The 113,066-nt window shown below is 65.1% G+C and carries 103 protein-coding genes, 2 tRNA genes and 12 pseudogenes (2 of these 117 only partly in view); 64 read left to right on the top strand and 53 right to left on the bottom strand.

The window, feature by feature from the left end:
- Positions 1 to 291, bottom strand: partial view of a MarR family winged helix-turn-helix transcriptional regulator gene (locus LRS08_RS14775; RefSeq protein WP_257842963.1) — the 5' portion only. It extends 165 nt beyond the left edge of the window; the window shows 291 of its 456 coding nt (coding positions 1-291); its start codon is at positions 289 to 291; the stop codon falls past the left edge of the window.
- A gap of 74 nt (positions 292 to 365) precedes the next feature.
- Positions 366 to 641, bottom strand: a complete 276-nt coding sequence (locus LRS08_RS14770) for a hypothetical protein (RefSeq protein ID WP_257842964.1) — start codon at positions 639 to 641, stop codon at positions 366 to 368.
- A 134-nt stretch (positions 642 to 775) separates the two neighbouring features.
- On the opposite strand from LRS08_RS14770, the gene LRS08_RS14765 reads away from it, so the two are divergent.
- Positions 776 to 1,384, top strand: coding sequence for a uracil-DNA glycosylase family protein (locus LRS08_RS14765; RefSeq protein WP_312026624.1), 609 nt, complete (start codon positions 776 to 778; stop codon positions 1,382 to 1,384).
- A gap of 69 nt (positions 1,385 to 1,453) precedes the next feature.
- Positions 1,454 to 1,672: a hypothetical protein gene (locus tag LRS08_RS14760; RefSeq protein WP_257842965.1), complete on the top strand. Its 219-nt coding sequence runs from the start codon at positions 1,454 to 1,456 to the stop codon at positions 1,670 to 1,672.
- Positions 1,673 to 1,853: 181 nt separating this feature from the next.
- On the opposite strand, the gene LRS08_RS14755 is transcribed toward LRS08_RS14760, so the two are convergent.
- The 3 genes from LRS08_RS14755 to LRS08_RS14745 all read right to left on the bottom strand — a co-directional run bounded on the left by LRS08_RS14755 (position 1,854) and on the right by LRS08_RS14745 (position 4,191).
- Entirely contained in the window at positions 1,854 to 2,858 is a 1,005-nt protein-coding gene (locus LRS08_RS14755) for a rod shape-determining protein (RefSeq protein WP_257842966.1), read from the bottom strand.
- 65 nt (positions 2,859 to 2,923) lie between these two features.
- On the bottom strand, positions 2,924 to 3,760 hold the full coding sequence (locus LRS08_RS14750; RefSeq protein ID WP_257842967.1) for a uroporphyrinogen-III synthase: 837 nt from the start codon (positions 3,758 to 3,760) through the stop codon (positions 2,924 to 2,926).
- A complete protein-coding gene (locus LRS08_RS14745) occupies positions 3,745 to 4,191 on the bottom strand; it encodes a hypothetical protein (RefSeq protein WP_257842968.1) in 447 nt (148 codons plus the stop codon). Before LRS08_RS14745 ends, LRS08_RS14750 begins: the two co-directional genes overlap by 16 nt.
- Positions 4,192 to 4,938: 747 nt before the next feature.
- Here LRS08_RS14745 and LRS08_RS14740 point away from each other — a divergent pair.
- The 3 genes from LRS08_RS14740 (at position 4,939) to LRS08_RS14730 (ending at position 7,702) form a co-directional block, all read left to right on the top strand.
- A complete protein-coding gene (locus LRS08_RS14740; RefSeq protein ID WP_257842969.1) occupies positions 4,939 to 5,814 on the top strand; it encodes a DMT family transporter in 876 nt (291 codons plus the stop codon).
- A gap of 521 nt (positions 5,815 to 6,335) precedes the next feature.
- Positions 6,336 to 6,785, top strand: coding sequence for a hypothetical protein (locus LRS08_RS14735; protein ID WP_257842970.1), 450 nt, complete (start codon positions 6,336 to 6,338; stop codon positions 6,783 to 6,785).
- Positions 6,782 to 7,702, top strand: coding sequence for a cation diffusion facilitator family transporter (locus LRS08_RS14730; protein ID WP_257842971.1), 921 nt, complete (start codon positions 6,782 to 6,784; stop codon positions 7,700 to 7,702). Before LRS08_RS14735 ends, LRS08_RS14730 begins: the two co-directional genes overlap by 4 nt.
- A gap of 251 nt (positions 7,703 to 7,953) precedes the next feature.
- Here the strand turns inward: LRS08_RS14730 and rnk are convergent, their stop codons facing one another.
- From rnk to LRS08_RS14710, 4 genes are all read right to left on the bottom strand, one after another.
- Complete coding sequence (gene rnk / locus LRS08_RS14725; protein ID WP_257842973.1) at positions 7,954 to 8,370, bottom strand: nucleoside diphosphate kinase regulator; 417 nt, start codon at positions 8,368 to 8,370, stop codon at positions 7,954 to 7,956.
- Positions 8,371 to 8,570: 200 nt separating this feature from the next.
- Complete coding sequence (locus LRS08_RS14720; protein ID WP_257842974.1) at positions 8,571 to 8,903, bottom strand: hypothetical protein; 333 nt, start codon at positions 8,901 to 8,903, stop codon at positions 8,571 to 8,573.
- Between the two features lie 452 nt (positions 8,904 to 9,355).
- Positions 9,356 to 9,526 carry a hypothetical protein gene (locus LRS08_RS14715; protein ID WP_257842975.1) on the bottom strand — a complete coding sequence of 57 codons (171 nt, stop codon included), beginning with the start codon at positions 9,524 to 9,526 and terminating at the stop codon, positions 9,356 to 9,358.
- Positions 9,527 to 9,571: 45 nt separating this feature from the next.
- On the bottom strand, positions 9,572 to 10,018 hold the full coding sequence (locus LRS08_RS14710) for an Lrp/AsnC family transcriptional regulator (protein WP_257842976.1): 447 nt from the start codon (positions 10,016 to 10,018) through the stop codon (positions 9,572 to 9,574).
- Positions 10,019 to 10,135: 117 nt separating this feature from the next.
- On the opposite strand from LRS08_RS14710, the gene alr reads away from it, so the two are divergent.
- The 4 genes from alr to LRS08_RS14690 all read left to right on the top strand — a co-directional run bounded on the left by alr (position 10,136) and on the right by LRS08_RS14690 (position 14,674).
- On the top strand, positions 10,136 to 11,278 hold the full coding sequence (alr, locus tag LRS08_RS14705) for an alanine racemase (protein WP_257842977.1): 1,143 nt from the start codon (positions 10,136 to 10,138) through the stop codon (positions 11,276 to 11,278).
- Positions 11,275 to 12,531: a D-amino acid dehydrogenase gene (locus tag LRS08_RS14700; RefSeq protein ID WP_257842978.1), complete on the top strand. Its 1,257-nt coding sequence runs from the start codon at positions 11,275 to 11,277 to the stop codon at positions 12,529 to 12,531. Before alr ends, LRS08_RS14700 begins: the two co-directional genes overlap by 4 nt.
- 20 nt (positions 12,532 to 12,551) lie before the next feature.
- Entirely contained in the window at positions 12,552 to 12,899 is a 348-nt protein-coding gene (locus tag LRS08_RS14695; protein WP_257842979.1) for a RidA family protein, read from the top strand.
- A gap of 227 nt (positions 12,900 to 13,126) precedes the next feature.
- Complete coding sequence (locus LRS08_RS14690) at positions 13,127 to 14,674, top strand: MFS transporter (RefSeq protein ID WP_257842980.1); 1,548 nt, start codon at positions 13,127 to 13,129, stop codon at positions 14,672 to 14,674.
- Positions 14,675 to 14,838: 164 nt separating this feature from the next.
- Here the strand turns inward: LRS08_RS14690 and LRS08_RS14685 are convergent, their stop codons facing one another.
- Genes LRS08_RS14685 through LRS08_RS14675 form a run of 3 tightly spaced genes read right to left on the bottom strand, consistent with a single transcriptional unit; the run spans position 14,839 to position 15,516 of the window.
- Positions 14,839 to 15,051 (bottom strand): hypothetical protein, encoded by a 213-nt coding sequence (locus tag LRS08_RS14685; protein ID WP_312026623.1) that lies wholly within the window; start codon positions 15,049 to 15,051, stop codon positions 14,839 to 14,841.
- A gap of 45 nt (positions 15,052 to 15,096) precedes the next feature.
- Positions 15,097 to 15,315 (bottom strand): DUF5818 domain-containing protein, encoded by a 219-nt coding sequence (locus tag LRS08_RS14680; protein WP_257842981.1) that lies wholly within the window; start codon positions 15,313 to 15,315, stop codon positions 15,097 to 15,099.
- Between the two features lie 3 nt (positions 15,316 to 15,318).
- Positions 15,319 to 15,516: a hypothetical protein gene (locus LRS08_RS14675; protein WP_257842982.1), complete on the bottom strand. Its 198-nt coding sequence runs from the start codon at positions 15,514 to 15,516 to the stop codon at positions 15,319 to 15,321.
- A gap of 179 nt (positions 15,517 to 15,695) precedes the next feature.
- Between LRS08_RS14675 and LRS08_RS14670 the strand changes: the two genes are divergently transcribed.
- The 16 genes and pseudogenes from LRS08_RS14670 (at position 15,696) to LRS08_RS14595 (ending at position 29,492) form a co-directional block, all read left to right on the top strand.
- Positions 15,696 to 16,559 carry an endonuclease/exonuclease/phosphatase family protein gene (locus LRS08_RS14670; RefSeq protein ID WP_260480882.1) on the top strand — a complete coding sequence of 288 codons (864 nt, stop codon included), beginning with the start codon at positions 15,696 to 15,698 and terminating at the stop codon, positions 16,557 to 16,559.
- Positions 16,560 to 17,035: 476 nt separating this feature from the next.
- Complete coding sequence (locus LRS08_RS14665) at positions 17,036 to 19,054, top strand: conjugal transfer protein TraG (RefSeq protein WP_260480881.1); 2,019 nt, start codon at positions 17,036 to 17,038, stop codon at positions 19,052 to 19,054.
- 3 nt (positions 19,055 to 19,057) lie between these two features.
- On the top strand, positions 19,058 to 19,462 hold the full coding sequence (locus LRS08_RS14660; protein ID WP_257842984.1) for a CopG family transcriptional regulator: 405 nt from the start codon (positions 19,058 to 19,060) through the stop codon (positions 19,460 to 19,462).
- A complete protein-coding gene (gene trbB / locus LRS08_RS14655) occupies positions 19,459 to 20,448 on the top strand; it encodes a P-type conjugative transfer ATPase TrbB (protein ID WP_257842985.1) in 990 nt (329 codons plus the stop codon). Before LRS08_RS14660 ends, trbB begins: the two co-directional genes overlap by 4 nt.
- Positions 20,445 to 20,774: a TrbC/VirB2 family protein gene (locus tag LRS08_RS14650; RefSeq protein WP_257842986.1), complete on the top strand. Its 330-nt coding sequence runs from the start codon at positions 20,445 to 20,447 to the stop codon at positions 20,772 to 20,774. Before trbB ends, LRS08_RS14650 begins: the two co-directional genes overlap by 4 nt.
- Positions 20,774 to 21,055 carry a VirB3 family type IV secretion system protein gene (locus LRS08_RS14645; RefSeq protein WP_257842989.1) on the top strand — a complete coding sequence of 94 codons (282 nt, stop codon included), beginning with the start codon at positions 20,774 to 20,776 and terminating at the stop codon, positions 21,053 to 21,055. The genes LRS08_RS14650 and LRS08_RS14645 overlap by 1 nt, the downstream gene beginning before the upstream one ends.
- Positions 21,049 to 22,032: pseudogene (locus LRS08_RS14640) on the top strand (conjugal transfer protein TrbE); the annotation flags it as partial. The gene LRS08_RS14645 and the pseudogene LRS08_RS14640, both read left to right, overlap by 7 nt.
- 41 nt (positions 22,033 to 22,073) lie before the next feature.
- Complete coding sequence (trbE, locus tag LRS08_RS14635) at positions 22,074 to 24,002, top strand: conjugal transfer protein TrbE (protein WP_260480880.1); 1,929 nt, start codon at positions 22,074 to 22,076, stop codon at positions 24,000 to 24,002.
- Positions 24,003 to 24,005: 3 nt separating this feature from the next.
- The gene (gene trbJ, locus LRS08_RS14630; protein WP_312026622.1) at positions 24,006 to 24,740 is read left to right on the top strand and encodes a P-type conjugative transfer protein TrbJ; all 735 of its coding nucleotides are present in this window, start codon (positions 24,006 to 24,008) and stop codon (positions 24,738 to 24,740) included.
- Between the two features lie 125 nt (positions 24,741 to 24,865).
- Positions 24,866 to 26,161 carry a P-type conjugative transfer protein TrbL gene (gene trbL, locus LRS08_RS14625; protein WP_257842990.1) on the top strand — a complete coding sequence of 432 codons (1,296 nt, stop codon included), beginning with the start codon at positions 24,866 to 24,868 and terminating at the stop codon, positions 26,159 to 26,161.
- A gap of 3 nt (positions 26,162 to 26,164) precedes the next feature.
- Positions 26,165 to 26,965 carry a conjugal transfer protein TrbF gene (gene trbF, locus LRS08_RS14620; protein ID WP_257842991.1) on the top strand — a complete coding sequence of 267 codons (801 nt, stop codon included), beginning with the start codon at positions 26,165 to 26,167 and terminating at the stop codon, positions 26,963 to 26,965.
- Entirely contained in the window at positions 26,962 to 27,801 is an 840-nt protein-coding gene (gene trbG / locus LRS08_RS14615; protein WP_257842992.1) for a P-type conjugative transfer protein TrbG, read from the top strand. The genes trbF and trbG overlap by 4 nt, the downstream gene beginning before the upstream one ends.
- A gap of 81 nt (positions 27,802 to 27,882) precedes the next feature.
- Entirely contained in the window at positions 27,883 to 28,368 is a 486-nt protein-coding gene (locus tag LRS08_RS14610) for a hypothetical protein (RefSeq protein ID WP_260480879.1), read from the top strand.
- Complete coding sequence (locus tag LRS08_RS14605; RefSeq protein WP_260480878.1) at positions 28,337 to 29,026, top strand: TrbI/VirB10 family protein; 690 nt, start codon at positions 28,337 to 28,339, stop codon at positions 29,024 to 29,026. Before LRS08_RS14610 ends, LRS08_RS14605 begins: the two co-directional genes overlap by 32 nt.
- A gap of 11 nt (positions 29,027 to 29,037) precedes the next feature.
- The gene (locus LRS08_RS14600) at positions 29,038 to 29,274 is read left to right on the top strand and encodes a DUF2274 domain-containing protein (RefSeq protein ID WP_257842994.1); all 237 of its coding nucleotides are present in this window, start codon (positions 29,038 to 29,040) and stop codon (positions 29,272 to 29,274) included.
- A complete protein-coding gene (locus LRS08_RS14595; RefSeq protein ID WP_257842995.1) occupies positions 29,271 to 29,492 on the top strand; it encodes a helix-turn-helix transcriptional regulator in 222 nt (73 codons plus the stop codon). The genes LRS08_RS14600 and LRS08_RS14595 overlap by 4 nt, the downstream gene beginning before the upstream one ends.
- Positions 29,493 to 29,563: 71 nt before the next feature.
- On the opposite strand, the gene LRS08_RS14590 is transcribed toward LRS08_RS14595, so the two are convergent.
- The 4 genes from LRS08_RS14590 to LRS08_RS14580 all read right to left on the bottom strand — a co-directional run bounded on the left by LRS08_RS14590 (position 29,564) and on the right by LRS08_RS14580 (position 32,842).
- Positions 29,564 to 30,865: a type II toxin-antitoxin system HipA family toxin gene (locus tag LRS08_RS14590; RefSeq protein ID WP_257842996.1), complete on the bottom strand. Its 1,302-nt coding sequence runs from the start codon at positions 30,863 to 30,865 to the stop codon at positions 29,564 to 29,566.
- On the bottom strand, positions 30,865 to 31,110 hold the full coding sequence (locus LRS08_RS20340) for a helix-turn-helix domain-containing protein (protein WP_409456256.1): 246 nt from the start codon (positions 31,108 to 31,110) through the stop codon (positions 30,865 to 30,867). Before LRS08_RS20340 ends, LRS08_RS14590 begins: the two co-directional genes overlap by 1 nt.
- A gap of 88 nt (positions 31,111 to 31,198) precedes the next feature.
- Complete coding sequence (locus LRS08_RS14585; RefSeq protein ID WP_257845408.1) at positions 31,199 to 32,515, bottom strand: tyrosine-type recombinase/integrase; 1,317 nt, start codon at positions 32,513 to 32,515, stop codon at positions 31,199 to 31,201.
- A 243-nt stretch (positions 32,516 to 32,758) separates the two neighbouring features.
- Positions 32,759 to 32,842 (bottom strand) — tRNA-Leu (locus tag LRS08_RS14580).
- Positions 32,843 to 33,147: 305 nt separating this feature from the next.
- Between LRS08_RS14580 and rpoB the strand changes: the two genes are divergently transcribed.
- Together rpoB and rpoC are read left to right on the top strand one after the other, a co-directional pair.
- Positions 33,148 to 37,305 (top strand): DNA-directed RNA polymerase subunit beta, encoded by a 4,158-nt coding sequence (gene rpoB / locus LRS08_RS14575; RefSeq protein WP_260480877.1) that lies wholly within the window; start codon positions 33,148 to 33,150, stop codon positions 37,303 to 37,305.
- 74 nt (positions 37,306 to 37,379) lie between these two features.
- On the top strand, positions 37,380 to 41,660 hold the full coding sequence (gene rpoC, locus LRS08_RS14570) for a DNA-directed RNA polymerase subunit beta' (RefSeq protein ID WP_260480876.1): 4,281 nt from the start codon (positions 37,380 to 37,382) through the stop codon (positions 41,658 to 41,660).
- Positions 41,661 to 41,859: 199 nt separating this feature from the next.
- Here the strand turns inward: rpoC and LRS08_RS14565 are convergent, their stop codons facing one another.
- Entirely contained in the window at positions 41,860 to 43,230 is a 1,371-nt protein-coding gene (locus LRS08_RS14565) for an alginate export family protein (protein ID WP_257842999.1), read from the bottom strand.
- 295 nt (positions 43,231 to 43,525) lie between these two features.
- Between LRS08_RS14565 and LRS08_RS14560 the strand changes: the two genes are divergently transcribed.
- From LRS08_RS14560 to LRS08_RS14550, 3 genes are all read left to right on the top strand, one after another.
- Positions 43,526 to 45,460, top strand: coding sequence for a methyl-accepting chemotaxis protein (locus LRS08_RS14560; RefSeq protein WP_260480875.1), 1,935 nt, complete (start codon positions 43,526 to 43,528; stop codon positions 45,458 to 45,460).
- Between the two features lie 171 nt (positions 45,461 to 45,631).
- Positions 45,632 to 47,791, top strand: coding sequence for a TonB-dependent receptor (locus LRS08_RS14555; RefSeq protein WP_257843001.1), 2,160 nt, complete (start codon positions 45,632 to 45,634; stop codon positions 47,789 to 47,791).
- 17 nt (positions 47,792 to 47,808) lie between these two features.
- Positions 47,809 to 48,897, top strand: coding sequence for a PepSY domain-containing protein (locus LRS08_RS14550; RefSeq protein WP_257843002.1), 1,089 nt, complete (start codon positions 47,809 to 47,811; stop codon positions 48,895 to 48,897).
- Here LRS08_RS14550 and LRS08_RS14545 read toward each other — a convergent pair.
- A pseudogene (locus LRS08_RS14545) lies at positions 48,894 to 49,277 on the bottom strand (ATP-binding protein); the annotation flags it as partial. The gene LRS08_RS14550 and the pseudogene LRS08_RS14545 overlap by 4 nt on opposite strands.
- 278 nt (positions 49,278 to 49,555) lie before the next feature.
- Between LRS08_RS14545 and LRS08_RS14540 the strand changes: the two are divergent.
- Entirely contained in the window at positions 49,556 to 49,816 is a 261-nt protein-coding gene (locus LRS08_RS14540; protein WP_257843003.1) for a hypothetical protein, read from the top strand.
- Between the two features lie 70 nt (positions 49,817 to 49,886).
- On the opposite strand, the pseudogene LRS08_RS14535 reads toward LRS08_RS14540, so the two are convergent.
- Positions 49,887 to 51,028, bottom strand: a pseudogene (locus tag LRS08_RS14535) (YifB family Mg chelatase-like AAA ATPase); the annotation flags it as partial.
- A 145-nt stretch (positions 51,029 to 51,173) separates the two neighbouring features.
- On the opposite strand from LRS08_RS14535, the gene LRS08_RS14530 reads away from it, so the two are divergent.
- From LRS08_RS14530 to yihA, 6 genes are all read left to right on the top strand, one after another.
- Positions 51,174 to 51,416: a hypothetical protein gene (locus LRS08_RS14530; protein ID WP_260480874.1), complete on the top strand. Its 243-nt coding sequence runs from the start codon at positions 51,174 to 51,176 to the stop codon at positions 51,414 to 51,416.
- An 87-nt stretch (positions 51,417 to 51,503) separates the two neighbouring features.
- Complete coding sequence (gene rpmH / locus LRS08_RS14525; protein WP_044332822.1) at positions 51,504 to 51,638, top strand: 50S ribosomal protein L34; 135 nt, start codon at positions 51,504 to 51,506, stop codon at positions 51,636 to 51,638.
- Between the two features lie 101 nt (positions 51,639 to 51,739).
- Positions 51,740 to 52,057, top strand: a complete 318-nt coding sequence (gene rnpA / locus LRS08_RS14520; protein WP_257843008.1) for a ribonuclease P protein component — start codon at positions 51,740 to 51,742, stop codon at positions 52,055 to 52,057.
- The gene (gene yidD, locus LRS08_RS14515) at positions 52,054 to 52,266 is read left to right on the top strand and encodes a membrane protein insertion efficiency factor YidD (protein ID WP_260480873.1); all 213 of its coding nucleotides are present in this window, start codon (positions 52,054 to 52,056) and stop codon (positions 52,264 to 52,266) included. Before rnpA ends, yidD begins: the two co-directional genes overlap by 4 nt.
- 20 nt (positions 52,267 to 52,286) lie before the next feature.
- Positions 52,287 to 54,050: a membrane protein insertase YidC gene (gene yidC / locus LRS08_RS14510; RefSeq protein ID WP_257843009.1), complete on the top strand. Its 1,764-nt coding sequence runs from the start codon at positions 52,287 to 52,289 to the stop codon at positions 54,048 to 54,050.
- Positions 54,047 to 54,688, top strand: coding sequence for a ribosome biogenesis GTP-binding protein YihA/YsxC (gene yihA / locus LRS08_RS14505; RefSeq protein ID WP_257843010.1), 642 nt, complete (start codon positions 54,047 to 54,049; stop codon positions 54,686 to 54,688). Before yidC ends, yihA begins: the two co-directional genes overlap by 4 nt.
- Positions 54,689 to 54,702: 14 nt before the next feature.
- Here the strand turns inward: yihA and LRS08_RS14500 are convergent, their stop codons facing one another.
- The 5 genes and pseudogenes from LRS08_RS14500 to LRS08_RS14480 form a co-directional block, all read right to left on the bottom strand.
- Positions 54,703 to 54,996, bottom strand: coding sequence for a prolyl oligopeptidase family serine peptidase (locus LRS08_RS14500; RefSeq protein ID WP_312026621.1), 294 nt, complete (start codon positions 54,994 to 54,996; stop codon positions 54,703 to 54,705).
- A pseudogene (locus tag LRS08_RS14495) lies at positions 54,926 to 55,471 on the bottom strand (alpha/beta hydrolase family protein); the annotation flags it as partial. The gene LRS08_RS14500 and the pseudogene LRS08_RS14495, both read right to left, overlap by 71 nt.
- Positions 55,472 to 56,746: 1,275 nt before the next feature.
- The gene (locus LRS08_RS14490) at positions 56,747 to 57,895 is read right to left on the bottom strand and encodes an alpha/beta hydrolase family protein (protein WP_260480871.1); all 1,149 of its coding nucleotides are present in this window, start codon (positions 57,893 to 57,895) and stop codon (positions 56,747 to 56,749) included.
- Complete coding sequence (locus LRS08_RS14485) at positions 57,892 to 58,134, bottom strand: hypothetical protein (protein ID WP_260480870.1); 243 nt, start codon at positions 58,132 to 58,134, stop codon at positions 57,892 to 57,894. Before LRS08_RS14485 ends, LRS08_RS14490 begins: the two co-directional genes overlap by 4 nt.
- A 69-nt stretch (positions 58,135 to 58,203) precedes the next feature.
- Positions 58,204 to 58,677: a hypothetical protein gene (locus LRS08_RS14480; protein WP_257843012.1), complete on the bottom strand. Its 474-nt coding sequence runs from the start codon at positions 58,675 to 58,677 to the stop codon at positions 58,204 to 58,206.
- A gap of 112 nt (positions 58,678 to 58,789) precedes the next feature.
- Between LRS08_RS14480 and LRS08_RS14475 the strand changes: the two are divergent.
- Positions 58,790 to 59,456 (top strand): annotated as a pseudogene (locus LRS08_RS14475) (glutathione S-transferase family protein).
- 95 nt (positions 59,457 to 59,551) lie between these two features.
- On the opposite strand, the gene LRS08_RS14470 reads toward LRS08_RS14475, so the two are convergent.
- On the bottom strand, positions 59,552 to 59,998 hold the full coding sequence (locus tag LRS08_RS14470) for a cupin domain-containing protein (protein WP_257843013.1): 447 nt from the start codon (positions 59,996 to 59,998) through the stop codon (positions 59,552 to 59,554).
- Between the two features lie 25 nt (positions 59,999 to 60,023).
- Between LRS08_RS14470 and dapE the strand changes: the two genes are divergently transcribed.
- Positions 60,024 to 61,148 (top strand): succinyl-diaminopimelate desuccinylase, encoded by a 1,125-nt coding sequence (gene dapE / locus LRS08_RS14465; protein WP_257843014.1) that lies wholly within the window; start codon positions 60,024 to 60,026, stop codon positions 61,146 to 61,148.
- Between the two features lie 86 nt (positions 61,149 to 61,234).
- Here the strand turns inward: dapE and LRS08_RS14460 are convergent, their stop codons facing one another.
- The 4 genes and pseudogenes from LRS08_RS14460 to LRS08_RS14445 form a co-directional block, all read right to left on the bottom strand.
- Positions 61,235 to 62,911, bottom strand: coding sequence for a putative bifunctional diguanylate cyclase/phosphodiesterase (locus tag LRS08_RS14460; protein ID WP_257843015.1), 1,677 nt, complete (start codon positions 62,909 to 62,911; stop codon positions 61,235 to 61,237).
- 69 nt (positions 62,912 to 62,980) lie between these two features.
- Positions 62,981 to 63,616: pseudogene (locus tag LRS08_RS14455) on the bottom strand (Smr/MutS family protein).
- A 3-nt stretch (positions 63,617 to 63,619) separates the two neighbouring features.
- Positions 63,620 to 64,792: a murein transglycosylase A gene (locus LRS08_RS14450; protein WP_260480869.1), complete on the bottom strand. Its 1,173-nt coding sequence runs from the start codon at positions 64,790 to 64,792 to the stop codon at positions 63,620 to 63,622.
- 123 nt (positions 64,793 to 64,915) lie between these two features.
- Positions 64,916 to 65,560, bottom strand: coding sequence for a Tim44/TimA family putative adaptor protein (locus tag LRS08_RS14445; RefSeq protein ID WP_257843016.1), 645 nt, complete (start codon positions 65,558 to 65,560; stop codon positions 64,916 to 64,918).
- A gap of 177 nt (positions 65,561 to 65,737) precedes the next feature.
- On the opposite strand from LRS08_RS14445, the gene secB reads away from it, so the two are divergent.
- The 6 genes and pseudogenes from secB (at position 65,738) to LRS08_RS14420 (ending at position 72,147) form a co-directional block, all read left to right on the top strand.
- Entirely contained in the window at positions 65,738 to 66,238 is a 501-nt protein-coding gene (gene secB / locus LRS08_RS14440) for a protein-export chaperone SecB (protein WP_257843017.1), read from the top strand.
- Between the two features lie 137 nt (positions 66,239 to 66,375).
- Positions 66,376 to 67,943 (top strand): annotated as a pseudogene (gene murJ, locus LRS08_RS14435) (murein biosynthesis integral membrane protein MurJ).
- Between the two features lie 18 nt (positions 67,944 to 67,961).
- Positions 67,962 to 68,973 (top strand): annotated as a pseudogene (gene trpS, locus LRS08_RS14430) (tryptophan--tRNA ligase).
- On the top strand, positions 68,879 to 69,589 hold the full coding sequence (locus LRS08_RS20335) for an Ig-like domain-containing protein (protein WP_374580101.1): 711 nt from the start codon (positions 68,879 to 68,881) through the stop codon (positions 69,587 to 69,589). Before trpS ends, LRS08_RS20335 begins: the two are co-directional and overlap by 95 nt.
- Entirely contained in the window at positions 69,541 to 70,557 is a 1,017-nt protein-coding gene (locus LRS08_RS14425; RefSeq protein ID WP_308222955.1) for a PQQ-dependent sugar dehydrogenase, read from the top strand. Before LRS08_RS20335 ends, LRS08_RS14425 begins: the two co-directional genes overlap by 49 nt.
- Positions 70,558 to 70,593: 36 nt before the next feature.
- The gene (locus LRS08_RS14420) at positions 70,594 to 72,147 is read left to right on the top strand and encodes a hypothetical protein (RefSeq protein ID WP_260480868.1); all 1,554 of its coding nucleotides are present in this window, start codon (positions 70,594 to 70,596) and stop codon (positions 72,145 to 72,147) included.
- Here LRS08_RS14420 and LRS08_RS14415 read toward each other — a convergent pair.
- From LRS08_RS14415 to LRS08_RS14405, 3 genes are all read right to left on the bottom strand, one after another.
- The gene (locus LRS08_RS14415; RefSeq protein WP_257843022.1) at positions 72,144 to 73,517 is read right to left on the bottom strand and encodes a glutamate--cysteine ligase; all 1,374 of its coding nucleotides are present in this window, start codon (positions 73,515 to 73,517) and stop codon (positions 72,144 to 72,146) included. The two genes, LRS08_RS14420 and LRS08_RS14415, sit on opposite strands and share 4 nt — an antisense overlap.
- Positions 73,518 to 73,892: 375 nt before the next feature.
- A complete protein-coding gene (locus tag LRS08_RS14410) occupies positions 73,893 to 74,648 on the bottom strand; it encodes a DUF6624 domain-containing protein (RefSeq protein ID WP_260480867.1) in 756 nt (251 codons plus the stop codon).
- Between the two features lie 319 nt (positions 74,649 to 74,967).
- A complete protein-coding gene (locus LRS08_RS14405; RefSeq protein WP_257843024.1) occupies positions 74,968 to 75,711 on the bottom strand; it encodes a 16S rRNA (uracil(1498)-N(3))-methyltransferase in 744 nt (247 codons plus the stop codon).
- Between LRS08_RS14405 and LRS08_RS14400 the strand changes: the two genes are divergently transcribed.
- From LRS08_RS14400 to LRS08_RS14385, 4 genes are read left to right on the top strand one after another with little or no spacing between them, the layout of a single operon-like run.
- Positions 75,710 to 75,898, top strand: a complete 189-nt coding sequence (locus LRS08_RS14400; RefSeq protein ID WP_257843025.1) for a hypothetical protein — start codon at positions 75,710 to 75,712, stop codon at positions 75,896 to 75,898. The genes LRS08_RS14405 and LRS08_RS14400 overlap by 2 nt on opposite strands.
- The gene (ubiA, locus tag LRS08_RS14395; RefSeq protein WP_257843026.1) at positions 75,891 to 76,808 is read left to right on the top strand and encodes a 4-hydroxybenzoate octaprenyltransferase; all 918 of its coding nucleotides are present in this window, start codon (positions 75,891 to 75,893) and stop codon (positions 76,806 to 76,808) included. The genes LRS08_RS14400 and ubiA overlap by 8 nt, the downstream gene beginning before the upstream one ends.
- 31 nt (positions 76,809 to 76,839) lie before the next feature.
- On the top strand, positions 76,840 to 78,186 hold the full coding sequence (locus tag LRS08_RS14390; RefSeq protein WP_257843027.1) for a TldD/PmbA family protein: 1,347 nt from the start codon (positions 76,840 to 76,842) through the stop codon (positions 78,184 to 78,186).
- Complete coding sequence (locus LRS08_RS14385; RefSeq protein WP_260480866.1) at positions 78,179 to 78,967, top strand: 3'(2'),5'-bisphosphate nucleotidase CysQ; 789 nt, start codon at positions 78,179 to 78,181, stop codon at positions 78,965 to 78,967. Before LRS08_RS14390 ends, LRS08_RS14385 begins: the two co-directional genes overlap by 8 nt.
- Here the strand turns inward: LRS08_RS14385 and LRS08_RS14380 are convergent.
- Together LRS08_RS14380 and LRS08_RS14375 are read right to left on the bottom strand one after the other, a co-directional pair.
- Positions 78,957 to 79,670, bottom strand: a complete 714-nt coding sequence (locus tag LRS08_RS14380; protein ID WP_257843028.1) for a hypothetical protein — start codon at positions 79,668 to 79,670, stop codon at positions 78,957 to 78,959. The genes LRS08_RS14385 and LRS08_RS14380 overlap by 11 nt on opposite strands.
- Positions 79,671 to 79,679: 9 nt before the next feature.
- Positions 79,680 to 80,888 (bottom strand): toxic anion resistance protein, encoded by a 1,209-nt coding sequence (locus tag LRS08_RS14375; protein ID WP_257843029.1) that lies wholly within the window; start codon positions 80,886 to 80,888, stop codon positions 79,680 to 79,682.
- Positions 80,889 to 81,044: 156 nt separating this feature from the next.
- On the opposite strand from LRS08_RS14375, the gene LRS08_RS14370 reads away from it, so the two are divergent.
- The 4 genes from LRS08_RS14370 to LRS08_RS14355 all read left to right on the top strand — a co-directional run bounded on the left by LRS08_RS14370 (position 81,045) and on the right by LRS08_RS14355 (position 85,273).
- The gene (locus tag LRS08_RS14370) at positions 81,045 to 81,224 is read left to right on the top strand and encodes a hypothetical protein (RefSeq protein ID WP_257843030.1); all 180 of its coding nucleotides are present in this window, start codon (positions 81,045 to 81,047) and stop codon (positions 81,222 to 81,224) included.
- Positions 81,202 to 82,158, top strand: a complete 957-nt coding sequence (locus LRS08_RS14365; protein ID WP_257843031.1) for a hypothetical protein — start codon at positions 81,202 to 81,204, stop codon at positions 82,156 to 82,158. Before LRS08_RS14370 ends, LRS08_RS14365 begins: the two co-directional genes overlap by 23 nt.
- Positions 82,159 to 82,231: 73 nt before the next feature.
- Positions 82,232 to 84,067 (top strand): translational GTPase TypA, encoded by a 1,836-nt coding sequence (typA, locus tag LRS08_RS14360; protein WP_257843032.1) that lies wholly within the window; start codon positions 82,232 to 82,234, stop codon positions 84,065 to 84,067.
- Positions 84,068 to 84,394: 327 nt separating this feature from the next.
- The gene (locus LRS08_RS14355; RefSeq protein WP_257843033.1) at positions 84,395 to 85,273 is read left to right on the top strand and encodes an OmpA family protein; all 879 of its coding nucleotides are present in this window, start codon (positions 84,395 to 84,397) and stop codon (positions 85,271 to 85,273) included.
- Positions 85,274 to 85,305: 32 nt separating this feature from the next.
- Here the strand turns inward: LRS08_RS14355 and LRS08_RS14350 are convergent, their stop codons facing one another.
- The 9 genes and pseudogenes from LRS08_RS14350 to ruvC all read right to left on the bottom strand — a co-directional run bounded on the left by LRS08_RS14350 (position 85,306) and on the right by ruvC (position 90,937).
- Positions 85,306 to 86,157, bottom strand: coding sequence for a 50S ribosomal protein L11 methyltransferase (locus tag LRS08_RS14350; RefSeq protein WP_409456300.1), 852 nt, complete (start codon positions 86,155 to 86,157; stop codon positions 85,306 to 85,308).
- Positions 86,158 to 86,214: 57 nt separating this feature from the next.
- Positions 86,215 to 86,373 (bottom strand): annotated as a pseudogene (locus LRS08_RS20330) (tetratricopeptide repeat protein); the annotation flags it as partial.
- Between the two features lie 15 nt (positions 86,374 to 86,388).
- On the bottom strand, positions 86,389 to 86,691 hold the full coding sequence (locus LRS08_RS14345) for a hypothetical protein (RefSeq protein WP_257843036.1): 303 nt from the start codon (positions 86,689 to 86,691) through the stop codon (positions 86,389 to 86,391).
- Entirely contained in the window at positions 86,684 to 87,706 is a 1,023-nt protein-coding gene (gene ruvB, locus LRS08_RS14340) for a Holliday junction branch migration DNA helicase RuvB (protein WP_257843037.1), read from the bottom strand. The genes LRS08_RS14345 and ruvB overlap by 8 nt, the downstream gene beginning before the upstream one ends.
- Complete coding sequence (locus LRS08_RS14335) at positions 87,699 to 87,839, bottom strand: hypothetical protein (RefSeq protein ID WP_260480864.1); 141 nt, start codon at positions 87,837 to 87,839, stop codon at positions 87,699 to 87,701. Before LRS08_RS14335 ends, ruvB begins: the two co-directional genes overlap by 8 nt.
- 61 nt (positions 87,840 to 87,900) lie before the next feature.
- Positions 87,901 to 88,230 carry a GIY-YIG nuclease family protein gene (locus tag LRS08_RS14330; RefSeq protein ID WP_257843039.1) on the bottom strand — a complete coding sequence of 110 codons (330 nt, stop codon included), beginning with the start codon at positions 88,228 to 88,230 and terminating at the stop codon, positions 87,901 to 87,903.
- A 197-nt stretch (positions 88,231 to 88,427) separates the two neighbouring features.
- Entirely contained in the window at positions 88,428 to 89,663 is a 1,236-nt protein-coding gene (locus tag LRS08_RS14325; protein WP_257843040.1) for an endo-1,4-beta-xylanase, read from the bottom strand.
- 131 nt (positions 89,664 to 89,794) lie between these two features.
- On the bottom strand, positions 89,795 to 90,394 hold the full coding sequence (gene ruvA / locus LRS08_RS14320; RefSeq protein WP_257843042.1) for a Holliday junction branch migration protein RuvA: 600 nt from the start codon (positions 90,392 to 90,394) through the stop codon (positions 89,795 to 89,797).
- A 45-nt stretch (positions 90,395 to 90,439) separates the two neighbouring features.
- Positions 90,440 to 90,937, bottom strand: a complete 498-nt coding sequence (gene ruvC / locus LRS08_RS14315; protein WP_257843047.1) for a crossover junction endodeoxyribonuclease RuvC — start codon at positions 90,935 to 90,937, stop codon at positions 90,440 to 90,442.
- 163 nt (positions 90,938 to 91,100) lie between these two features.
- Between ruvC and LRS08_RS14310 the strand changes: the two genes are divergently transcribed.
- The gene (locus LRS08_RS14310) at positions 91,101 to 91,616 is read left to right on the top strand and encodes a hypothetical protein (RefSeq protein ID WP_257843049.1); all 516 of its coding nucleotides are present in this window, start codon (positions 91,101 to 91,103) and stop codon (positions 91,614 to 91,616) included.
- Between the two features lie 38 nt (positions 91,617 to 91,654).
- On the opposite strand, the pseudogene LRS08_RS14305 reads toward LRS08_RS14310, so the two are convergent.
- The 4 genes and pseudogenes from LRS08_RS14305 to LRS08_RS14290 form a co-directional block, all read right to left on the bottom strand.
- Positions 91,655 to 92,399 (bottom strand): annotated as a pseudogene (locus tag LRS08_RS14305) (YebC/PmpR family DNA-binding transcriptional regulator).
- Between the two features lie 154 nt (positions 92,400 to 92,553).
- Positions 92,554 to 92,880, bottom strand: coding sequence for a heavy metal-binding domain-containing protein (locus LRS08_RS14300; protein ID WP_257843052.1), 327 nt, complete (start codon positions 92,878 to 92,880; stop codon positions 92,554 to 92,556).
- 30 nt (positions 92,881 to 92,910) lie between these two features.
- On the bottom strand, positions 92,911 to 93,150 hold the full coding sequence (locus tag LRS08_RS14295) for a DUF2312 domain-containing protein (RefSeq protein ID WP_066660091.1): 240 nt from the start codon (positions 93,148 to 93,150) through the stop codon (positions 92,911 to 92,913).
- Between the two features lie 112 nt (positions 93,151 to 93,262).
- Positions 93,263 to 94,378, bottom strand: coding sequence for a S41 family peptidase (locus tag LRS08_RS14290; protein ID WP_257843054.1), 1,116 nt, complete (start codon positions 94,376 to 94,378; stop codon positions 93,263 to 93,265).
- Positions 94,379 to 94,495: 117 nt separating this feature from the next.
- Between LRS08_RS14290 and LRS08_RS14285 the strand changes: the two genes are divergently transcribed.
- Together LRS08_RS14285 and LRS08_RS14280 are read left to right on the top strand one after the other, a co-directional pair.
- A complete protein-coding gene (locus LRS08_RS14285) occupies positions 94,496 to 94,978 on the top strand; it encodes an Lrp/AsnC family transcriptional regulator (RefSeq protein WP_257843059.1) in 483 nt (160 codons plus the stop codon).
- Positions 94,979 to 95,039: 61 nt separating this feature from the next.
- Positions 95,040 to 95,405: a DoxX family protein gene (locus LRS08_RS14280; RefSeq protein ID WP_257843062.1), complete on the top strand. Its 366-nt coding sequence runs from the start codon at positions 95,040 to 95,042 to the stop codon at positions 95,403 to 95,405.
- Positions 95,406 to 95,427: 22 nt separating this feature from the next.
- On the opposite strand, the gene LRS08_RS14275 is transcribed toward LRS08_RS14280, so the two are convergent.
- Both LRS08_RS14275 and LRS08_RS14270 read right to left on the bottom strand, forming a co-directional pair.
- Positions 95,428 to 95,504: transfer RNA gene (locus tag LRS08_RS14275), tRNA-Asp, on the bottom strand.
- 44 nt (positions 95,505 to 95,548) lie between these two features.
- A pseudogene (locus tag LRS08_RS14270) lies at positions 95,549 to 96,734 on the bottom strand (AI-2E family transporter).
- A gap of 144 nt (positions 96,735 to 96,878) precedes the next feature.
- On the opposite strand from LRS08_RS14270, the gene LRS08_RS14265 reads away from it, so the two are divergent.
- Both LRS08_RS14265 and LRS08_RS14260 read left to right on the top strand, forming a co-directional pair.
- Complete coding sequence (locus tag LRS08_RS14265; protein WP_260480863.1) at positions 96,879 to 98,339, top strand: glycerol kinase; 1,461 nt, start codon at positions 96,879 to 96,881, stop codon at positions 98,337 to 98,339.
- A gap of 86 nt (positions 98,340 to 98,425) precedes the next feature.
- Positions 98,426 to 100,462, top strand: coding sequence for a M13 family metallopeptidase (locus tag LRS08_RS14260; RefSeq protein WP_257843064.1), 2,037 nt, complete (start codon positions 98,426 to 98,428; stop codon positions 100,460 to 100,462).
- A 72-nt stretch (positions 100,463 to 100,534) separates the two neighbouring features.
- On the opposite strand, the gene LRS08_RS14255 is transcribed toward LRS08_RS14260, so the two are convergent.
- Both LRS08_RS14255 and LRS08_RS14250 read right to left on the bottom strand, forming a co-directional pair.
- Positions 100,535 to 101,482 (bottom strand): DUF4253 domain-containing protein, encoded by a 948-nt coding sequence (locus LRS08_RS14255; RefSeq protein WP_257843065.1) that lies wholly within the window; start codon positions 101,480 to 101,482, stop codon positions 100,535 to 100,537.
- A gap of 61 nt (positions 101,483 to 101,543) precedes the next feature.
- Entirely contained in the window at positions 101,544 to 103,247 is a 1,704-nt protein-coding gene (locus tag LRS08_RS14250; protein ID WP_257845412.1) for a class I adenylate-forming enzyme family protein, read from the bottom strand.
- A gap of 195 nt (positions 103,248 to 103,442) precedes the next feature.
- Between LRS08_RS14250 and LRS08_RS14245 the strand changes: the two are divergent.
- The 6 genes and pseudogenes from LRS08_RS14245 to LRS08_RS14220 all read left to right on the top strand — a co-directional run bounded on the left by LRS08_RS14245 (position 103,443) and on the right by LRS08_RS14220 (position 111,430).
- Positions 103,443 to 104,673 (top strand): annotated as a pseudogene (locus LRS08_RS14245) (serine hydrolase domain-containing protein).
- Between the two features lie 28 nt (positions 104,674 to 104,701).
- Complete coding sequence (locus LRS08_RS14240; RefSeq protein WP_257843067.1) at positions 104,702 to 106,729, top strand: 3-hydroxyacyl-CoA dehydrogenase NAD-binding domain-containing protein; 2,028 nt, start codon at positions 104,702 to 104,704, stop codon at positions 106,727 to 106,729.
- Positions 106,722 to 108,080, top strand: a complete 1,359-nt coding sequence (locus LRS08_RS14235; RefSeq protein ID WP_257843068.1) for an amidase family protein — start codon at positions 106,722 to 106,724, stop codon at positions 108,078 to 108,080. The genes LRS08_RS14240 and LRS08_RS14235 overlap by 8 nt, the downstream gene beginning before the upstream one ends.
- Positions 108,077 to 109,261 (top strand): acyl-CoA dehydrogenase family protein, encoded by a 1,185-nt coding sequence (locus LRS08_RS14230; protein WP_257843069.1) that lies wholly within the window; start codon positions 108,077 to 108,079, stop codon positions 109,259 to 109,261. Before LRS08_RS14235 ends, LRS08_RS14230 begins: the two co-directional genes overlap by 4 nt.
- A gap of 111 nt (positions 109,262 to 109,372) precedes the next feature.
- A complete protein-coding gene (locus LRS08_RS14225) occupies positions 109,373 to 110,500 on the top strand; it encodes an acyl-CoA dehydrogenase family protein (protein ID WP_257843070.1) in 1,128 nt (375 codons plus the stop codon).
- Positions 110,501 to 110,545: 45 nt separating this feature from the next.
- A complete protein-coding gene (locus tag LRS08_RS14220; RefSeq protein WP_257843071.1) occupies positions 110,546 to 111,430 on the top strand; it encodes an acyl-CoA thioesterase II in 885 nt (294 codons plus the stop codon).
- A gap of 6 nt (positions 111,431 to 111,436) precedes the next feature.
- Here the strand turns inward: LRS08_RS14220 and LRS08_RS14215 are convergent, their stop codons facing one another.
- Both LRS08_RS14215 and LRS08_RS14210 read right to left on the bottom strand, forming a co-directional pair.
- A complete protein-coding gene (locus LRS08_RS14215) occupies positions 111,437 to 112,636 on the bottom strand; it encodes a serine hydrolase (RefSeq protein ID WP_257843072.1) in 1,200 nt (399 codons plus the stop codon).
- An 11-nt stretch (positions 112,637 to 112,647) separates the two neighbouring features.
- Positions 112,648 to 113,066: the 3' portion of a TonB-dependent receptor gene (locus tag LRS08_RS14210; protein WP_257843073.1), read on the bottom strand. The gene runs 289 nt beyond the window's last position; the window shows 419 of its 708 coding nt (coding positions 290-708); the start codon falls outside the window, past its right edge; it ends in the stop codon at positions 112,648 to 112,650.

Here is a 113,066-nt window from a genome sequence, read left to right as displayed (position 1 = left end):
TACCCGGCGGCCATCGACATCCGACTTGAATCGGACGACCAATCCGGCTGCTTCCAGGCGACTGAGCAATTCGCTTGCGCTATGGGGTGCCAAAAGCATCTGTTCGGCAAGCTCTCCCACCGAGAGCTGCCCGTTCGGCGCAGCACGAAGCGACAGCAACACCTGATACTGCTGCGCTGTTAAGCCAACTTCCGCAGCGGCCTTTTCGCTGAACCGCAGAAAGCGGCGCAAGTCGCGTCTGAACGCTGCCAACACGGCATAGTCGCCGTCGGAAAACGCATTGTCATCCAAGTAGTTGGAAACTCCTGAGTTTAACGAATGCAATTGTCGATCGCCCGCAGTCTCATTGCCAACGAACAAAGCGCCTAGAACGTGTTGAGTATCCATTCGTCCGGACTGATTGAATGTTGTTCGGAGAGGACGCCGCTCCCCCTCGAACCCCCTGCAGCGGCCTCGGCGATGACAACCGCGACACGATGTTGATCGCTTTCCAACGCCACCTGTTCCCAGGGACACGAGCTCGGATGCGTTTCCCGCCATATGCGGCTTGCCAGCCGGTCGATATCAGCAGGACTGGGCTCGATGTCACCAGCAATGCAGTTGGCCAAAACCGACCAGTCCGATGCTTTTTCGGCAGCCATATTGCTCACCTACAGTATATCGCTAAGGCCATCGGCAGCGGCCTGAGCTAGCGCCCCGTCCCGCCATTAGTGGATTTATGTCGTGATCCGATATATATCTCCTGGCGCTATCTTGCGCAAGGGGTTGGAACATTATGCTGGGTCGAGGAAGCCTTCAGGACTTGGCATCGCCGAACTTCGCTCGTTTGATGGAGGAGGTTCGAGCATGCACGGCATGCGCAACGCAATTGCCCTTGGGCGCGAGGCCGATTTTTCAACTCTCACCTCGCGCCCGACTGCTGATTGCAAGCCAGGCGCCCGGGACACATGCGCATCGGAGTGGCCGGCCGTTTTCCGATGCGTCTGGCGATCAGCTCCGGCGATGGATGGATGTTACGGATGCGAAGTTCTATAATCCGGAGTTAGTTGCGATCCTTCCAATGGCTCTGTGCTATCCGGGCCGTGCCCACAGCGGCGACGCTCCACCGCGGCCGGAATGCGCGGAATTATGGCGCGATCGGTTGCTACAGCAGCTTCCCGAAATCGAGCTGACGCTACTCGTGGGCACCTACGCGCAGGATCATGTGTTGGGCGCGGGACGCATGACCGACCGCGTGCGGAACTTCGACGCTTACCTCCCACAATATCTTCCGCTGCCGCATCCATCCTGGCGCTCTCGAGGATGGATGACGCGCAATCCATGGTTCGAGGCGGATGTTCTTCCCGAAGTGCGCAGACGGGTTGCTAAAGTGTTCCGCCGGTGAATGGTCCGCAGAACCGAGGCGCGACCTTACCTCACATGCTGAGATCTAGCCGGACAAGGAGGGAGCGAGATGGAGGAGGAGACTGCCCGCTTCCGATGCATCGGAGACGACGGCACGCCGTTGATCGTGATCAAGTTTCGGCACTCCCTGACGATGCAAGGGAAACGCGGACACCGCACATTTCCCGGTGCGGTTCGATTGGCGCTCTCGACTGGTGAGGCGGTCCGCTACATCGCCCCAGACCTCTTTGAGGTGGTCGATACCGGTGAACTCCTGCACCGGCTGTAATCGGCGATGTTGTTTGATCATGGCGCCGGGGCGCGACAGGCGGTGTCGGAAGCCCGAGAACTCAGGCCTGGCCGTGACGGGAACATCGCCGGTTCAGGCCACCCAGGCAGGACTACCCAGTTCAGCCGCCGCGGACTGCTTGACGAATTTCGCACCGGGATCGAACACAGAAAGCTATAGACTAATTCAGCATAACGGCCAATCCGCGCGCCACCGCGCGCTGCGGTGCATCCATCACCCTGACGGAAATCCCTGTCGAGCGCTGAATACGTTCGGCCACTAACGCAGTCATAGCAGCGCCGCCTGTCAGCGAAATCCCGTCGTCGAGGATCCCAGATACCAGATCGGGCTGGGTTGCCGCGAAAGCGCCTCGCACGGCTGATGCGATCTCATCGGCGTGTCTCTCGACAATGGGTCGAAGCTCCTCGACGTCGAGCGCGAGGACGCGCGGCAGACCGTTCCTCATGTCCAGACCCTTGACCTCAACATAAGAGCGTCCGGGCGACATCAGCGCTTCCGATAACGCGATCTTCAGCGCCTCGGCGGTCGACTGGCCGATATTGAACTGCTTGCGCAGATGAAGATGATGGACCAGGGCAGCGTCCACCGCATCCCCGCCGCCCCGCACCGATCGTGAGACGCAGATCCCGCCAAGCGAAATCACGACGATGTCGGTCAAGCCAGCGCCACAGTCGACGATCATCCGGCCGCGCGCTTCAGCCACGTCCAGTCCAGACCCGATGGCCGCAAGCATCGGTTCGGCGAGGAGCATCGGCTCGGCAAGCCCAGCATCGTGCGCGGCGCGACCCAGCGCGCGACGTTCGGCCTGTGTTGCGTCCGTTGGCACGCCGATGACCACACGAGAGGCTCGCAGCCTCCTTTTGGGCGTCAGCGGTTTTAGCGCGAACTTCAGCAACTCGCATGTTGCCCTTACATCCACCAAGACTCCGTTTCGCAACGGCCGAACGGTTCGCAGGCGATTGACTTCACGGCCGATCATCGGTTGCGCGTCGGCCCCAACGGCGAACAGCTTGCCGTCGGGTCCGACCGAGCCATCAAAGCAGCACACCGACGGCTGCTCGAATATCACGCCTCCAGCCTTGTCAACGACCAGAGTGTTGGCGGTGCCAAGATCGATGGCGAAGTCCGGCTTCTTCTTTGCCCACGAGAGTGCTTCTTCGAACATGGGTCACCTTGTGTTGGGGAGAGCCCCAATAAGGTCAACGCCCGGGGTCCGTCGAGGCCGATGGTTCAAGCGGCGGGGGGCGGATCCGTTTTCGGCCCATCATCCTCGCCAGGCAGATCCGGGTTGTCGTTGGCTGGCTGCCAGGGAGCGGAGGCGAACGTTCGTCTGGTTGCGGCCGAAACGGCGCGCAGCGATGCGCGACACGGCATTCTAATCACTCGGTCCTGACGGACCATCTCGATCAGCGCTGCCTCGTTGGGACGGGATGAAAAGTGCAACCGGATTCCCGGCAAATCCGTCAACCGCAGCGCGCATGCCTCCGATAGGCACCAGACATTTCCTCGCCATGAGGTTCCCGCCAAGACGCGTGCGACTCGCTCCGCTGCCCGTGGTGAGTGGACCAAAATACCGTCGATCGACGGCAGCTCTGTCCTCACTTGCAGCAACCAGCGTATCGCAACGGCCTGCGCGGTGTAGACGATCCGACGTTCCACCAGATAGCCAAAGCGCCGGAGGAATCCCTTGAGGTCCCCAGCCGTTTCGCGCGCGCCAAAGTGAACGATGCGGGCAGGCGGAGCCAGGTCATTCAAGATCAGTCGTTGCAGGTCTCGAACGTCGCCACCGGCAGAACGGACGTCGGAATACCCTGCATCCCGAGCGGCGCCAGCGGTAGCGTCCCCAACTACGAACACAGGTAAAGCCTTGTATTGCGCGCGAGCGGCATGGTGCCGAACACCATTCATGCTGGTGAACACGATGGCGTCCGGAAGCAGATCAGGCTGCTCGGTCGAGAACGGTCGCACACCGAGCACCGGCACGCTTACAACGTCATGCCCGAGAGCTTGTAGACGGGCCGCCGTGGAGCGATTGTCCGGCTCGGTTCGGGTCACCCAAATGCGCATGGCTTTCCCATCCTCAAAAGCGGCGAGATTGGGCGCTGGCGAGAGAGGCTTGGCGATGTGATCGTCAGCACGCGCACCTCTACCAATCGTCCTCGCTCCATCGGCCAAAGCAGCGATTGATCTGGTCGAAGGCCCAGCAACGCGGCCCCAAAGCGGGTTCCAACGCCAAGGCGACGCTCACTGACGTCAGTTCCGTGCACCAATGTTGCCTGCAATGTTCGGCCTTGGACCGAGTAGACTAGGTCGCTTCCACATCGCGCGAGCGTTTCGTCGTTTTGAGCATCGGGTATTCGCGACATCGCCAGTTTCGCCGAAAGCAGACGCGCGACCAGTTCATCATCCATGCTCAAAACGACGCCATGCAGATAACGAGCGTTGCCGGCATCGATCTCGACATCAAGATTCTTGTGAAGCGCGGTCCAGATGTGCACCAGCGAGTCAATGACGGAGGGACAGATAGCATTCACGTTTAACCCTCCCTAGTGAACCGTGCTGGTCGCGCTGCGACGCGCCTTTGCCAGCTCTGCAACACTGCTCGCCAACGCACGCGCGCGTGGGAAGACTTTCCTGTCCATCTCCTGGAAATCAGGATCCGAACACACGAACCGAAATCCTCCGGGAACGCGAATGGCGATCCCTACAACCCGATGGTCGGCCTCGACCACGAACCTGTCCATTTGAACCTCCGCGCACGATCGCGGCCAGACCCAAGTCGGCGCACGCGATCGGTAATCACGATTCCAGCTTAAACTGGGGAGGGGCCCTAGGTCAGATGCCTGCAGCTAGCAGGTTCAGCCCAGGGCAGGCAGGCGCTCGGTGCTGCTGCCGGGATGCACTTCGATGTGCCGGATCAGGACCTGCGAGGACATCCGCCGATCATGGCCTATCTGGAAACAAAGTCAAATACGTGGAGCAGCTTGCCCAGCAAGGCAAAGCCTCTAGATAGGTCCGATGTCTACGGCTTCATCTGATGTGCCACCCCGCCTTCATTCGGAGCGCAGTCCGAAACGCTAAGCTCGCGGGTACCGCGGCCCGCCGGATCCGCTCCACGGGATCACCATACCACCGTATCGAGAGGCGCTGCAAACGGCGCCGCACGCATCATGAACTCATCATCAAGCGAACCTCAGGCCATATCAGTTCATAGCCGCATTAGGCTTTGGCACTCACCTTATCTGTTGCTGGCATGCACCGCGCTCTTCTGGGCCGGCAATTCCATCGTTGCGCGTGGCGCGCGGGACTTCGTCCCTCCGGTCGCCTTGTCATTCTGGCGTTGGACACTCGCGCTGTTGATCCTCCTGCCGATCGCGTGGCCGCATCTTCGCCGCGACCTCCCAACGTTGCGCGCCTCATGGCGAATGATGATCGTGCTCGGAGCGCTGGGCATCGGAGCGTTCAACACATTACTCTACACTGGTCTTCAAACCACGACGGCCGTCAATGGTCTCCTCCTACAGTCACTGCAGCCCGGTCTGATACTCCTTCTCGGCATTCTGATTTTCTCCGAACGAGTTCGACTGCTGCAAGTCATGGGAATCGCTCTGTCGATCGCCGGTGCGCTCGTCATCATCTCGAAAGGTGATATCGGCTCGCTGCTCGCACTCAGGATGAACACGGGCGATCTCGTCATCTCTGTCGCTGTGGTGATATGGTCGCTCTACTCGGTGCTGCTTCGCAAACGGCCAGGCGTGCATCCCCTGAGCTTCCTGGCGACCACGCTGGCAGTGGGCGTTGTCGTTGTCCTTCCATTTTACATCGCCGAGATCGCTTCGGGTCGGTTGATCGAGAATCGATCGGAAAGCTGGATGGCGATCGCCTATGTATGTGTGTTCCCGTCCTTAATTGCTTACCTATGCTACAATCGCGGGGTCGAACTCCTCGGGTCCGCGGCAGCGGGTCTCTACCTCAACATCATGCCGGTCATGGGAGCGCTGCTCGCCGCCATCTTCCTCGGCGAAGCTATCCGCCCGTCTCACTTCGCTGGCGTGACACTGATCGGCGCTGGCATTGCCTGTGCATCGGTGCGCAAGGCGGTGGTTGGCACCAGGGCTTGACTTCAAGAAGGCTTAGTCCATCTTGATCGCTTCATGTCGACCGTCCGCGCCCTGATCGAAACGATCCCCTGCAGGTAGCAGCACCCCGCGCCTGAATCCCTAGGCGCGCAGATCAGCGCCTAGGATCTCCGGTCGGTCGCCCCACGCGACCGCCAACTGGGCGCCGTTCGGTCAAAGGCAACACTCCCTCCCCAAGCCGCGCGGCGCCCTTCCCGGAGGGCGGCAGCCCCCGCTTGCATCATAAAGGGACCTTCCATGACGGAAAAGACTATCGCCTATTACAGACGGCGCGCTCGATATCATCTCGCCAAGTCTGCGTTGTCGGAAACTGGGATCGCATTGATCCATCGGCGCTTCGCGCAGTTGTACTTCGACAGAGCGACCAAGCTCGACCAGACGCGCGGACCTGCGTCTAGCGACGGACGAGATGCGGACCCGTTTATCGCTGCGGTGCCACTCTGACCTACATTTCGAAACGCTGGGAGCGTGACCGCCACGCCCCCAGCTCACCGAGTAGCCTCATGAAATCCACAATCTTCGCCACGGCCTTGTTGCTCATGCTGGCCGGATGCTCAGAGATCCCGAAAGATCCAGAAGGCACAATCGACCGCGTCCGGCAGACGAAGGTGTTACGTGCCGGGGTCATCGCGGAAGGCAATGCGCCACATGATCCATCGCTTGATCGACTCGTGGGCTTGGTGGCCGCGGACACTGGAAGCCATCCCGACATCGTGCGTGGCTCGACGGAGACGCTGCTGCCCATGATCGAGCGAGGCGATCTCGACCTCGTCGTTGGCGAGCTCGCGCCTGATACACCCTGGGCCACCCGTGTTGCCATCATGCCTTCGCCCGAGCAGATGAAGTCGAAAGATGGTGATACACAACCGGTAGCTGTGGTCCGCAACGGGGAGAATGCCTGGATCGCGCTCATTCAGCCGCGTGCGATGCTCCTGAAGCGAGCAGCGAAGTGAGCGACCGCCTTCCCGAACATGTCCGTCGCGACCTGCAACGCGCGCGACGGCTGGAATGGTGGACGCTCATCTGGATGTCATCGGTTGTTGTCGTCATGTGGCTGGTGATGGGCTCCAGCCAGGCAATGAAGACCGCGTTGATCGAAGATGTGCTCAGCCTCGTCCCCGCCATCGTCTTCCTCGTGGCGCTGCACTTCGAGCAAAAGGAAGCGAATCGCGCATTTCCTTTCGGTTTCCACCGCGTCCAGAGCCTCTCATCCCTGATCGCGGCGGTCGCTCTATGCTCTGTCGGCGCGATCCTCGTGTTCGACTCGCTGACCTCGCTAGTCGCGCTCGAGCATCCGACCATGCCGCCGGTGAGCATTTCAGGCCGCGACATATGGCAAGGCTGGGTTATGATCGCGGCCCTCGTCTACTCGGTCGTGCCGCCAATGATCCTGGGTCGGATGAAACAGCCGATCGCGCGTCGTCTAGAAGACGAGGTGCTCGATACGGACGCCATGATGCAGAAGGCGGACTGGATGACCGGGCTGGCCGGTATCACGGGCGTCCTCGGCGTGGCGCTCGGCCTTTGGTGGGCGGATGCCGCTGCAGCTGCATTTATTTCATTCAGCATCCTCAAAGACGGCATCACCTCGTTACGCGTCGCTACGGCCGAGCTCGTCGACGGCACGCCGCGAAGGCTCGGGAAGGTAGAACTGGCGCGTGACGCGAGAGCGCTACAGACAACGCTTGAGAGAATGTATCCTAAATCATCCGTTCGTCTTCGCGCCACAGGCCGATTTATTCATGCCGAAGTGCACGGAGCGGCACCTACTCACGGGCTAGAGCTGAACGAGATATGGCCCGGCGATCCGGACAAGTCATGGCGTCTGGCACAAGTGAGCTTCGTGCCCGATCTGAGCGAAAAAGCGTGAGTGAGACTCCGATCATCGAGCGCGCCATCCAACTGGCTAAGGGGGGAGCGTGCAAGGACATTCCCGACCTCGAGCGAAAGCTTGCTGCCGAAGGCTATGCGTCGATCTCCGCGTACCTAAGCGGCTCCTCGCTCCGGAAGCAACTGCGCCAACTGATGAAAAGCCATTCGATCTGACATTCAGCCGAACTAAGTGAGCGAGAGCGCCGGTCGGCTAAGGGAGGGTCCCAATCCCGAACCGGCACTTTTCAGTTAGGCAGCTGCTGACTTTTGAATGACCTTCTCGATCACCAGCGTTCGCTCATTACCCTCGCGATCGGGCCAAAGGATGGACTGACCCTCTCGCAATCCGATAAGCCCCGCTCCGACAGGAGTTAGGATCGACACCTTGCCTGCAGAAATGTCAGCGTCCGGCGGAAAGACCAGCTGAACTGTGCGGCGTGCACCGGTTCCTTCGTCCACAAATTCGACGGACGAGCCCATAGTGACCACATCGGCGGGAATGGTTGCTGCTTTGTGCAAGCGGGCGCGGGAGGTTTCGCGGATCAACAACTCGCAAACCTGCGGAAGCCGGTCCTCGACGCTAAGTGCAAGGTCGGACAGCTTGTCCGCCTCCTCTTCAATCATATGGATTTGCGGCCGCTTGGATGCCGCTTTCGTAGCGCTCATGATAAATCTCCAGGATTGCCGACGCCAGATTGAGCGCTCAGCCGTTATATCGCGATGTGAGGGGCCCCGAGCTCTTCGGGACATGCCTTGGGAGAGCCCGGGGCTACATGCCCGCGAGGAGTTGGCCTGCGTGGAGGCGGCGTCGGAGATGGCGCACGCGGAGCTTCATCGTCCCAAGATGTGCCTGCGGCCACCGCATGTCAAACGCCATCTCGACCACTTGCACCAACTGCTCGCGCGACCCAGCGGCAGAAACGCTGCGACATCAAAACGATGAGGAGCCAAAAACTCAGCGAGCCCAAAAAGGAGCCGGCGCGGAAGTTATCCTCTACTCCGATCTTGTGGATGACCGATGTGTTCGGGTTGTCCGCTAGGAACGGTGCAGGCCATCCACCTAGCTCGCGCGGCAACCAATTCTGCTCCAAAGGGCCTTCGAATCCATACATGGCTCGTTCGTCTGTGGACGGGTTGATCCAGATCGTAGCGATCGTGATCGCAAGCGCGGCAATGACGGACAGCAGCAGTTTCAGCATAGATGACTAACTCGTTGTGTTTTCTTGACGATGTAGCACGGGACTTGCTTAAATTACTGGTAGGGCTAACCTTAGCGGCATGACACGCGGGTTCCACCAAGGCAGGGATCATCCCCTCAAATTCGGCGACTGACGCCGGGCGCGTTCGATCCCGCGTCCGGCTAACGGTCGCGATCTCTACTGAACCGTAGATCGCCAATGGGCGGAATGGGCGCCGTGCCTTGATCGGTCCGCCGGAGGTTTTCCGGAGTCATAGAATGTCATCTCGCATTGGTCGGCGGACATCCCTGCTGCAACCTCGGCGCAAGAAGACGCGCCGCAGGCACAATGAGTTTGGCATCAGCGCCGCCGCCTACCCGGACGGCCGTGTTGCCGTTCTCCTCTCACGATATCCCGTGCTGTCGCACACCGACTTCCGGGAGGTGCTCGCCTTCGTTCGGAAAGCCACACCGTCACAGCTTCGGCGGCTTCGGTCCAGCGAAGTCGTTCGGAGCAAGCTCGACCAGTTTCTGTGCGACCACCAGATTTTTCCTGCTCGGCGGCTGATCAATTCCGCCCAGATCGCGGTCGCCATCATCACGATCATCTCGCTGTGCTGGCTTTTTTGGGAACATCGGCCACAACCGCTCTCGCCACGCGCAAATGCGGCAGTTTTGGCCAATGCCGCTTCAGGCCTTGCGATGGCTTCTCATAGCGAAGCTAGAGTTGATCCTTGAGACGCCAGGAAGCCGTGACAGCACATCACGATGGAAAAGTGCGTAATCCTCCATGTCGGAAACACGCAGACGGAGCATGTAGTCCCCAGCGCCGCTTAGCAGATACCATTCCCGGATCTCGGCATGATTGCGCATCGCCGCTTCAAACCGCGCCAGATACTCCTCGGTTTGTCTTTCCAGCTCAACCTGCACAACGGCATCGATGCCTTCTTCCGGATCGCCGCTGGAGATGATTGCCGTGTATCCGCGGATTACACCGCTGCGCTCGAGGAGCTTCAGCCTTCTGAGACACGCCGACTCAGATAGCCCGACCTCTTTCGCCAACGCGCTGTTCGTGGCGCGCGCATTCAAACGGAGTTGGTTCAGGATTCTGCGGTCTATACTGTCGAGTGCGGTCATCGCGCATTCCTCCAAATTATCGCAATATATGCAACCTTCTGCCCAAAATAGCAGAGTTCTACGCAGAATCGGTTAAAAAAGCGCATCGGCTTCGTCCAGACTGCCTTCGGGGAAGTGATGGACATGATCGGGTGCCCAACATTCTCGAGCCGGCTCGTTATCGATCTGAGCGCCTTGCGTGCGAATTACCGCGTGCTGCGCGACCACGTTTCGCCGACGGAGTGCGCGGCCGTCGTCAAGGCCGATGCTTACGGTCTCGGCGCTAGGCCAATCGTGTCTGCGCTGTATCGCGAAGGGTGTCGCACGTTCTTCGCCGCTCAGCTGTGCGAAGCGATGGATTTGCACCCGACATTGTCGGTGGATTGCACCATATTCATCCTGAACGGCATCGATCCCGGGGGTGAGGCTGCCTGTGCAGATGCCGGCTTTGTCCCCGTGCTCAATTCGCACGTGCAGATTGAACGGTGGCGCTCTGAGGCACGCCGGCGCTGTTCCGCGTTGCCTGCGGCGATCCAGATCGAAACCGGAATGTCGCGGCTGGGCATATCGGAAGCGGTGGTCGAGCAATTAGCTGAGGATCGCTCATTATCGGACGAGCTGGATTTGAGACTGGTCCTGACGCACTTGGCGTGCGCCGACGAACCTCGTCTCCCGGTCAACGAAGAGCAACTGCGCCGCTTCCACAAACTCGCCGACAGATTTCCCGGTGTCCCGCGTTCGATCGCAAACAGCTGCGGGACATTCTTGTCCGGGGCTTACCATCTCGAGCTGGTCCGCCCGGGCATCGCGCTTTACGGCGTTCTGCCACAATCCGAGTACCTCGGTATCATGCCGGCTGTGAGCCTTCGCAGCCGGATCATCCAAATTCGCCAACTTCCTGGGGGCAGCGCGGTCGGTTACGGCCACACTTACGCGACGCCAAATTCTCGGCGGCTCGCGACCATCGGTGTCGGCTATGCCGATGGTTGGCCCCGTCGTCTTGGTAACGTCGGCGCCGCATGGTTCCGTGACATCCGGTTACCCATCGTCGGTAGGATTTCGATGGACAGCATGACCATCGACATTTCGGATGTAGCTGCCGGCGACCTGCATGAAGGTGACTTCGTCGATCTCATTGGTCCTATGCAGTCGCTTGAGGATGTCGCCGGCGACGCAGAGACAATCCCCTACGAAATCTTGACGCAACTGGGGCGTCGCCATGCGCGCGTCTACCTTGATGGCAATGCCGGCACTGCGCTGACGCCGGGAGACGGACGATGAAAGCCGTTATTCTGGGGGCTGGCGTGATTGGCATTACGTCAGCGCACTATCTGCGGCGGGCGGGACACGAAGTCGTTGTAATCGACCGCCAGCCCGGCGCGGCACTCGAAACGAGCTTTGCCAATGCGGGCGAAGTCTCGCCGGGTTACGCGTCGCCATGGGCAGCGCCGGGCATTCCCATGAAAGCGATCCGCTGGCTGATGTTGCGGCACGCTCCGCTTATCGTCCGGCCCGCAGCCGATCTCGCTATGGTCACTTGGCTGGCTGCCATGCTCCGCAACTGCACGGAGGCCAGATATGCGCTGAACAAGAGTCGGATGGTTCGCCTAGCCGAGTTCAGCCGTGACGAGCTCATTCACATTCGTGCTTCTCTAGGCATCGCATATGACGAGCGATCACGCGGGACGTTGCAACTTTTCCGGACAGCCAAACAGTTGGATGCAAGTGGCAAAGACATAGAAGTGCTCAGGTCATACGGTGTGCCGTTCGAGTTGCTGGACAGGCAAGGGTGCGTAGCTGCCGAACCAGGTCTCGCCGCCGCGCGAGATCGTATCGCGGGCGGGCTGCGCCTTCCTAACGACGAGACGGGAGACTGCCACCTCTTCACCGCGCGTCTCGCGGAGCGGCTCTCGAGTGCCGGAGTTGAGTTCAGTTACTCGACGGAAATCCTTGGTCTTGAAGAAGAGCACGGCTCGATCAGCGGTGTGCAGACCAGCAAAGGTGTGATCCGCGGCGATGCATACCTCCTTGCGCTCGGCAGCCACTCGCCGTTGCTCGCCCGCCAAGTTGGCGTCCGACTCCCCATCTACCCGGTCAAGGGCTACTCCATCACCTTGCGCGTGGCCGACATGGACTCTGCGCCCGTATCGACGTTGCTGGACGAGACATACAAGATCGCCATCACCCGTCTGGGCAAGCGCATCCGTGTGGGCGGCATGGCAGAAATCTCAGGCTATGATCGCTCACTTCCGTCGCGGCGCGAGGCAACGCTGCTGCATTGCGTGCATGATCTATTTCCGACAGCCGCGCAGGATGGTCCAACGAACTTCTGGAGCGGCCTGCGCCCTATGACACCTGATGGGCCGCCCATTATCGGTCGCACTCGGCTGTCCAATCTGTTTCTGAACACAGGCCATGGTACCCTCGGATGGACAATGGCATGCGGCTCCGTTTCGGTCGCTGCCGCCGTGATGACTGGAGAGCGACCAGCGATCGACATCGCCGGGCTCGGCCTCGACCGTTATTCAAACTGACTGCACAAAAGGACCACCAGATGTCGATCAAACGTTTTGAGAGCGGAGCAAGGATGAGCCAGGCGGTTACCCACGGTGGCATCGTCTATCTCGCAGGCCAGATCGGAAAGCCCGGTGAAGATGCAGCTACGCAGACGCGCGCTGTTCTCGCCTCGATCGACCGCCTTTTAGGCGAGACAGGCACTGATCGTAGCCGGCTGCTGCAAGTGACCATCTGGCTCGCCGACATGGCAGACTTCGCTGCGATGAACGAAGTGTGGGAAGAGTGGCTCGGAGGCGAGAGTGCGCCGGCACGTGCCACTGGCGAGGTCAAGCTCGCAACTCCCGACTATAAGGTCGAGATCATCGTCACCGCTGCTCTGCCCTGACCGGCACAGCCGCAGCTCACTGAACTAACGGCCGTCGCAAGCCACGGTGGCAGCGCATTCATGCTTTTCGATCATCCTTTGAAATTCAGCCAGTAGGCCGTACGCGCAACGTTCGCGCGTCCGGCGAGCCGCGCCTCGCGCGAAAAGATGGCAGTTTCCCGAATGGGACAAGGCCCGCGGTGGTGAGGTAGCTTGTCCGGACGGGGACTTCCGCCTAGTCCGAGTCGATGGGGAGAGCAGCGGGAAGCACATCGATCGTCGGAGAGCGCGCCCCCTATTTCTGGGCGGGGTGCGCCGCGATCAGCGCCGGGGTGCTGCTGCATCTGCCGATGCTGGCAATGGCGCACAGCATGGGCAACCATCTCAATGGGATGCCGATGGACGCCAGCATGGGGCTGGGCATGGCCCTGATCGGGATCGGCGTGCCGCTTGCCTGTTTCGGGGCGTTGCCCAAGGTGCGCGGTTGCCATGGCGATCATGCCGGTACCAATTACGAGGCTCCCGACACCACTCCGCTCGGCCGCTGGCATGCGGCAACCCTGCTGGTGCTGACGCTGGGGCTGATCATCGACGTCATGAAGCCGGCGACGCTTGGCTTCGTGCTGCCCGGTATGGCCGCCGAATACGGAATTGCGCGCTCGCAGGTCGCGCTGCTGCCCCTGGTCGCGCTCACCGGTACCACTGTCGGCTCGTTCCTGTGGGGGTGGCTGGCGGACATCTATGGGCGTCGCGTATCGATCCTGCTTTCGACCATTCTGTTCGTCTCGACCGCCATCTGCGGGGCGATGCCGGCTTTCGCCTGGAACCTGGTGATGTGCTTTCTCATGGGCATATCGGCAGGCGGGATGCTGCCTGTGATCTACACGCTGCTCGCCGAGGTGATGCCGCCGCGCCATCGCAGCTGGGTGCTGGTGCTGGTCGGGGGCATGGGGCTGGTCGGAGGCTATCTCGCAGCGAGCGGGGCGGCCTATGTTCTCGAGCCGAACTTCGGGTGGCGCGCACTTTGGCTTCAAGGCTTTCCAAGCGGATTGCTGCTGCTCGCCTTGGCTAGGTTCATTCCCGAGACGCCGCGCTTTCTCGCCGAACGCGGTCGCGTGGCCGAACTGGCGCAAATGCAGAAACGCTTTGGCCTCGCGCCTAAGCCACGACCTATCGAGGCCCCGGCCGATACGCCAACAAGTACCGAACATCACCGCCTCACTGCCGCGCTGGTCATGACTGCGCTGTGCTGGAGTTTCGTCAATTTCGGGCTGCTGCTGTGGCTTCCATCGGACCTGCAGGTCCGCGGCTATAGCGCCGAAGTGGCGAGCGGAATTCTCGCCAAATCATCGCTGCTCGCATTCCCCACCGTCTTGCTGGCCGCGCTGTTCTATGCCCGTCGGAGCAGCAAATGGACACTTGTTGGCACAGTCAGCCTGACCTTTGCCGGCCTTATCGGTGCGATGCTGCCCCCGTGGCTGCTAAGCTGGGAACCGGTACTGATCGCGGTTATCGCGATGCTGATCATCGGCACCAACGGGACGATCGCGGTGCTGCTGCCCTACACGGCGGAAAACTATCCGCTCGGCACCCGAGGTCGAGCGACGGGGTTGGTCGCGGGAAGCAGTAAGTTCGGCGGGGTCGCAGTACAGGTTGCGGCCCTCGCGGGCTTCGCCCCGACGCTGGTGGGTGCAGCGCTGGCGCTGGTGGTTCCGACGGCGGTTTCTGCCGGAATGATCGCCTGGTTCGGGCGCGAAACCCAGGGACGCAGCCTCCGCGAGTTGGAAGCGGAGTAGAGCGACGCTCGATCGCTTATCAACTTGCCCCTGCAAATCAGGTTTCTAGCGAAACCCTTTTCCCCGCCGCCTGAGTGAGTGGCCGCTTTTGGGACTGATCGGAGGGATGGCGAACGACGGCACTTAGGGCGCAATGCAGTCACGCGTCCTGCTCGGGATCGCCGCTAGCTCGAAGCGTCAGTCCCAGCGTCCATGATATCCATGAAATTGCGAGCAGCCTCGCGCTCGGCAGCGTTCTCGAACGTCGATTCCAGGTCCGGCGCCGCATCGAGCATGAACAGGATTGCCCAAAGGGCGAAGCGCCGCGCGGGATCGGTTTCGAGCCCAAGATCGACCCGCACATGTTCGACGCCTGCCGCTAGCGCCTCGGGTGACACAGACGCGAGATCACGGCTGGCAAAATAGCGCCGATCAACTGGTCGTCAAACTGCCTTGCCGCCCTCTGCGGTTCCGATCCAGTCCACGTCAATCCGATCGAAACCCGAGCGCGTCCCTTCGACCGTGACGCGCTGGCCTACCAGCTTGCGTGCTTCGCGGCCGATGTCGAGGGCGTAAACGCCGCCGTCATCGATCCGCAGGACATAGCCGCGCTGGGACTCTGCAAGCCGCCCGGTAAGTCGATGGCGCGTTCCGTTGGGCATGGCTCAGTGAACCGTCCCATCGGGTTTTGTCTGTTCGAGCTCCTTGATCCGCTCGAGAATACCGAGAAACGTGTAGTGGCCTGCGATTTCGCCTTGCTCGAGCAGCGCGTCTGCGCGCTGCGCTGCCACCAGCCAGGCCTGATCGCCATGCTGCTCAATCAGCAGGTTGGCGCAGGCCCAGAGTTCACGATCGTCGATCATTGAACCCAGGATAGCGTCGCGCCGATTGCCTGCATAGCATTCCGATACTGCGGATCTTCCGGTAGGGCGTTCGGATGAGATCGATGTTGCTTCCGTTGGCCGCCGCGCTTTCACTTGGCGGTTGCCTGGCGCCTGCCTCCGGGGGCTCCGACGCGCCTGCACCGCAGACGATTAAGGTCGTGACCTGGAATCTCGAGCATCTCGCGGAGCGCAATGGTGAAGGCTGTCGACCGCGCAGCGATGCAGACTATGCTGCGCTGCGCGCGCATGCCGTCGCGCTTGGTGCCGACGTGATTGCGTTCCAAGAGGTCGAGAGCCGCGCAACAGCCGAGCGCGTATTCGATCCTGCCAGCTATGATGTGGTCATGTCGGCGCGGCCACAGACACGCCGTGGCGACTCCTGCTATGGCGCGCCCGGCCAGCAGATCCGCCACCAGGGTGTGGGGTTCGCGGTCCGCAAGGGGCTGCGCTGGACCCGCCATACAGATTTTTCCGCGCTAGGTCTCGGCAACCCGGACCTTCGCTGGGGAGTCGACATCACCATCGAGGGTCGGCGACCGCTGCGGTTGCTCGGCGTGCATCTCAAGTCAGGATGCAACTCGGGCAATGCGCCCACCGATCGCGACTGTCCGGTCCTCTTTAGCCAGTTGCCGGTTCTCGAGCGCTGGATCGATGCGCGGGCTGGCGAGGGTTATGCATTCGCCGTGCTCGGCGACTGGAACCGCCGCATCGCCGCGCGCGGCGACGCCTTCTACTCTGAAATCGACGACGGCGATCCTGTCGGGGCCGATCTCGATATCGCAGGGGGACGGGCGCGCGGCGGCCTGCAAAGCGCGCTATCGCGAGTTCATCGATCACATCGTCACGGGAGCGGTAGCCACTTCGTTGGTTCAGCCGGGATCGTTCGACGAATATCGCTACGGGCTTCCGGAAGCCCAGCATCCTTCGGATCATTGCCCGGTCTCGGTAACCTTCCGCCTGTGACGTGCGAGCGATGCGCGCGCACTGCGAATGACACTGCTGCGGTGGCATGGTCAATCTGACTTCATCGACCGATACGGGTAAGTCCGTACTGCGAATGTGCCGCCGGATGCGATATTCTTCTGTCCGATTCGGAGGAAATCTTTGGTCAATCGTCAGGTCTCGCTGCACCCGCAGGAGCGCGAGCGAGCGTTGCTCGACGCGATTTGCGACGCCGTGCGCCACAATGAGGATGGCCGCGTGACCAAACTCGATCGCGAGCTTCGCGCGCTTCCGCCGGTCCCATTCTCGCGACGCTGAACATGGTGGGACGACGCGTGGCCAACTGGCTTGCCGCGCTCGTTCGGTGTCGGGACGGGGTCGAAGTCGCTCGCTAGCCTTCGCCGGGACAAGCATCGCAGACCACAAATCGTCGTTTCCGGGCCAGGATGCCCTGATCCGTACCCTGCATGCCCCAGCGGATGACTGATGCCTCGTTCTGATTGGCGGGAAGATGCGAGCCGTGCCCGGCGAACGAGTCGCGCGGGCGGAGGCTTACATGACCCCGACCAGACTTCTCATCGGCCAGATCCTGCTCGTCTTCGCAATCGTGCTGTGCGGCATCTGGTTCGCAACCCAATGGACCGCAGCGCAGCTGGCCTATCAGCCCGAGCTTGGTGCCCCATGGGCGAAGCTGTTCGGCGTACCCCTTTATCGCCCCTGGGCGCTGTTTCGCTGGTGGTTTCATTTCGAAGCCTATGCGCCCGCGATCTTCGATCGCGCGGGGATGATTGCCGGAGGAAGCGGATTTGCCGGCTGCGCCGCCGCGATCGCAGGTTCGCTCTGGCGTGCGCGCCACAGCAAGCGCGTCACAACCTATGGATCGGCGCGCTGGGCCACCCGCCGCGAGGTCGAGCGCGGCGGCCTGCTCGGCGACGCGGGCGCCTTTCTGGGCCGCCTCGGCGACCGCTATCTGCGCCATGACGGTCCAGAACATATCATGGCGTTCGCGCCGACCCGTTCGGGCAAGGGTGTCGGCCTGGTTGTCCCGACCCTGCTCGGCTGGAGCGGATCGACCGTCGTCCACGACATCAAGGGTGAGAACTGGCAGCTGACCGCCGGCTGGCGCGCGCGCTTCTCGCATTGCCTGCGGTTCGATCCGACCGACACGGACTCCACGCGCTACAATCCCCTGCTCGAGGTGCGCAGCGGCGAATGCGAAGTGCGCGACGTCCAGAATATCGCCGACATCCTGGTCGATCCCGAAGGCGCGCTCGAACGCCGCAACCACTGGGAAAAGACCTCGCACGCACTGCTGGTCGGCGCGATCCTCCATGTCCTTTATGCCGAGCGCGAGAAAACGCTCGCACGGGTCGCAACCTTCCTCTCCGACCCCGAACGCTCCTTCGCCGCGACGTTGCGCGTCATGATGACCACCAACCATCTCGGCACGATCGAGAACCCCCGCGTCCATCCCGTTGTCGCAAGCGCCGCACGTGAGCTGCTCAACAAGTCGGACAATGAGCGCTCGGGCGTTCTCTCGACCGCGATGAGCTTTCTTGGTCTCTATCGCGACCCCACCATCGCGGCGGTTACCTCTGTCTCGGACTGGCGGATTGCCGATCTGGTCGCGGCACGGGCCCCGGTGTCGCTCTATCTGGTCGTACCGCCCTCAGACATCAGCCGGACCAAGCCGCTGATCCGCCTGATCCTCAATCAGATCGGCCGTCGCCTGACCGAGGATCTCGAGGCGGCCGGGAAACCCGGCCGCCACAAATTGCTGCTGATGCTCGACGAGTTCCCTGCTCTCGGTCGGCTCGATTTCTTCGAGACCAGCCTCGCCTTTCTCGCCGGCTATGGTGTTCGCGCCTTCCTGATCGCGCAGAGCCTCAACCAGATCGAAAAGGCCTATGGTGAGCACAATTCGATCCTCGACAACTGCCATGTCCGCGTCGCCTTCGCGTCCAACGACGAGCGCACGGCAAAGCGCATCTCCGATGCATTGGGTACCGCGACAGAGCAGCGCGCGATGCGCAACTATGCCGGGCACCGCCTCGCGCCCTGGCTCGGCCATGTCATGGTCAGCCGCCAGGAGACCGCCCGCGCCCTGCTGACACCGGGCGAGGTCATGCAGCTTCCCGCGCAGGACGAACTCGTGCTGGTCGCGGGGATCCCGCCGATCCGGGCGCACAAGCTGCGCTATTATGAGGACCCCAATTTCATCCAGCGCGTCATTGCGCCGCCCGAAGCGGGGAGCGGTCGGCATGATCTGCCAGAACCTCGCAGCGATGACTGGTCGTCCCGCAGCGCGCCCAGTGAGACGCAGCCCGACGTCTCGGATGAAGCGGTTGCGGCCAGCGGGCGCGAACAGGTGCGCGAGCCCGAGCTGGCGCTTGAAGGTCCGCCGCTTGCTCCGGCGCAAAACCCCGATCCGCTCGGCGGGCTGTGCGACGAGGATGGCGAGGCCGTCACCGACCAGCGCGCCATGGATCAGGCCCGCGCACTCGGCACCGCGCGCAGCGTCTACGGCCTCGAAGCCGCGGGCCGCGGCGGCCCCGATCTCAGCCTTGGAGACTGAGCCATGGCACGCAAGGTCCGCTACCAGCTGTTTCTCTCCCTCCCTTTGAGCGAGCGGCTCGAGGCGCTCGCCGCCAAGCCCGGCGTCACCCGCTCCGCACTGCTCGCCCAGGCGCTCGAAACCTGGCTGACCCGGCTCGGCACCAATGAACTCGATGACCGGTTCGGCCCGCGCCTCGACCGGCTGAGCGCCGCGCTTGGTCGGCTCGAGCGCGGGCAGGAAGTTCTGCTTGAATCGCTCGCTTTGTTCATCCGCTACGAGCTCGCGATCCACGCGCCGCTCGCGGAGAATGATCATGCCGGGCGCGCGATCGCCCGCGAGCGGTTCGAGGCGTTCGTGGCTCAGGTCGGGCGCCAGATCGCCGCCGGGCGCCACACGCTCGACAATCGCGCGCGAGACGGACGATGACCGGCACCCAGGTCACCGAGCGTCCGCGCGCGATGCTGCGGACCGCCTTCGGTCCCGCGATCGCCGCCGCCCTCGCCGATCCGCTGGTCGTCGAGGTGATGGTCAATCCCGATGGCGCGCTGCGGCTCGACCGGCTCGGCGAAGGTCGCAGCGACACCGGGCTCAGGCTCGATCCGGCGCGGGTCGAGCGGATCATCCGCCTTGTCGCCAGTCATGCCCGGACCGAGGTCCATGCGGGCGCACCGATCCTCTCGGCCGAACTTCCACCCTATGGCGAGGGCGCAGGCGAGCGGTTCGAGGGTGTGCTGCCTCCAGTGAGCTCTGCGCCCTGTTTCTCGATCCGCAAGCCGGCAAGCTGCATCTACCGGCTCGACGACTATGTCGCCGACGGGCTGATGGACGCGGACACCGCGCGCACGCTCGCGCAGGCGGTTGGGCAACGCGCCAATATCCTGGTCGCGGGTGGCACCAGCTCGGGCAAGACGACCCTCGCCAATGCACTGCTCGCCGAGATGGCGGGCCGCGACGAGCGGGTGATCCTGATCGAGGATACCCGCGAGCTGCAATGCCCCGCCCCCGACAGCGTCGCGCTGCGCACCCGAGCAGGGATCGTCAGCATGACCGACCTTGTGCGCTCGACGCTGCGCCTGCGTCCGGACCGGATCGTCATCGGCGAGGTGCGAGGTCCTGAGGCGCTCGACATGCTCAAGGCGTGGAACACCGGCCACCCCGGCGGCATCGCGACCGTCCACGCCAACAATGCCGCAGCCGCGCTCCACCGCATCGAGCAGCTCGTCCAGGAGCGCGTCGTCACCGTGCCGCGCCAGCTCATCGCCGAAGCGATCGACGCGATCGTCTTCATCGCCGGGCGTGGCCTCGATCGCCGCGTCGAACCGCCACTGCGGGTGACCGGGCTCGATGTGCAGGGCGGCTTCGTCCTCACCCCCTTCCCTCCCGCCCTCGATCAACAGGAGACCGAACGATGACCCAGACCATTCGTGCCCGCGCGCTGGCACTGCGCGCCGGTGCCGCCGCCTTCGCAGCCGCCATGCTTGTCACCGCCGCCCGGGCGAGCGGATCGGGGATGCCCTGGGAGGAGCCGCTTCAGAAGGTGCTGGAGTCCGTCCAGGGTCCGGTCGCCAAGATCATCGCGGTGATCATCATCATTACCACCGGCCTGACGCTTGCCTTTGGCGAGACGGGCGGCGGGTTCCGCAAGCTCATCCAGATCATCTTCGGCCTTTCGATCGCCTTTGCAGCATCGAGCTTCTTCCTGTCCTTTTTCAGCTTTGGCGGCGGGGCGCTGGTCTGATGGCGGGGGCATTCACCGACACCAGCGAAGTGCCGGGGTTCGAGGTACCGATCCATGCGAGCCTCGCAGCCCCGCTGCTGCTCGGCGGCGCCCCGCGCGGCATCGCGATCGTCAATGGCACTCTTGCCGCCGCGATCGGGCTCGGGCTCCAGCAATGGCCAGCGGGCCTCGCGCTCTGGCTGCTTGGGCACAGCCTCGCGGTCTTCGCCGCGCGACGCGATCCCGATTTCGCGCCGGTGCTGCTGCGCCATCTGCGCCAGCGGGCGTTTTTCCCATGCTGAACCTGCGCGAATATCGCGCCGCGCCCAACCGGCTTGCCGATCATCTGCCCTGGGCGGCGCTGGTCGCCGACGGCGTCGTCCTCAACAAGGATGGCAGCTTTCAGCGCAGCTTCGCCTTTCGCGGTCCCGATCTCGAAAGTGCCACGCAGGGCGAACTGGTCGCCGCCTGTGCACGCGCCAACAATGCGCTGCGCCGTCTCGGTACGGGCTGGGCGCTGTTCTTCGAAGCCGAACGCCGCGCGGCGATCGAATATCCTGAGAGCCCCTTTCCCGATCCCGCGTCCGCACTGGTCGATGCCGAGCGCCGTGCCGGGTTCGAGGCGGAAGGCGCGCATTTCGAAAGCCGCTTTCACATGACTTTGGTCTGGCTGCCGCCCGCCGATGCGGGCGAGCGCGCCGGTCGCAGGCTGGTCGAGCGCCCTGCGGCCGACGCCGCCCGCGACTGGCGTGCGGATCTCTCCGCCTTTGTGGCGCAGACCGACCGGATCGCGGATCTCTTCGCGAGCTTCATGCCGCAGATGGATGCGCTCGGCACCGGCGAACTGCTCACCTATCTCCATGGCTGCGTCTCGACCCGGCGACATCCGATCGCGGTGCCCGAGACGCCGATCTATCTCGACGCGCTGATCGTCGATGAACCGCTGGTCGGCGGGCTCGAGCCGATGCTCGGGGCCGAACATCTGCGCACGCTCACCATCGCCGGCTTTCCCAATATGAGCCGTCCGGGTCTGCTCGACGCGCTCAACCATCTCGATTTCGGCTATCGCTGGACGAGCCGCTTTATTGCGCTCGACAAGTCCGATGCGAACCGGGCGCTGACGCGGCTGCGTCGGATGTGGTTCAACAAGCGCAAGTCGGTCGCCCAGCTGCTGCGCGAAGTGATGACCAATCAGGCATCACCCCTGCTCGACAGCGATGCCGACAACAAGGTCGTCGATGCCGATCTCGCGCTCCAGGAACTGGGCGGCGACCATGTCGGCTGCAGACCGACCGGATCGCGGATCTCTTCGCGAGCTTCATGCCGCAGATGGATGCGCTCGGCACCGGCGAACTGCTCACCTATCTCCATGGCTGCGTCTCGACCCGGCGACATCCGATCGCGGTGCCCGAGACGCCGATCTATCTCGACGCGCTGATCGTCGATGAACCGCTGGTCGGCGGGCTCGAGCCGATGCTCGGGGCCGAACATCTGCGCACGCTCACCATCGCCGGCTTTCCCAATATGAGCCGTCCGGGTCTGCTCGACGCGCTCAACCATCTCGATTTCGGCTATCGCTGGACGAGCCGCTTTATTGCGCTCGACAAGTCCGATGCGAACCGGGCGCTGACGCGGCTGCGTCGGATGTGGTTCAACAAGCGCAAGTCGGTCGCCCAGCTGCTGCGCGAAGTGATGACCAATCAGGCATCACCCCTGCTCGACAGCGATGCCGACAACAAGGTCGTCGATGCCGATCTCGCGCTCCAGGAACTGGGCGGCGACCATGTCGGCTTTGGCTACCTCACCATGACGGTGACGCTGGCCGATCCGGACCGCGCACGCGTCGAGGAAAAGGTCCGCGCGGTCGAACGGGTGATCAACGGGCTCGGCTTTGCAACAATGCGCGAGAGCATCAACGCGGTCGAGGCCTGGCTCTCGTCACTGCCCGGGCACGTCTACGCCAATGTCCGCCAGCCGCTCGTCCACACGCTCAACCTTGCCCATCTGATGCCGCTCTCAAGTGTCTGGGCGGGACCTGCCGGCAACCGGCATCTGGGCGGCCCGCCCTTGCTCTACGCCCAGACGAGCGGATCGACCCCGTTCCGCCTCTCGACCCATGTCGGCGATGTCGGCCATATGCTGATGGTGGGACCGACCGGTGCGGGCAAGTCGGTGTTGCTCGCGCTGCTCGCCCTCCAGTTCCGCCGCTATCCGGGCGCGCAGATCTATATCTTCGACAAGGGCTTTTCGGCGCGCGCGGCAGTGCTCGCCTGTGGCGGCGCACATCATGCGCTGGGCCTTGGCGGCGAGGACGCTGGCGCGCCGCTCGCTTTCCAGCCGCTCGCGCGCATCGACCGGCCGCATGAACAGGCCTGGGCTGGCGAATGGATCGGCGCCCTGCTCAGCTATGAAGGCGTGGCGCTCACCCCCGAGATCAGGGAAGCGGTCTGGTCGGCGCTCTCGAGTCTTGCCACCGCGCCGGTCGAGGAACGCACGCTGACCGGCCTGTCACTGCTGCTCCAGTCGGCGGCGCTGCGCTCGGCGCTGGCGCCCTACACGCTCGAGGGCCCGTTCGGACGCATGCTCGATGCAGCGCAGGACGATCTTGCCCTTTGCGACCTGCAGTGTTTCGAGACCGAGGCCCTGATGGGACAGCAGGGCGTCGTCGCTCCGTTGCTCACCTATCTGTTCCACCGCCTCGAGGAGCGGTTTGACGGCCGCCCCACCCTGCTCGTCCTCGACGAGGCGTGGATCTTCGTCGACCATCCGCTCTTCGCCGCGCGCATCCGCGAATGGCTCAAGACCCTGCGCAAGAAGAATGTCGCGGTGGTGTTCGCTACCCAGAGCCTCGCCGACATCGCCGACAGCCCGATCGCGCCCGCGATCATCGAAAGCTGCCCCCAGCGGATCCTGCTCCCCAATGCGCGTGCCCAGGAACCACAGGGACGCGACGCCTATGCGCGGTTCGGACTCAACGACCGACAGATCGAGCTGATCGCCCGCGCGGCCCCCAAGCGCGACTATTATCTCCAGTCGGCACGCGGAAACCGCCTGTTCGAACTGGGCCTCGGACCGATCGCGCTCGCGCTGTGCGGCGCGTCGGACGCGCAGACGCAGAAGCGGATCGACGCGATCCTCGCCGAACACGGCCCCGACCAATTTGCTGCCCGCTTCCTTTCCCTTGCCGGCCTCGACTGGGCAGCCGCGCTCCTGGCCGGTGCCCCTGCCCCGCTCTCCAAGGAGTCCTGACCCATGATGCCCCGTCCCCTGTTCAGAGCCGCCATCACAATCGCGCTTGCGACGCCGATGCTGGCCGCGCCGGCCTCCGCGCAGATCAGCGTGTTCGACCCGACCAACTATGCGCAGAACCTGCTCACTGCGGCACGCGCGCTCAGCCAGATCAACAACCAGATCCAGTCGCTCCAGAATGAAGCGACGATGCTCGCCAATATGGCCAAGAACATGAAGCCGGGTGAGTTCCCGCAGTTCGAGGCGCTCAAGGCGCGGCTTGCGCAGATCGACACGCTGATGGACCGCGCGCAGGGCATCAGCTTTCGCGTCGATCAGCTCGACGCACAGTTCGAGCGGCTGTTTCCCCGCGTCGGGGTCGATGCGCTCGACACCGATGCGCGGGTGGCGGGCGCGCGCGCCCGGCTCGATACCGCGATGCAGGCCTATCAACAGACGATGCGCGTCCAGGCACAGGTCGTCGAGAATGTCCGCGCCGACATGGGCTCCCTCGCCGCGATCAGCCAGCGCAGCCAGGACGCGCGCGGCGCGCTCGAGGTCAGCCAGGCGGGCAACCAGCTGCTTGCCCTGCTCGCCAAGCAGCAGCTGCAGCTTCAGAGCCTGACCGCGGCCCAATATCGCGCCGAGGCGATCGAGGCCGCACGCCGCGCCCGCGCCCAGGCCGAAGCGCGCGCGGCCACCAGGCAGTTTCTCGGCTCCGGCACCGCCTACACCGCCCCGCCCCCGGGCGGCGACTAGGCGCGCGCCGGCGGGCGGCGGCGGGTCTTTGCCTCCCTGCCGCCGTCCACCGCGAGGCGCTCCTCTTCGCCCCCCTCGGGGGCGCCTCGCGGACCTCTTCACTCAAGGCTCGGAAATGGCGAGACATGAACGACCTCAACGTCATCGACCGGTTCATGGCCGACTTCATCCGCTACATCGACAGCGGGTTCGGTCTGCTCGGCCCCGATATCGCGTTTCTGACCGCGACGCTGATCGGGATCGACATCACGCTCGCCGGGCTGTTTTGGGCATTCACCCCCGACCAGGATGTGCTCGGCCGCCTGCTCAAGAAAATCCTCTATGTCGGCGCCTTCGCCTTCATCCTGAGCGAATTCGCGACGCTGGCCGACATCATCTTCAATTCCTTCGCGCGGGCCGGTCTGACCGCTGGCGGCGGCACGATCTCGGCGGAGGATCTGCTGCGCCCCGGACGGCTTGCCGGGACGGGCTTCAGCGCTGCCTGGCCGCTCCTCGATCAGGTCGCCGAAATGATGGGGTTTGTCAGCTTCTTCGAGAATTTCCTGACAATCGCGGTGCTGCTCTTCGCCTGGGCGATCGTCATCATCGCCTTCTTCATCCTCGCGGTGCAGATGTTCGTCACCATCCTCGAGTTCAAGCTGACCGCGCTCGCCGGTTTCGTGCTCGTGCCCTTTGCGCTGTGGAACCGCACCAGCTTTCTCGCCGAACGGGTGCTGGGCCATGTCGTCACCTCGGGCATCAAGGTGATGGTGCTCGCCGTCATCATCGGTATCGGTTCGGGCTTCTTCGTCGAGTTCAGCGAAGCGCTGCAGGGGCGCGAGCCCGATATCGGCCAGGCGATGAGCCTTGTGCTCGCAGCTCTTACCCTGTTCGGCCTCGGCATCTTCGGGCCGGGTATCGCGACCGGTCTGGTCGCGGGCGCACCACAACTGGGCGCGGGTGCTGCGCTCGGAACGATGGCAGGTGCTGCCGGCGTCACCATGATTGCGGGCGGTGCCGGGATCGGCGCTGCACGCGCGCTTGGCGGCACGGCTCTCGGGGCGGTGCGCGCTGGCACCAGCATGGGAAGCGCAGCGTCCAGCGCCTATCGGCTCGGGCGCGATACGGCAGAAATGCCCTCGGCCGCAGCGGGCCTTGGCGGTGTCGCCCGTGCCGCAACCAACACGGTGCGCGCGAAGCTCTCGAGCGGGCTTGGCCTTGCGGACGCCGCCGAACGCGGGCGCGCAGGTGCCTGGCACGCGCTCAGCGGCACGTCTCCCTCACCGGCGTCTGGCGAGGCTTCGGCGACGCCGGGATGGGCGCGCGCGATGCAGGCGCAGCAGAGCGGCCGTCACCATCGTCAGGTCGCGCTCCACGCGCTGCGCTCGGGTGACAGCGGCGGTGCCTCCGCCACCCCCGACATCAAGGAAAAGGACGACTGAGCCATGATCTTCAAGCGAAGCATCCAGCGCTATGGGCAAACCGGCGAGCCCGACACACCCTTCGCCCGTGCGGGCCAGCTCTGGGACGAGCGGATCGGGTCGGCGCGTGCGCAGGCACGCAACTGGCGGCTCATGGCGTTTGGTGGGCTTGCGCTCGCCTCGGGCCTAGCGGCGGCCCTGGTCTGGCAATCGATGCAGAGCCGGATCACGCCCTATGTGGTCGAGGTCGACAAGCTCGGCGAAGCGCGCAGCGTTGCACCCGCCGGCCGCGACTATAATCCCAGCGATCCCCAGATTGCATGGCATCTCGCGCGCTTTGTCACCGCGATCCGGACGGTGTCGCTCGATCCGGTCCTGATGCGCCGCGACTGGCTCTCGGCCTATGATCAGGTGACCCAGCGCGGCGCGCGCATGCTCGACCAATATGCCCGCGCCGCCCGGCCGTTCGAGCGGATCGGCGAGCGCACCGTCTCGGTCGAGGTGACGAGCGTCGTGCGCGCCTCCGACCGCTCGTTCCAGGTCAAATGGACCGAGACCCGGTTCGAGCGCGGCGACGAGACGGGCAGCAGTCGCTGGACCGCGATCCTGACGGTTGAGGTCAAGCCGCCGAAATCGGCCGAGATCCTCCGCAAGAACCCGCTCGGCCTCTATGTCGATGCGATCGACTGGAGCCGGGAGCTCGATGTTCCGGCGTCCGCCCCGACGCCCCGCTCGGCCCCATCCGCCAACCTTCCGCTCGGTTCGCCGCTCGACCCCAATCTGGCGGACACGCCCCTTCCCTCGCCACTGGAGACACGGCCATGATCCTCCTCTCATCTCTTGCGCTTGCGAGCGCAGCGTCTGCCCTGATCGCCACGGCGCCGCTGCCCGAGCGACCAAAGCGGACACCGGCCGGCGAAGTCGCGGCGGCGAACCGCGCCGCGACCCGCACCCCTGCAGACGCAGTGCAGATCCATGCCGCGCAGGTTCACAGCTGGAGCGAGGGCGCGATCTATCAGCTGCTTGCCGCGCCCGAGCGGGTGACCGACATTGCATTGCAGCCCGGCGAGACGCTGATCGCGGTCGCGGCGGGCGATACCACACGCTGGGTCATTGGCGACACGACCAGCGGCGCAGGTGCGATGCGCCGCACCCATATTCTCGTCAAGCCGATCGCCTCCGGGCTGACCACCAACCTTGTCATCACCACCGATCGTCGCAGCTATCACCTTGCGCTGGTCAGTACGCGAGCAAACGCTATGACGCGCCTTTCCTGGACCTATCCGCAGGACGCGCTGATCGCGCTCGACCGCGCGGAGGCGCAGGCGCGGGCAAGCGCGCCGGTCGCACAGGAGATGGCGCTCGATCGCCTGCGCTTCGACTATCGGATCAGCGGCGACAAGCCCGACTGGCGACCGATCCGCGCATTCGACGATGGTCGCCAGACCTTTATCGAGCTGCCTGCCAGCGTCGCGCAGGGCGAAGCACCGCCGGTCTTCGTCATCGGCGAGACCGGGAATGCCGAGCTGGTCAACTACCGGCTGCGCGGACGCTTCTATGTGATCGATCGCCTGTTCGAGCGCGCCGAGCTGCGGCTTGGAACGCGCAAGCAGCAGGTCGTAGCGATCACCCGCGAGACATCCGGGCGGGGCCGCCGGTGATGACCGCGACGCCCGAACCAGCGGCCCCGCCGCCGCCTCCCCGCAGCGCCAGAGCCAAAGCTCGATCCGCAGAGCCTGGTCATGCGTGCGCGGCCCACGCGCCCGGTCCGGTTCCGGCGCGGGATCATCATCGCGGGGGCTGGCGCCGCCGCGCTCGTTCTGATGAGCATCACCTGGTTTGCGCTCAGCCCGGCAGGGCTCGGCGATCCGCTTCTCGTCGAACACGAAGGAGGGCCCGCCAATCGCCCGACAGCCGATACGCTTGCCGGCCTCCCGTCGAGCTATGGCGATGCGCCGAAGCTCGGCCCGCCTTTGCCGGGCGATCTCGGCAAGCCGATCCTCGATCACCAGCGCGCAATCGGCGCTGCGCCAGCCCCATCCGATGCGGCCGAGCGGGCGCGCGTCGAACGCGAGCGCCGCGCGGAAGCGCAGCGGGCAGCGCGCCAGTCGCCGCTGCTGGTCGCCACCGGCACGCGATCGACTTCGGCGAGCGCAAGCCTGCCGGCACTCGCCCCGGCGACCGACGCCAGCGTCGGTGTTGCCCCCGCCATCCGCGTCTGCAATTGACCCTGCACGCGATGCCAACGGGCAGGCACGCAAGATCGCCTTCGCGCACAGCGCAGCGGAGGGAACACGCATCAATCCGCATCGCGTCGAGGCGGCACCATCGCCCTATCTGCTCTCGGCAGGGAGCGTCATCGCCGCCAGCCTCATCACCGGGATCCGCTCCGACCTGCCCGGGCTCGTCACCGCACAGGTAACGCAGAATGTCTTCGACAGTGCGACCGGGCAGATCCTGCTCGTGCCGCAGGGCGCGAGGCTGATCGGAAGCTATGACAGCGTCGTGGCGTTCGGCCAGTCGCGTGCCCTGGTGATCTGGCAGCGCATCGTCTTTCCCGATGGTGCCTCACTTGCTCTGGATACGGTCCCGGCGAGCGATCCCTCGGGCTATGCAGGCCTTGCAGACAAGGTCGATTTCCACAGCTGGTCATTGCTCAAGGGAATTGCGCTTTCGACCCTGCTCGGGGTTGCGCCCGAGCTTGCGCTCTCAGGCGAGAGCGATCTCGTCGCTGCGATCCGCCGCTCGACCCAGGACAATGTCGCGCGCGCTGGCGACCAGATCACGGCGCGCAATCTCAACATTCAGCCGAGCATCACCATTCGTCCCGGCGCGCCGGTTCGGCTCGTGGTGCATCGCGACCTGATCCTCCAACCCTGGCACTGAAAGGAGCTTCCATGCCTGACCTCCGTCTCCCCCGCATTCCCGACCGAACCCCGGTCAAGGTCACGATCTCGATCCTGCCCGATCTCCAGGCCGCCCTTGCCGACTATGCCGAAGCCTATCGATCCGCGTACGGGCAGTCCGAGACCGTCGCCGACCTTATTCCCTATATGCTGAAGGGCTTTCTCGACAGCGACCGCGGGTTCAGTCGCGAACGCGCTAAGCTCGGCGCGCAGGGGCGCGTGTCGTGACCGACGCGCCAGCCCCCAATCGCATCCTTCGTTTGCGTGATGTGCTCGAACATACGGGGCTCAGCCGCTCGACCGTCTATCGCCGGATGCAGGAGGGAAGCTTCCCCGAAAGCATTCAGATCGGCACGCGATGTACAGGCTGGCGCCAGTCTGCGATCGACGCCTGGCTGAAGAATCCGATGGGCTATGGTCGCAGCGTAAGCGCCGATGATCGATAGGAGCCATGTCTATCGATCATTTTCGGCGGGATTTTTGATCGATAGGCGAGCCTCGCTCGAACGTGCGGGGATCAGATATGCTCGATCTGACGGACCCGGCTTCTGATCGCCGCACCGATCGGATCGATGAGGGCTGCCAGGCTGTCAGTTGCCATCGCCGCGGCTGCAACATTGAATGCGTCTTCCGCCTGGTCCCGCAGCTCGTGGAGAATTTCGCGCGTCAGATCCTGGTCATATCCGGCCCTTGCAGCGGTCTGGATGAAGTGCCGCGGCGAAATCTCGTCGAGCCGATACCGGCGTCGGTCCCCGATCGCCATCGCCAGTCGCATCTGGCGGCGATTGACCTGATGCGATGCAGCGCTCGGCTCAGCGGAAATGACATCGTAAAGCGGGGTCGCGTAAAACCCACCCGCTGATTGAAGGAACAGGCTGAAGTTCTTTGCATGGCCGTCGGTGGCGCCAATCAGCCAGAACGCGATCGTTGCCTTCATGAAGGCGCGTCGATCATCATGCGGACGGCCGCTGCCCTCGAAAAGCTTCAGGACATCACAAACCCCCGGCCCCCCATGGTCCTCATATTTGCGCGTGGGTGGGACAGATAGCGCCTGGCAGACGTCTTCCTGCGGTACGCGGTGGAGGCGCCCGTCACGCGCCCATGCCCGGTCGAAACGTTCAACGACAAGCGCAACTCGATCGTTGAAATGCTCGATCGCCGTGGATGCGGTCGGAAGGCCGAGATTAGCCAGAAACTTGAGACAAAGGTGCTCGTTTTCGACACTGTTCGAGAGATCGATGCCATTGGGCAACGTGCCGATCTGCGGCTTGAAAATATGGGTGGTTGGCGTCGTTCCCAATGGCTTGTTCCACCGTCCATTCCACCTGAGCAATGCGGTTTTTTCCTGCGCCCCTGCAATTGAGATACGAAAGGCGTCATCAGGCTCCAGGCCCAAGGGAGACCGTCCGAGATTTGCGATCATCGCTTCAATCGCGTCGTCGTCTACCGGCTCGGCTTCGATGTTGTTGAGCGGCCCGGGCTCCTGCCCCTCCGGCAGGAACTGAAGCGCCCCGACGCAATCACGACCAACCGCCTCAAGGAGGCTATAGGCGTCAGCGCCCGCCGCACCGACACGTTCTGCAATTCTTCGACGGATGCTGTCATTGTCAGGGAGCAGATTGTCGAAAACTGCCGTTACGCTTGATCCACTATAGGCAAGTGTGTCGAGCGGCATCGACAGGGAGACCGGGAGTGCATGGTCCCAGTCCAGCCAGGTTTCCGCATAAGAGAAACTGACCGCCCCGTTTGCAGCCCGCGCCAGCTTTCCAACGTGGCGCCCGTTGAGAAACACGCCGAGGTTCGAGGAGCGGCGCGCCATCAGAAGATATCCTCCAAGGGCGGAGCAGAAATGCTGCGCGCCCGCAACTCGAGTTCAAGCTCAAGGAAGGTCAGGACAGCAAAAAGGGTTTCGAGGGAACCTCCCTCCCCTTTTTCAAGATTGGAAATGGTCGCCTGTCGAAGGTTGGTTCGTGCGCCCAGCTGTTGCTGCGTGAGTCCGGCTGCACGTCGGGCCCGCCGGATGGCGTTGCCAAGGGTTTTCTGAGACCTTATCAGGGATCGCATATCAGCTCTCGATACGTTTTTGCGTATAATTCGTTGATATACGAAAAAGCGTATAGTGCAAGAAAATACGAAAAAACGTATAATTGCTCTACGTCGTCGGATCTCTGTACGCATTTCCGTAAGTCGGCGAATAGGAAAATGCGAACTTCAATCCCACCGACTGCCCACGGCCCTTGAGCTCTTGCGAATTGATCCGCGGTTTATTCACATTGCGCTGAACCGCGCCGGCTCGCAACCGATCGAGAAAATCGCTCCACCATTGATGCATGGCCACGCGCTCGGCCCAATAGGCTCCGCGATTGTAAATACCTCGAACCGCATCCGCATCGGCATGGGCCAGCGACCGTTCGATTGCGTCCGGGCTCCATTTCCGGCTTTCGTTGAGCAGCGTCGACGCAGTCGTACGCAACCCATGCGCTGTGACGGTTCCAACCGGATATCCCATGCGCCGGAATGCCGAATTGATCGTATTGTCCGACATCGGGCGCTTCCAGGTATGAACTGCGCTGAATAGATAGCCTTCAGGTCCGGTCAGATCGTAGAGTTCGCTGAGATAGCCGATCACCTGGCGTGAAAGCGGCACCAGATGCGGGCGACGCATTTTCATCCGCTCGGCTGGGATTTTCCACACAGCGTTCTCGAAATCGATTTCGGACCATTTCGCCTGACGGAGCTCCCCCGGGCGCGTCATCACATGTGGTGCGATCTGCATTGCCAGGCGCGTAACCGCATGTCCGGAATGGGCATCGATCGCACGGAGCAGCTTGCCAACTTCCTCGGGCTCGAGAATTGCGGCGTGGTGCTGGACCTTTGGCGAAATCAGTGCACCCCGGAGCACGACGGTTGGATCGATCTCCGCCCGCCCGGTCGCAGCTGCATAGCGAAACACCCGGCTTGAGAAGGAGCGACAGCGCCGGGCGGTCTCGTAGTTGCCCTTCTCCTCCAACCGCTTGAGCGCGGCGAGCATATCCAGCGCTTTGATCTCCGTGATCGGCTGTCCAGCGATCGGAGCCAACAACTCCAGCAGCCAGCGCGTCTTGCCGATGGTTGTGGGGGAGCGCCCTTCCCGCTCGATCTTGTTGATATACTCGCGAGCGATATCGCCGAAGCTGTTCGACGAATTATATGCGGCTAGCAGTTTCTCGCGCCGACGCTCCTGCACCGGGTCGACACCATCTCTCAGCTGTTCACGCGCCTCGTCCCTTCGACGCCGGGCTTCAGCCAGACTGACTTCAGGATATGCGCCGAGCGCGAGGCGCTTGTCCTTCCCGCCATAGCGATAGCGCATTCGCCAGAGCTTCGAGCCAGTTGGGCTGATTTCGAGGTAGAGCCCGCGCTCGTCCGAACACTTATAGGTTCTCCTGCGTGGCAGAAGGTTGCGAATTCCGCGGTCACTGAGCGACATTTCATATTCCCGAGCAACAATCCGTCGATCGAGCATGCGAGTCACAAAATTCCGGGACTCAAAATGAACGGCCAGATTCAACCCTGGGTCGAATCCCGAAAGGCCAAATTATGGCCCCATCCATGGCCCCACTTTGCGCGGGATTGTATGACATCTGCTCGGATCGAATGGGATCAGAACACGCAAAATATGGCAGATTTCTGCGGTTTTTTCAACTTTGCGGGATGTCGTGAAATGAAGCTCTGGTGCCCCTGGCCGGACTCGAACCAGCATGCCTTTCGGCGGTCGATTTTGAGTCGACTGCGTCTACCATTTCGCCACAGGGGCAGCGAGCAGGCTGGCTAGACGAAGGTCCGCGCGGCGGCAAGCCTTTAACCGCCCATTGCCTCCGACGCGTTTGACACCGCCCCCCGCCCTGCCTATATCGCGGCCCTGCCCCGACCGGTCGGGACATGGCACGCCGTCGCGCAGCGCGCCGTACGAATGGACCGGACGGGTATCATAGACGCTTGAGAGGCTGAGTTTTTCCCCGTTTCAACGCAGGGAATCGCTCGGCCCTTTTGGCGTCTGTCTGCGTGCCTGTCCCGGCGGTTACCGGGGCGAAATTCAGGCTGAGAAGGCGAAAACAGCACATGGCAACCAAAGCGATCGAAAGCGGCACCGCAAAGCGCCGCATCCGCAAGGTGTTCGGCGACATCCACGAAGTGGTGCAGATGCCGAACCTGATCGAGGTTCAGCGCGAATCCTACGAACAGTTCCTGCGGAGCGATCCGTCGATCGGTTATGTTTCGGGCCTTGAGAAGACGCTGCGCAGCGTGTTCCCGATCCGCGACTTCGCCGGCACCGCCGAACTCGACTTCGTGACCTATGAGCTCGAAGCGCCCAAGTTCGACGTCGAGGAATGCCGTCAGCGTGGCATCACCTATGCCGCCCCGATGCGCGTTACCCTTCGCCTAATCGTGTTCGAGGTCGATCCCGATACCGATGCCCGCTCCGTCCTCGATATCAAGGAGCAGGACGTCTACATGGGCGACATGCCCCTGATGACGGGCAACGGCACCTTCTTCATCAACGGCACCGAACGCGTCATCGTGTCGCAGATGCACCGCTCGCCGGGCGTGCTGTTCGACCATGACCGCGGCAAGACGCACGCATCGGGCAAGTATCTCTTCGCCGCGCGCGTGATCCCGTATCGCGGTTCATGGCTGGACTTCGAGTTCGACGCCAAGGACATCGTCAACGTCCGTATCGACCGCAAGCGCAAGCTGCCGGTCACGACGCTGCTGTACGCGCTGGGCCTGAACAGCGAAGAGATCCTCAACCACTTCTACAACACCGTCACCTATGTGCGCGGCCCCAATGGCTGGCAGATCCCGTTCGCGCCCGAGAACTGGCGCGGCGCGAAGCCGATGTTCGACATCGTCGACGCCAAGTCGGGCGAAGTGATCTTCCCCGCCGGGCAGAAGATCAGCCCGCGCGCGGCGAACAAGGCCGGCAAGGACGGGCTTGAGACGCTGTTGATCCCGACCGAGGAAATCTTCGGCCGTTACAGCGCGTTCGACCTGATCAACGAGGCGACGGGCGAAATCTACATCGAGGCGGGCGACGAAGTGTCGGCCGAAAATCTCGAGAAGTTGGACAAGGCCGGGATCGATCGTGTCGAACTGCTCGACATCGATCACATCTCGACCGGCCCCTGGATCCGCAACACGCTCAAGGCCGACAAGGCCGAAGAGCGCGAGCAGGCGCTGTCCGACATCTATCGCGTGATGCGCCCCGGCGAACCGCCGACGCTGGAGACCGCAGAATCGCTGTTCGGCGGGCTGTTCTTCGATCCGGAGCGCTACGACCTGTCGGCCGTCGGCCGCGTCAAGCTGAACATGCGCCTCGACCTCGATGCCGAGGACACGGTGACGACGCTGCGCACCGAGGACATTCTGGCGGTCGTCAAGACGCTGGTCGACCTCAAGGACGGCAAGGGCGAAGTCGACGATATCGACAACCTGGGCAACCGCCGCGTGCGTTCGGTGGGCGAGCTGCTGGAGAACCAGTATCGCGTCGGCCTGCTGCGCATGGAGCGCGCGGTCAAGGAGCGCATGTCGAGCGTCGACGTGTCGACCGTCATGCCGAACGACCTCATCAACGCAAAGCCTGCGGTCGCCGCGGTGCGCGAATTCTTCGGCTCGTCGCAGCTGTCGCAGTTCATGGACCAGACCAACCCGCTGTCGGAAGTCACCCACAAGCGTCGCGTGTCGGCGCTTGGGCCGGGCGGTCTCACCCGTGAGCGCGCAGGCTTCGAAGTCCGCGACGTTCACCCGACGCACTATGGCCGTATCTGCCCGATCGAAACGCCGGAAGGCCCGAACATCGGTCTGATCAACAGCCTCGCGACCTTCAGCCGTGTGAACAAATACGGCTTCATCGAAACGCCGTACCGCAAGGTGATCGACGGCAAGGTGACCGACGAGGTCGTCTATCTGTCCGCGATGGAAGAGGCCAAGCACACCATCGCACAGGCTTCGGCCGAAACCGATGCCGAGGGCCGGTTCGTCGAGGATCTGGTCTCCGCACGTCAGGCAGGCGAATTCCTGATGGCGTTCCCGGACACGGTGACGCTGATGGACGTGTCGCCGAAGCAGCTGGTTTCGGTCGCCGCGTCGCTGATCCCGTTCCTGGAAAATGACGACGCCAACCGCGCGCTCATGGGTTCGAACATGCAGCGTCAGGCCGTTCCGCTGGTGAAGGCGGAAGCGCCCTTCGTCGGCACCGGCATGGAAGAGACCGTCGCGCGCGATTCGGGCGCGGCGATCGCGGCCAAACGCGCCGGCATCGTCGACCAGGTCGATGCGTCGCGCATCGTCGTCCGCGCCACCGGCGAGGTTTCGGCGGAGGAAAGCGGCGTCGACATCTACACGCTGATGAAGTTCGAGCGTTCGAACCAGTCGACCTGCATCAACCAGCGTCCGCTGGTGAAGGTGGGCGATCTGGTCAATGCCGGCGACATCATCGCCGACGGCCCGTCGACCGAGTTCGGCGAGCTGGCGCTGGGCCGCAACGTGCTCGTCGCGTTCATGCCCTGGAACGGCTACAACTACGAGGACTCGATCCTGATCAACGAGCGGATCGTGAAGGACGACGTGTTCACGTCGATCCATATCGACGAGTTCGAGGTAATGGCCCGCGACACCAAGCTGGGGCCGGAGGACATCACCCGCGACATCCCGAACGTCGGCGAGGAAGCGCTGCGCAACCTCGACGAGGCGGGCATCGTCTATATCGGCGCCGAGGTGGAGCCGGGCGACATTCTGGTCGGCAAGATCACGCCGAAGGGCGAGAGCCCGATGACGCCGGAAGAAAAGCTGCTCCGCGCGATCTTCGGTGAAAAGGCCAGCGACGTGCGCGACACTTCGCTCCGCCTGCCGCCGGGCGTTGCCGGCACGATCGTCGACGTCCGCGTCTTCAATCGCCACGGCATCGACAAGGACGAGCGCGCGATGGCGATCGAGCGCGAGGAGATCGAGCGCCTGAAGAAGGACAGCGACGACGAACGCAACATCCTCAACCGCGCGACTTGGTCGCGTCTGCGCGAGATGCTGCTGGGTCAGGTCGCGACCGCCGTTCCGAAGGGCCTGAAGAAGGGTGCCGAGATCGATCAGGACCTGCTCGACAGCGTCGACCGCCATGAGTGGTGGAAGTTCGCCGTTGCCGACGACAAGGTCCAGGGCGATCTGGAGACGGTCAAGGCGCAGTATGACGAGGCCGTCAAGCGCATCAAGGACAAGTTCGAGGACCGCCGCGAGAAGCTGGAGCGGGGCGACGAGCTGCCGCCGGGCGTGCTGAAGATGGTCAAGGTGTTCGTCGCGGTGAAGCGCAAGCTGCAGCCGGGCGACAAGATGGCCGGCCGTCACGGCAACAAGGGCATCATCAGCCGCATCCTGCCGCAGGAGGACATGCCGTTCCTTGAGGACGGGACTCCGGTCGACTTCGTGCTCAACCCGCTGGGCGTGCCGTCGCGCATGAACGTCGGTCAGATCTTCGAGACGCATCTTGGCTGGGCCGCGCGCGGCCTGGGCAAGAAGATCGGCGAGGCGCTGGACGCGTGGCGTGAGGCCAATCCGAACCCGCAAGCGGGCGAAGCACCCGAAGCGGTCAAGGAACTGCTGCTCGAAATCTATGGCGATAACTACGCCGAACAGATCAAGAGCCGCGACACCAACGCGCTGGTCGAGCTGGCGCAGAATGTCCGCGCCGGCGTTCCGATGGGCACCCCGGTGTTCGACGGCGCGGTCGAGGCGGACGTGACCGACATGCTGCGTCTGGCGGGTCTGGACGAGAGCGGTCAGGTCGACCTGTTCGACGGGCGCACCGGCGACATGTTCGACCGCAAGGTGACCGTTGGGTACAAGTACGTGCTCAAGCTGCACCACCTGGTCGACGACAAGATCCACGCGCGTTCGATCGGCCCGTACAGCCTCGTCACCCAGCAGCCGCTGGGCGGCAAGGCGCAGTTCGGCGGCCAGCGCTTCGGCGAAATGGAGGTCTGGGCGCTGCAGGCATATGGCGCGGCGTACACGCTCCAGGAAATGCTGACGGTGAAGTCCGACGACGTGGTCGGCCGCACCAAGGTCTACGAGGCGATCGTCAAGGGTGACGACACGTTCGAGGCCGGCATCCCCGAGAGCTTCAACGTGCTCGTCAAGGAAATGCGCTCGCTGGGCCTCAACGTCGAACTCAAGACCAATCTGGAATTGGGCCTCGACGAGAACGGTGCCGCGATCGCGGCGGAATAAGGGGAAGGGGCGCTGCCACAGTGTAGCGCCCTCCCCGTCCCGCCCAGAGATTTACCCTCCTGAGGGAAAACGACATGAATGAACTGACCAACTTCGCGAACCCGGTGGCCAAGCCGGAGACCTTCGACCAGATCCAGATCGGCATCGCGTCCCCGGATCGCATCCGTTCGTGGTCGTTCGGCGAGATCAAGAAGCCCGAGACGATCAACTATCGCACGTTCAAGCCCGAGCGTGACGGCCTGTTCTGCGCGCGCATCTTCGGTCCGATCAAGGACTACGAATGCCTGTGCGGCAAGTACAAGCGCATGAAATACAAGGGCATCGTCTGCGAGAAGTGCGGCGTCGAGGTTACCGTCTCGAAGGTCCGCCGTGAGCGCATGGGCCATATCGAACTGGCCGCCCCGGTCGCGCACATCTGGTTCCTGAAGTCGCTGCCCTCGCGCATCGGCCTGCTGCTCGACATGCAGCTCAAGCAGCTTGAGCGCGTGCTGTATTTCGAATCCTATATCGTCACCGAGCCTGGCCTGACGCCGCTGGAGAAGTTCCAGCTGCTAACCGAGGACGAGCTGCTCGACGCGCAGGACGAATATGGCGAGGACGCTTTCTCCGCCGGCATCGGCGCGGAAGCGGTCAAGATCATGCTCATGGACCTCGATCTCGAGGGCGAGAAGCGCACGCTGCTCGAAGAGCTGGCGGTCACCAAGTCCGAGCTGAAGCCCAAGAAGATCATCAAGCGGCTCAAAGTCGTCGAGAGCTTCCTGGAATCGGGCAACCGTCCCGAGTGGATGATCCTCGACGTCGTTCCGGTCATCCCGCCCGAGCTGCGCCCGCTGGTGCCGCTGGACGGCGGTCGCTTCGCGACGTCGGATCTCAACGACCTGTATCGCCGCGTGATCAACCGCAACAACCGCCTCAAGCGCCTGATGGAGCTGCGCGCGCCGGACATCATCGTCCGCAACGAAAAGCGTATGCTGCAGGAAGCCGTCGACGCCCTGTTCGACAATGGTCGTCGCGGTCGCACGATCACGGGTGCCAACAAGCGTCCGCTCAAGTCGCTGTCCGACATGCTCAAGGGCAAGCAGGGCCGCTTCCGCCAGAACCTGCTCGGCAAGCGCGTCGACTATTCGGGCCGTTCGGTCATCGTGACCGGTCCGGAACTGAAGCTGCACCAGTGCGGCCTGCCCAAGAAGATGGCGCTCGAGCTGTTCAAGCCGTTCATCTACGCGCGCCTCGACGCCAAGGGTCTGTCGATGACCCTGAAGCAGGCGAAGAAGTGGGTCGAGAAGGAGCGCAAGGAAGTCTGGGACATCCTGGACGAGGTGATCCGCGAGCACCCGGTTCTGCTGAACCGCGCGCCGACGCTCCACCGTCTGGGCATCCAGGCGTTCGAGCCGGTGCTGATCGAGGGGAAGGCGATCCAGCTTCACCCGCTGGTCTGCTCGGCGTTCAACGCCGACTTCGACGGCGACCAGATGGCCGTGCACGTCCCGCTGAGCCTTGAGGCGCAGCTGGAAGCGCGCGTCCTGATGATGTCGACCAACAACATCCTGTCGCCCGCCAACGGCAAGCCGATCATCGTGCCGTCGCAGGACATGGTGCTCGGTCTTTACTATCTCTCGATGGAGAAGCAGAACGAGCCGGGCGAAGGCATGGTGCTGGGCGACATGGCCGAGGTGCATCAGGCGCTGTTCGCGGGTGCGGTCACGCTGCACACCAAGATCACCAGCCGCGTCCCTCAGACGCTGGAAGACGGCAGCACCGTGATGAAGCGGTTCGAGACCACTCCCGGCCGCATGCTGCTCGGCGAGTGCCTCCCCAAGTCGCACAAGGTGCCGTTCGACGTCGTCAACCGTCTGCTGACCAAGAAGGACGTCGGCGACGTGATCGACGAGGTCTATCGCCACACCGGCCAGAAGGAGACCGTGCTGTTCGCCGACGCGATCATGGCACTGGGCTTCCGCCACGCGTTCAAGGCAGGCATCTCGTTCGGCAAGGACGACATGATCATCCCGGCGAGCAAGGAAGCAACGGTCGACGAGACCCGCGCGCTCGTGAAGGACTTCGAGCAGCAGTATCAGGACGGCCTGATCACGCAGCAGGAGAAGTACAACAAGGTGATCGACGCCTGGAGCCGTTGCGGCGACGTGGTGGCGGCCGCGATGATGGACGAGATCAAGTCGGTGAAGGTCGACGAGGCTACGGGCCGCGAGAAGCCCGCCAACGCGATCTACATGATGGCGCACTCCGGTGCGCGTGGTTCGGCGGCGCAGATCAAGCAGCTGGCCGGCATGCGCGGCCTGATGGCCAAACCGTCGGGCGAGATCATCGAAACGCCGATCATCTCGAACTTCAAGGAAGGTCTGACCGTTCTTGAATACTTCAACTCGACCCACGGCGCCCGCAAGGGTCTGGCCGACACCGCGCTCAAGACGGCGAACTCGGGCTACCTGACCCGTCGTCTGGTCGACGTGTCGCAGGACTGCGTCGTCATGGAGCAGGATTGCGGCACCGAGCGCGCGCTGGAGATGAAGGCGATCGTGCAGGGCGGCAGCGTGATCGCGTCGCTGGGCGAGCGTATTCTGGGTCGTACGACCGCAGAAGACGTGGTCGATTCGAAGAGCGGCAAGGTGGCGATCCCGGTCGGCACCTTGCTCGACGAGCCGATGATCGCGCAGATCGAGGCGTTGGGTATTCAGGGGATGAAGATCCGTTCGCCGCTGGTCTGCGAAGCCAAGATCGGCGTGTGCGCGAAATGCTATGGCCGTGACCTTGCCCGCGGTACGCCGGTGAACATCGGCGAAGCGGTCGGCGTCATCGCGGCGCAGTCGATCGGTGAGCCGGGCACGCAGCTGACCATGCGTACCTTCCACATCGGCGGTGCGGCGCAGCTCAACGAGCAGTCGAACCTCGAAGCGCCGGTCGATGGCCGCGCCGAGTTCCGCGACCTGCGCCTGATCACCGACCAGCGCGGCCGTCGCGTCGTGCTGGCGCGTTCGGGCGAGATCGCGATCCTCGACGAGGATGGTCGCGAGCTGGCGGTCCACCGCATTCCGTACGGCGCCTATGTCATGTTCGACGATGGCCACATCGTCAGCAAGGGCGAGCGCATGGCGGAATGGGATCCGTTCACCATGCCGGTGATCACGGAAACCGGCGGCGTCGTGAAGTATCAGGACCTGATCGACGGCAAGACTCTGACCGAGCAGGTCGACGAAGCGACCGGCATCGCACAGCGCGTGGTGATCGAAAACCGCGGCGCGTCGGCGAAGAAGGAGGATCTGCGTCCCCGCCTCACCCTCACCGGGGAAGGCGATGGCGAGGCCGCCCGCTACATGCTGGCGCCGGGTGCGGTGCTGTCGGTCGAGGATGGTGCGACGGTGCAGGGCGGCGACGTTCTGGCCCGCGTCAGCCGTGAATCGGCCAAGACCCGCGACATCACCGGCGGTCTGCCGCGCGTCGCCGAGCTGTTCGAAGCGCGCAAGCCCAAGGAAAATGCGATCATCGCCAAGGTCTCGGGCCGCGTGGTGTTCGGCAAGGACTATAAGGCGAAGCGCAAGATCGGCATCCAGCCCGAGGATGGCGGCGAGGTCGTCGAGTATCTGGTGCCCAAGTCGAAGGTGATCGACGTCCAGGAAGGCGACTACGTCAAGCGTGGCGACAACCTGATCGGCGGTTCGCCCGACCCGCACGACATTCTGGAGGTACTCGGCATCGAGCCACTGGCGGAATATCTCGTCGCGGAAATCCAGGAAGTCTATCGACTCCAAGGCGTGAAGATCAACGACAAGCACATCGAGGTGATCGTTCGCCAGATGCTGCAAAAGGTCGAGATCACCGACGCCGGCGACACCACCCTGCTCCCCGGCGAGCAGGTGGATCGCGACGAGATGGACGACACCAACGCGAAGCTCGAGCCCGGCCAGGCCCCTGCACAGGGCAAGCCGATCCTGCTCGGCATCACCAAGGCGTCGCTGCAGACCCGCAGCTTCATCTCGGCGGCGTCGTTCCAGGAGACCACCCGCGTCCTCACCGAGGCGGCGGTCCAGGGCAAGCAGGACACGCTGATCGGCCTGAAGGAGAACGTCATCGTCGGCCGTCTCATCCCCGCCGGTACCGGCGCGGGCATGAACCGGATGCGGATTGCGGCCAGCAGCCGCGACGCCGCGCTCCGCGCCCAGCAGCGCAAGCTGCAGGAAGTGCTGATCGCACCCAACTCGGCAGCCGAAGAGCGCGCCGCCGAGCTGGCGCAGGATCCGATCGACGCGATGGCCACCAGCGATGCGCTGGAAAAGGTCGAAGTGTCGGGTGACGGCAGCGACGCAGCGGCGGGCGAGTATCTGAACGAGAGCGAGTGATCGCTCCGTTCAGCGCCCCGCGCTGACACGAAAAGGCCGCCGCCCGGGATGCCGGGCGGCGGCTTTTTTGTCGTTGAAATACAGGCGAGAAGCCCGGTACGCACATCAGGGCTCGGCACAAAAAGAAGCAGGAGGGGCATTGAGCCTCCCCTGCTACCCAATCGATCTCCGCCCGCTCAGAAAGCGAGCTGAGCTTCGGTCAGAACGACGTGGTCACCGCCAGATAGCCGAAGCGCATGTCGCCGGTCGCCGGGGCGTTGGGCGCGGTGGTGAGGAAATCGCCCTTGGCGAGCCAGGCGGCGCCGGCCTCGACCCGCACCCGCTTCGGCACGGCCCAGTAGCGCACGCGCCCTTCGACCTGCGCACCCGCGTCGCGGCCAGTGGCGCCGCTGGCGTCGCGGACATTGGTCGCGCCGAAGCTGTCGGTCGCCGAGGCAAGCCACAGCTTGCGGGCCTTGATCGAGAAGTCCCACGCCTTGTACGGCTTGCCCTCGATCGCAATGCCGGGGCTGACGATGTTCGAGCGGCTGAGCGGGCCGTACAGGCCGTTGGGGCCGAAATCGCCCCGGCGCGAACCGAACAGCGGGTCGAAGCGGTGATAGGCAGCCTCGGGCGTGTCGCCGCTGGCATAATCGAGCAGCAGTGCGACGCGCGGAGTCCAGCCCTTGGGGAAGGTATAGCCGAGTTCGGCATGGACCATCCCGGCGCGCACGCGGCGATCGGTCACATCGCTGCCCGACGTCGATGCGCGAGTGGTGCCGTGCTGGACCGCGCCGTCCACGTCGAAATCGAACTTGCCCTTGGCCGGGACGCGGTTGAGGCGGCCGCCAAAGGTGAACAGATTGCGGTCGCGGGTGGCGCGGCCGACGCTGTCCTTTTCATCGAGCCAGATGCCGAACACTTCGGCATTGGCCCCAGCCACGAGCTTGGCGCGGGTAAAGGACACGCCGCCTAGGCGCAGGCCGGGGCTGGTGCGGTCCAGCTCGAACTTATTGTCGCGCAGATCCGCCGCCGCGGTCGGAAGGCGCTCGAACGGCTGGGTCAGATACACATGGACGCGGTCACCCCGCGCGCTGCTCCAGTCGAAGTTCACGCCGAGAAAGGTGACCGGCGAGTTGGACGCATCCGATCGCTCGATCAACCGGCCCGAGCCGGATTCGAAGGTGAAGCGGCCGAGGCGCAGCAGCCCTTTCCCCTTCTGCCCCGCGATCTGGCCCAGTTCGATGCCCAGATAGGCCTGGATCGGTTCCAGCGAATTGATATCGGCGCTGCTGGTGGTCGAGCGGACATCCTGGCCATAGCCGCGCGCGTCGTCGATCTCACCGACGACATGGACGCCGCCAAAGTCGTAACGGGCAAGGATCAGCGTGCGGAACGACAACATCGCGTCGCTCTCCGCCGCATTCGGGCGGACCTGACCCTCCAGCGCCTCGCCGCGCACGCGCACGCTGCCCTCGATCGAAAAGCCGCCGGCATCCTCCTTGTCGGGACCGGCATGCGCCACTCCAGCGCTTCCGATCAGCAGGGCGAAGGCAGCTCCGCCGAGCATGCTGGTGAATCCGGTGTTCATGGCAGTGCCCCTAAAATGTAACATCGCGTTACTTATAGAGGGGCAAACCTCCCCCCGGCCCCAGACTGCGGGCGATGCGCACAAGACAGTGCCGCGACCCCCGATTTGGGTATCATAAATACACCAATGATATTCAGCATCTTACCGCCGATACCCCGCCAATTTCACGGATCGTTACGCGGTCGGCATTAAGTAGATTTGCCTATACGCCGCCCCCGAGCCACCCCCCGCGTCTTTAATATCCGCGATGGCGCCGTAGCGTCACTTCGGATCACAATCGGAATAGGGGGCGGATATGACGCTGCTCAATAATCTCAAGATCGCGACCAAGGTCGCCTCGCTACTGCTGTTTCTCGGCGCGATTACGCTGGGCATCGCAGTCTATGGATCGAACACGGTGCAGGGCGTCAATGACGGCTATGGCGCGCTGGTCGAACACAAGCTGCCCGCGACGACCGACATTTCGCGCGCCAATCGCCGCGCGATCGAACAGGCATATACCGCCGCCCGCGCGCTGGCCTTCGACCCCGCGAGCGAGGTCGCTCGCGAACTGCCCGAGACGCTCGTCAAGGGCTATGAGCGCGGCGGCAAGAATTTCGAGGACGCGGTCGCGGCGGACCCGGCGCTGAAGGACGATGTGGCGAAGCTGAAGGCACGTTATGCCGAGCTGCACCGCCTGTCCGCCGAAGCCGTCAAGCAGGGTCTGGCCGGAAACCGCAATGCGGCGCAGCAGCTGGTGCTGAAGGCCAATGCGGAGCTGGACGGCCTGTCGGACGATATCTCGAAGCTGACCTACAAGCGGGTCGAAGAGGGCGATGCAGCGACCGCAGAGCTCCAAACGACCGTGTCCCGCGCAGTCACCTGGCTGCTGGTACTGTCGGTGATCGGTGTGATCGCCGGTGTCGGCATCGCGGTGTTCGTCGCGCGGCTCGGCATCACCCAGCCGCTCGCGCGTCTACAGGCCGCGATGGGCACGCTGGCACAAGGTAACAACCGCGTCGAAGTCGACGGAACCGACCGCAAGGACGAGGTCGGCGCGATGGCCAAGGCGGTGCTCGTGTTCCGCGAGACTGCTGTGGCGAATGAGGCGGCACAGGCCGAAAAGGCCCAAACGGATGCCGAGCAGAAGATGGTGTGTGACACGATCAGCACCCAGCTGGACGCGGTAGCAAAGGGTGACCTGACCGCGAACATCGCCCAGCCCTTCCCGCCGGCCTATGAACAGCTCAAGGCCAATTTCAACGAAGCACTGGCCAGCCTGCGCGCGCTGATCGGCACTGTCGTGGACAGTTCGCGTGCGATCCATACCGGGTCGAGCGAGATTGCCCACGCGTCCGACGACCTTGCACGCCGGACCGAAGGCAATGCCGCGAGCCTGGAGGAAACCTCCGCCGCAGTCAGCCAGATGAACGATCGCCTGCGCCAGACCGCCGAAGCCGCGACGCGCACCGTGGAGCGTGCCGATGGCGCGATCGCGGTGGTCGCATCGGGCCGCGCCGTCGCCGAGGAAGCGACCCAGGCGATGACCCGTGTCGCCGACAGCGCCAAGGGTATCGACGACGTCATCGAGGGCCTCGACAAGATCGCGTTCCAGACCCGCGTTCTCGCGATGAATGCGGCAGTCGAAGCCGGACGTGCCGGTGAAGCCGGTCGCGGCTTTGCAGTTGTCGCCGATCTCGTTTCCGCGCTCGCAATGCGTGCGGAGGAAGAGGCCGGACGTGCACGCGAGCAGCTCACCGTGACCCGCACCGACATCGATTCGGCGGTCGGCGCGGTACAGAAGGTCGATGGCGCGCTGGTCAACATCTCGGGCGATGTCAGCGAGGTTCACGCGCTGCTCGGCCAGATGGCAGCGGACAATCAGGCGCAGTCGGCGGCGATCACCCAGATCTCGACCGCGATCCTGGCGATGGACCATTCGACCCAGCAGAACGCGGCGATGGTCGAGGAAACATCGGCCGCTGCGCGCAACCTGTCGAACGAGGTGACCGCGCTGACCGAACAGTCGGCCCGGTTCCGGATCGGCGAGGACAGTCGGCCGCGCGCGTTCGCCGCCAACCCTGCACCGCAGGTCAAGACTGAAAGCCCCGCATCCAAGCCCAAGCCGAAGCCCGCAGCAAAGGCCGAAGCCAAGCCGGCCTATCGCTCCCCCGTCAAGGCGCTTCCGGTCGCGAACGGATCGGCCGCAGTCGCGAAAGCGGTGGGTGCCGATGAGTGGGACGCCTTCTGACGCCGCCCAGTTGAGACGTGATGTACAGGAGCCGCCGTCCGGAATTCCGGGCGGCGGCTTCATATCGGACCGCACACCGTTGCGTGGTTGCAACGGCATGCGAGAATCTAATGCGAGGCGTTTGCATTATCGACAGGACCTTGATAGCGGGCGCGGAAAGGGAGTTTCCGCATGTCCGTCGCCAAGATTTCCGTCCTGCCCCTCGTCGCGCTCGCGCTGTTGGCTCCGGTCGCCGCCCATGCCGCGACCGATCCCGCGCCTGTGCCTGCGCCCGCGCCGGATGAGACGGATCAGGTCATCATCACCGCAGCACGCACCGACCTGCCCGCCAGCGCGCTGCCGCTGACCGTCGATGTGATCGAGAAGGAAGAGCTGGACCAGCAAGTCGCGATTGCCGGATCGGTGGTCGATGCGGTCGCCAACCTCGCCCATTCCTTTTCCCCGACCCGTCAGAAGCTGTCGGGCGCGGGCGAGACGCTGCGCGGCCGCTCACCGCTCTATGCGATCAACGGGATCCCGCAATCGACCCCGGTCCGTGACGGGTCGCGCGACGGCTACACGATCGACCCGTTCTTCCTCGACCGGGTCGAACTGATCTATGGCTCCAACGCACTTCAGGGCATTGGCGCGACCGGCGGCGTGGTCAATCAGGTGGTTGCCAAGGCACCGACGAACGACGGCTTTTCGGGCCGTGCGCTGCTTCAGGGCAGCGCCGGCAACGGGTTCGACGGCAATGGCCTGGGCGGCAAGGCAGCGGCGCTGGTCGCGTGGCGCGGCGGGGCGTTCGACGCCACGGTCGGCGGGGCCTATGAAAAGCGCGGCGTCTTTTACGACGGCGCGGGCCGGATCATCGGCGTCGATGGCGCACAGGGCGACACGATGGCGAGCAAGAGCTGGTCGGCGTTCGCGCGGCTCGGCTGGCAGTTGAACGATACCGCACGGCTGGAGCTGTTCGCCAACCGCTTCGAGCTCAAGGGCGATCACGATTATGTTCAGGTCGCGGGCAGCCGCGCGACCAACACCCCATCGACCAGCGTACGCGGCAACCCGGATGGCGAGCCGGTGTCGAACCGGGTGGAGACGGTCAATCTGACGCTGACCGACAGCGATCTGGCCGGCGGCAAGCTGGTCCTTCAGGCATTCTTCAACCGCACCAACGACGTGTTCGGCGGGTCGATCACCTCGACCTTTCAGGACGCGCGGATCGCACCACTCAACACCCTGTTCGACCAGTCGGTCAACCAGTCACGCAAGCTGGGCGCGCGGTTCAGCTACGAGCGGAAATTCGCCGATGCCCTGACCGCGACGATCGGCTTTGACAGCCTGTGGGACGAAACCGTCCAGTCGCTGTTGTGGACCGACCGCAACTGGGTGCCCCCGACCACTTTCCGCAGCCTTGCGCCGTTTGCGCAGCTCAACCTTGGCCTGTTCGACGACAGGCTGCGCCTCGCTGGCGGCGTCCGCTACGAGGATGTGAAACTCAAGGTCGACGATTTCACGACCCTCGCCTCCTATGGCTCGCGCGCGGTGAGCGGCGGCAACCCCAGCTTCCGTGACGCGCTGGTCAATGGCGGCGTGATCGTCGAGCCGACGCCGGGCATCCGCGCTTATGCCAGCTATGCCGAAGGCTACACGATCGCCGATGTCGGCCGCATCCTGCGCGCGATCAACGTGCCCAATGTCGACATCGACAACTTCCTCGACATCAGCCCGGTGGTTTCGAACAACCGCGAGATCGGGGTCGAGGTGAAGCGCGGCCCGCTCGACGCCAGCGCGACCTATTTCTGGTCGTCCTCCAAGCTCGGCGGGCTGCTCGTGCTCAACCCGGCGGGCGTCTATGACGTCCAGCGCCAGCGGATCGAGATCCAGGGGCTGGAGATCAATCTCGGCGTCCGCCTGCCCGTCGATGGCCTGCGCGCCAGCATCGGCTATGCCCATCTGGCGGGACGCACGGACAGCAATGGCGACGGCGCGGTGGATATCGACCTCGACGGTGCCAACATCTCGCCCGACCGGCTCAACATCGCGCTCGATTATGCGCGCGGCCCGCTGACCGCGCGGGTGCAGACCGGCTTCTATCTGTCGCGGACCTTCCAGCTGTCGACCAACCCGGCGGCGTACAATCGCGCGACCGCGTTCGAGGGGTATAACCTCACCGACGCGGTGGTACGCTACGATGTCGGCATTGGCGGGGTAACGCTGGCAGTGTCGAACCTGTTCGACGCCACCTACATCACCTATAACAGCGACACGATTTCGGTGGCGGACAATCTCCGCTTCTTCTCGGGTCGCGGGCGGGTGTTCACGCTCGGCTTCGATGTGAAGTTCTGAGCGGAGGCGCGGCGGGGATGAAGTGGGTCGATCTGCTCCATCGCTGGACGGGCGGGATCGTCGGGCTGGTGCTCGGCGTTCTCGGCCTGTCGGGCGCGATCCTCGTCTTCAAACATCAATGGCTGGGCTGGCTGCCCGGCGCGGGCGACGCGCAGCGGCAGGATGTCGCCGCGCTCGGCGCGCAGATGAACGCCGCCCTCGCAGCACCGGGTGAGACGCCGCGATCGCTGCTGTTCGCCTATTCGGATTTTGGCCTAACCCGCCGTTCCTACTCGGGCGAAGCCGGTGCCTATGCCGATCAGGCCGGGCGCGTGGTGGCACAATGGGACAGCAAATGGGACCGGTTCGAGCTGTGGCTGTTCGACCTGCACCATCATCTGTTCCTTGACGATCTCGGCGCGACGGTGGCCGGCATCGCCGGGCTAATCGGCCTCGCCTTCGTCGTCACCGGCGTCATCCTGTGGTGGCGACTGCGCAAGACCTTCAAACTCCGCCTCTTCCCCAAACGGATGAGCCGCCCGGCGATCGTTACCCATCACCGCGACATCGGCGTGGTGTTCGCGCCCCTGCTGTTCCTGTCGATGGCGACGGGGATGCTGATGGTGCTCAAGCCCGTCAGCACTGCGGTGTTCACCCCGGGCCAGAGCGTCGGCGCGCTGCAAAAGCCGTTCGCGCCGCCTCAGGTGAAGGGCGGCCCGCTCGCCCGCGACCTCGACTGGTCAGCGATGTTCACGGAGGCGCGCGCCCGCTATCCCGGATCGGAGATCCGCCTCGTCGCGCTGCCGCGCAAGCCCGGCGACCTGATCCAGATGCGCCTGCGCCAGCCCGCCGAATGGCTGCCCAATGGCCGCACCTTGGTTTGGTTCCAGCCCGAGAATGGCGCGATCGTCGATACCCGCGACGCGCACGCGATGCCCACCGGCATCCGCGCCTACAACAGCGTCTATCCGCTCCACGCCGCCAAGGTCGGGGGGTGGCTGTGGAAGCTGGTGGTCGCGTCGACAGGGCTGGTGCTGGCGATGCTGGGCAGTTTCGCGGTGTGGACCTTCTGGTTCAAGCGGCCCAAGGCACGCGCACGGGCGGCGCGACCGCTCGCCGCCGCCTAGCTTCGGGGGGCCTGTCGCCGATAGCTGAGCGCCTCGGCGATATGGATACGCCCGACCGTCTCCGCGCCCGCCAGGTCGGCGATGGTGCGCGCGACGCGCAGGACGCGGGTATAGCCGCGCGCGCTCATCCGCATCGCCTCGGCGGCCTGGGCCAGCAGCTTGCGGCCTGCCTCATCCGGGGTGGCCGCCACGTCGAGGACCGGGCCGTCGGCTTCCGCATTGGTGCGCGGACCGTCGCTGCCATAGCGGGCACGCTGCACGGCGCGCGCCGCCGCGACGCGCGCTGCGACCTCCGCCGACCCTTCCGATGGCGGGGGCAGGACAAGGTCAGCGGCAGTGACCGGCTGGACCTCGACATGCAGGTCGATGCGGTCGAGCACAGTTCTACCATGTTCAAAATCGCTAAAACCTTCACATTTCATCCGATTTTTGAACGTGGAATATTGTTGCGCGGTGTATCGACCTACATGCACGTCAAAATTGCCCTTCCCTATCAATAGCTAAGGCGCGTGCGACAATCGAACGGCGAATGACCGCTTTTGGCACGGGTCGGGAACGTCTGATTTTGGGTGGAAAGCTGACGTTCAAGAACATAGGCTTGGTGCGAGCAGTCGCAGGAGGTGCAAGCATGAGGCGCGATCGGCGGTTACTGAGCGCTATGCTGCTCTTTTTGGTCTCTTTGATAGCTTGGGCCGTTCAAGCATGGATTGTCCAAGCCTACATATTCTCGGCGGTAATGGGCGGTTGGGATCAATTTGCCGATTTCTTTGGGGTCGAGGCCCCAGCATCCGGACCAGTCGTGTTTTGCCTCGACTATTGTGCGCCAGAGCTTCCGTTCATGGCTGGCTGGATTGCGATAGCTGCATTCGTGGGCGGCTGGATTACGATGGCATACGCTTGGTGGAAACCGAACCCGTGAAAGCTTAGCCCACCGAATGTCAGCAGCGGGGTCGTTAGCAGACTGACTGCATTTCTGACTTGAAAACTGGTTCGATGCGGTCGAGCAGCGGCCCCGACACCTTGGCCTGATAGTCGGAGGCACAGCGCGGGGCGCGTGCACAAGCGAGCGCCGGGTCGCCCAGATGGCCGCAACGGCACGGATTCATCGCCGCGACCAGTTGAACGCGCGCCGGAAAGGTCACATGCGCATTGGCACGCGCGACGCTGACCGTCCCCGCCTCGAGCGGCTGGCGCAGCGGATCGAGCACCGCGCGCTGGAACTCGGGCAGTTCGTCGAGGAACAGCACGCCGAGATGCGCGAGACTGACTTCGCCCGGCTTGACCTTCAGCCCGCCGCCGGTGAGCGCGGCCATCGACGCCGAATGATGCGGCGCGCGGAAGGGGCGCGTGCGCGTCAGCCGCCCGCCCTCCAGCGTCCCCGCAACACTCGCCACCATCGACACCTCCAGCGCCTCGGCGGCGTCGAGCGGGGGAGGATGCCGGGAAGGCAGCTTGCCATCAGCGACTTGCCCGCGCCCGGCGGGCCGACCATCAGCAGATTGTGCCCGCCCGCCGCCGCGATCTCGAGCGCGCGCTTGGCGGTCTCCTGCCCCTTCACCTGTCTGAGGTCGGGACCGAAGCCCGGCGGGTCCGCCTCACCCGGCTCGGGCGATCCGAGCAGTTGCTGGCCCTTGAGGTGATTGAGCAGCCCGACCAGATCGGGCGCGGCGAGCACCGCGCCTGTCCCCGCCCACGCCGCCTCCGCCCCCTGTGCCGCGGGGCAGATCAGCCCCTTCCCCTTCCCCGCCGCGTGCAGCGCCGCGAGCAGCACCCCGGGCGAGGAGGCGATGCGCCCGTCGAGCGCCAGCTCACCGACCACGACATAATCGGCCAGCGCCTCGGCATCGGTCACCCCCATCGCCGCCAGCAGCGCCAGCGCGATCGGCAGGTCGAAATGCGACCCTTCCTTGGGCAAATCGGCGGGCGAGAGGTTGAGGACGATATGCTTGGGCGGCATGGCGAGGCCGATCGCCGCCATCGCCGCGCGCACCCGCTCGCGGCTCTCGGCCACCGCCTTGTCGGGCAGGCCGACGATCATGAATTTGGGGAGGCCGGGGACGAGGTTGCACTGCACCTCGACTGCGCGCGCCTCCAGCCCGAGATATGCGACCGTCGAGACACTCGCGACCATCAACGCCCCCCTTTTGTTCGCACACTCTTAGCGGCTTTTCCTGCGAGGGAAACGGTTCATCGCGCCTGCGTCTTGCATCGGCAACACACGGCCCCATCTCGGACCCATGCGAAGCCCGCATCCCTTTATGCGAATCGCCCTGCTGGTGAGCGGCTGGACCCTGTTTCTGGTCGTCGCGCCGCTCGCCTCGCCCCTGCCCGGCCCCGGCGGGACGGTCATCGCGACGTTCGGCCTCATCCTGATTCTGCGCAATTCACGCTGGGCGCGGCATCGATTCGTGCGATTGAAAGCGCGCTGGCCGCGGGCCGGGGCGTTCATCGACCGGATATTGGTGCGCGGTAGCGCCAAGCGCCGCCGTACACGGGCAAAAAGGCTTGCCGCGAATTGACTTCGGCCTCCGCTTTGGCTAACGGGCCCGTTCACACGGTCGCCCCTGCGGCGGCCATTTCAGTTTCTAGAATTCAGGGAATGAGCGATGAAGCGGACCTTTCAGCCGAGCAACCTGGTGCGAGCGCGCCGGCACGGCTTCCGCGCGCGCATGGCGACCCCCGGCGGCCGCAATGTGATTCGCGCCCGCCGCGCCCGCGGCCGCAACAAGCTGAGCGCGTAAGCCTGACGCCAGCATCGCTGGTGTCGAACCAGCCCGTTTCCTCGGCCGAGGAAGCGGGCTGTTTGCGTTCACCGCCCGCCTCGAAAGCGGGGCTAGCGCGGATGACTCAGCGCAAGGACTATCTCGCCGCCAATGCCGGCAAGCGCGCGCCGATGCCCGGCTTCGTGCTGATCGTGCGCCCGCGCGGCGACGCAGATGCGACGATGCGAATCGGCATCACCGTGTCGAAGAAGGTCGGCAACGCCGTCACCCGCAACCGCATGAAGCGACGCTTTCGCGCGCTGGTGCGTGAGGTGCTGCCGGTCGACGGCGTCGCCGGGGCGGATCATGTCCTGATCGGCCGCGCGAGCGGGATCGAGCGCGACTATGCGGCGCTCAAGTCCGAACTGGCCAAAGCGCTGGCGAAGGTGAAGCGGTGATTGCCCGCCTGTTCATCCTCATCGCGCGCGGGTGGCAGATCGGGCCGTCGCGCATCCTGCCTCCCAGCTGTCGTTTCGCGCCAAGCTGTTCGGCCTATGCAATCGAGGCGCTCTCCCGCTATGGGGCGCTCAAGGGCGGATGGCTCGCGCTGCGGCGCATCCTTCGCTGCCATCCATGGGGTGGGCACGGCTATGACCCAGTGCCCTGATATCCTGACCGGGGAATGACGTGAAAGACGACCAGAAGAATTTCCTGCTGTTCGCCGTGATTGCCGGCCTGCTGCTGTTCGCATGGCCCGCGATGACCGGCTGGCTGTTCCCGACGCCGCCGGCCCCGACAGTGACCAAGACACAGGACGGCACGCCCAAGATCGTCCCCAATCCGGGCGCAGACCCCACCGCCGACACCCCCGCCGCGATCCGCGACCGCGCGACCGTGCTGCGCGAAACCCCGCGCATCGCAATCGAGACGCCGACGGTGCGCGGCAGCCTCAACCTCAAGGGTGCGCGGATCGACGATCTGGTGCTGGTCAAGCACAAGGAAACGATCGCCAAGGACAGCGCGCCGATCCGCCTGCTCTCCCCAAGCGGCACGCGCGACGCCTATTTCGCCGGTTTCGGCTGGTCGGGTCAGGGACTCAACGCCCCCGGCGCGGACACGGTGTGGAACGCGAGCGGCACCAAGCTGACCCCGACCACTCCGGTCACACTCACCGCGACCAGCGGCACGCAGCGCTTCGCGATCGAGCTGTCGGTCGATGAAGGCTATATGTTCACCGTCCGCCAGAAGGTCGTGAACCTGGGGCAGACGCCGATTGCGGTAGCCGGCTATGGCTTTCTCTACCGCCACGGTCCGGGCAATGATATCGACACCTGGACGATCCATGCCGGCCCGGTCGCTTCCTATGACGGCATCGTCGATTACGACGTCAATTACGACACGGTGAAAGACGAAGGTGCCCAGCGGTTCGATACCAAGGGCGGCTGGATCGGCTATACCGACATCTACTGGCTGACCGCGTTGGTCCCCGATCAGGGCATGCCGGTGGGCCTCGGCTTCCGCCCCGCCGCCAATAGCGCGACTCAGGCGCAGTTCGAGCCGACTGCGGCGCGCCAGGTCGCGCCCGGCCAGGTGATGACCCAGACGACCCGCTTCTTCGCGGGCGCGAAGGACATCAACCTGCTCGACAGCTACGAGGAAGAAGGCGGTATCCGCCAGTTCGGCAAGGCGATCGACTGGGGCTGGTTCGAGATCTTCGAAAAGCCGATCTTCCATTACCTTCACTGGCTGTTCCGCATGGTCGGCAATTTCGGTGTCGCGATCATCCTGTTGACCGTCACCGTCCGCCTGCTGCTGTTCCCGATCGCGCAGAAGCAGTTTGCGTCGATGGCCGCGATGCGCGCGCTCCAGCCCAAGATGAAGGCGCTGCAGGAACGCTACAAGGACGACAAGCCGCGCCAGCAGCAGGAAATCATGAAGCTGTACAAGGACGAGAAGGTGAACCCGCTCGCGGGCTGCCTCCCGACCCTGCTCCAGATTCCGATCCTCTACGCGCTGTACAAGGTGCTGATGCTGTCGATCGAAATGCGCCACCAGCCTTTGGTACTGTGGATCAAGGATCTGTCCGCTCCCGACCCCGCGAACCTCGTCAACCTGGTCCATTATCTGACCGGCATCCAGCTGCCGATGTTCCTGGCGCTGGGCGTGTTCCCGATCCTGCTCGGCGTGTCGATGTGGGCGCAGTTCAAGCTGAACCCCGCGCCGACAGACGAGATCCAGAAGCAGATGTTCGCGATCATGCCATGGGTGCTGATGTTCGTGATGGCGCCGTTCGCGGCAGGTCTCCAGCTCTACTGGATCACCTCGAACCTGCTCACCATCGCGCAGCAGAAGTTCCTGTACATGCGCCACCCGGCGCTGAAGGAACCGCTGCCCGCATCGGGTGCGGTGATCCAAGCGCCCACCCCCAAACCGGGCAAGGGGAAGAAGTGACCGAGTTCGACCCCGAGTTGATCGAGGGCGCGCGCAAGACCTTTGCGGGGCCCGTCGCGTTCCTGAAGTCCGCGCCTGCGCTCCACTTCCTGCCCGACGCGGTCGTGCCGGAAGTGGCGTTTGCCGGGCGGTCGAATGTCGGCAAATCCTCGCTGCTCAACGCGCTGACCGGGCGTAACGGGCTCGCGCGCACGTCGAACACGCCGGGGCGGACTCAGGAGCTCAACTTTTTCGATGTCGGCGATCCGGTGAAGTTCCGGCTGGTCGACATGCCCGGCTACGGCTTTGCCAAGGCACCCAAGGACGTCGTCAGGAAATGGCGCTTCCTGGTGAACGACTATCTGCGCGGGCGCGATGTGCTGAAGCGCGTGCTGGTGCTGATCGACAGCCGCCACGGGATCAAGGAAGTCGACCGCGACATCCTCGACATGCTCGACGCGGCGGCGGTCAGCTATCGCATCGTCCTGACCAAGGGCGACAAGATCAAGCCGGCAGAACTGGCCGAAGTGACCCAGCGGACGATCGACGAAGCACGAAAGCGCCCCGCCGCCCATCCCGACATCCTCGCCACGTCGAGCGAAAAGAGCGACGGCATCGCCGAGCTGCGCGCCGCAGTGATCGAGGCGGTCAGCATCTGACCGCCTCGCCCGGCTCAGGCCGGGTTATGCTTGGCGAGGAACGCCTCCATCGCCTTCAGGAACTCGACGCGGTCTTCCTGTCGGGTGAAGTGATGGTCGCCCAGCGGCTGGACGATATAGGTCACGTCCTTGCCCGCGCTCTTCAGCTTCTGCGCCATCACCTTCGACTGGACGATTGGGACGACGCGGTCCTTCTCGCCATGCATCAACAGCACGGGAATGCCGAACGCGCCCGCAAAGTTGACCGGTGAAATATCCTTGAGGTCGGGTGCCTGCTCGCGCAGCCAGTCCCCCCCGTGCACCGGCATAGAGGAAGTTGCTCTGGTGCCGCACCATCCGGTTGAGGTCGGACACCCCGGCGTATGAGACGGCACAGCGATACTTGTCACCGTCCCGCTGCGCTGCGCGCAACGCCGCGTAGCCGCCATAGGACGCGCCGACCATGCAGACGCGCTTGGCATCGGCGATGCCCTGATCGGCGAGCGCCTTGATCGCGTCGTCCAGGTCGTCCTGCATCGCCAGGCCCCATTGCCCCTCGCCCATCTCCATGAACTTGGTGCCATAGCCGGTGGAGCCGCGATAATTTGGCTGCACCACCGCATAGCCGCGATCGGCCAGGAATTGCGCCCACCAGTCCCACACCTCGCTGTCGCGCGCGCGCGGGCCGCCATGCGGCATCACGATCAACGGCAGCTTGCCCGACTTGCCGCGCGGCAGCGTCAGCACCGCCGCGATTTCGACCCCGTCGCGCGCCTTGTAGCGGATCGTTGTCACGGGATGCATCCGCTTGAGCCCGATCGTCTTGTTGTCGAGCGCCAGCGCAGTCAGCTCGCGGGTGGCGTTGCGATAGACCATCCATGCGCCGGGCGTATCGGGTCCGCTGACGTTGATCACCGCCGACTGGCCATCGCGGCTCAATGAGGTGATCGTGATCTGCCCGCCCCTGACCTGGCCCGCGATCGCGCCGTGCATCGCGGCCATTTGCGGATCGCTCCAGTGGATCGATGGGCGGTTCTGCTCGGTATGGACGCCGGCGAAGCCATCCCCGCTGCTATCCGCGATCACGCCGCCAATGTCATAGCCTGGCGTCGCGAACAGCTGCTTCCCCCGCTGAAGCGTGGCGAGGTCATATTCGTACAGCGCCGAAAAGCCCGCCTCGTCATCCTCGATCACCAACGCCTTGTTCTTGTCGCGCAGGAACAGCGAGGGGATGGTGAGCCGATCCTTGCCGCGCTTGGCGCGGTCCACCGTGCGGACGGGCGCGTCGGCGCTCTCGCGATAGAGCAGCCGGCTCGACCGGCCGTCGAGCGACGACCCGACACCCATGCGCACCACGCCGTCGCGATCGGCATACCAGTCGAACACGCCCTCGCGCGGCCCCTGAACCAGCCGGCGCTTGCCGGTCGCTAGGTCGATTTCCTCCACCTTGGGCCAGAAACCCGGCTGGTTGATAAAGATCGAGGTCTGGTAGGCGAGCATCACCCGTGCCGATCCGTCGCGCGCGACCCAGATCACATCGTCCGCGCGCTGCGCCGCATCGCGTTCGGCGAGCACGGTCATCTTGCCGGTCGAAAGCTGAATGCCGAGTGCGCGACTTATGTAGAATGTGTCGCCGTCGACCTTTTGCTCGCGCCCGATGCCGACGACGATCCAGTCGTCATTGACCCAGCGCCACCAGTTGAGATCGACCTCACCCGGATGGATATAGGACGGGGCGGTAGCGCCATCGATCGCGATGACCGCAAGGAACATCTGCCCATCGCGGGCGAGCTTCGCGACGATCCGCTTTCCATCGGGCGACATGCGCGGGTCTTCGACCTGGGGCAGCTCGGCAAATACCTCCAGCGCCATCGGCGGTCGTGCGGCCGTAGATGTAGCGGCCGGCGCCTGCGCCGACGCGACCGGAGCCAGCGCAAGCAGAGCTACGCTCAAGAAAAACCGCGACATTCTTTCCCCTTACCCCTCAAGATCAACCTGTCCGCGCGACCGGAAACGCACACGCGAATCCAGCCCCGCCCCCTCGCAGCTTTTCAGCGCCACCGGCACGATCACGCCGGATTATGCTTGGCCAGGAACGCCTCCATTGCCTTCAGGAACTCCAGCCGGTCCGCGCCACGGCTGAGATGATGGTCCCCCCTCGGGCTGGACGATATAGGTCACGTCCTTGCCTGCCTTTTTCAGCTGCTCGACCATTTCGCGCGATTGAGCGACGGGAACCACGCCGTCCTTCTCGCCATGCACGAGCAGGACAGGGATCGTGAACTGTTCGGGGAAATTGATCGGCGAAACCGATTTGAGGTCGGGTGCCTGTTCGCGCAGCCAGGCACCGCGGATGTTGCCGTATAGAAAGTTGCGGTGGTGCCGGACCATGCGGTTGAGGTCGGAGACGCCGGCGAACGACACCGCGCACCGGTAGAGCGACCCGTCGCGCTGCGCCGCGCGGATCGCCGCGTATCCGCCATAGGAACCACCCACCATGCACACCCGCTTGGGGTCGGCGATGCCGAGCTTCGCCAGCTCCGTCACCGCGTCATTCAGGTCGTCCTGCATCGCGAGGCCCCATTGCCCCTCCCCCATTTCCATAAACTTGGTGCCGTAGCCGGTCGAACCCCGGTAATTGGGCTGGATCACGGCATAGCCGCGGTCGGCGAGGAACTGAGCCCACCAGTCCCACGTCTCGCTGTCGCGCGCACGCGGGCCACCGTGCGGCATGACGATCAGCGGCAGCTTGTCCTTGCGCCCGACGGGGAGCGTCAGCACCGCAGCGATTTCCAGACCGTCCCGTGCCTTGTAGCGGATCGTCTTTACCGGGTGCATCCTGCGCATCTTGATGCTGGGATTGGTGTAGCCAAGCGGCATCAGCGTGTTGCCGGCCCGCTTGAACAGAAAGAAGCCTCCTGGGGCGTCGGCACCACCGATCGCGATAATCGCAGTGGACAGGTCGGCGCTCACCGACTGGATCGACACCTGTGCGCCCTTGACCAGCCCGGACACGGTCTGCTGCATCGCGACCATTTCCGGGTCGATCCAGTGAATGCCCGGGCGGTCGCCATGCACGGTGACGCCCAGCAATTTGGTGCGCGTCGCATCCGGGATGATGCCGCCAATGTCATAGCCCTTGGTGCCGAACAGCGCCTCGCCGCGTTCGAGCGTCGCCAGGTCCATCGTATAGAGCGTCGAAAAGCCCTCGGCGTCGTCGTCGATCACCAGTGCACGGCGCTTGTCCGCAAGGAACAGGACCGGCAGCGCCAGCCCTCCCGCCCGCGCGGTGACCGGTCGATCGTGCGGAACGATTCGGCTGTGCTGTCGCGATAGACAACGCGCCGGATGCGCCCTTCCAATCCGTTACCGACGCCCATTCGGACGTTGCCGGTGCCATCGGCAACCCATCGCCAGATGCCGAGATAATTGGCCGTGACGCTGCGCCGCTTGCCGGTGTCCAGCATCACCTCATCGACGCGCGGCCAGAAATTCGGCTCGTCGACATAGTCGGTGGTGCGCGACGAAATGAGGATTCAGGGTGGACCGTCGGCCGAAACCCAGATGACATTGTCGCCATCCGCAGTCGAACCGTCGGCGGTCAGGTGGATGATCTTGCCGGTCGATGGCTGATACGCCACCGCGCGCGTGACATACCAGCTGCCGCGCTTCTCCGTCTCGCCCTGACCCACGCCGATGACCAGCCAGTCGTCATTGACCCAGCGCCACCAATTGACCTCGATCTCGCCCGCCCGGAACAACCGCGGCTTCGCTCCGGCCTCCGGGGCCATCACCGCGAAATACTGCGTGCCATCGACCGTGATCTTGGCGGCGATGAACTTGCCGCCGGGCGACAGCTCGGGGTCCTCGATATTCGGCATGTCGGCAAACGCCTCGACCGGCAGCGCAGCGCGGGCGGGCGCAGCGGGCGTCGCCGCCTGGCGCGCAAGAACAGGCAGGCTTGCGGCCGACGCCAGTGCGGCGGCCAACATCATCAATTTACGCGGCATTCAATTCCCCCATGCCCCGGACGGGACAGATGGGAAGCTGCCCAAACTGAACATTGTTTTCAAGCGATTTGGCGCGGTTGCCCCGCCCCCGTCCCGCCGCTATCCCCACGCGATGCTCAAGCTCTTCATCGGCAACAAGGCCTATTCATCCTGGTCGCTGCGCGGCTGGCTCGCGTGCAAGCTCTCCGGGCTTCCCTTCGAGGGAGGTGGTCGTCCCGCTCTACGATCAGGACTGGGACAAGCGCCGCGAGGGCGACGAGTTTGCGCCGTCGTCGGGCAAGGTGCCGATCCTGTGGGATGGCGACGCCGTCGTCTGGGACAGCCTCGCCATCGTCGAATATCTCAACGAGAAGTCGGGCGGCGACAAATTCTGGCCGACAGATCCCGCCGCACGCGCGATGGCGCGGTCGATGGCGGCGGAGATGCATTCGGGCTACGCCGCACTGCGCCGCAAGCACAGCATGAACATCCGCCAGGTCTATCCGCCCAAGACCCCCGACGAAGACGTGATGCACGACATCCAGCGGATCATGGAGCTATGGGCGCAGGCCCGCGCCCGCTATGGCGGCGACGGTGAATTCCTGTTCGGCCAGTTCGGCGCGGTGGACGTGATGTTCGCGCCGGTCGTGACCCGCTTCGTCACCTACTCGCTCCCCGTCGCGCGCTTCGCCCCGGCCTATATGAACGCGGTGCTCCAGCATCCCTTCATGCAGGACTGGATCGCCGGCGCGCAGGAAGAGGAATGGGTGATCGAACAGTTCGAGCAGGAACCGGCTTGAACGAATAGCTGTCACCCCGGGCTTGACCCGGGGCCCAGCTTCTTCGGGCGGTCAAGGCAGCGGGGCCCCGGGTCAGGCCCGGGGTGACGATGGGATCAGAACCCGCTCCCATCCTTCCGCCTGAACCCGACGCCATGCTCCAGATGCATGTCGATATCGGGATAGTGGCAGTCGCTCGCCGCAGGGCGGCCGATCGCGACGAATACGCAATCGGCGTCGCTGCGGTTCTGCAGGACATGGCCGTTACCGTCACCCTTGGGAAAGGCCGCGACGTCGCCGGGGCGCATCACATGCTCGCCCGCATCGTCGACCAGCACCGCCTCGCCCACGATCATCACCACCAGCTCGTCCTCGCCCTCATGCCAGTGGCGGTGCGCCGACCATGCGCCGGGCTTCAGCGTCACATGGCTCGCGCCAAAGTCCGTGAGCCCCGATGCCGGGGCAAGGCGGCGGTACCAGCGACCCTGCACCACATCCGCATATTCTGCAGGATAGCCGGTCGCGTTGGTCTGCGGGATTGTGTCGAGGTCGAGCTTGGGCAAAGGAGCCTCCATTGAAGGAGCGAACATGCCCGATGTCGTCGAACTCACCAAGGCGCTGATCGCCGCGCCCAGCATCACCCCGGCGCGCGGCACGGTGTTCGATGTGCTGGAGGCGGCGCTGACCCCGCTTGGTTTCGAGGTCGAGCGCTTCGTCGCGGGTGAAGCCCCCGACGGCCCGGTCGAGAACCTCCTCGCGGTGCGCAGCGCCGGGCCCGGGCCGCATTTCGCCTTTGCCGGGCATCTCGACGTCGTCCCGCCGGGCGAAGGCTGGGCGTCGGGTGCGTTTGAGCCGGAAATCCGCGGCGACCTGCTCTACGGACGCGGCGCGGTGGACATGAAGGGCGCGATCGCCGCCTTCGTCGCCGCGCTCGGCACGGCCCCCGCTTCCGGCACCGTCAGCCTGATCATCACCGGCGACGAGGAAGGCCCGGCGACCTATGGAACGGTCGCGATCATCGAGCGGATGGCAGCGCGCGGCCTGACCCCGAACATGTGCCTGGTCGGCGAGCCGACCTCCGCCCGCCGCCTCGGCGACACGATCAAGATCGGGCGGCGCGGGTCGACCGTGATCGATATCGAGGTGCCGGGGCGACAGGGGCATGTCGCCTACCCCCATCTCGCCGACAATCCGGTCCCCCGCCTCGTCCGCGCGCTGGCGGAGATCGATGCGATCGTCCTCGACGAAGGCACCGACTGGTTCCAGCCATCGAATATCGAAGTGATCGACCTGGAGGTCGGCAACCCCGCGACCAACGTCATCCCCGGTCGGGCAAAGGCGCGTATCTCGATCCGCTTCAACGACCAGCATCGCGGCCACGACCTGATCGCGCGGGTGCAGGACATCGTCCATGCCCACGCCCCCGCCGGCATCGTGCGCGGTCGCGTCTATGGCGAGGCGTTTCTGACCGAGCCGGGTGCGCTTTCGACCTTGGTGTCCGAAGCGATCCACGCCCAGACCGGCGTTACGGCCGAGCTTTCTACCAGCGGCGGCACATCCGACGCGCGCTTCCTGTCGCGCATCTGCCCGGTGGTCGAATTCGGCCTGCTCAACGCGACGATGCACAAGCTGGACGAGGCGGTCGCGCTGGACGACCTCCATGTATTGACACGAATCTACACGGGCGTGTTGGGGCGGGTGTTCGCGGGCTGACCAAACCCCGTTTGTGCTGAGCCCGTCGAAAGCACGAAAGCCTGCGCTCGCAGCCCTTCGACAGGCTTAGGGCAAACGAAGGTTGCTCAGGCGCGCAGCGCCAGTCGCGGCGCGGCGCTGGCCCAGTCGAGGAACGCGGCCTCCGCCATCGGCTTGGCGATGACATAGCCCTGCAGGATGTCGCACCCGATCACGCGCAGCACTTCCAGCTGCGCCTCGGTCTCGATCCCCTCGGCCACGACTTCACAGCCGATACCGTGGATCAGGCCGATCACCGCATGCGCGATCGTCCGCGCCTCGGCATTGGTGGCGACATTTTCGACCAGGCTGCGGTCGAGCTTCACCCGATCGAGCGGCAGGTCGCGCAGGCGCGCAAGGTTCGAATAGCCAGTCCCGAAATCGTCCACCGCCACGGTCGCGCCATCGCTGCGCAGCGCCGCAATCGCGTCGATCACCTCGCGCGAGCAGTGCATTGCCAGCGTCTCGGTAATCTCCAGCTCCAGCAGCCGCGCGGGTGCCCCTGCGGCCTGCATCGCTTCGCGCAACCGGCGGAAAAAGGCGGCGTGATCGAGCTGGCGCGGGCTGATGTTGACCGCGAGCCGCTGCTCGATCCCCATCTCGCCCCAGCGGGCGATGGTCGCGGCGACATGTTCGACCACCCATTCGCCGATCTCGACGATCAGGCCGGTTTCCTCGGCCCGCCCGATAAAGGTGCCGGGCAGGCACAGGCCGCGCGTCGGATGCTGCCAGCGCAGCAATGCTTCGGCCGCGACGATGCGACCGTCGAGTGCACTGATCTGTGGCTGATAGACCAGGGTGAACTGGTTGCGTTCGACCGCCATGCGCAAATCGCTTTCGAGCAGGGCGCGTTCGGCGATGTCACTAGCAAGCTGGTCGGTGAAATGTTCGGCGCGGCCGCGGCCCTTGGCCTTGGCGTGGTACATCGCGGCGTCGGCAGCACGCATCAGGTCGGTCAGCGACGTGCCGTGTTCGGGGCGGATCGCGATCCCCACCGACGCGCCGATCGACACCTCCTGATCGGCCAGGTCGAACGGTTCGGACAGGGCATAAAGGATGCCGCGCCCGACCCGATCGGCGTCGCGGACATGCCCCAGTTCGGGGAAGTAGATGGTGAACTCGTCGCCGGACAGGCGACCGATCAGCGGCTGACGCGCATCACCCTCGATTGCGAACCGGTCGGCAACTGCGCGCAACCGGTTGGCGACCATGCTGAGCAGCTGATCCCCGACGGCATGACCCAGCGTGTCGTTGACCGCCTTGAACCGGTCGAGGTCGATGAAGAACAGGGCCGCCATCGCGTCCTGCGGCAGCTCGGCGAGCAACCGTTCGCAACTTCGACGGAAATGGGTGCGATTGGGCAGACCCGTGACCGGGTCGTACATCGCGAGCCGCTGGACGCTTTCCAGGTTCGTATGGAGCTGGCGGAACAGCCCGTCCATTGCATGCGCGAGCGGCGGAACGCACTGCTCCACCTCGCGCGGGATCTCGCTCTGAAGGTCGCCGTTGGCGGCTTGGGTCAGCCGTTCGATCGCGGCGTCGATTGCCTCGGCGGTCGAGGCGATTGTCCGCTCGGCATAGGCCCAGCACATTGCGGCACAGATGATTGCGGCGATCAGCGCGCGACTGGTGTTCGCGACGTCGAATTGCCCGCGCGTGGTCGCGGCCAGCGCCAGGATGAAGACAAACGCCCCGGCGCACAGCGCGAACGCAATCGCGCGGCTTTTGAGCGAAAATCCGTCCATTGCGGTTGCGCGATCCCCCACGCCAGCCGGACCAATTCCGGCTGTTCACAAAGGTATGCCGCGAAAGAGTTAAAAATTTCGCGCCGGCGACCGGGGACGGCGCAACACGATATAGAGCGCACCCTGCCCGCCATGTCGGGGGTGCGCGCCGCGCACTGCGGCGACGGCATCGGCATGGCGGGATGCGGCGAGCCAGTCCCCCACCGCCGCGCGGATCGCGCCGCGCGCATGCGGTCGTTCGGACTCGGGGCGCGGCGGCTTGCCGGTGATCAGCAGCAGAACGCGGTCGCCCCGCGCAATCGCCCGGGCCAGTCCCTGGTCGAGCATCGCGTGGGCACTGGAAAGCGTGTGGCCGTGCAGGTCGATCGTGCTTTCGGGCGCGACAAGACCCCGCGACAAGCGGCGATCCCAGCCGCCATCGAGTGTGTCGCGGGGTTGTTTGGGTGCGGGTGGCGGCGGCGGGGGGCTGGCGCGGTGACGGTACGCGCCCCTTCACCTTCTTAAGCCCCTCCCCTTCAGGGGAGGGGTTGGGGTGGGGCCTATCCTCCGGGCGACGGGTCTCGGTGAGATGCGGACGCCCCACCCCCAACCCGTCCGCTGAGGGGGGAGGCTTGCAGGTCGCTTCGCAATCGGCGTCACGCTGGAAATGACGCGCTGCCACAGCGCCCGTTCCTCGGGCGACAAGGCGCGCGGCGGGCGTGCCATGGATCAGTCGCGCGCGGCGCCGAGGCGCTGGAGCGTTCCCTTGGGCAGCAGCAACCAGGCGGTGCCCCGCGCAGCCATGCCACCGGCAATCGCCCGCGCATCGTCGCCCGCGCCCCAAAAGGTGTCGAACCGGTTCGAGCCCTTGATCGCGCCGCCGGTATCCTGCGCGATCCACAGCCCATTGGCGTCCTGCCGGTCCATCGACAGGAAGACCGGTGCGCCGAGCGGCACGAATTTCGGATCGGTCGCCACCGTCGCCAGCGCGGTCACCGGCACGCCCAGCGCGCCCAGCGGCCCCGGCCCGGTCAGCTCGCGAAAGAACACATAGCTCTTGTTCTCGCGCATGATCGCCGTCCCCTGTTCGGGGTTGGCGCGCAGCCAGGCCATGATGCCCTGCATCGACGTCTGTCCCGGCTTGAGCAGCCCGCGGTCGAGCATCAGCTTGCCGATCCCCGTATAGTCGCGGCCATTCTGGCTGGCATAGCCGATCCGCATGACGCTGCCGTCGGGCTGGCGCAGGCGACCCGAGCCCTGAATCTGGAGAAAGAAGAGTTCGACCGGATCGGCCGCCCAGGCGATTTCCAGCCCGCGTCCGGCCAGCGCGCCCTTCTCGATCGCGGTGCGGTCATGATATTGGACAAGCTTGGTCCCATCCACGCGACCGCGGATCGACCGCCCCGCCAAAGACTCCGAAAAGCTGCCCAGATCGACATCGATCAGGTCGGACGGTCGGCCGTAGATCGGCACGTCATAGCCGGGGCGGCGGGTGCGCGATCCTGCGATTTCCGGCTCATAATAGCCTGTGGCGAATGCCTTGCCGTCGGCGACCTGCACCGTTTCGAAATGGCGGGCGAAAAATGCCCCGGCATCGCGGTCCTGGGTGGAGCGCGCGGCATCGCAGGCCGGCTGCCAGTCCGCACCGCGAGTCAGGCCGGTGGCGTCGGTCCGACGAACCAGAGTCGCACAGCTGATCTTGAACGCGCCCAGCGCGCGCGCGGCGGCGGCCATCGTAATCGGCAGATCCTGCACGGCGGGACCGGCGGTCAGACCTGCGGCTGCGGCGGTCGTGACCCCGGCCGGAACCGCCGCAGCGGGGGCGGGCGCAAGCGGAGTCGCGGCAACCGGCTGGCGCACGGGAACACCGGTCGATGGCGCAGGCGCGGGCCGCGCGGGCACGGCACCCCCCGCTAGCGGGACGCCCCGCCGGGACGACCCCGGACGAACATGCGCCCAACAGCGCGGCGCAAGCCGCTACCCCCCAAGCGCGCATCATTCCTCCGTCATTACCGTCGTGACCGATCAGACTTCGTCGGTGTCGCTCAGTTTCCAGTTCGGATCGCCGCTGCCCAGCGTGCGGCTGAACGTCCAGGCGTCATGCGTCTGCACCGCGTCGCTCAGCGATCCGGCGATGACGTTGCCATCCTTGTCGCGGGTCACCGCAGCGATGTCTGCATCGAACCGGACAGTGACGCGGGCCTGCGCGCCATCGAGCGCGATGTCGGAGATCGTTGCCCGCTCGATTCCAATCAGTCGGTTGTCCAGCGTCTCACCCGCTTCTTCGCGCGCGTCGATCGCGGCGATGAAGCTGTCGCGCACTTCGGCTTCGATCAGCCATTCCAGCGTGTCGCGGTCACCCTTCCAGAATGCTTCCAGAATCATGCGATAGGCCGACTTGGCGCCTTCCAGAAACTGGCCGACGTCGAATGACGGGTCGGCAGCGACAAGCGCGCGCAAGCCGGCTTCGGCACCGTTCTCCAGCGGACGAGGGCCAGTGTCGCGAACCTCGGCGGGCATGTCGATGGTGCGCGGCATCTGCGGCGCGCCGACACGTTCCTCCGCCGGACGCGGCAGGGGCTGTTCGTGCCCGGTGCGCTTGCCCAGCACGGAGTAGAGGCGGAGCGCGAGGAACGCGGCAATCGCCGCAAACAGGATAACTAGATACACGTTGGCACCTTCTTTCTCAGCTGCAACATAGGCGCGAAACCCCGGCGTTTCAAACCCGCGATTGGCCCGGAGCGCACGCCCGTTGAAACGGCCAACTGCCCCTGCTAGTCGCGACCGTCATCGCAACGCGGGTCACCGCGACAAATATCCCGATCCCACAAAGGAAGTTTCAAGACCATGGATACGCCCGACAACGCAGCTCCCCAGGCGAACGGCGCCGACACCGCTCCGTCGGTCGGCGTGATCTCGCAATATATCAAGGACTTCTCGTTCGAGAATCCCAACTCGCCCGCAATCTATCAGGTCCAGGGCCAGCCGGCGTTCGACGTCCAGTTCAACATTGGCGCTGCCGAAGTCGCGCAGGACGTCCACGAAGTGACGCTGAAGATCGACGTGCGTGCAACCATGGAAGAGCAGGTCGCGTTCATCGTCGACCTCTCCTATTCGGGACTGTTCGCGATCCGCAACGTGCCGGACGAGCATCTCCAGCCCTTCCTGCTCGGCGAAGCGCCCCGCCTGCTGTTCCCGTTCGCGCGCCGCGTGCTGGCCGACGCGGTCCGCGACGGCGGCTTCCCGCCGCTGATGCTGGAGCCGATCGACTTTAACGGCCTGTACGAACAGCAGCGCGCGCAGCACGACGCGCAGACGATGCTGGGCGGCGAGGCCGGCCAGGCTTAATTCGCTCGGGTTGCGGTGCCGGCCCGCTCCCCCGCCCGGCCACCCGGCGGCAGCATGATTTGGGTGGCCGGGCGGGGGAGCGGGCCGGCACCGCACATGCGCCGTGAGGGGCATCAAATAACAAAGGCGGGGAATCCATGAATCTCGTCAAGGCACTCGGGTCGATCGGCGGGCTGACGCTCGTTAGCCGGGTGCTGGGGCTAGTCCGCGATTCTGCTGTTCGCGCGCTATGTCGGTGCCAGCTTCGCCTCGGACGCCTTCCTGATTGCCTTTCGCCTGCCCAATCTCTTCCGCGCGCTGTTCGCGGAGGGCGCGTTCAGCGCCGCCTTCGTCCCGATGTTCAGCAAGAAGGTCGGCGAAGCCGGTGGCGAGACCAAGAGCGCGCTGTCCTTTGCGGAGGAGGCGCTGTCGGTCCTCCTGCCGCTGCTCATCCTGATCACCGCAGTGATGGAAATTGCCGCCTATCCCGTGGTCTGGGCGCTGTCGGGCGGGTTCAACGACGCAAGCGCGGACCAGTTCGCCTATGCGGTGGAGCTGTCACGGATCACCTTTCCCTATCTGCTGCTGATCAGCCTCGTCTCGCTGTTGGGCGGCATCCTCAACTCGCTCAACAAATTCTGGGTCAATGCCGCCGCACCGATCCTGCTCAACGCGACGTTGATCGTCGCCTTGTTGTTCTTCCACGCCGACGAAACGCTCCTGACCGCCCGCAACCAGGCAATCGCCGTCACCGTATCTGGCATGCTCCAGCTACTCTGGCTGATCCTCGCCTGTCGCGCCGCCGGTGTGAAGCTGAAGCTGCGCCTCCCCCGGCTGACCCCGGACGTGAAGAAACTGCTCAAGCTGATCGGACCTGCAGCGGCGGGTGCGGGTGCTTATCAGATCAACCTCGTCATCTCGACCGCGCTCGCCGCCAGCCTGCTGGTCGAAGGGTCGGTGTCGTACATCTATTATGCCGACCGGCTGAACCAGCTCCCGCTCGGGCTGATCGGCATTGGCCTCGGCACCGTGCTGCTCCCCACCATCGCGCGTCAGCTGGGCGCGGGGAATGACGGCGCGGCGATGCACACGCAGAGATCGCGGGACCGAGCTGGCGCTGTTCCTCACCCTCCCCGCCACCGTGGCGCTGGTGGTGTGCGGCGCGCCGATCGTCAGCGCGCTGTTCCAGCATGGCGCGTTCACCGCGGATGATACCCGCGCGACCGCCCAGGCGCTCGCCGCCTTCTCGGTCGGCCTGCCCGCCTACATATTGGTCAAGGTGCTGACGCCGGGCTTCTATGCCCGCTCCGACACCAAGACCCCGGTGCGCTATGCGACGATCTCGATCGCGATCAACCTGATCCTCAACCTCGCGCTGATCGTCCCGCTCAAGCATATGGGCCCGCCGCTCGCCACCGCGATCGCGGCATGGGTCAATGTCGCCCTGCTCTACCGCACCCTCGTCAAGCGCGGCCATTTCACCGCCGATCCCCAGCTGCGCCGCCGCGTGTGGCGGCTGGTCGGCGCGGCGCTGGCGATGGGCGGGGTGATGTTCCTGCTCAACGACCTGTTCACGCCCTACACCCATGGCGCGTGGACGATCCGCACGGGTGCGATGATGGTGCTGGTCGGCGCAGGCTGCATCGTCTACGCCGCCGCCTGTTTCGCAACCGGCGCTTTCCGCCCGAGCGACATCAAGGCGCTGGTGCGCCGCAAATCAACCTGAAGACCTGGACACAAACCCATGCGCGTCGTTTCCGGCATCAAGCCCACCGGCAATCTCCACCTCGGCAACTATCTCGGTGCGATCAAGCAGTGGGTGGGCATGCAGGCCGATGTCGAGGCGGCGGGCGGCGAGTCGATGTACTTCATCGCCGACCTCCACGCGCTGACCGAATGGAGCGAACCGGCCGCGATCACCGACAGCACGTTCGAGGTCAGCGCCGCGATGATCGCCAGCGGCATCGACCCCAGCCGCTCGATCCTGTTCAACCAGGCGCGCGTCCCCGCGCATAGCGAGCTGGCCTGGCTCCTCAACAATGTCGCGCGCGTCGGCTGGCTCAACCGCATGACCCAGTTCAAGGACAAGGCGGGCAAGAACCGCGAGGGCGCAAGCGTCGGCCTGTACGACTATCCGGTGCTGATGGCCGCCGACGTCCTGCTCTATCGCGCGACGCATGTGCCCGTCGGCGAGGACCAGAAACAGCATCTCGAACTGGCGCGCGACATCGCCGCCAAGTTCAACCTCGACTACAAGACCGACCTGCTGCTCGAACCCGAACCGCTGATCAGCAAGGCCGCGCCGCGGGATCATGTCGCTGCGCGATGCGACCCAGAAAATGTCCAAGTCGAACCCGTCAGAGGCGGCACGGATCAATCTGGTCGATGACGACGACGCGATCGCCCAGAAGTTTCGCAAAGCCAAGACCGACCCCGAACCGATGGGCGAAAGCTGGGAATCGCTCAAGGACCGACCCGAAGCCAGGAACCTCGTCACCATCTTCGCCGCGCTCGCCGACCGCACGCCGGAGGATGTGGTCGCCGAATATGCCGGGCAGGGCTTTGGCAGCTTCAAGCCCGCGCTCGCCGACCTCGCCGTCGCCAAGCTCGGCCCGATCCGCGACGAGATGGTCCGCCTGATCGCCGACAAGGGCGCGGTCGATGCCGAATTGCGCAAGGGCGCCGAGCGCGCCGCCGCCCTCGCCGCGCCGCTCCTGCGACAGGTGCAGGAGGCGATGGGGCTGCGGATCGGTTAATCGTTTGATTTGGGTAAGAGTCGCTGTTAACCCCCTCGAATATCTGAGATCGGGGGTTCACAAAATCGATGAAAAGGACGCACGACCGCGCTTGCGCGGGCGCACAAAGATTGCGCGCCATGTTCGCTCTGTCGGCGCGACCGCGCTGATCGGGTGTAGCGGCGGAAGCACTAGCCAGCCAGGACCTGCGCCCGTCAACCGGGCGCCGAGCTTCACCTCGGCTGCCGCGGTTACTGTAGCGGAGAATGCGACGGGATCGGTCTATCAAGCAGCCGCCACTGACCCGGACAGCGACGCACTGACCTATTCGATCAGTGGCGGTGCGGACGCTGCACGCTTCGCTATCACAGCCGCAGGTCAACTCAGTTTTGCCGCGTCGCCGAACTTCGATCTCCCGGCCGATTCCGATCTGGATAATGTCTATCAGATCACGCTGTCGGTCAGCGATGGGCGTGCTTCTGCGCAGCTCGCGGTGACGATTTCCGTCACAAATTCACGTGAGGGGTACGCCGCGTCGCAACCGGGTTTGTCAATCCGGTCGCCATTGCTCCGATCGATGCCACAACCGTGCTGGTCGCGGAGCGCGCCGGCGCAATCTACCGTCTCGATCCGGTAAGCGGTGCACGCACGCTCCTGATTCAAACGACGTTGTCGAGCGGCGGCGAAGTCATCGGCATCGCCGGCGCGCAGGATTACGCCACATCCGGCACCTTTTTCCTGCTGTACCGGACTAACGGTGTCATCGTGCTCAATCGCTTTCTCCGGAATCCGGCGGGGCCGATCGTTCCAGACAATTTCGGGCCGATGCTGACGATCGCGGCACCGAATTATGCTGGCGGGGGTTGGGTCGGTCCGGCCGCCAACGGCACTCTTCTCGTCGCGCTGAGCGACGCGGGTGGCGCTGGCGATCCCACCAATAGCGCCCAGAACGATGCGACGTTTCTCGGCAAGCTGATCCTGGTTTCGCCCAATCCCGATCCCTATACGGGCGCTTCACCGCAATTCTTCCTGTACCAGAATGTGGCGAAGGGTCTGCGCCGCCCGACCGGTGGTGCGATCTGGAACGGTGGGCTGCTGCTCGCCGATAGCGGGCAGGACGCGTTCGAGGAGGTCAGTTTCGTCTCGGACGGGGCGACCGCCATCAATCTCGGCTGGCCGTTCAAGGAGGGTACAAGCATCCGTTCGACGCCTCCTGCTGGCCGGACCGATCCGGTGATCCAGTATCCGCACGGCACCGGCCCCCGCGCCGGAAACGCGATCGTCGGCGGTGCGGTTGGCGGCACGACAATCCCATCACTGCACAACGTCTATGTGTTCGCCGACCGGAGCGGGTCAATCTTCAGCATTCCCGTGTCATCGATCCAGCAGGGAGCGACGCTGGGCAGCTCCATGCTGGAACGGCGCAACGCCGACTTCGCGCCAGCGACCGGCCAGATCGACGCGCTAGTCACCCTGCGCGCAGGTGCTGACGGGGTGATCTACATCGTCAGGACGGCGAAATTTTCCGCGCCGAGCCCGAATAGGCGAGTCCCCGGCGTGACGCTTTGCCGGGACCATCGGCGTCAGGCTTTGTCGCTGGTTTGAACGGCGCAGGGTGATAGTCTGGCGGGGATGCGGTCATTGCTTCCTCTGCTGTTCCTCGCCGCTCCGGCGCTGGCGACCGAGCGCGCGCCGGTGCCCAAGGCTGCGGCCAAGGTTCAACCGGCGCTCGACGCCTGCCTCGCCAAACCCGACCCCGCAGACCGCTGCGTCGATCTGCAACTCGCTCGCGCCCGTGCGCTGCTGGCCAGCGATCCAGAGGCGGCGTTGAAGCTGGCCCAGGCCGCCAATGCCGCCCTGGATGAGGCCAGCGAGATCGTCGATAACCGGATCGGCCGGGTAAAATATCGCCGCGTCGGTCCCCCGGTCACCCCCGCCGAGGCTGAGGGAGCGCGCCGCGATGAAGAAGTGCTGCGCCGCCTGTGGGTCGAAATGGCGCAAGCTAGTGAATTGATCGGCGACGCAGCGCTGGCTGCGGGCAAGCTCTATCGCGAAATGACGGGTGCCTATGGGCGCACTGTCGCGATCCTCGAACAGCGCGGACGGGGTGACGCCGATCTACGGCAACGGCTCCGCGCCAAGGGCAAGCGCGCCGCGGTCTTCACCGACTCCCCCTCCCCCGACGAAGGCGAAGCCCCCGCACGTGAGGCCTTTGACGAGGCGCTCAAGACGTTCGGCCCCGCCGACCCGCTGACCTTGTCGCTCGCGCTGGTCCGCGCCGACTCGCTCGCGCAGCTCGGCCGGTTTGGGGAGGCAGAGCCGATCTATCGCGACACCCGCACCCGACTTACCGATGCCGCCGCGCGGTTCGACGTCGACGCGCGCTATTTGCGCCTGCTGGTCCGGCTCGACCGGCGTCAGGAGGCAGAAGCGCTAGGGCGCGCCCTGATTACGCAACTCGCCGCCACCCGCGCCGATCCATTGCGCGCCGCGCGCATCTATCTGGATCTCGCCACGGTGGTTACGCCCGAAGAGGGATTGCCGTTCGCGCGCAATGCGCTCGCGCTGCGGCTGGAGCGTCTCGGGGAGAAACATGTCGACACCGCACGCGCCCAGTTGGCGGTCGCCGGACTTCTCGAAGCGTTCGACAAACATGCCGAGGCCGAGCCGTTGCGCCGCGCCGGCGTCTGGACGTTACAGGGCAAGCTGTTCATGCAGCACCCCGAAACTGCGACCGCCTGGCTGCGCTATGGCGAAAATCTGTTGACTCAGGACAAGATCAAGGAGGCGGTTTCCGCGCTGCGTTCTGCCGAATTTTCGGTGCGCGATTCCGTCGGCATAGCCCATCCGCAATATGGCCGTGTGCTGCTGTTCACCGGGATAGCAGAGCTTCGGCAAGGCAATGTGGGGGGCGTTGCGACGATCGAAAGGGCGCTGCCGATCATCCGCGCCGGTCTTGCCCGCACCCATATCGACCGGCTCCACGCGGAGTTCAGCTATGGCATGCTCAAGCTGATCATGGGCGACCCTGCAACCGCGCGCACCCAGTTCCGCGTGGTCGGACAGGCGGGGCTTGATCGCGCTGCGGAGTGGCGCGACTTCGGGGCGGCGGCGCAGCAGGAAATCCGCCGTTTTCGGGAAGTCTATGCGTATCAGGTCCGCGCCGCGTGGCAGCTGGCGGGTCAGAAACCCTAGAACCGCGTCTCGTCATAGATGCGGGTCACGTCGCCCTGCCACTCGCCGTGATAGCGCTCTAGCAGCGCCTGCGCCGGCACCTTGCCGCTGCGGACAATCTCGCGCAGCGGGTCGAGGAAGCCGTTCTCGCTGTCCCCGGCCGAGTTGAGCCGCGCGCGTGCGGTCAGCCCCGCCCCGGCGATGTCGATCACCTGCCCCGCGATGTCGCGCAGCTTGCCGCCACCCGGCAGCGGCGCATCGAGGCCCAGCCGCGGCACGCTGTCGCGCAGCGCCTGACGCCCGACCATGTCCCAGTCCTTGACCAGGTCCCATGCCGCATCCAACGCGCCCTGATCATAGAGCAACCCGACCCAGAGCGCGGGCAGCGCACAGATGCGCCCCCACGGCCCGCCATCGGCGCCGCGCATTTCGAGGAAGGTCTTCAACCGCACTTCGGGGAAGGCGGTCGACAGGTGATCGGCCCAATCGTCCATCGTCGGCTTCTCGCCCGGCAGCACCGACAATTCGCCCTTGAGGAAGTCGCGGAAGCTCAACCCCGCCGCGTCGATATAGCGGTCGTCGCGGTAGACGAAGTACATCGGCACATCGAGCGCATAGTCGGCGTAGCGCTCGTATCCGAACCCGTTCTCGAACACGAACGGCAGCATCCCGGTGCGGTGCGGATCGGTGTCCGACCAGATGTGCGAGCGGTAGGAGAGCATCCCGTTCGGCTTGCCCTCCGTGAACGGCGAATTGGCGAACAACGCGGTCGCCAGCGGCTGCAGCGCAAGGCCGACGCGGAATTTCTGCGCCATGTCCGCTTCGCTCGCATAGTCGAGGTTCACCTGGATCGTGCAGGTGCGCAACATCATGTCGAGGCCCAGGCTGCCGACGCGCGGCATATGGTTGAGCATGATGCCGTACCGCCCCTTGGGCATGATCGGCAGCTCGGCGCGGGTCTTGTCCGGCCACATGCCAAGGCCAAGGAAGCCGATGCCCAGCTTCTCACCCACCGCCTTCACCTGTTGCAGGTGGCGGCCCGTCTCGGCGCAGGTCTCGTGCAGATTCTCGAGCGGCGCGCCGGAGAGTTCGAGCTGCCCGGCGGGCTCGAGGCTGACCGTCCCGTCGGGACCGGACAGCGCAATGACCTTGCCGCCCTCCTCTACCGGCGACCAGCCAAACTGGGTCAGCTCGGCGAGCAGGTCGCGGATACCGCCCGGCTCGTCATAGGACGGCGCATGATTGTCACCGACCGCATAGACGAACTTCTCATGCTCGGTGCCGATGCGCCAGCGCTCCGCCGGCTTCTCGCCCCTGGCGAAATAGTCGAGGAGCATCTGACGGCTCTCGATGACAGGCGCGTTGCTGTTTGAAACCGTCTTTGTGCTCATGGCGCGCATTTAGGGATGCGAAACGATCCGCGAAAGGGGGGATGAAATACCCAAATCGGGATGGGAAATGCGGGGGTTGGGTCGTGTGCTGTCCGGCGCTTCGTGCCTTGGCGGCGTTAGTCTGGCCCCCGCCCCTCTTAGCGGCTGCTCACGAACGGCAGCTATTGGGAGAAGGCGCGATGGCGCTAAGAGTCCGCAAATGGGTGGGAAGCTGCCGCTCCGGCAATGTCGCTGCTCCGACGACTAAGCGCCCCTAACGGCCGCCATTCCCCGAATCTGCGTGAAGCTCGGAAGCGACCATTCGTTGAGCTTGCGCAAATGAGCGTGTCGGCGCGACCTTTCTCGCGATTGACAATCCACCATCGCGGCGTGCGATCAGCGTGTCAGCGCTGCCGCCCGACACGTGAAGCGCGCGCTGTATTTCGCCTGTGGCTCGAGACCGACAGAAGCCCGGCGTTCGTCAAGTCGGCCAGGATCCTCAATCGGTCGCGGCTCCCATATTCCCGATGTCGTACAACGACCTTGGGTACCGTAGCGCTGTGGGCGCGCCGAATTCACGGCAACCCGATCATAAAGATATGCATAGTTGGTTGGGCTAGTGTCTTTTCGATCAACCAAAGACGCAAGCACGCGCAGAACATCATTCTGGAAAGCCGGGTCGCGGTCAGCATGTTGTACCAGCAACCAAGCGGCCGTATCCGCGTCTTCTCCGTACTTGCCGATCGTGAACCACCCGCTGCGCTCTATCTGAGCCTTCAACCATTTGGTATTTGCCTCGTCGAGATCGCAGCCGTCCGAGGCGATGATGTAATATGCGTAGTCGCGCGCCTGGTCTGAAAGATCCGCCGCCCAACTGAAACGTTGGAGTGCAGCGGTGAAATGCGTGCGCGTGAACTGGTCCTCGGCAACTCGCATGTAGAGTTCAGCGAGTTCGCTTGAAGCCGCACTGGCCGCCATAGCCGCAAACCGGCTTGCTTCCTGATAAGGTGCCTCCACCGGCTTTCCGGCCAACGCATTGCGCCGCAACTCGTCCACCTTGCGAATTGCCGCGCGCGCAGCGCTCCGATGGTCTGTTTGCTCTACTGACGAAACCGCAACGCTGGCGAGGCGTGCCGACGCTTCGGCCTCCACCTTTTCTGGCGCTCCGCATCCAAACGCGAGCGAACGGCCTGACACTTGAGTTGATGCATTTCCGATCGTAGCCGACAGGAGCGCTACCGATGCCAGGATATATCTCGTTCTCCGCATCGCCGTCTTTCGTAACGTCCTCAGCTGACTCGATGCGTCGCACCGGAGAGATGAACGAATTCAGAACGCTTGGCTTCGAGGTTCGCTCACAACGCAACGTCGGCAATGGGGTCGGAAGCCGACAGACGGTTTTCGGCGACAGACTGCCCCAATCCGACTGTGCGATACGGATCGCGGGCCACCGCGGCACCCGCTTAAACAGTCACCAATCCCCCACCGCGCCCATCCACAAACTCACCGCCGCCGCCGCCGCAGTCTCCGCGCGCAAAATCCGCGGGCCGAGCGAAATCCCCACCGCTCCCGGCACCGCCCGGATCGCGTCGCGCTCCTCTGCGTCGAAGCCGCCCTCAGGCCCGATCAGGATCGCCGCCGGGCCGGGATGCGCCTTCATCGCCTCCAGCGCGGGCAATCCACCGGTCTCGTCGGCAAAGAACAGCGCCCGCCCCGCCGGCCAGTCGCGCAGCATCGCCGCCAGCTTCACCGGCTCGACCAGTTCGGGCAGCGCGGTGCGCCCGCATTGCTCCGCCGCCTCGATCATATGCGCGCGCAGCCGGTCGAGGTTCAGCTTGTCCACCACCGCGCGCCGCGTCAGCACCGGCGCGACCCGCGCGACGCCCAGCTCGCACGCCTTTTCGACCACCCAGTCGATCCGCCCCTTCTTGATCGGCGCGGCACATAGCCACAGGTCCGGCACCGCCTCGCGCTCCCGCAGCTTCTCGCGCACCTCCAGCACCACGTCGCGCTTGCGCACCTCGCTCGCCACGCCCAGCCATTCGCCGGTCGCGTCGTCGAACAGCTTGACCGGATCGCCGACCTTCAACCGCATCACGCTGGCGAGATAATGGCCCTGCTGGCCGTCGATGCGGCGCTGCTCGCCCTGCGTCAGCGCGGGTTCGACGAACAGGCGCGGGGTCGATTGCGGCGGCCATGCGGGGGTAGCGATCATGGCCGAGCCATATCGCGACCCAAATGCTTCGTCACCCGGCGTCTTTTCGCTGTCCTACAAGCAATCCGATGTGGCAGCAGAGGGTATGAGCGAAACGGCCCCAGCCCCCTGCCTGACACTGCGCCTGACACCGCGCATGACACACCGCTTTTTTGTCAGCTTTGTTGTCAGTTTCGCGCATGACTGACCCGGCACAGACCGTCCCCGACACCGAGCATCGCGGCCTGATGGCGCTGCTGCCCGCCGCTGCGCGTCCCTATGCCCTGCTCGCCCGGTTCGACCGGCCGATCGGCTGGTGGCTGCTGTTCTGGCCTGGCGCCTGGGCGATCGCGTTGTCCGGCGGCGCGGTCGAGCGCTGGGACCTGATCCTCTGGTTCCTGCTCGGCAGCATCGCGATGCGCGGCGCGGGTTGCGTCTATAACGACATCGTCGACCGCGACCTCGACCGTCAGGTGGCCCGCACCCGCAGCCGTCCATTGGCGAGCGGCGCGGTCAGCCTCAAGGCCGCGTGGGTCTGGCTGGTCTCGCTCTGCCTGATCGGCCTCGTCGTGCTGGTCCAGCTCAACCCGTTCGCCGCGGTCATCGCGCTCGCCAGCCTCGCGCTGGTCGCTGCCTATCCCTTCATGAAGCGGATCACCTGGTGGCCGCAGGCGTGGCTGGGTCTCGTCTTTTCCTGGGCGGCATTGGTCGGCTGGGCAGCGGTCGCGCGCGAACTCCCCCTGCCCGGCCTGCTGCTCTATGCCGGGTGCATCGTGTGGGTGATCGGCTACGACACCATCTACGCGCTACAGGATGTCGAGGATGATGCGCTGGTCGGCGTCCGTTCCTCCGCCCGTCGTCTGGGCAGCCGGGTGCGTACCGGCGTCGCCATCTTCTACACCCTTGCCCTAGCCCTCTGGTCCGCCGCGCTGTGGCAGGTCCGCCCCGACCCGCTGGTCCTGCTCGCGCTCGCCCCCATGGCGATGCACCTTGTCTGGCAGGTTGTGACGCTCGTTCCGGCCGATGGCGCAAATGCGCTCCACCGCTTCCGCTCGAACCGCAATGCTGGCTTACTGATGTTTGCCGCCTGCTTCGTCGTCGGGACGACCGCCTTTTGACCTTCGCCCCCTGCCTCCCTAGATCGCAGCGATGCTGACCCCCGACCAAGCCCGTGACCGAGTCCAGGATGCCATCGCCCGCGCGGTAAAGGCAGGTGCCGATGCCGCCGATGCGATGCTCTCCGCCGGGGAGTCGTTGTCGGTGTCGGTCCGGCTCGACGCGCTCGAGGATGTCGAGCGCGCCGAGCACGAAGAGCTCGGGCTGCGCGTCTTCTGCGGCCAGCGGTCGGCGAGCATTTCGACCACCGACCTCACGCCCGCCGCGCTCGACACGCTCGCCGAACGCGCGGTAGCAATGGCACGGGAGGCGCCCGAGGACGAATGGGCCGGCCTCGCCCCTGCCGAACGGCTGTTGCGCGGCAATGTCCCCGATCTCGACCTCGACGACGGCGCGCTGGGCGACCCCGCCGCGCTCAAGGAGAACGCACTCATCGCCGAGCGCGCCGCCCGCGCCGTCGAAGGCGTGACCAATAGCGAGGGCGCTGGAGCCAGCGCCAGCCGCAGCATCTGGGCGCTCGCCACCAGCCACGGCTTTGCCGGAGCTTATGCGACATCGAGCCACAGCATCTCTGCCAGCGTGCTGGCGGGCGACGCCGGCGCAATGGAACGCGATTACGACCATCACAGCGCGCGCCACGCCCGCCATCTCGAGGCCGCCGAAGCGATCGGTCGCCGCGCCGGCGAGCGCGCCGTGGCCCGCGTCGGTGCCGGTCGCGTCCGCGGCGGAACCATGCCGATCGTCATCGACCCGCGCATCGGATCGAGCCTGCTCGGCCACCTGAGCGGCGCGATTTCGGGCAGCGCGATCACGCGCAAGACAAGCTTCCTGCTCGAAGCGATGGGCACGCGCATCTTCGCGCCGGGCATCGACATCATCGACGATCCCCACCGCCCCCACGGCCTCCGCTCGCGCCCGTTCGATGGCGAAGGCCTGCCGGTGTCGCCGGTGACGTTCGTCGCCGACGGGATGCTCGAAAGCTGGATGCTCGACAGCGCGGCGGCGCGTCAGCTCGGCCTTGAAGCCACCGGTCACGCCGTGCGCGGCGTTGGCGGCGCACCCAGCGTCGGTCCCAGCAATCTCTACATGGCCAATGGCAAGATCCCGGTCGCGTCGCTGATCGCCGACATCGGCTATGGCGTCTATGTCACCGAACTGATCGGTCAGGGGATCAACCTCGTCACCGGCGATTACAGCCGCGGCGCGGCAGGCTATCTGATCGAGGATGGGGTCGTCACCACCCCGGTCAGCGAATTTACTGTCGCGGGCACGCTGCAAGCCATGTTCCGCAACCTGGTCCCCGCCAACGACCTGAATTTCCGCTATGGCATCAACGTGCCCACACTGCGGATCGACGGCATGACGGTGGCGAGTGGCTGACGCGCTCGCCGAGGCAGTCAGCGCCATCGCCGCCGAGGCGGGTCGGCTGGCGCTCGGCCGCTATGGCTCGGACGTCGAGAAATGGGAAAAATCGCCCAATAACTTCGTGTGTGAGGTCGATCTGGCGGTCGACGAGCTGCTCCGTGCCCGATTGAGCGCGCTACTCCCCGATGCCGGCTGGCTGTCGGAGGAAACCGCCGACGACTTGGCGCGCCTGTCCTGCCGCCGCGTCTGGGTGGTCGATCCGATCGACGGCACCCGCGATTTCCTGCGCCAACGCCCCGGCTGGGCAGTATCGGTCGCCTTGGTCGAGGATGGCCAGCCGGTGATCGGCGTCCTCGACGCTCCGGTGCGCGGCGAACATTGGCTGGCGGTGAAGGGTCAGGGCGCGACGCTGGACGGGTCGCGGATCGCCGTGTCCGACCGTACCGAGTTGGCCGGTGCGCGCGTCCCTGCCGATGACCTGCCGAAGGTCGACCGGCATCTGGTGATGGTGGACAAGCCCAATTCGATCGCGCTGCGCATGGCGATGGTCGCCGCAGGTCAGGCCGACCTGCTCGCCACCTTCCGCTGGGGCGCCGATTGGGACATCGCCGCCGCCGTGCTGCTCGCGCGCGAGGCCGGGGCGAAGGTCACCGACGCGCTCGGCAAGAAAATCCGTTTCAACACCCCACGCGGCGAAAGCTTCGGGCTGCTCGCCACCACCCCCGGAATCCACGAAGCCGCCGCCGATCACCTCCGCCCGCGCGCGGTGGAAGCGTTGGGTAAACCTATCCGCTGACCTCGTCATCCCCGCGATAGCGGACCTGCAAATACCGCCCCCGCGTCGCCAGCGCGTCGAGATCTCCCTGCGCCAGCTGCGCCGACATCTGCGAAATCTCCTGGTCGATCAGCGCGAGGCCGTCGACCAGCTGCTTGTCCGGCGACTGGCCGAACCGGTCGACCGTGCGCAGACTTTCGGGGACACGCTGATAGCCCTTGATGAGCTCGGGCAATTGCTCGCCGACCAGCTTGCGCACTTCCGCCGCCGCCGGCTCCGCCTCGTTCAGCGTCTTGAGCTGCCCCGCCAGCACGTCGAGCTTCATCCCGATCGTGTCGACCAGCGGCATCGCCGCCCCGGGCAGCGTCGGACGCTGGCGGTCGAGCCATTCCTCGGTCTGGAGCGGCAGCGTCGCGAGCGGCACCTCGCCGAACTTCTCGGGCGTCACCTCCCGGCTGGTCGGCGCGATACCGAAAAACAGCGTCACGCCGATCAGCGCCGCCATCACCAGTAATGCGCCGCCCATGCCCAGCGGAATGAACCAGCCCAGCACCATCGCGCCGACCAGGATCGCCCCCGCTGCAGCTGCAATTCGGCCGACGCGGCCGAGAATCTCGGCGTCGCGGCGTTTCTTGGCGCGGCTGTTCAGCGTCGTATAGCGTTCGCGCGAGCGGTTGAGGACTTCGCTCGCGCGGTCGATCTGGCGGTCGATCTCGGTCGGCATGACGGGTACTTACAGAGCCTCCAGCTTGAACGTCTCGGTGCTGCCCGACACCTGATTCTGTGCGGCACCCTCGGCCCGAGCGATGTAGCCCTTGGACTTTTCGACCTCGGTCGACAGCACGTTGACGGTGGTCTTCATATTGTCCAGCGCCTTGACCTTGAACGTGTCGATCGCGTCCATCGTGTCATAGATATTCTGGAACGCGCGCTGCAGCGTTTCGATCGGGATCGTCGCCGATGCCGCCTGCTCGTGGATGCGGCCGGTATTGTCCTTGAGCAGCTTGCCGGTCGAATCGATGATGTTCGCCGTGGTGGTGTTGAGCGCGGTGATCTGGTCGAGCACCAGCCGCTGGGCGGTCAGCGCCTGCGCCACGGTCACCGCGGTGCGCAGCGCTCCGACAGTGGTGGTGCTGGCGCGGTCGACGCCTTTCACCAGTTCGACATTGTTCTTCTTGACCAGATCGAGCGCGAGATAGCCCTGCACCGTCACCGCCATCTGGGTCAGCAGATCCTGGGTGCGCTGGCGGGTGTAGAACAGCGCAGTCTCGCGGATCGCCTTGGCCTTGGCCGGATCGCTGTGGTCCAGCTCATTGGCCTTGTCCTCCAGCCGCTGGTCCATCTCCTTCGAGATGTAGATCATCTGTTCGAGCCGACCCATCGCCGCCCAGAGGTTCTGCCGCTCCACGTCGATCGCGGCATTGTCCATCAACAGCTCGTCCTTGCCGGATTGCAGGCTCTTGAGGATTGCGGCGATGTGGCCCTGGCTCGACTTGTAGCTGTCGAAATAATTACGCAGCGAATTGCCGAACGGGATGATGCCGAACAGCTTCTTGCGCTGGGTCAGGTCGCCCTTCTTGCCCGGATCGAGGTCCTCCACCACGCGGCGCAGTTCGGCCAGATCCTTGCCGACCCCAACATCCTTGTCCATCGCGCGTACCGGGCGGTCGAGAAAGCGGTTGGACTGGCCCGCCGCGTCGCGAATCTCCTTCGATCCCATCGCCGTGATCGCGTCGACCCGCTTGCCGAACTCGGGCGAGTTGACGTCCTGCGCGACCAGATCGTCGATAAAGCTCTCGACCCGCGTCACCAGCTCGGACTTCTTGCCCTCGTCGACGGGCACGAGACCCGACATCTTCTCGACCGGACGCTCCTTCAGCGGCTCTGGCGCGGTCAGCACCAGATCGTCGGTCTTTTCGGCAGTCACAGTCTCGGTCGACATCCCATCCCTCCAGCGGTTCTGTCCTAGATGAACGGGAACCGCGTCACCTTCAAGTGTATCGCCAATATAATACACATGGATTAAGGTGCAACCGACTGCGATTGTCAGTGGTTGGGGTGTCGCGGCCTGTTAATATCTGCGCGGTACGGAGGAGTCATGGAACGCAGGCTCAGGATGATGATCGCCGGTTCGATCGCGGTGTGGGTGCCGGTGGCTTCGGCCGCCGATGCGCGCCCGGCGGCGGTCGATATGGGCAAAGTCTATCGCCTGAAGGCCCAGCCCGCGAAGGATGCGCCCCCCGCCATGGAGGATCATGCGCGCCAAAATCCGTCCTGAATTCCTGATCGCGACTTTTCTCACCGCGCTCATCATTCCCGCCTCGGCATCGCAAACCGACGGGTGGCAGCAAAGATATGGCCAGCGCGCCTGCAAGGGGGCCGCACTCGCGCCGCTCCGCGCAGAGCTGGCGCATAAATTCGCCGCGGTCATCGCACTCGGCAACCGTACCGCGACCTGGCAAGCACGCCACGAGCGCACGCTGCGCGAGATCCGCGCCGCATTGAACTACGATGGCAAGCCGATGGACGATGTCGAGCTGGAACAGACGTTCCGCGACGCCATCGCCGACTACGACAAGGCGCTGGCGCAGGCGCAGGGCGTGCGCACGATGATCAAGACGCCATCAGCGCGCAGCCAAACCTGCATGGCGAAATGGCTCGATCAGGGGTGCGGGGTGACCGCCTCGGGCATTCTGTGGCGCAAGGATGGCCACCCGGTGCACTGGCAGATGATGGACGGCGCATCGGGTGAGGATGGCATCGGCGCGGGCATTGTCCTGTGGGCCGAAAGCGGACACGGGACCGCCAAACTGATCGGATGGTCGTTCGACGGCGTCTCCTACGAACCGCCAAGGATGACGCAGGGCGGAATGATCTGGGTTCCCGGTCGAACGATGGGGACGGGCAATGGCAATGCCGACCTGTTGTTCAAATGGGATACGGACAGCAAGAGCTGGCACGACATCGAACTCGACAGCTGGCGCGATGCCTTGTCGACGAAGCTGCCGAAAGGGTTCGGCATCTGGAAGGGCGTCGACTATGATTTCGAGGGGATGGCGGCGACCAGCAAGCTGTGGCGCAATCGTGACGGCAATTGCTGTCCCAGCGGCGGCGAGGCACTGCTCGACTTCGCGATTACCGGACGCAGTCTGGTCCTGAAGAACGTTCGCGCCGACATTGTCGAGAAATGGGCACCGCATAAGCGGGACTGAAGCTCTTCCCGCGCCGCACAATTTCCGCTATGCGCCCGCCCGACCCGCGCTTCCGCGGCATCCAGGAACCGACATGAACCTCCGCAACGTGGCGATCATCGCCCACGTCGACCACGGCAAAACCACGCTCGTCGACCAGCTTTTCCGTCAATCCGGCACCTTCCGCGACAATCAGCGCGTCGAAGAGCGCGCGATGGATTCGAACGACCTGGAAAAGGAACGCGGAATCACGATTCTGGCCAAGCCAACCTCGGTCGACTGGTCGCCCGACGGCACGCCGGAAAACTCCGTCCGGATCAACATCGTCGACACGCCCGGTCACGCCGATTTCGGGGGTGAGGTCGAGCGCATCCTGTCGATGGTCGACGGCGTCGTCCTGCTGGTCGATTCGTCGGAAGGCGCGATGCCGCAGACCAAGTTCGTGACCGGCAAGGCGCTCGCGCTGGGCCTGCGTCCCATCGTCGTGGTCAACAAGGTCGACCGCCCCGACCAGCGCATTCAGGAAGTGCTGGATGAAGTGTTCGACCTGTTCGTCAGCCTCGACGCCAATGACGACCAGCTCGACTTCCCGGTCCTCTACGCATCGGGCCGCAACGGCTATGCCAGCGAAGACCCCGATCGGCGTGAGGGTACGCTCGCCCCGCTGTTCCAGAAGATCGTCGACCATGTACCGCCCCCCGCGCTGGACGTCGATGCGCCGTTCACCTTCCTCGTCACCCTGCTCGACCGCGACAATTTCCTCGGCCGCGTGCTGACCGGTCGCGTCACCAGCGGCAAGCTCAAGGTCAATCAGCCGATCCACGCGCTCGACATGGATGGCAACATCATCGAGACCGGCCGCGCGTCGAAGATCATGACCTTCCGCGGCCTCGACCGCGTGCCGACTGACGAGGCGCAGGCGGGCGACATCATCTCCCTCGCCGGTCTTGCCGTCGCGACGGTGTCGAACACCATCGCCGACACCTCGGTCAGCGTGCCGATCCAGGCGCAGCCGATCGATCCGCCGACGCTGTCGATGCGCTTTGCGGTCAATGATTCGCCGATGGCGGGGCGTGAAGGCAGCAAGGTGACCAGCCGCATGATCCGCGACCGCCTGTTCCGCGAAGCCGAATCGAACGTCGCGATCAAGGTGACCGAAGCCGCCGACAAGGACAGCTTCGAAGTCGCCGGCCGCGGCGAGCTTCAGCTGGGCGTGCTGATCGAAACGATGCGCCGCGAGGGCTTCGAGCTTGGCATTTCCCGCCCGCGCGTGCTGCTTCAGGAAGAAGACGGCCAGAAGATGGAGCCGTATGAGACGGTCATCATCGACGTGGACGAGGAATATTCGGGCACGGTCGTCGACAAGATGAACATCCGCAAGGCCGAGATGACCGACATGCGTCCCTCGGGCGGCGGCAAGTCCCGCATCACCTTCAGCGCGCCCAGCCGCGGCATGATCGGTTACCATGGCGAGTTCCTGTCGGACACGCGCGGCACCGGCATCATGAACCGGCTGTTCGAGAAATACGGCCCGTACAAGGGCACGATCGAAGGCCGCAAGAATGGCGTCCTCATCTCCAATGGCGCGGGCGAGGCCAACGCCTATTCGCTCAACACGCTGGAGGAGCGCGGCATCCTGTTCGTCGGCCACGGCGAAGCGCTGTACGAAGGCATGATCATCGGCGAGAACGCCAAGCCGGACGACCTTGAGGTCAATCCGATGAAGGCGAAGCAGCTGTCCAACGTCCGCTCGTCGGGCAAGGACGACGCGATCCGCCTGACCCCGCCCAAGAAGATGACGCTGGAACAGGCCATCGCCTATATCGATGACGACGAGATGGTCGAGGTGACCCCGAAGACCATCCGCCTGCGCAAGCGCCACCTGGACCCGCACGAGCGCAAGCGCGCGAGCCGCGCCAAGGCGGCGTGAGTGAATTCAGGCCAAGTTGAATGGGAAGGCGCCGGGGGAGACTCCGGTGCCTTTTGTGCGCAGCACCATCGACATCTTCGTCCACCTCAGCCGAACCGGAGGGCGGCGGCACGTCGCCGAAGTCTCGATGGGATCCGGCGCGGGCTTCGCCGCACTCTGAAGGCGGACGGACAGCAGAGTGGTGGCGGCGTTCACCGAGCAGCCGGTTGCTCAGCCCGGCGCGCGGATCGCTCTTGCCGTCCGGACTCGCCCCGGGGGAGTCGGAACCAAGCTGAAAACGCCGGATTTGCTCTTCCGGCCCCGTAACGGGCCGACAGTTTCAGGAGTATGTTCATGCGTTCCCTCAACCCCAAGACCCTTGCCATGACCGCATTGTTGGCGACCGTCGCCCCGGCCGGCCTGTCCGCACAGGAGGTCGCACCGGCGTCCGAGAATGAGGTCACGATCCAGAGCACGGCGTTGCCGCCGTTCGAGCAGCTGTCCGAGGGGCCCGAGGTTAGCGGGATGATCTCAGCGCGGCAGGGCGACCAGGTTCAGGTCACCACCGCCGATGGCACGCGAACGGTCGTCGCGGTGACCGGAGCGACCGATATCCGGGCAAGTGGCGGCTTTCTGGGCCTCAGCCGCAACAAGCTGGGGGCCGACGCGCTGCTCAACGGTCTGCCGGTTACGATCAAGACGCGGGACTGGAACGGCACATTGGTGGCGAGCCAGATCAAGCTGCAGACCAAAGACCTTAAGACCGCGTCGATGATTCGCAACGGCACCGACCAGCGCTTCGCTGAGCAGACCGCGGCGACCGAGGCGCTGAAGGGCCGCGTGGGCGATATCGACCAGTATAATGTGAAGGGCACGACCAACGTGAACTTCGAGACCGGCAAGGCGGTGCTGAGCGAACAGGCCAAGGCCGAGCTGTGCAGCGCGGCGAGCCAGGCCGGGTCGATGGAGAATGCGCTGTTGCTGGTGGTCGGATATACCGACGCGACCGGGCCGGAGGAGCTCAATCAGGAGCTGAGCGAAAAGCGCGCGGCACGGGTAGTGAACCATCTGCAACAGGCGTGCGGGTGGAAGCCCTATCGCATGCTGACCCCGACCGGCATGGCGGAGGCCGACCCGCTGGCCGACAATAGCACCGAGGAAGGCAAGGCGCAGAACCGCCGTGTGGCGGTGAACATCCTGGTCAGCAAGGCGGTTGACGGGATCTGATGCGATGGTGCCGGGGAAACCCCGGTGCCGTTCTATTGCGCCAGCGGCAACAGGATCAGCGTGATCCGGTCATGGCCGACCGCGATGTCGAGCGTGTCGCCCGCGACGACGTCGATCGGCTGTGGAAAGCTGTGCAGGATCTGAAGCCAGCCGCCGTCGGCATAATGATCGGGGTGGTTGTCGAAGGTAATGCCAGGCCACAGGTCGATGTGCATCCACTGGACGATGCCGATCGCGCGGCCACTCGCGGTGACCGGAATGCTGAGGCGCGCGAGCACACCGTCATGTTTCGCCTGCGTCAGGTCGAGGCGGACCAGTTCATGGTCGTCGGACAGCCGGTCCCAGCCGGTCATCGTGCCATGGATCGGGAGGCGCTGCTGCGCCAGCGCGTTGAAGGGGGACAGATCGAACCCAGAGACATTGCCGACAAAGGCGTAGTCGGCCAGCGTTTCGCTCGCCACCAGACACCCCATGGCGCTCGCCGCGCGCGGGATGATGATCGCGTCCGGGGCGAGCAGGCGGCGGTGCGCGTCCTCGAACGTGTCGAGCACCTTTTCGGTGAGCAGGTCGCTGGAGAGAATTTCGGAGACCAGAATATCGGCGGGCGCGTCGAGGTCGGTACCAACGGCAAGGTCGGTCGAGGGTTTAGCGTGGACGGTGATGCGGTCGGCATAGCCGTTCCGCGCGACGATCTGCTGCGCCATTTCGGCGATCAGCGGCTCCATCTCGCACGCCACCACTTGTTGCGCGCCGGCGCGCGCGGCCATCAGCGACAACAGCCCGCTGCCCGCGCCGATGTCGAGCACGCGCGCCTGGGGCCCCCGCGCGGCAATCGCCGCCTTAATCGCGGCCTCGAACGCATCGTTGCGCGGCGCGTCGTTCATCATCGGGATGTGCCAGAAGGGCACCGACGCCGAGCCGAGCCGACGCAGCTGATGGTGAAGGTGAAGATTGCGGGGCTGGAGCGCCAGCGCGCGGCGAAAGCTCTGGACCGCCTGGAGATTGCGCCCGGCATCGGCAAGCACCACCGCGAGGTTGCCGATCGCGACGGGATTGTCGGGGTCGATCGCACAGGCGCGTTCGAGGCTTGCAATCGCGTCGTCGGTGCGACCGAGCTAGTGGAGCGTCAGCCCGCGCTCATGCAGCGCAACCGCGTGGAACGGGTCGAGCGCGAGCAGATCGTCCCACACCGCCAGCGCCTCTTCGGCGCGCGACAGGCGGCCGAGCAGCCCGGCGAGCAGCGGCAGCACGTCGGTGCGCCGATACCCTTGGGCGAGCACCTGAAGATAGCCTGCCTCCGCACCGGCGAGATTGCCCGCTTCATGCAGCTCCATCGCCGCGGCAAGCGCCGCACGGACGTCGCCCTGCATGTCCGGAGCAGGCAGATCGGTCGCCTCGAAACTGTCCGACTCACCCATCGAACAATCCGTCCTGCGACCCGGCGGGCGGGTTGAGGCCAAGATGCTTCCACCCCGCCGCATTGAGGCAGCGGCCGCGCGCGGTGCGGGCGATCAGGCCGATCTGGATGAGATAGGGCTCGATCACCTCCTCGACCGTATCGCGCGGCTCGGACAGGCCCGCCGCGAGCGTTTCCACCCCGACCGGCCCGCCGCGATAGATGTCGGCGATCATGGTGAGGTAGCGGCGGTCCATCGCGTCGAGGCCGAGCGCGTCGACCTCCAGCCGGTTGAGCGCGGCATCGGCAGCGCGGGCGTGGACCACCGCCTCCCCCGCTACATTGGCGAAGTCGCGCACGCGGCGCAGCAGGCGTCCGGCGATGCGCGGGGTGCCGCGCGACCGGCGCGCAATCTCCGCCGCGCCATCCTCGGCAATCGACAGGTCAAGCAGGTTGGCGGCGCGCGTGACGACGCGCGTCAGTTCCTCGACCGTATAGAATTGCAGGCGCACCGGAATGCCGAAGCGGTCGCGCAGCGGCGTGGTCAACAGCCCCTGTCGCGTGGTCGCGCCGACCAGGGTGAAGCGCGGCAGGTCGATCCGCACGCTGCGCGCCGACGGCCCCTCCCCGATCATCAGGTCGAGCGCGCGGTCCTCCATTGCGGGATAGAGCACCTCCTCGACTGCGGGGGCGAGGCGGTGAATCTCGTCGATGAACAGCACGTCGCCATCCTCGAGATTGGTGAGCAGCGCGGCAAGGTCGCCCGACTTGGCGATCACCGGGCCGGAGGTGGCGCGGAAGCCAACGCCCATCTCCTTGGCGATAATCTGCGCCAATGTGGTTTTGCCGAGGCCCGGCGGGCCGAAGAACAGCACATGATCGAGCGCATCGCCACGCTGCCGGGCGGCATCGATGAACACGCGCAGGTTATCGCGCGCGGCACGCTGGCCGACGAACTCGTCGAGCGACTTGGGCCGCAGCGCGGCGTCGATATCCTCCGGGCGACGCGAAGCGGTGAGGATGCGGTCGTCAGTCATGGCTGCCCTGTTCGCACAATCCGGCGTCATAGTTCCAACGTCCGCCGCGATCGAGGCAGGTATCGATCCGCGCCCATTCGCTGTGGAACAGGAAGTACCATCCTGCAGCGATTCCGACGACGACCGTCAACACGGCAATAGTCAGAGCTTTGCGACGCACACTCATGACTTCCTACCGTCATGCTGAACTTGTTTCAGCATCCACCATGCGGCGGGCGACTGTTCAGCGGTTCCAGCCCCAACCCGACCGCCAGATCCAGCCAGTCCGGGTTTTCGGATTCTATCAAATTGATCTTCCATGGCCGGTGCCAGCGCTTGAGCTGCTTTTCGCGCGCAATTGCCTCCGGCATCGTCGCGAAGAATTCGTATCGGACAAGCATGTGGACGTGGTTGCGCTCGGTGAATCCCGGGATTTCGCCGCTGCGATGCTGAACCAGCCGGGCGATCAGGTCGGAGGTCACGCCGACATAGATTGTGCCGTTCGGCTGGCTGGCCAGGATGTAGACGCAGGGTAGTTTGGGCATGGCTTCGCCCTTCGGAATGGAACCGTGGGGTCGTCGCTCGTGACGCGGTGGATGCTGAAACAAGTTCAGCATGACGGGAGGTGGGGACGGCGGCGCGCGTCACGTCGCCGCCTCCCGCTCAGGACTGTATTGGGGGATGATGCTCGCCACGGACGTTCCTTATCCGTTCGCTTGCGGCAAGCCAATCCCCCTCCCCGTCAGGTCGGTGCAGGACGCGCGGTCGTTGCGGCAAACGCTTCCCCTATCGCGGTGTAGAACCGCTTCGGCTGCGCGCTGGCGTCATAGGGACAGGGACGCAGCGGCTGGCCGTCGGGGCGCGGGGTGCCGAAATTCTGCAGCCAGCTATATTTGTCGTTCATGCCCCAGACGAGCACGTCCTTGAGCTGGGGGTAGCTGAACAACAGGTCGAGCCAGGCGCGGCCGTACACCGCGACATCCTCGTCCCGCTGCGCCACCGTGCCAGTGCGGTTGCGGTCGTTGACGTCGAATTCGGTGATGATCAGCTTGTACCCCAATGCCACGACCGCATCGAGGAAGGATCGCATCGCCGGGATCTGGGCATTGGCGATGTCCTGCGCCGTGCCGCTGGAGTAGAATCCGATATGCGACTGGATCCCCAGCGCATCGACCGGCACGCCGCGCGTGCGAAAGCCCTGAAGCAGCGCCAGCACACCGTTGCGGTGCGTGGTCGAGCCCCAGTCCATATAGTCATTATAGACCAGCTCCGCCGTCGGCAGCTCGGCGCGCGCGGTGCGGAAGGCGAGGTCGAGGATCGAGGTGTCGCCGCCCACCGCATTGTGGAGGATGTTTGTGCGGACATTGCCGGTCGCGGGATCGACCGCCTCGTTGATCACGTCCCAGCTCTTGATCCGGTTGCCGAAATGGCGCGCGGTGTTCTGGACATGCGTGCGCACCAGCCGCTCGGCGGTGGCGCGCGGGTCCGCACCCATCGGATAGCTGCGCAGCCAGGCGGGGAAGCGCTCCTGAATATACCACAGGAAACAATGGCCGCGCATCTCCATGCCCTTTGACTCGGCGTAAGCCAGCATCTGGTCGGCGCGGGTCCAGTCGTACACATTCTCCGCGCTCGACTGATACTCCCACTTCATCTCGTTCTCGGGGACGAGCACCTGGCAGTCGCGTTCGAGCAGTGCGGCATAAGACGGGTTGTTAAACGACCCGGCATCGGCACCGGGCGCGGCCCAGTTGAAGGTGGAGCCGAAGCGCATCCGCTTCGCCGCAGCGGCGGCGGCGAGGGTCGTGGTGGGAGTTGGCGTCGGTGTTGGCGTCGGGCTTGGGGTAACCGGCGGGGCGGGTGTCGGCGTCGGAGACGGGGTGGAAATGGTGCCGGTGCCCGGCCCTCCCCCGCTACATGCCGAAACGCCCAGCGCACCGGCAAGGGCAAGGGTTTCCCGTCGCGTCAGGGACCGCATCCTCTCTCTCCTTCTGGCGGCCCGTTGGGGGCTCGCAGGACCGGACTCGCGCCCGGCGAAAAGATGGTAGCGCTATCAGAATGAAGCGCAACGGGAATCTGGTAGCGCTATCTTTATCCGTCAGCGCGAGTTCACTTCGCCGCCTTGCGCAGCGCCAGCCGTACCAGCGCGTCGAGCGTCGCGCCCGGCCCCAGCTCATCGCTCGCAGCATTCACCGCATTGCTCGCCTCGGCGGGCTTGAAGCCGAGGTTGAGCAGCGCCGACACCGCGTCGTTCGCCGCGCCGCTGGCCGGAGCCGCCGCCCCTGCCCCGCCGCCACCAACCGCCACGCCGCCAGCCTTGTCCTTCAGCTCGTTGACGATGCGCTGCGCCAGTTTCGGGCCAACGCCATTGGCGCGCGCCACCATCGCGGCGTCGGCGCGGGCGATGGCGGTCTGGACCTCTGCGGGCGACAGGATCGAGAGGATCGCGAGAGCGACCTTCGCCCCCACCCCCTGCACCCCGGTGAGCAGGCGGAACCAGTCGCGCTCCTCCGCGCTGGCAAAGCCCATCAGGCGGATCGAATCCTCGGACACCAGCATCTCGGTGTGGACGGTGACGAACTCGCCGACCGCGCCGAGCGCCGCGAGCGTCCTTGCCGACACGCCGACCAGATAGCCGATGCCGTTCACGTCGATCACCGCATGGTCGATGCCGGTGGCGGCGAGATGGCCGTTGAGATGCGCGATCATGGACGGGACATAAGCGGAACGGGTTAGGTGCGCAAAGCGAAAAGGTCAGGGAATCCGGCGCGCCGACGCCAGATGGTGCGCGTGGCAGATCGCGACCGCGAGCGCATCGGCGGCGTCGGGGCCGGCGATCTTTGCACCTGGAAGCAGACGGCCGATCATCGCATGGACCTGAACCTTCTCGGCGGTGCCGGTGCCGACCACGGCCTTCTTGACCAGCCGCGCGGCATATTCGCCGACATCGAGTCCCGCGCGCGCGACGGCGGCGATCGCGACGCCGCGCGCATGGGCGAGCTTGAGCGTCGATTGCGGGTTGGAGTTGACGAACACCTCCTCGACCGCCGCACCATCCGGGGCGTGGTCGGCGATCAGCGCGGCGAGCATCGCGTCGAGATGCGCGAGACGGCGCGCGAGCGGTGCCTTTGCATCGGTCTTGAGCTGGCCATTGGCAATGTGGCTGAGGCGGTTGCCCTCGGCGCGGATCAGCCCCCAGCCGGTCGTACCAAGGCCGGGATCGAGGCCGAGGATCACCTGTGACTGGCTCATTGGTCGCGGTTGTTTCGTGAACGGTAGGTAGGATTATCTATGGCGCGACCTGAACTCATAAACTTCCCCTAAGATAGTCCTGAGGACGGCACCAGCCTTCCCCGGATGTGCGATTCCCCGCGCGACCGGTTTCAGTTTCGGAGCATGAAAGCGGGTTTGCACCGTGTCCAATCTCGATCAGTTTTTTGCCGAACATCGCCGCCTGCGTGAGTGCAACGTGGAGATGGCGACGATTGCCAGGCAGTTCGATTCGCCGGGCGTCGAAGTGCTGAACGATGCGCGCTGGCGCTTTACCCGGACGCTGCTGCGGACGCTGACGCTCAAGGACCGGATGATCTACCCGCGGCTGCGGCTCCACGCCGACCCGGTGGCACGTGAAATCGCCGAACGCTTCGATAAATCGACCGCGGTCGATTATGAGCGGTTCGCGGCGCATACCAAGCGCTTCCCGCCCGATGTGGTGGTGCGCGACTGGCGCGCCTATGCGGTCGCGGTCCGGCTGCGCACCGCCGAGCTGGAAGACCGGATGGACCGCGAGGAGCGCGAGTTGTTCCCGCTGCTCGAGGATGCGCCGCGTATCGCGTCGGTATCGTTTTCACAGGGGACCAACTGGGCCGCCGACGCATGGCGCGTGCGGGCGCTGCTGGGCAAGGATACCGCGGACGACCGGGCGGCTTAGAAATTGATCCTCCCCCGCAAGGGGGGAGGAATGGAACTTCACCCCAGCTTGGCCATCACCGCGTCCGAGACTTCGTAATTGCCCCAGACGGTCTGAACGTCGTCATCGTCGTCGAGCGCGTCGATCAGCTTGAATAGCGTCGCGGCATCGGCTTCGTCGACCTCGACCATGGTCTGCGGCTTCCAGGCGAGCTTGGCCCCCCTCGGCCTCGCCCAGCACCGGCTCCAGCGCCTTGGCGACTTCGTGCAAATCGGCGTTGCTGGTCCAGATTTCGTGGCCGTCCTCGCTCGACGTCACGTCCTCGGCGCCGGCCTCCAGCGCCGCCTCGAACACCTTCTCGGCGTCGCCGACGCTGGCCGGATAGGTGATCAGGCCGACCCGGTCGAAGGCGTGGCTGACCGATCCGGACGCGCCGAGATTGCCGCCATTCTTGGACACCGCAGTGCGGACATTGGTGGCGGTACGGTTGCGGTTGTCGGACAGTGCCTCGATGATCAGGCTGACGCCGCCGGGGCCGAAGCCCTCATAGCGGATTTCCTCGTAATTCTCGCCGTCGCCCTTGCTGGCCTTGTCAATCGCGCGCTGGATATTGTCCTTGGGCATCGACTGCGCCTTGGCCGCATTCACCGCTGCGCGCAGGCGCGGGTTCATGTCGGGATCGGGCAGGCCCATCTTGGCCGCGACGGTGATTTCGCGGCTGAGCTTGCTGAACATGCCCGAGCGCTTCTTATCCTGCGCGCCCTTGCGGTGCATGATATTCTTGAACTTGGAATGGCCTGCCATGGGGTGTCTCTGTGGAAGATTGTGGCGGCGTCTCTAGGCGAGAGGCGCGGGTGGGCGCAATGCCTAGCCGTGCTCCTGCGCAGGCAGGTGCCCAGCGTTTCGAGAGACGCCGCGCGTGGCTCCGGACTCCTGCCTTCGCAGGAGCACTGGTATCTCACGCCCCGCTCAGCGTCACCGCCGTGCCCGAGGCAGAAACCATCAGCATCGAGCCGTTCTGGCCGATCACTTCGTAATCGAAATCGATACCGATCACGCCGTTGGCACCCAGCGCGCGAGCCTCGTCCTGCAGTTCGTCGAGCGCGGTCTTGCGCGCCTCCTTGAGCGGACGCTCATAGCTACCCGATCGACCGCCGACGATGTCGCGGATGCCCGCAAACAGGTCGCGAAAAATGTTGGCGCCAATGATGACCTCGGCGGTCACGATGCCGTGGTAACGCGTGACGCCGTGGCCATCGACGGTGCTGGTCGTCGTCAGAATCATCTTGAGCCTCCGTGCGTTGGAGGCGCAAGCCTACTGCATCCCCAGCGCGGCGCGATAGGTTTCCAGCAGCGCGTCCTGCTCGTCGAGCTGGTGCTTCTCCATCTTCCGCAGGCGGATGATGGTGCGCATGATCTTGGCGTCGAACCCGGTCGCCTTGGCCTCGCCATAGACATCCTTGATGTCGTCGCTGATGCCCTTCTTTTCTTCTTCCAGCCGCTCGATCCGCTCGATCAGAAGGCGCAGCTGCTCGGCCGAAATCGAGTCGCTCATGTCCCGCTCCATATAAGGTGAACGGGGGCGTTTAGCGGCTGTGACCGGGGGTGCAAGGGGGCGGCGAACACGCGCTGTGGATAGCGCCGCCGCCCCGCTTGCGGGCAAAGGTTCAGCGCTTGCCGGACTTGCGGCGCTCCATCGGTCCCTTGGGCATGTGCGACGCGGACAGCGTCTCGGCCTGCGCGGCGGGTACGCCCTCGCGCACCAGCGCTTCGTGGAGCGCACGTTCGGGGGCGACCGCGATGTCGGGCGTGATCCCGACCTGTTCCCAGCCGTCGCCGCCGGGGAAATAGCTGCGGCCAACCGGAATGAACGCCGAATAGCCGCCGCCGAGCGGCGCGGTGCCGCCATAATGGCCCGCCCCTGCGGTAGTCGCGCCGATCAGCGTCGCGCGCTTCGTCCCCTTGAACACCGAAGCGAGATGTTCGGCGGCAGAGGCGGTGCGCGGCGAGGTGAGATAATAGATCTTGGTCTTCGCCCACGGACTTGCCGGGCTGGCCGGGGTAACGCGATGTTCGACCCGCGCCAGCTCCGCCGGCGCATCGACCTTGACCAGCGAGCGGAACGGCAGCGGCCCGCCCTGTTCGGCGAAGGAAGCGCGCGTATCCATCACCATCACCGCCTGGGCCTTGTCGAAGATGCGCGGAAACAGGACGTCCATTTCGTCCAGCCCGCCGCCGCGATGCGTGCGCGCGTCGATGATCAGCGTCTTGGCTCCGGCATGCCGGTCGAGAAAGGCGGTGAAGGCCTTGAGCACGTCCGGCTCGCCGAAAAAGCCGTTGAAGCGGGCATAGGCGATGCCCGGCGCGATCATCCCGGCCTGCTCCATCGCGGGCGGGGGCAGCGGGGCGTTGCCGATCTGCTGCTGGGTCGAGGGCTGGCCGACGCGCTGCGACTGGGGTCCGCCAGGCGCGAACATCGCGAGATGCCCGTCGGGCGCGATCGCCTGAAGATCGGCGGTTACCACTCCAGCGAGGGTATAGCCGTCGGTCAGCCCGTCATAGCCGCCCGCCGCAAGCTTGGTACGCAGCGCCGCGGCGTAGCGCTTGGCGGTGTCGGGGAAGACGAAGTTCTTCTCCAGCTCGTCCGCCAGCGTGGCGATCGCCGCCTTGGCGGCGGCGGCGTCATAGGCGGCGGCGGGCGCGGGTGCGGGTGCCTCGCTTTGCGCCATCGCCAAAGGGGCCATTGCTGCCAGTGTTATCGCCGCGATCACTTCCTTGCGCATCCAGTCTCTCCAAAGCGGGTGTCGCATGGTGTTATACTTGACTAACACGCCTTTTGCAGTCGAACTCAGCGCGCTATGTGCCGAAAATCGTCATTCGGGAGGGGCTTCGCGCCGGACATGAGCAAGCTCGACGCCTTCGACATCCAGTTGCTCAACCTGCTTCAGGCCGATTCGCTGGCGACGGCGGAGGAGCTGGCGCGCCACGTGCCGCTGTCGGCCTCCGCAGTGACGCGGCGGGTGCGGCGGCTGCGTGCCGATGGCTTTATCGCGGCGGATGTCGCGATGCTCGCGCCGAAGCTCACCGAGCGGCGGCTGCGGGCGCTGGTGCGGGTGCAGGTGCATGAACATGCCGAGGAGCGCGGAATCGCGGCGCTGCGGGCATCGCTCGCCGCCGAGGACTCGGTGCAGATGATTCTTGATGTTGCGGGTGCGGACGATCTGGCGGTGCTGGTCTGCGCGCGCGACATGGCCGATTACAATGCGCTGGCCGAACGGCTGTTTCAGAACGACCCGGCGGTGCGACGCTATGAGACGAGCTTCATCAAGCGCGTTCACAAACAGAGCGCTGCGGTGATGCTGATGCCGGGGGATGGAGATTAGGGGGAGGACGGATATGGATCGGGACATCGTTTCACTGCCGCGACTGGCGGAGGGAACGGATTTGGCGCTGCTGACGGCCCGACTGGTGATTGGGTCCTTCCTGATCTGGGGGGTGTGGGACAATGTCCTGAGCGCCGAACGGATGGCGGAATTCGCCGAATTCCTGCGCGCGCACGGGTTCGTGATGCCGGAAGTGATGGCGCCGCTCTCGGTCTATGCACAGCTGGCGGTGGGTGTGTGCTTCGTGCTGGGCCTCGCGACTCGCTGGGCAGGGATCGTCTGCGCGATCAACTTCATCGTCGCCTTGGTGATGGTCGATCTGGCGCTGGGCGTGCGCGGCGCGTTTCCGGCGACGGCACTGGTGCTGTTCGGGCTGATGTTCGCGACGATTGGTGCGGGCAGATACGCGCTGGATCGGCGATTTTGAAGAATGGGCCACCCGTGAGGGGTGGCGCGAGTGACGGGGCTCGAACCCGCGACCTCCGGCGTGACAGGCCGGCGCTCTAACCAACTGAGCTACACCCGCTCGGCCCCCGCGCCGAAGCGCAGTCCCTTGCGAGAGCGCGGCACCTAGACGGGCGGGTCGGGGCTGTCAACACCGGTTTCGCGCGTAAATTGCGGACGCGGTGCGGCGGGGTTGCCGCGCGCCACCAGCGTGCCGTGTTCGAACAGGAATCCGGCGATATCGGGCTTGCCTGCGGCGTTCAGCACGGTCTGGATGATGATGAGCAGCGGCACCGCCAGCAGCGCGCCGGGCGTGCCCCAGACCCAACCCCAGAAGCTCAATGAAATCAGGATCATGATCGGGTTGATCGTCAGCCGCCGCCCGACCACCAGCGGGGTGATGACATTCGCCTCGATCGTGTGCAGCCCGATCATGATCGCGGCGGGCAACAGCGCAGTCCACACGTCCTGAAATGTCATCAACCCACCCACGGCAAGGAAGGCAGCGGCGAAGATCGGGCCGAGATAGGGGATGTAGTTGAGCAGCGCGACGATGCCGCCCCACATCATCGGTGTGGGCATGCCGATCAGCCACAGCGCCCCCCGCAACGGTGAGCCCCAGCGTCACGTTGATCATCGTGATCGTGCCGAGATAGGCCGAGGTATCGTCGACCACGTCCTGGATCACCCGCGCGGTCGCCATCGCCCCGCCAAAGCTGGTACGGCTGGTGATCGCGTTGCGCCGCAGCCGGGTCCAGCCCGACAGGAAGAAATAGATGACAAGCACCGCGAAGAACATTTCGATGAAGGCGGTCGGCGCGCTGGTCGCCGCGAGTTCGAGCAGTGAGCGCGGCGGGGCCTGTGCCGCGGTCTCGGCCGGCTGAATCGGGCGCGACTGGGCGAGGTCCTGGATCGTCCGGTTCACGAAATTTTCGAAATTCGAATAGAAATCGATCAGCGGCTTCACGTTCGACTGGATATTGTCGATCCGCTCCGGAAGGATCGACAGCCAGCCCCAGGCGGGAACGACGATCGACGCAAGCGCGGCGTTCGCGGCGGTCAGGAACAGCAACAGACAGATCAGCGCGGCCAGCGGCGCAGGCACGCGATGCCGCTCCAGCCACTCCAGGATCGGGACCAACGCGATCGCGATGACAATCGCAGCGGTAAGCGGAAGGAAGAAGGGTGATCCGGCCTTGAGTGCAAAGGGGATGGCAAGGACCAGGCCGATGCCGGCCATCAGCGTCAGCCCGGCGAGCAGCCGGTCGCGGCGATTCTCGGCCTCGCTCTCCTGCTCCGCCGGCGGAACCATCGCGACGAAATGCGACGGTGATTCGGAAGGATCGTCCTCCCCTGTATCCCGCCGATCGCTACCGAACCCTTCGTCCACCTGCTTCACCTCTCTGTGAATCCTAGCGCGATTTGCGCGCGATGTAATCCCGGCTAACCTGTCCGAATGGGAGAGATTTTGCTGGTCATCGACGAGGGGACGACCTCGACCCGCGCGATGCTGTTCGCCCCCGACGGCCGCTGTATCGACAGCATCGCGGTGCCGCTGGGCCAGTTTTACCCCCGGCCCGGCTGGGTCGAGCACGACCCGGACCAGATCTGGGCCGAATCGGCCAATTGCGCGATGACCATGGTCGAGCGCGCGGGCGGGGCGGACGCCATTGCCGCCATCGGCATCACCAACCAGCGCGAGACGATCGTCTTCTGGGACAAGGAGACCGGCGCGCCGCTCGCCCCCGCCATCGTGTGGCAGGACCGGCGCAGCGCCGACCTGTGCCGCGCGCTCAAGGAGCGCGGCGAGGAACCCGGGGTGCAGGCACGCACCGGATTGCTGCTCGACCCCTATTTCAGCGGGACCAAGATCGCGTGGGCGATGGCGAACTGGCCGCAATTGCGCGAAGCGGGCGACCGGCTGGCGGTCGGGACGGTCGAGAGCTGGCTGGTGTGGAAGCTGACCGGCGGGTTGCACGTCACCGACGCGACCAACGCCTCGCGCACCTTGTTGATGGGGCTGGGCAGCGGTGGGTGGAGCGACGGGCTGCTCGACCTGTTCGATTGCCCGCGGCTGGCGCTGCCCGAGATCGTCGATTGCGCCGGGCGGTTCGGATCGACCACCCTGTTCGGCGGGCGCATCCCGATCTGCGGGCTCGCAGGAGATCAACAGGCGGCGACGATCGGGCAGGCGTGCCTGGCACCGGGTGATACCAAGGCGACCTATGGCACCGGCGCGTTCGTGCTGACCAATGCCGGCGAACGCCAGCCGACATCGCGCCACCGGCTGCTGTCGACCGTGCTGTGCCAGCTCGGCGGCAAGCGCAGCTATGCGATCGAGGGATCGGTGTTCGTTGCGGGGAGCGTGGTCAAATGGCTGCGCGATTCGCTGGGGCTGATCACCGATGCGGCAGAGACCGAGGCGCTGGCGCGCAGCGTTGCCGACAATGGCGGGGTGTACTTCGTCCCCGCGCTGTCGGGGCTGGGCGCACCCTGGTGGGAGCCGGAGGCGCGCGGGGCAATCAGCGGGCTCAGCCTCGCCAGCGGCAAGGCGCATGTCGTGCGCGCGGCGCTGGAGGCGATGGCCCACCAGAGCCATGACCTGAAAACCGCCTTCGCCGCCGATGGCTGCGACTGGTCGCGGCTGCGCATCGACGGGGGAATGGTCGCCAACGACTGGATCGCGCAGGACCTGGCCGATGTGCTGGGCGTGACCGTCGAGCGGCCGCGATTCACCGAAACGACCGCACTGGGCGCGGCGATGCTGGCGGGTGTCGGGTGCGGGATGTTCGCCGGGCTGGAGGAGGCTGCAGCGATGCGCGGGCGGGTCGAGATGTTCGAACCGGCGATGGACATCGGCGCGCGGGAGGCGCGGCTTGGCGGGTGGAAGAAGGCTGTGGCGAGGGTGGTGAACTGACCTCACGCCCCTGGCAGCATTGCGCCCCCTCCCGTCAACCGTTATCGTCGCGCAATACACCACCGAGTCCTGGGGGAATTTTTCGTATGAAGATCAGTGTTTTCGCGCGCCTAACGCTGGGCGTCGCCGCGCTCGCGCATACCGGCCCCGCCCTGTCGCAGAGCGCAAGCGGGCCGCGTTACGGCACCGTCGGGCTTGAGCTGACCGGGCAGGACAAGAGCGTCAAGCCGGGCGATGACTTCTGGTCCTATGTCAATGGCGGCTGGGCCAAGTCGGTCGAGATCGCGGCCGACCGGTCGTCGGCGGGCTATGCCGTCAAGCTGACCGACGAGGCCGAGGTCGCAGTCCGCGCGATCCTGGACGATATGTCCAAAAATCCCGGTCAGTTCGGGGCGAAGGGCAAGCAGATCGGCGACCTCTATGCCAGCTGGATGGACGAAGCGGGGATCGAGGCGCGCGGCACCGCGCCATTGAAGCCCTACCTGGCGCAGATCGCGGCGGCCAATGACCGTGCCAAGCTGCAGACGCTGTTCGCGACGCCCGGATACGCCAGCCCGGTTTCGATGGGCATCATTCCGGATCTCGCCAACCCGACCCAGTTTACCGCCTTTGCCGGACAGGGATCGCTCGGCATGGCGCGCGATTACTATCTGCTCGAGGGCGAAAAATATGACGGGTTCCGCGCGGCCTATCGCGCCTATGTCGAACAGGTCATGACGCTGGCAGGCGTCGCCGATGCCGCTGCCAAGGCCGACCGCATCGTCGCGTTCGAAACGGCGATGGCCAAGGTGCATTGGACGCCCGAGCAAAACCGCAACATCATGGCGCTGAACAAGCCGATGGACCGTGCGGGCATGGCCAAGCTCGCCCCCGAATTCGACTGGGCCGGGATGATGAAGACGGCTGGCCTCGAATCGCTGCCCAAGATGATCATGGGCAACGACACCGCGCTGACCGCGCTGGGCAAGATGTTCGGCGAGACCCCGGTTTCGACGTGGCAGGACTGGATGACCTTCCACTTCATCTCGTCCAATGCGCCCTATCTCCCCAAGGCATTCGACGATGCGTCGTTCAACTTCTACCAGAAGACATTGTCGGGCACCCCGCAGAAGCGCGAGCGGTGGAAGCGCGGGATTCAGCTGGTCAACGGCGCGCTGGGCGAAGCGGTCGGCGAAATCTATGTCGCGCGCCATTATCCGCCAGAAAGCTCGGCCAAGATGAACGAGCTGATCGTCGACCTGCGCGCCAGCCTCGAGGAACGGCTCAAGGCGAACGAATGGATGGACGCGGCGACCAAGGAAAAGGCGCTGGCGAAGCTCGCCGCGTTCGATCCGCGCGTCGGCCATCCGGTCAAGTGGATCGATTATTCGGCCTATAAGGTCAGTCGCGGCGACCTGCTCGGCAATATGATCCGCGCGCAGCAATGGGGCTTCAACTATCAGCTGTCGCAACTGGGCAAGCCGGTCGATCGCTCATTGTGGTCGATGACGCCGCAGACGGTGAACGCATACTACAGCCCGCTGTCCAACCAGATCACCTTCCCCGCCGCGATCCTTCAGGCCCCCTATTTCGATCCCAAGGCCGATCCGGCGGTCAACTATGGCGCGATCGGCGCGATCATCGGGCACGAGATCGGTCACGGGTTTGATGATCAGGGCAGCCAGTTCGGCCCGGACGGCAAGTTCGCCAACTGGTGGACACCCGAAGCCAAGGCCGCCTTCGCCAAGCGCACCGCGGTGCTGGTCGAGCAGTACAACCAATATGAGCCGGTGCCGGGGATGAAGATCAACGGCAAGCTGAAGCTGGGTGAGAATATCGGCGATCTGGGCGGAATCGAAATGGCCTATGGCGCGTATCAGCGCTACCAGGCCAAGCACGGCACGGCACCGGTGATCGATGGCCTGACCGGCGATCAGCGCTTTTTCCTGTCCTATGGTCAGGCATGGCAGACCAAGCTTCGCGAGGATGCAGAGCGCGCCCGCCTGCTGACCGCGCCGCACAGCCCGGCCAAGTATCGCGTCAACGGGATCGTCCGGAATGTCGATGCCTGGTATGTGGCGTTCAACGTGAAGCCCGGCGACGCGCTGTACCTGCCGCCGGAGCAGCGGGTGAAGATTTGGTGAGGCGAGTCGCCTTTTGAGGCAGAAGGGCCGGTTCGGACCGGCCCTTTTCGTTCAGGCTAGCGGGTCAACCCGTCAGTCCCACCAGAAGAACCACCAATCGCTGTGCATCAGCCCCGCCGCAAGCGGCGCAAAGGTGTCGGTTCCCTGCAAGACGATATCCTCACAATAGAGGAAATGCTCGCGCGCCAAGGACATCGCCTCCTCCCGCGATGCCGGGCGGCGGGTCACACGGACATTGATGACATCGCCCGACATCCCGACCGGCACCGCCCCATAGCGCTTGTGCCAATCGCGCAGCGCCGCGACATGATATTCGGGCGCAGGACAGGCATTCCAATCACCCCACCGCAGATAGGCAGGAGCGGCGGCGGCCTCTTGCGTGGGTAGAACCAGGATGTGGACGCGGTCGAGGGGATTGCCCTCCCCATCTTCTGCGACGGTCAACCTGACCTTGAAGACGTCCGCATCGGCCGGCCACTCACCGACATCGGGATCGCCTCCCTCAGCTTCCGCTGCCATGCGCGCTCGGACCTCTGCGGGCGACAGTCGGCGGGATTTTCCGTCCGGACCGACGTCAATTATCCATGGCAGCGCCTCGTCATCACCCTTTTTCAGCATCTCGCGGGTCGCCTTGGCGTCATCCTTGCGCTGGTCTGCAACAAGTGCCTGAAGCGCATCGGGGTGCTTGATCTTGCTGGCGCGGGTGAGAATATCCTCCGGGCGCGTTTCGGAGAAAATCGTCCATAGCTCGGCGACACGGGCGAGATCGTCATCACCGCCCACGATGATCGGCCACCCTTCGCCGGACGCCGCGAGACGCTCCCAGGTCTTGAGCGCGTCGTGTCCAGTCGTTTCGACGCGGCGATAGGGGATCGCCGCAATCGCCTTGGCGATCGCGGCCTTATGTTCGCGCATCCGCGCCTCCGACGATTTGTCAGCCTGCGCCGACGCTGCACGAAACGGCGACATCGCCAGCCCGGCAACCGCGACAATGCGCGCCAGGATCAATCGCCGGTCCATCACGCCCCCTACCTACAATGAGGGACTGGCATCGAAGGCGCGGCAGCACAAGCGCAACTCGCTAAGCCGCCGCCTCCTCCACAAACAACGCCTTCAGATCCTTCTTCAAGATCTTCCCGTTCGCGTTCCTCGGCAGCGTCTCCGCGACGAAGCGGATCGCGACCGGGGTCTTGAACACCGCCAGCCGCTCGCGAACCCATGCCTGCAGCTCCGCCTCGGTCGCCTCCATGCCCGGCGCAAGGTGAACCACGGCGGCGGGTTCCTCGCCCAGCGTCTTGTGCGGGATGCCAATCAGGGCGCAGTCGGTGACGGCAGGATGGGCGTAGAGCACGTCTTCGACCTCGGACGAGTAGATATTCTCGCCGCCGCGGATGATCATGTCCTTGGCGCGGTCGACGATATAGAGGAACCCTTCCTCGTCCAGCTTCGCCAGATCGCCGGTGCGGACCCAGCCGTCGCGGAAGCATTCGGCGGTAGCCTCGGGCTTGTTCCAGTATCCCTTCACGATCATCGGCCCCTTGGCCCACAGCTCACCGACCTCGCCGATGGGCAGCTCGGTCTGACCGTCAGCATCCATGATCTTGAGATCGGCGACCGGCACGGGCGGGCCGGCGCTGGTCGGGCGGTTGAGATAATCCTCGGACGAATGGCTGGTGACGGTCGCCATTGTCTCGGTCATGCCCCAGCCATTGCCGGGCAGTGCGCCGAATTCGGTGAAGATGCGCTTGACCAGCTCGGGCGCCGAGGGCGCGCCGCCATAGGCGATCGCCTCGAGGCTGGAGAGGTCGTATTTGTGGCGGTCGGGATGCTCCAGGATCTGCCAGGCGATGGTCGGTACGCCGCCGGTCAGGTTGACCTTCTCGCGCTGGATGATCTCCATCGCCTCGACCACGTCCCATTTGCGCATGAACACGGCGGTGTTCCCGGCCGCCAGCGTCCCCATCAGGCTCGCCGAACAGGCGGTGACGTGGAACAGCGGGATGACGAGCAGGCCGACCTTGGGCTGCGGCTCGGGCGGCATCTCGCCCCGGCGCAGGTAGGAGCGCGCGGCGGCATAGCCGCCCGACATGATATTGGTGCACAGGTTGCGATGCGTGCCGAGCGCGCCCTTGGGCGAGCCGGTAGTGCCGCTTGTGTAGAAGATCGTCGCATCGTCCTCCGGTTCCAGCGTCGGTTCGGCGGGGAGCGGGATGTCGGGCAGCGCCGCCCAGTCGTTTGGCGCGCCGATCAGGTCTTCGAGCTTGTCGACACCTTCGGGCAGCTCGGCATCCCAGCGGCTGACGATGGTGCGTTGAAGATCGGGCAGGTCGGGCAACCGCTTCTGCAGCCGGGCGAAGCGTTCGCCGTCGAGGAACAACACCTTCGACCCCGAATCGCGCAGCCCGTAATCCAACTCGCCGCCGGTCCACCACGCATTGAGCGGCACCAGAATCGCGCCGATGCTGACCGCGGCGAAGAAGATCACCGGCCATTCGGGCGTATTGCGCATCGCCAGCGCGACGCGGTCGCCCTTCACCACCCCCATCTCGCGCAGCTTGGTCGCGAGGTGCGCGGTGGCGCGGAAATTCGCCTCGAAGCTGACTCGCTCATCTTCGTGGATGGTGAAGATGCGCTCGCCATGGGTGCGCGACAGGTGGAGCAAGGCAGCGAGGTTGGGCGGCGCATTCTTCCAGACGCGCGTCTTCACGCCGCGAATTTCGATCTCTTCCATTTCCAGCTTCTGGCCGGGCGCGGTCATCAGCGCCTGGGCTTGCGCCAGCGTCATCTTCGGCCAGGAGGGGTCGAGCGGGATGAGCGGTTCGGGGGCCAAGGCGGGTCTCTCCAAAATTCGTTGTTGAATGTCCGGTTTGGCGATTCCACCCACCGGCTTCACACTTCATTCTTGATTCATTAGCCGCTCAACGCAATAGGGAAGCGACAAGGACGCGACAACGCCGGGACGAGGATTCGAATTCTAGGTATGGACTCTACCGCCTTCGCTACCGCTACGGAAAGCGGCTTCAACACCGACCGGCTCGCCCGCATCGATGCGTTCGTCAAGGCGCGTTACCTCGACTCGGGCAAGCTGCCTAACGCCCAGCTGCTGATCGCCCGCGACGGGCGGATCGCGCATTTCAGCCATCAGGGTGCGGCGCGTGAGGGTGGCGCGGCGGTGGACGAAACCTCGATCTACCGCATCGCGTCGATGACCAAGCCGGTGACGTCGATCGCGTTCATGCAACTGGTCGAGGGAGGCAGCGTCGCGCTCGACACGCCGGTCCATCACGTGCTGCCCGAATTCAAGGGGCTGGGCGTCTATAATGGCGGCGGCGGCGGGGTGCCGTTCGTGACCAAGCCGACCGCCGAGCCGATGCGGATGATCGACCTGCTGCGGCATACATCGGGCCTCACCTATGGCTTCCAGAGATCGCGGCAATGTCGATGCGGCCTATCGCGAGGGGCGGATCGAGAATTGGCACGGGCATCTCGATCTGGACGGGTTCGTCGCGGCGCTGGGCAAGCTGCCGCTCGAATTTTCGCCGGGCGAGGCGTGGAATTATTCGGTATCGACCGATGTGCTCGGCGCGGTGGTCGAGCGGGTGTCGGGGCAGAAGCTCGACGCCTATTTCGAACAGCACGTCTTCGCCCCGCTCAGCATGCACGACACCGGGTTCATGGTCCCGGAGGACAAGGTCGATCGCCTGACCGACTGCTACACGTTCAAGGGCGGTGAAGGCCGGGTAGTGTACGATCGCGGCGCGGAGTCGGCGTGGAGCCGCAAGCCGACGCTGTTGTCGGGCGGCGGCGGGTTGGTCTCGACTTCGCTCGATTATCACCGGTTCTGCACCATGCTGCTCAACGGCGGGACGCTGGACGGCGCGCGGATCATCGGGCGCAAGACGCTTGACCTGATGGTGATGAACCATCTGCCCGGCGGCAAGGACCTGTCGGCGCTGTCGCGATCGCTGTTCAGCGAGACGCAGAGTGCCGGGACCGGCTTTGGCCTCGGCTTTGCGATGAACATCGACGTCGCGCGCTCGATGATCCCGGGCAGCGTCGGGGAGTTTTACTGGGGCGGGATGTTTTCGACCGCCTTCTTCGTCGATCCGGTCGAGCGGATCACGATGGTGTTCATGACCCAGCTGTCGCCATCGGGGCTCTACCCGATCCGGCGCGAGCTGAAGACGATGATCTATTCCGCGCTGGCCTGACCGGCGCAGCACGCAACTGGAGAGCGACATGTCCGTGATTACGACCGAAAAACAGGGCGATATCCTCGTCATCACCTCGAACAACCCGCCGGTGAACGCGCTGGGCGCGGCGGTGCGGCAGGGGCTGGACGCGGCGATCAAGGAGCTGAACAGCGACGACAGCCTGAAGGCGGCGGTGATCCGCTGTGACGGGCGCACCTTCTTCGCCGGGGCCGACATCACCGAATTCGGCAAGCCGATGCAGGAGCCGGGTCTGCCGACCGTGGTCGACACGATCGAGGCAAGCGAGAAGCCGGTAGTCGCCGCGGTCCATGGCACGGCCCTTGGCGGCGGGTGTGAGGTGGCGCTGGCCTGCCATTACCGCATCGCCGTGCCCTCGGCGAAGTTCGGCCTGCCCGAAGTGAAGCTCGGCATTCTGCCCGGCGCGGGCGGCACGCAGCGCCTGCCGCGCGTCGCGGGCGTCGAATTCGCGCTCGAACTGGCGGCCAAGGGCGATCCGGTCCCGGCCAAGGTCGCGCAGGCCGCAGGCCTGGTCGATCGCCTCGCCGGTGAGGACAGCCTGACCGCCGACGCGATCGCCTATGCCAAGGAAGTGGCCGACGTCCGCCCCCTGCCCCGCGCCAGCGAAAAGCCGGTGTCCGTCGAGGCGGGCGTGTTCGACGCCTTCCGCAAGACCAACGCCAAGCGCTTCCGCGGCTTCGATGCGCCCGAAGAGATCATCAAGGTGATCGAGGAGACGGTCGACAAGCCCTATGCCGAGGGCGTTCAGCGCGAACGCAACGGCTTCATGAAGCTGATCATGGGCACGCAGAGCGCCGCGATGCGCCACATCTTCTTCGCCGAGCGCAAGGCCGCGAAGATCGACGACGTGCCGGAAGATACGCAGCTGCGCCCGATCAGGAAGGTCGGCGTGATCGGCGCCGGCACGATGGGCGGTGGTATCTCGATGAACTTCCTGTCCGCCGGCATCCCGGTGACGATCGTCGAGATGCAGCAGGAAGCGCTGGACCGCGGCACCGGCGTGATGCGCAAGAATTACGAGGGCAGCGCCGCGCGTGGCCGCATCAAGCCCGAGCAGGTCGAACAGGCGATGGGCCTGCTGACCCCGACTCTCAGCATGGACGACCTCGCCGACTGCGATCTGGTGATCGAGGCGGTCTATGAGAATATGGACGTCAAGAAGGACATTTTCGGCAAGCTGAGCACGATCTGCAAGCCGGGCGCGATCCTCGCCTCCAACACCAGCTATCTCAACATCGACGAGATCGCGGCCTCGACCAGCCGTCCCGGCGATGTCGTCGGCATGCACTTCTTCTCGCCCGCCAATGTCATGAAGCTGCTCGAAATCGTGCGCGGCGCGAAGACCGACAAGGATGTGCTGGCGACGGTCATGGACGTCGCCAAGAAGATCAAGAAGGTCGCGGTGGTCGCGGGCGTGTGCCACGGCTTCATCGGCAACCGCATGCTGATGCCGCGTCAGGTCGAGGCGATGAAGCTGCTGATGGAAGGCGCGACGCCCGAGCAGGTCGACCGCGTCCATGTCGAATTCGGCATGCCGATGGGGCCGTTCCAGATGAGCGACCTCGCCGGTGTCGACATCGGCTGGCACCGCGACCCGACCCGGATCGAGAGCATCCGCGACGCGCTCGCCGCCGAAGGGCGCTGGGGCCAGAAGAAGCAGGCCGGTTTCTATGACTATGACGACAAGCGCAACCCCTCGCCCAGCCCGCGTGTCGCCGAGATTATCGAGGATTTCCGCAAGAAGACCGGCGCAGTCCAGCACGACGTGACCGATGAGGAGATCATCGAGCGCACGCTGTACACGATGGTCAATGAAGGCGCGCTGATCCTGCAGGAAGGGATGGCGCAGCGCGCGTCGGACATCGATGTCGTGTGGATCTACGGCTATGGCTGGCCGGTCTATCGCGGCGGCCCGATGTTCTGGGCGGACACGGTCGGCCTCAAGACCATCGTCGCGGGGCTGGAGAAGCACGGCTTCAAGGTCGCGCAGCTGCTCAAGGACAAGGCCGAGAAGGGCGAACGCTTCAATGGCTGAATCCGGCGCTCCGGCACTGGCGCGGGAAACCGACCGCTGGGCCGGAGCGTCCGCACGCGACATCGCCGCCGCGATTGCAGCAGGCGAGACCAGCGCGCGTGCGCAATGCGAGGCCGCCATCGCGCGGATCGAGGCCGGGGACGGTGCGATCAACGCGGTGGTGGTGCGCGATTTCGACCGGGCGCTGGTGGCGGCGGACGCGGCCGATGCGGCGGTGGCGCGCGACGAGCGCCGCCCGCTGCTGGGCGTGCCGATGACGGTCAAGGAGGCGTTCGACGTCGCGGGGCTCCCGACCAGCTGGGGCTTTGGCCACGCGGCTGGCAACATCGCGACCTCGGACGCGGTCGCGGTGCAGCGGCTCAAGGCGGCGGGCGCGATCATTCTCGGCAAGACCAATGTGCCCAAGGCGCTGGGCGACTGGCAGAGCGTCAATTCAATCTATGGCCGCACCAGCAACCCGCACGACCCTAGCCGCACGTGCGGCGGCAGCTCGGGCGGCGCGGCGGCGGCGCTGGCCGCGGGCTATGTGCCGATCGAGCTGGGCAGCGACATTGGCGGGTCGATCCGGGTCCCGTCGCATTTCTGCGGCATCTGGGGGCACAAGCCGAGCTATGGCGCGCTGAACGGCTATGGCCACCGTTTCCCCGGCAGCGATGGAGCGGAGGCGGTGCTGGGCGTGATCGGGCCGATGGCACGCGATGGCGGCGACCTGCGGCTGCTGCTCGACCTGCTCGCCGACCTGCCCTTGCCGCGCGCGGCGGCACCCGCCCGGCGCGTGCTGGTGCTGACCGCGCACCCGGCGACCGCGACTGCTGCGGCAGTGGTCGACGGGGTCGAGCGCGCGGCGGAGGCTCTGACGCGCGATGGGGTCGAAGTCATCCGCATCCACCCTGCCCTGCCCGACCTGATGGCGCAGCATGACGCCTATACCGCGCTGCTCGGCACGGTGTTCGCGCGGTCCGACCCGACGCTGCACGACACGCTGCCGCGCCTGCTCCCGTATCTTTCGATGCTCGACGCACAGGCGCGCAACACCCGGGACTGGGCCGCACTATTCCCAGATGTCGACGCGGTGATCGCGCCGCCCGCCGCAACCCAGGCCTTTCCGCATGACCCCCGGCCACAGGCCGAACGCACGCTCGACATCGACGGCGTGGAGAGCGGCTATGACGCGCACCTCGCCTGGGCGGGGCTCGCCACCTATCCGGGTCTGCCTGCCACCACCTTCCCGGTCGGGACCGCCAACGGCCTGCCGACCGGGGTGCAGGTGCTGACCGACCTCAATCACGACCATCTTGCGATTGCGACCGCGCGCCGCATCGCCGCTCTGCTGGACGAGGACAAGCCATGACCGATCTCGATCAATTCCGCGCCGAAACCCGCGCCTGGCTGGAGGCCAATGTCCCCGCGTCGATGCGCCAGCCGATGCGCGGCGAGGGCGACGCCAATTGGGGCGGGCGCAAGGCCGACTACAGCAAGAATCCCGACCAGAAACTCTACATGGATCGGATGGCCGAACGCGGCTGGACAGTGCCCGACTGGCCCAGGGAATATGGCGGCGGCGGCCTGTCGGCGGCTGAGGCCAAGATCCTGCGCGAGGAGATGGCGGCGCTCAAATGCCGCAATCCGCTGAACAGCTTCGGCATCTCGATGCTCGGCCCGGCGCTGCTGAAGTACGGCACCGAGGAGCAGAAGCTCGAACACCTGCCCAAGATCGCGCGCGGCGAGATCCGCTGGTGCCAGGGCTATTCGGAGCCGAATGCGGGCAGCGACCTCGCCGGCCTCGCTACCAGCGCGATCTCCGATGGCGACGATTACATCGTCAACGGCCAGAAGGTGTGGACCAGCTATGCCGACAAGGCCGACTGGATCTTCTGCCTCGTCCGCACCAGCAAGGAGAGCAAGCAGGGCGGGATCAGCTTCCTCTTGTTCGACATGGACTCACCGGGCGTGTCCACAAAGCCGATCCTGCTGATCAGCGGTTACTCGCCCTTCTGCGAAACCTTTTTCGACAATGTCCGCGTGCCAAAGAAGAACCGCGTCCACGAAGAGAACAAGGGCTGGGACGTCGCCAAATATCTGCTCGGCCATGAGCGTGAGATGATCTCCGGCATGGGCCTCGCCTCGCCCGGCGGCAATCCGCTGATCGAGGGCGCGATCGCGACGGTCGGGCTCGACGCGCAGGGCCGCCTCGCCGATCCGATCCTGCGCGCGCAGCTGGCACTGTTCGAGGTGCGGTCCAAGGCGTTCACGGCGATGTCCGAACGCTTCCTCGACGAGCTCAAGGCGGGGCGCACCCACCCCGCCCAGCCGTCGATGATGAAATACTACGGGACCGAGCTGAACAAGGACCGCCACGAGTTGATCATGGCGAGCGGCGGGTCCGACACGCTGGAATGGGAAAGCGAACGCTCGAACGGCGGCGCCAAACCGCGCGCCTGGCTTCGCACCAAGGCGAACTCGATCGAGGGCGGGACCAGCGAGGTCCAGCTCAACATCATCGCCAAGCGGATTTTGGAGCTGCCGTCCTAGCTTGCCGTCACCCCAGCGAAAGCTGGGGTCTCCAGTTGCGAAGCGGTCCCCCTGCCGCACCAGACCCCAGCTTTCGCTGGGGTGACGAAAAAGAGGGCGACGGAGATTTAGATGCCACTCTACCTCAACGAAGAACAGACAATGCTCCGCGATGCCGCGCAGCAATTCGTGTCCGAAGCCGCCCCGGTCAGCCATATGCGCGCGCTGCGCGACGCGAACGATACGACCGGGTTCAGCCGCGACCTGTGGAAGCAATTCGCCGAAATGGGCTTTACCGGCATTCTGATCCCCGAAAGCGACGGCGGCCTCGGTCTCGGCCATGTCGAGGCGGGGGTGGTGCTGGAGGAGATCGGGCGCAACCTGTCCCCCTCCCCCTTCCTCACCACGGCGGTTGCGGCGGTGGCGGCGCTCAAGGGCAGCAGCCACGCCGAACGCTGGTTCCCCGGCATCCTCGCGGGCGAGACCGTCGCGGCGCTCGCGATCGACGAGCGCGCCAAGCATGGCAACGCGATCGGGATGAAGGCGGAGCGGTCGGGCAATGGTTTCCGCCTGACCGGCGCCAAGCAGTTCGTGACGCATGGCCACATCGCCGACCTCCTCATCGTCGCTGCCCGCACCGCCGGATCGCCCGAGGACACGGACGGCGTCACCCTGTTCGCGGTCCCGAAGGATGCGGCGAACCTGACCGCCGACCCCCAACGCCTGGCCGATGCGAGCCTCGCCGCCCGTATGACGTTCGAAGGCGTCGAGGTCGATGCCGATGCAGTGATCGGTCAGGTCGATGACGGCCGCACGGTCCTCAACGCATTGCTCGGAGCGGGCCGCGCCGGGGCGGCGGCGGAGATGCTGGGCGTCGGTGGCGGCGCGATGGACATGACCGTCCAGTATCTGAAAGAGCGCAAGCAGTTCGGTGTGCTGATCGGCAGCTTCCAGGCGCTCCAGCACCGCGCGGCGCATCTCTACTCCGAACTCGAAGTCGCACGCGCTGCAGTGCTCAAGGCGCAACAATTGCTCGACGCCGGCGATACAAAGGCCGACACCGCAGTGTCGGTCGCCAAGGCGATGGCCGGCATGGCCTCCACGCTGGCGGTTCAGGAAGGCGTCCAGATGCACGGCGGCATCGGCATGACCGACGAATATGAAATCGGCTTCTACATGAAGCGCGGGCGCGTGCTGGCGGAGCTGTTCGGCGATACGAACTTTCACGCTAATGCGCTGGCCGAAGCGGCGGGATATTGATCTGCCAAAGCCCCTCCCCTTTAGGGGAGGGGCTAAGGAGGAAGAATGACCGAAAAACGCGCCGAAACCGCCGCCGAACAGGTGACCCAGCTGATCGAGCTCCTCGACGTCGAAACGATCGACGTCGACCTGTATCGCGGCGCGCGCCAGCCCGGCGGGGTCGGGCGCGTGTTCGGCGGGCAGGTGATTGCCCAGGCGCTTCAGGCGGCGCAGCGCTCGGTCGAGGGCAAGGACGCCCACTCGCTCCACGCCTATTTCATGCGCCCGGGAAATGAGGATTTCCCGATCATCTATCGCGTCGTGCGCGATTATGACGGGGGCAGCTTTGCCAATCGCCGCGTGATCGCGCTGCAACAGGGCGTGCCGATCCTCAACATGATCGCGTCGTTCCAGCGGCCCGAGGACGGCCTGTCGCATCAGGCCGACATGCCCGACGTGCCGGGGCCGGACGACCTGCGCTCCGAGTTCGACCTGCGCGAGGAAATCCGCGACCATGTGCCGGAGAAGTTCCGCCCCTTCTTCCTGCGCCCGCGCCCGATCGAGATCCGCCCCTGCTCCCCGCGCAACTGGTTCAAGCCCGAAAAGCGCGAGCCGGTGCAGCATAGCTGGTTCCGCACCGCCGCCGCTTTGCCCGACGATCCCGCGCTGCACCGCGCGGTGCTCTCCTACGCCAGCGACATGATGCTGCTCGGCACCGCGACCATGCCGCACGGCATCAACTGGATGACGCGCGGCTTGCAGAGCGCGAGCCTCGACCATGCCGTGTGGCTGCACGAGCCGCTGCGCGCCGACGACTGGCTGCTCTACACCACCGACAGCCCCTGGGCCGGCCATGCGCGCGGGTTCAACCGCGGGCGCATCTACAGCCGCGACGGACGGCTGGTGGCGAGCGTCGCGCAGGAAGGGCTGATGCGGATGCGCGAAGGCTGAACGGGTTCAGCTGCCCGCCAGCGCCTCGCACAGCCGGTCGGTGGCCAGCGCGATCCGCGATTCCGCCGTGTCGCGGTTCGTCGGATCGTTCCGCACCCCGCGCGTCTCGGTATTGAAAGTGAGCAGGCTGCCCGCGCGCTGGTCCGGACAAAGGCTGAGATAGGCGCGGAACCCGTTCTGGTCGCCATTGTGGCCGACGAAGCGCACCCCGCGCGTCCGGTCGATAAAGAAGGACAGGCCGGCCCTGGTCGTCGTCGCCATCCGCCCCTGGCTGAAATCGTCGCCCGCATCGACCTGCGGTCGCCACATTTCCTCCAGCGAACTGCGCTTGAGCACCAGCGCATAGTCCGTCCGCGCCGGATCGCCGATCAGGAACGCCAGATACTTCGCCATGTCGGGCATCGGCGCGTTCAGGCCACCATTGGACACGGTGACGCCGGTATCGACATCGAACGCTGCCGCCACCCGCTTGCCATCGCGCAGATAGTAGCTGTGCGAGCGGTGCGGCATCAGGTGCGGCGGGGTGCGGTCGAAATAGCTGGCATGCATGCCCAGCGGCTTGAGGATATTCTTGTCGATATAGACCTCGAAATCCTCGCCCGACAGCCGCTCGATCACCTGCCCCAGATAGACGATGCCGGGGTTGGAATAGCCAAAGCGCGATCCCGGTGCGAATTCGACCGCCGTATAGGGCAGCATCGCCGCCAGCTGCGCCCAGCCGGCGGGCTCGAACGGCTGCCACTCCTTGTCACGCCACGGCCAGGTGCCGCTGCGAAACCCCGCGCTGTGGCTCATCAGCTGACGGATCGTGATCGCCTCCATCGGCCCGAACGGATTATGCACCTTCGCAAGCTCGGGGACGTATCGCACGATCGGATCGTCGAGTTTCAGCAATCCGCGATCGCGCAGCTGCATGATCGCGATCCCCGTCATCGTCTTGGTCACCGACGCCCAGTGATAGATCGTCCGCGCATCCACCGGCGTGCCGGCGTCGGCGTCCTGCTGTCCCAGGTGATCGGCGGCCACGGTCTTGCCGTCGCGCACGAAGTAGAAGCTGCTGCCGACGATCTTCGCCTGTTGCACCGTGACGCGATGCAGGTTGCGGAAGTCGCGCAGTTCCGCGTCGAACGACCGCTCCTGCGCCGCCGCCGGGCCGCTCACCCATGCCAATCCGATCAACAACAGGCTGGCGGCGCGACGGGGCATGGCGGTCCTTTCTATTTCTTGGCGACCACCGTGTAGCTTGCCGGGAGGTAGAGGAACACCTCGGTCAGGCTGGCCCGTGACCATTCCACCGGGCGGTCGAGACCGCGAACCTCGACGCCGTAATCCGGACCGAAGCGCGCTGCGGTGGTGGCGGCGTCGGCGGCGATCATTTCGATGATCTTGGTGCGATATTGATCGGGGTTGAGCACCGACAGCGTCATGTCGCCGCTCTTCTCGATCTGCGCGCGGCCGGTGGGCGGCACCGCCTTGATGAACTTGGCGATGCGGTCGAGCGCGGCGCGCGCGTCCATGCCGGGCTCCAGCTTGACCTTGATGATGAAGCTGGTCCGTTCCGAATCCGGGCGACCGTCGCGCACAAGAGTGAGGTTACCGTAGTTTTCGAGCGTCAGCGCCTCGACCACATAGTCGC

Origin of the sequence: Sphingomonas sp. J315 (assembly GCF_024666595.1) — a bacterium.
Lineage (GTDB): Bacteria > Pseudomonadota > Alphaproteobacteria > Sphingomonadales > Sphingomonadaceae > Sphingomonas.
This window is presented reverse-complemented; position numbering and strand designations above follow the sequence as displayed.

Coding starts and splice junctions, on each gene's coding strand:
- LRS08_RS14770 (WP_257842964.1), bottom strand. CDS start 641: ATGGCTGCCGAAAAAGCATCGGACTGGTCGGTTTTGGCCAACTGCATT.
- LRS08_RS14765 (WP_312026624.1), top strand. CDS start 776: ATGCTGGGTCGAGGAAGCCTTCAGGACTTGGCATCGCCGAACTTCGCT.
- LRS08_RS14760 (WP_257842965.1), top strand. CDS start 1,454: ATGGAGGAGGAGACTGCCCGCTTCCGATGCATCGGAGACGACGGCACG.
- LRS08_RS14755 (WP_257842966.1), bottom strand. CDS start 2,858: ATGTTCGAAGAAGCACTCTCGTGGGCAAAGAAGAAGCCGGACTTCGCC.
- LRS08_RS14750 (WP_257842967.1), bottom strand. CDS start 3,760: ATGCGCATTTGGGTGACCCGAACCGAGCCGGACAATCGCTCCACGGCG.
- LRS08_RS14735 (WP_257842970.1), top strand. CDS start 6,336: ATGAAATCCACAATCTTCGCCACGGCCTTGTTGCTCATGCTGGCCGGA.
- rnk (WP_257842973.1), bottom strand. CDS start 8,370: ATGAGCGCTACGAAAGCGGCATCCAAGCGGCCGCAAATCCATATGATT.
- LRS08_RS14720 (WP_257842974.1), bottom strand. CDS start 8,903: ATGCTGAAACTGCTGCTGTCCGTCATTGCCGCGCTTGCGATCACGATC.
- LRS08_RS14710 (WP_257842976.1), bottom strand. CDS start 10,018: ATGACCGCACTCGACAGTATAGACCGCAGAATCCTGAACCAACTCCGT.
- alr (WP_257842977.1), top strand. CDS start 10,136: ATGGACATGATCGGGTGCCCAACATTCTCGAGCCGGCTCGTTATCGAT.
- LRS08_RS14700 (WP_257842978.1), top strand. CDS start 11,275: ATGAAAGCCGTTATTCTGGGGGCTGGCGTGATTGGCATTACGTCAGCG.
- LRS08_RS14695 (WP_257842979.1), top strand. CDS start 12,552: ATGTCGATCAAACGTTTTGAGAGCGGAGCAAGGATGAGCCAGGCGGTT.
- LRS08_RS14690 (WP_257842980.1), top strand. CDS start 13,127: ATGGGGAGAGCAGCGGGAAGCACATCGATCGTCGGAGAGCGCGCCCCC.
- LRS08_RS14680 (WP_257842981.1), bottom strand. CDS start 15,315: ATGCCCAACGGAACGCGCCATCGACTTACCGGGCGGCTTGCAGAGTCC.
- LRS08_RS14675 (WP_257842982.1), bottom strand. CDS start 15,516: ATGATCGACGATCGTGAACTCTGGGCCTGCGCCAACCTGCTGATTGAG.
- LRS08_RS14665 (WP_260480881.1), top strand. CDS start 17,036: ATGACCCCGACCAGACTTCTCATCGGCCAGATCCTGCTCGTCTTCGCA.
- LRS08_RS14660 (WP_257842984.1), top strand. CDS start 19,058: ATGGCACGCAAGGTCCGCTACCAGCTGTTTCTCTCCCTCCCTTTGAGC.
- trbB (WP_257842985.1), top strand. CDS start 19,459: ATGACCGGCACCCAGGTCACCGAGCGTCCGCGCGCGATGCTGCGGACC.
- LRS08_RS14650 (WP_257842986.1), top strand. CDS start 20,445: ATGACCCAGACCATTCGTGCCCGCGCGCTGGCACTGCGCGCCGGTGCC.
- LRS08_RS14645 (WP_257842989.1), top strand. CDS start 20,774: ATGGCGGGGGCATTCACCGACACCAGCGAAGTGCCGGGGTTCGAGGTA.
- trbE (WP_260480880.1), top strand. CDS start 22,074: ATGCCGCAGATGGATGCGCTCGGCACCGGCGAACTGCTCACCTATCTC.
- trbJ (WP_312026622.1), top strand. CDS start 24,006: ATGATGCCCCGTCCCCTGTTCAGAGCCGCCATCACAATCGCGCTTGCG.
- trbL (WP_257842990.1), top strand. CDS start 24,866: ATGAACGACCTCAACGTCATCGACCGGTTCATGGCCGACTTCATCCGC.
- trbF (WP_257842991.1), top strand. CDS start 26,165: ATGATCTTCAAGCGAAGCATCCAGCGCTATGGGCAAACCGGCGAGCCC.
- trbG (WP_257842992.1), top strand. CDS start 26,962: ATGATCCTCCTCTCATCTCTTGCGCTTGCGAGCGCAGCGTCTGCCCTG.
- LRS08_RS14610 (WP_260480879.1), top strand. CDS start 27,883: ATGCGTGCGCGGCCCACGCGCCCGGTCCGGTTCCGGCGCGGGATCATC.
- LRS08_RS14600 (WP_257842994.1), top strand. CDS start 29,038: ATGCCTGACCTCCGTCTCCCCCGCATTCCCGACCGAACCCCGGTCAAG.
- LRS08_RS14590 (WP_257842996.1), bottom strand. CDS start 30,865: ATGGCGCGCCGCTCCTCGAACCTCGGCGTGTTTCTCAACGGGCGCCAC.
- LRS08_RS20340 (WP_409456256.1), bottom strand. CDS start 31,110: ATGCGATCCCTGATAAGGTCTCAGAAAACCCTTGGCAACGCCATCCGG.
- LRS08_RS14585 (WP_257845408.1), bottom strand. CDS start 32,515: ATGTCGCTCAGTGACCGCGGAATTCGCAACCTTCTGCCACGCAGGAGA.
- rpoB (WP_260480877.1), top strand. CDS start 33,148: ATGGCAACCAAAGCGATCGAAAGCGGCACCGCAAAGCGCCGCATCCGC.
- rpoC (WP_260480876.1), top strand. CDS start 37,380: ATGAATGAACTGACCAACTTCGCGAACCCGGTGGCCAAGCCGGAGACC.
- LRS08_RS14565 (WP_257842999.1), bottom strand. CDS start 43,230: ATGAACACCGGATTCACCAGCATGCTCGGCGGAGCTGCCTTCGCCCTG.
- LRS08_RS14560 (WP_260480875.1), top strand. CDS start 43,526: ATGACGCTGCTCAATAATCTCAAGATCGCGACCAAGGTCGCCTCGCTA.
- LRS08_RS14555 (WP_257843001.1), top strand. CDS start 45,632: ATGTCCGTCGCCAAGATTTCCGTCCTGCCCCTCGTCGCGCTCGCGCTG.
- LRS08_RS14550 (WP_257843002.1), top strand. CDS start 47,809: ATGAAGTGGGTCGATCTGCTCCATCGCTGGACGGGCGGGATCGTCGGG.
- LRS08_RS14540 (WP_257843003.1), top strand. CDS start 49,556: ATGCTGCTCTTTTTGGTCTCTTTGATAGCTTGGGCCGTTCAAGCATGG.
- rpmH (WP_044332822.1), top strand. CDS start 51,504: ATGAAGCGGACCTTTCAGCCGAGCAACCTGGTGCGAGCGCGCCGGCAC.
- rnpA (WP_257843008.1), top strand. CDS start 51,740: ATGACTCAGCGCAAGGACTATCTCGCCGCCAATGCCGGCAAGCGCGCG.
- LRS08_RS14500 (WP_312026621.1), bottom strand. CDS start 54,996: ATGCCGGTGCACGGGGGGGACTGGCTGCGCGAGCAGGCACCCGACCTC.
- LRS08_RS14485 (WP_260480870.1), bottom strand. CDS start 58,134: ATGCTGGACACCGGCAAGCGGCGCAGCGTCACGGCCAATTATCTCGGC.
- LRS08_RS14480 (WP_257843012.1), bottom strand. CDS start 58,677: ATGCCGCGTAAATTGATGATGTTGGCCGCCGCACTGGCGTCGGCCGCA.
- dapE (WP_257843014.1), top strand. CDS start 60,024: ATGCCCGATGTCGTCGAACTCACCAAGGCGCTGATCGCCGCGCCCAGC.
- LRS08_RS14460 (WP_257843015.1), bottom strand. CDS start 62,911: ATGGACGGATTTTCGCTCAAAAGCCGCGCGATTGCGTTCGCGCTGTGC.
- secB (WP_257843017.1), top strand. CDS start 65,738: ATGGATACGCCCGACAACGCAGCTCCCCAGGCGAACGGCGCCGACACC.
- LRS08_RS20335 (WP_374580101.1), top strand. CDS start 68,879: ATGCCGAATTGCGCAAGGGCGCCGAGCGCGCCGCCGCCCTCGCCGCGC.
- LRS08_RS14415 (WP_257843022.1), bottom strand. CDS start 73,517: ATGAGCACAAAGACGGTTTCAAACAGCAACGCGCCTGTCATCGAGAGC.
- LRS08_RS14400 (WP_257843025.1), top strand. CDS start 75,710: ATGGCCGAGCCATATCGCGACCCAAATGCTTCGTCACCCGGCGTCTTT.
- LRS08_RS14405 (WP_257843024.1), bottom strand. CDS start 75,711: ATGATCGCTACCCCCGCATGGCCGCCGCAATCGACCCCGCGCCTGTTC.
- ubiA (WP_257843026.1), top strand. CDS start 75,891: ATGACTGACCCGGCACAGACCGTCCCCGACACCGAGCATCGCGGCCTG.
- LRS08_RS14390 (WP_257843027.1), top strand. CDS start 76,840: ATGCTGACCCCCGACCAAGCCCGTGACCGAGTCCAGGATGCCATCGCC.
- LRS08_RS14380 (WP_257843028.1), bottom strand. CDS start 79,670: ATGCCGACCGAGATCGACCGCCAGATCGACCGCGCGAGCGAAGTCCTC.
- LRS08_RS14375 (WP_257843029.1), bottom strand. CDS start 80,888: ATGTCGACCGAGACTGTGACTGCCGAAAAGACCGACGATCTGGTGCTG.
- LRS08_RS14370 (WP_257843030.1), top strand. CDS start 81,045: ATGGAACGCAGGCTCAGGATGATGATCGCCGGTTCGATCGCGGTGTGG.
- LRS08_RS14365 (WP_257843031.1), top strand. CDS start 81,202: ATGCGCGCCAAAATCCGTCCTGAATTCCTGATCGCGACTTTTCTCACC.
- typA (WP_257843032.1), top strand. CDS start 82,232: ATGAACCTCCGCAACGTGGCGATCATCGCCCACGTCGACCACGGCAAA.
- LRS08_RS14355 (WP_257843033.1), top strand. CDS start 84,395: ATGTTCATGCGTTCCCTCAACCCCAAGACCCTTGCCATGACCGCATTG.
- LRS08_RS14350 (WP_409456300.1), bottom strand. CDS start 86,157: ATGAACGACGCGCCGCGCAACGATGCGTTCGAGGCCGCGATTAAGGCG.
- LRS08_RS14345 (WP_257843036.1), bottom strand. CDS start 86,691: ATGGGTGAGTCGGACAGTTTCGAGGCGACCGATCTGCCTGCTCCGGAC.
- ruvB (WP_257843037.1), bottom strand. CDS start 87,706: ATGACTGACGACCGCATCCTCACCGCTTCGCGTCGCCCGGAGGATATC.
- LRS08_RS14330 (WP_257843039.1), bottom strand. CDS start 88,230: ATGCCCAAACTACCCTGCGTCTACATCCTGGCCAGCCAGCCGAACGGC.
- LRS08_RS14325 (WP_257843040.1), bottom strand. CDS start 89,663: ATGCGGTCCCTGACGCGACGGGAAACCCTTGCCCTTGCCGGTGCGCTG.
- ruvA (WP_257843042.1), bottom strand. CDS start 90,394: ATGATCGCGCATCTCAACGGCCATCTCGCCGCCACCGGCATCGACCAT.
- ruvC (WP_257843047.1), bottom strand. CDS start 90,937: ATGAGCCAGTCACAGGTGATCCTCGGCCTCGATCCCGGCCTTGGTACG.
- LRS08_RS14300 (WP_257843052.1), bottom strand. CDS start 92,880: ATGATTCTGACGACGACCAGCACCGTCGATGGCCACGGCGTCACGCGT.
- LRS08_RS14295 (WP_066660091.1), bottom strand. CDS start 93,150: ATGAGCGACTCGATTTCGGCCGAGCAGCTGCGCCTTCTGATCGAGCGG.
- LRS08_RS14290 (WP_257843054.1), bottom strand. CDS start 94,378: ATGCGCAAGGAAGTGATCGCGGCGATAACACTGGCAGCAATGGCCCCT.
- LRS08_RS14285 (WP_257843059.1), top strand. CDS start 94,496: ATGAGCAAGCTCGACGCCTTCGACATCCAGTTGCTCAACCTGCTTCAG.
- LRS08_RS14265 (WP_260480863.1), top strand. CDS start 96,879: ATGGGAGAGATTTTGCTGGTCATCGACGAGGGGACGACCTCGACCCGC.
- LRS08_RS14260 (WP_257843064.1), top strand. CDS start 98,426: ATGAAGATCAGTGTTTTCGCGCGCCTAACGCTGGGCGTCGCCGCGCTC.
- LRS08_RS14255 (WP_257843065.1), bottom strand. CDS start 101,482: ATGGACCGGCGATTGATCCTGGCGCGCATTGTCGCGGTTGCCGGGCTG.
- LRS08_RS14250 (WP_257845412.1), bottom strand. CDS start 103,247: ATGACGCTGGCGCAAGCCCAGGCGCTGATGACCGCGCCCGGCCAGAAG.
- LRS08_RS14240 (WP_257843067.1), top strand. CDS start 104,702: ATGTCCGTGATTACGACCGAAAAACAGGGCGATATCCTCGTCATCACC.
- LRS08_RS14235 (WP_257843068.1), top strand. CDS start 106,722: ATGGCTGAATCCGGCGCTCCGGCACTGGCGCGGGAAACCGACCGCTGG.
- LRS08_RS14230 (WP_257843069.1), top strand. CDS start 108,077: ATGACCGATCTCGATCAATTCCGCGCCGAAACCCGCGCCTGGCTGGAG.
- LRS08_RS14225 (WP_257843070.1), top strand. CDS start 109,373: ATGCCACTCTACCTCAACGAAGAACAGACAATGCTCCGCGATGCCGCG.
- LRS08_RS14220 (WP_257843071.1), top strand. CDS start 110,546: ATGACCGAAAAACGCGCCGAAACCGCCGCCGAACAGGTGACCCAGCTG.
- LRS08_RS14215 (WP_257843072.1), bottom strand. CDS start 112,636: ATGCCCCGTCGCGCCGCCAGCCTGTTGTTGATCGGATTGGCATGGGTG.